The organism is Wenyingzhuangia sp. IMCC45533 (assembly GCF_054111225.1).
In genome coordinates this window covers 1,500,344-1,615,686 of record NZ_CM134197.1, presented here as the reverse complement: position 1 = coordinate 1,615,686, position 115,343 = coordinate 1,500,344, and the positions used below count along the sequence as shown (strand labels likewise).

The following is a 115,343-nucleotide window of genomic DNA, read 5'->3' as shown; positions in this document are numbered from 1 at the left end:
AAGCTGAGGCTTTAGATGCATTTTTATCAAAAAAAGGAGCTACCATTAATGCTATGATTGCTTTAGAAGTAGAAGAAGATGTTTTAGTCACTCGTTTGTTAGAAAGAGGAAAAGTTTCTGGTCGTGCAGATGATCAAGACGAGTCTAAGATTAGAAATCGTTTTAATGAATACAATACCAAAACAGCTATTGTTAAAGATTATTACGAAAAACAAAACAAATATTACGGAATTAACGGGGTGGGTTCTATTGATGGAATCACCGTTTTAATTTCTGACGTTGTAGATACTTTATAGAAGCTTTTTGCTTTACAGCCTTTAGCATCTAGCTTTTTTTGGCTAGATACTAAAGGTTTTTTATTGAGTAGTAACTATAATCATCGCTAAAATCCACATCGAAAATGACTGACGGAAATTTTATTGACTATATAAAAATATACGCTTCTTCTGGTAAAGGAGGTAGTGGTTCTATGCACTTACATAGAGAAAAGTACATAGAAAAAGGAGGACCTGATGGTGGTGATGGAGGTCGTGGTGGCCACGTAATCTTAAAAGGAAACAAGGATTTGTGGACCCTGCACCATTTGCGCTTTTTGAAGCACACAAGAGCAGGACATGGTGGTGATGGTAGTGCGAGTAGAAGTACTGGTGCAGACGGTGAAGATAAATACTTAGAAGTACCTTTAGGAACAATTGTTCGAAATGCAGATACGCAAGAAATTATGTTTGAAGTAACCGAGCATGAGCAAGAAATTATGTTATGCGAAGGAGGTAAAGGTGGTTTAGGAAACTGGCACTTTAAGAGTTCTACCAATCAGACTCCTAGATACGCGCAACCAGGAATGCCTATCAACGATGGGTGGTTTCAAATAGAACTAAAAATTTTAGCAGATGTTGGTTTGGTAGGGTTTCCTAACGCTGGTAAATCTACCTTGCTTTCTGTAGTAACGGCTGCCAAACCTAAAATTGCAGATTATGCTTTTACCACATTAAAGCCTAATATTGGAATTGTAGGTTATAGAGACTTTCAGAGTTTTGTGATGGCAGACATCCCTGGTATTATTGAAGGTGCTAACGAGGGTAAAGGCTTGGGACATTATTTTTTACGTCATATAGAACGTAACTCAACTTTGCTATTTATGATTCCTGCAGATTCTGATGATATTAGAACCGATTATAAAATTTTACTGAACGAATTGAAACTCCATAACCCAGAGCTACTTCATAAGGATAGATTATTAGCAATTACTAAGTCTGACATGTTAGATGAAGAATTACAGCAAGAAATGGAGCAAGAGCTACCAGAAGGCATCAAAACCATGTTTATTTCTTCGGTTGCGAACATCGGTATTACAGAACTTAAAGATGAACTTTGGAAAATGTTGAACAAAAGCTTGTAAATAGCTATTAATGAACTTGTACAAAAAACCTTATCAAACTAAACTGATAAGGTTTTTTGCTTTTAACGAACTGTATTGTGGTAAGTATCTATAAAAAAGCAATAAGAAAAAGCCCTCTCTTTTATAGAAACTTTAGATTTCACTTTTAAATTCTGTGGAAGGTAACAATCGGGAATCCTCTAATCCAGCAGTTCTATGTCCTGCATTTTTCAGATAATTTTCACTTTGTGCCAGTTCCATAAAATCTTTAACGGATTTATGCTCGGCTACCAGAATCGCATCCCATTTTTCAGATTCGGGTCCAATTAAAAAACTATTGCTTTTTCCGTAATAAATTATTTTACTCCCTGCCTTTTTTAGTTCGGGAAGCGTCTTTTGTAGATAATAATTATATGCTTCTTCTCCGCTATTTACCTCATCAGGTTTGGTTTGTTCTAAGTTTGAATATTCTGCCCTTTCTCTAAACTTTAATAAATTCAGCATCACTACTTTTCCTTTATCATGAAAATTATGATAAAAATTTTGTCCAGACTCAGGTGTTGCACTTAAATACTTTGTCATAAACTTTCTACTTTATTTAAAAAACTAATCTAAGGGTACCACGATATGAACGGTAGTTCCTTTGTTTTTTTTGGAAGATATTCTAAGTTCTCCTCCAATGTAATCTATTCTTTCTTTCATGAATCGTAAGCCGTTTCCAGTTCCTTTAAAAGTATCGGATGAAGCCTTGGGGTCAAAGCCTGCACCTTCATCTACTACTTTAATTTTTAGGTAAGAGTCTGTATGGTCTAAAGTGATTAAAATATAATCGGAATCTGAATATTTTAAAGCGTTGTTTACAGCTTCTTGAACTACTCGGTAAATGTTTACCTCCACATTATTATTTAATCTAATATCAAATTCTGATAGATTTTCATAAAGCACATTAACCCCTGTAAAACTACCTACCATGTTACTCATTTTTCTAATGGCTGGAGCAATTCCATGATCCGTCAATTCTGGTGGAGCCAGACTAAATGTTACCGCCCTTACATCTTGAATTAACTGACCAAAAACCTCCTTTAGAGACTCTAAACTTTCTTCGGCTTTTTCTTTGTTAGAAAAATCAATACTATCAATATTAAAGCGCAAAGCAGTTAGCATTTGTCCAATTCCATCGTGTATATCCTTAGCAATACGCATACGCTCATCTTCCTGTGCAGTCATAATTTGTTGAGACAAATCTTTTTGAGACTGTACCTCAGCCACAAACTTATCTCTGTTAACTCGCTGCATTTCCATTCCCGCATTTTTACGTTTGGTAATATCGTGACAAACAATTAGTCTTCTCTTGGAGTTTTTTAAATTCTCCATATTGATAATAGACATCTCAATCCAAAAAATTTCTCCCCTGTGATTGGTCAACCTCAATTCCTTGTTAACCAGTTCTCCCGTTGCTGTACTTAGTACTTTTCTTATTTTATGATGTTGATTGTGTTTGTAGGTTAAAACTTCTTCAAATTTTCTAAAGGTCAAGTCTTCTCTGTGACCCAAATAATTCTCAAATTTTTTACTGATATAAGCAATTCTATTTTCATCCGTAATGGTGGCATACAAAACGGCATTATTTACAGCAAAATTTAATTCTCTAAACCGCAGTAGCGTATTTTCTCTAGAAGATAAGGGTCTATCAGAATTGTGTACATTGTTTTTAATGGCTAACAAGTCTGTAATTAAATCCAAATAAGTAATGTAGGTAGGTCTAATGAGCTTGAATAAAATCCAACCCAAATACCCCAATACAAACACAGAAATAATCCCTAAATTAATCTTTAGTTGCTTAATATCGTCTTGAGTCATTAATACCGTATTCTCTTCTGATAGCTGATTCTGAATAATATAACTCATCACCACTACTCCTGTAAACAACAGAAAGAAGGCACCAGATATTTTAGATCTTCTTTTTTGTAAAATAGATCTTTCGCTGTCTGATAAATACGTGTCTAATAATCCCATAATACTATGCTAATGCTTTTTTGATTAGTTCTAAACCAGTATCGGAAAACGGCAACTCCAACACTGCTTTGTGACCAGACTCAGACATTTTTCCCCATGTTTTTTGAACGATGTCAACAATTTTTTCTTCTGTGTGTTTTGCTGCAAAGGCATCAAAATAATATTCCAAAAACACCAAGCAAATTACATCTTCTAAGGCTTGAGTCAATTCATTTTTTTTAAGTTGCTTTTTTAGCAACATAAATTTTACTTCTTCAATTACTTCTTTATCGTAACCAACAGTCAATAATATTTCTTCTGCTTTGGTTGCGTGTAATTTTTTCAGTTCATTTCTCCATTTTAAATACCCAACTCTATCCATAGGAAAAGAATTTCTCGGAATTTCCCATCTCCCAATATGTTGGCATCTAGCAGCCAGTTTTAAAGATTCTGGAGCGTTGGGCATAAAAGCATCCAAACGTTCAGACATTCTAATTCCATAAATATATTCTTTGGCATAAACAACCCCTTCGTACTCTTCTTTATTAGGGTCTTGTTGATTTACCTCATCCATTAACGTAATTGCCTTTTGGAATTTCATCTTTAACTATTTTATGTTTGTTTTACTAACAAAGTTCGTTAAAAACCAACAAAATACCTCTCGATTTAAAAAGTATTAGTGTACGCTGAAAAAAATTACGTAGATTTTCTTATGTATTTACGTAATTTCGTTGTAATTTTACGTAATACCGTATTAAGTATCGACCTTAAATATTTTAAATGTCCTATGAGCAAAATTAACATTTTATTAGTAGATGACCATTTACTTGTAAGAAATGGATTGCGTTCTTTATTAGAAAGTGAACCTAATTTTACTGTAATTGGTGAAGGTACTAATGGACAAGAAGGTGTTGATTTGACTTTAGAACTTAAACCTGATATTTTAATTATTGACGTTCGTATGCCTATTATGAACGGTATTGAAGCGGTTGCTAAATTGACAGAATTGCAGACTGCTACCAAATCGATTATTTTATCCATGCACGACTCTGAGGAGTACATTTTAAAAGCTATTTCTGCAGGTGCAAGTGGATATTTATTGAAAGACACTAACAAAGACGAATTTGTAAAAGCTATTAGCAACGTACACAATGGTGGAAAGTATTTTAGTGGTGATACCACGGATGCTATTGTTAAAAGTTTAATTAATGGGACCGCTACTCCAAAATCGGCACCAATAAGCTCTACCAACGCTATTATTTCTAAGCTGACGAAAAAGGAATCTGAAATATTGGAATTTATCCTACACGGATACACCAATATTGAAATCTCTGAAAAGCTAGGAAAAAGTAAACGTACCATTGAAACTCACAGATTTAACCTAATGAAAAAATTAGATGTTAAAAATCTAGTGGAGTTGTCTAAAAAAGCCCAAGAATTAGGCTTTAAATAAAACCTATAATTTTATTAACTTAAGCAAGAAAAAAAAACTTGCTATGTTAAAAAAAGTATACGCTGCCACCTGCTATGGTGTGGATGCTACTATTATTACTATTGAAGTTAATATTGATAAAGGAATAGGTTATCATTTAGTCGGTCTTCCAGATAACGCGATTAAAGAAAGTAATTATAGAATTCTAGCTGCCTTAAAAAATAACAATCTACGTTTTCCTGGTAAAAAGATTACCATCAATATGGCTCCTGCAGATATTAGAAAAGAAGGAACTGCTTACGACATCTCTTTGACCATTGGAATACTTGCTGCTTCTGAACAAATAGCCTCCGAAAAATTAGAAGATTATATAGTGATGGGAGAACTTTCTTTGGACGGGAGTCTATTGCCTATCAAAGGAGTTTTACCCATAGCAATTGAAGCCAAAAAACAAGGATTCAAAGGGATTCTTTTACCAGAGGCTAATGCTAAAGAAGCTGCGCTTATTGATGATTTTTATGTTTACGGCATGAAAAATATTGATGAAGTGGTTGCGTTCTTAAATGACGATAGCAACGCACAGCCTTTGTTATTTGATACTCAAAAGTATTTAAATCAGCTCGACCAAAGTCACAATTACGATTTTATGGATGTAAAAGGACAAGAATCCGTAAAAAGGGCTTTAGAAATTGCTGCTGCGGGCGGACACAACATTTTGCTAATTGGACCTCCTGGTTCTGGAAAAACCATGCTTGCAAAAAGAATTCCTAGTATACTACCTTCCATGTCCTTAAATGAAGCTATAGAAACCACTAAAATTCATTCTGTGGCAGGAAACACTAAAAATAAAGAGTCGTTAATTTTAGAGCGTCCTTTTAGGTCTCCACATCATACGGTTTCAGATGTAGCCTTGGTAGGAGGAGGTCAGTATCCTCAGCCTGGAGAAATTTCTTTAGCCCACAACGGAGTATTGTTTTTAGATGAGTTACCCGAATTTAAAAGGAGTGTTTTAGAGGTCATGAGACAGCCTTTAGAGGACAGAGAAGTGACCATTTCCAGAGCTAAATTTACCATTACCTACCCTAGTAGTTTTATGCTAATTGCGAGTATGAATCCGTCACCTAGTGGTGACTTTATTTCAGAGGACAACAAAATTCAATCTTCTGCCACAGAAGTAAAAAAGTATCTCAATAAAATTTCGGGTCCTTTGCTCGATAGAATAGATTTGCATATTGAAGTAAATCCTGTACCGTTTGACAAACTAAGTAATGAAACACCTTCAGAAAAAAGTAAAGATATTAAAGAAAGGGTTCAATCAGCCAGAAACATTCAAACCAAGAGATTTGAAGAAAACAACACCGTCCATTACAATGCACAAATGGATGTAAAGCAACTAAAAAAGTACTGCAAACTACACAAAGAAACACTGGCGATTTTAAAGAAAGCAATGGAGTCTTTAAACTTGTCCGCTAGAGCTTACGACCGTATTCTAAAGGTAAGCAGAACTATTGCGGATTTGGATAATTCCAAAAATATTGAATCTAGACACATCGCAGAAGCTATACAGTACAGAAGTTTAGACAGAGAACATTGGATGAGCTAAAAATGCTTGACAAAACAATTGATTTTTCTTAAATTAGAAAGAATCAAATACGAATTTAAAACCTAACGATATGCTTCCATTTAGAACAGAAATAAGAAACAACCCGAAAAGACAAACGATTAAAATTTACATGAACGATACTTCGTGCGACGTTGAATGTAAAGAACTTTTAAATGACATTGGCGGAATTGAATTTATAGAAATTCAGGAATCTGTAAGCAGAAACCGGGTTGAGGAAAACCTGACTGTATTTGTTAAAGACGATGCCGATGTAAATAGAGTAAAAGAGCTGATTGAAAACAAACTGGACAGCCACTTTGCTTACGACTAAAATGGCTGTTATGTAGGCATAAAAAAAGCGTTCTCATTTGTTTGAGAACGCTTTTTAATTTGATAAGAATCGAAGTCTATTGATAAACTTCTTTTACAAATTCTTCGTAAGAAACTTCTTTTTCATCAAAAGAAATTTTCTCTTTATATAAGTTTAACATTTTGTTGCTAATTAGCTGAGATTGTAATCTTTTAGCCTCTTCTTGATTTTGTAAAACCTTCATAGCAATTTCTTCTAACTCTTTATCTTCTGGGTTGTTTTGTCCGTACTGAGCCATTTGTTGCTTAATAAATCCGATAGCGTAATCTTTCAACTCTTGGAAATCAACTTTAACATCATTTTCTGCCATCACCTTACCTTCAATTAATTGGTAACGCAATCCTTTTTCAGATTTTTCGTATTCAGCAGTAGCAGCTTCCTCCGATAAAGGTTGTTCTCCTGCAGTACCTAACCACTTAATTAAAAATTCTTTTGGCAAATCAAATGAAGTATTTTCAATCAATTTTTCGGTAACTGCGTTTAATAAATGCTGATCTGCTTGTTGTGCAAACTGAGCTTCTGCATCTTCTTTAATTTTAGATCTTAACTCCTCTTCAGAAGAAACCACTCCTTCTCCAAAGATTTTGTCAAAAAACTCCTGATTGATTTCAGCAGCTTCTGTGTAGTTAATTGCCTCAATAGTAAAAGTTAAAGGCACCTCTAAACCTTCTGCTTTATCTGCTTCTAAACCTAAAGATTGAGCTAATTTAGCTTGCTCGTTAAATAAGTTTTTAGTTTTTAATTCTAAAACATCACCAACTTTAGAACCTATAAACTTTTTAGCATTTAATTTTCCTTTAATATCTTCTAAAGTAACAGTTGCTTTTGCCTCTATTCCTTCTTCTTCATTTTTAAAAGTTCCTTCAATAGAAGAGTTTTCAGCAACTTCATCTTGATCTACTTTGTTTCCTAATCGAGTTTGTAAGTTTTCAACTTCTTTATCAATTAAATCGTTTTTAGCAACAATATTAAATTTTGTAACTTTTTCAGAAGCTAAATCAACATCAAACTGAGGAGCCAACCCTATTTCAAACTCAAAAGAAAAGTCTTCAGCATCCCAGTTAAAGTTTTCATTTGTTTTAGGTAATGGATTTCCTAAAATATCTAACTTTTCTTCTGTTAAGTAATTGTTTAAAGATTCTTGTAATAATTTATTAACCTCGTCAACCATTACAGATTTTCCGTATTGCTTTTTTACCAACTTCATTGGTACTTGTCCTGGTCTAAATCCTGGAATATTTGCTTTTTTACGATAATCTTTTAATACAGAAGTCACTTTATCTTGATAATCTTCTGCTGTAATATCAACTTTAACTACTGCATTTAATGCATCGATATTCTCTTTAGTAATGTTCATTTTGACTATTTTATTTAAAATCTCTAAAAAATTGGGTGCAAAAATACGATTTTTTTGTTAAGCCGCAAAAGGTATAAATAATTGTTGCTCAACACTTTTAATTTACTAGTGATATCAATTTGAGAGATTCGTTATTCGTACAGAAGAACTCATCAAACTTAATTCCAGTTACCGTGAACTCGATTTAAGGTAACATCTCAACCCATTTATTTATGAGGATAAGATTTCATATAAAGGCACGGAATGTAATAAATCTCTTAATTAGCACACAACTATTTGATAAATCGAATTAATTTTTCGTAAAACTCAGTGGGGTTTTCTGCATGGAGCCAGTGTCCCGCGTTTGAAATCGTTTCTACTTCTGCTTTCTCAAAATGTGCTTTGATCAAACTAATATCATTATCTGTAACGTAGTTTGATTTTTGCCCTCTTAAAAACAAGGTTTCTCCACCATAAGTTGTAAAAGATGGAAGTGCTTGTCCTACTTCGGGATTATTTTCGGTTAGGCTCTCTAAGTTAAATCGGAAAGCCATTTCGGTTTTAGTTTTTCTATACACATTCTTAAGCAAGAACTGCCTTACTCCTTCTTCAGCAATGGTTTGCTTCAAAATATCATCTACCTCAGTTCTGAGCGTTAACTGAGAAAAGTCTACACTATTTAAAGCATCAATAATGGTATGATGATGTGGTTCGTAGTGCTTTGGAGCAATATCCGCAATCACCAATTTTTCTACCATCTCTGGATATTTTACCGCAAACAACATGGCTGTTTTTCCTCCCATGGAGTGTCCTAGAACAATAGCTTTGCTAATTTCTTTGACTTCAAAATAGTTTTTCAAATCTTCCGCCATCAATTCGTAGTTAAATTCGTCGGAATGAAAACTACGACCATGATTACGTTGATCTATAATATGAACTTCAAAATCTTCTGATAGCTCGTTAGCATGAGATTTCCAGTTATCTCCCATTCCAAAGTATCCATGAAGAATAACTAACGGAAAACCAGTTCCTACAATTTTACTGTGTAACAATTCCATACTAATGAATATCTTGTAATTTGTATAAATACATACTTACCACGTTTTGCAAACCGTAATATAGGGCTTCAGAAATTAAAGCATGACCGATGGACACCTCATCTAAAAAAGGAATATTTCTAGCAAAAAAATTGATGTTTTTCAAGCTTAAATCATGACCCGCATTTACCCCCATTCCTAGTTGTTTGGCCAATTCTGCTGCTGCCACATACTCCTTAATCACTCCCGTGTTTCCTTTTTTATATTCTACAGCGTATTTTTCTGTGTATAACTCAACTCTATCCGCTCCAGTAGTGGCAGCAGCTTCTATTAAACTAGGGCTTCCTGTGTCTATAAAAATAGAAGTTCTAATACCTGCCTCTTTAAATTCCGCAATTACCTCTTTTAAAAATACTTGGTTTTTAATGGTATCCCAACCTGCATCAGAAGTAATATTATCCAACCCATCTGGCACCAACGTTACTTGCGCAGGCTTTGTTTCTAAAACTAGTTTCTTAAACTTTGGAATAGGATTTCCTTCTATATTTAATTCCGTTGCAATGCTTCCCTTTAAATCAAAAGCATCTTGATAGCGAATATGACGTTCGTCTGGTCTAGGATGGATAGTGATTCCTTGTCCTCCAAACTCCTCAATATCTTTGGCAACTTGAACCAAATTGGGCACATCTCCTCCTCTTGAGTTTCTTAATGTTGCTATTTTGTTTACATTAACGCTTAATATCGCCATATTCTGTATTTTTATGATTGCAAAAATATTCAAAATAGAACTAACAATTAAGAAATTTAATTAATTTGAGGGTTATGGAACTTATAGACTACATTTCTACAGATCATATTACGGTTAAACCAAACAATTCTGTGTTGCAAACATTAAGTGTTTTTGATGAAATTAATTATACACATCTACCTATAATTAAACATCAAAAATTGGTAGGAAACGTTGCCAAAGAAGATTTATCTTGTGTTGACGATCCTTCAAAAACTTTGGATGAATTAGAATACATACACAGTTTCTTTTTTGCCAAAGAGGATGATACTCTGTTAGAGTTATTTTCCAATTTTGCCATTAACAATACCAATATTCTTCCTATTGTTAATCTACAGCATAATTACGTGGGGTACATAGATTTGAATGATATGTTAGACTGTTTTGCAGACACTCCTTTTTTAAACACGGAGGGGAACATCATTTTATTAGAAAAAAACACAACGGCCTACTCTATGTCAGAGGTTTGCCAAATTGTAGAATCTAATGATAATAGTGTTTTAGGGTGCTTTCTATTTCATCAAACCGATGAAAAAACTCAGATTACTTTAAAAGTAAAATCTGTAAACATCAACGAATTGGTGCAGTCTTTTAGACGATATGACTACACCATCTTAAATAACTTAACCGAAGATTCTTATCTAGAGGATTTAAAAAAACGATCAGAATACTTTATTAAATATTTAAACATTTAACTTCGCAATTCTAAAACACAACAGATGAAAAAAGTGGCCATTTTTGGACAAGTTTACAAAGACTCTCACGAGAAATATCTTTCAACTTTAGTAAACACGTTAAATAAAGCGAAGGCTTCTATCTTTATTTACAAAAATTATGCTTTATCAGTACAAAAAACAGGGCTTACTTTTATTGATACTTTAGAGATTTATGACGGAAGTACAGAGCTAGATACTTCTTTTGATGCGCTTATTACTTTAGGAGGTGATGGTACTATACTTAGAGCCTTTAATCAAATAAAAGACTTAAATATTCCTATACTGGGAATTAATTTGGGAAGACTGGGTTTTTTGGCTACAATTCAGAAAAATGAGATTCCAGAAGCCATTAACTCATTTTTAAATAGTGAATACACCATTGATGAGCGTGTGATGCTAAAGGTACAAAGCAATGAAAACAGTACTACTTTTAAAGACATGGGTTATGCTTTAAATGATTTGACCATTGCGAAAAAAGATACCACTTCTATGATTGGTGTAGATGCTTATTTGAACAATCAATACTTAACTACTTATTGGGCAGATGGTTTAATTATCTCTACTCCTACAGGCTCCACTGGATATTCTTTAAGCTGTCAAGGACCTGTAATTATGCCTAACACCGATAACTTTTTAATTACTCCCGTAGCTCCACACAATTTAAATGCGAGACCTATTGTAATCTCTAACAATACTTCTATTAGGCTAAAGGTATTAAGAAGAGAGGATCAGTTTTTGGCCTCTTTAGACTCTAGTGTAACTACTATGGATGTTAAAACGGAGTTGATTGTGACCAAAGCAGATTTTACAGCAAAAATTATCACTTTAAAAGATCAAGATTTTATAAATACGTTGAGAGATAAGTTATTATGGGGACAGGATACTAGGAACAAATTTGCCTCTAAACAATAATTAAGGTGTATTCTTAGTTATTAAAAGAGTACTTTTAAGGTTTGTTTAATATATTTGCCCAGTTTTATTCATGAGTATGAGAAAGTTAGTATATATTCTTTTAATTATGTTTTCTAGCATCGGTTTTTCTCAGGTATACGAAGCAGGAGTTTCGTACAACCTAGGACAAATTGTTGGTGAAAACAACAGTTCGTTTTCTTTAGTAGCACCTAACCTTGGTTTTGTAATTAAAAAAAACATGAACCCTAGAATAGCCTATCGCATCGCTGCCAATTACATCAACACCAATACTTCTGATTATACAGAAGTGTCTGCAGGTATAGATTTTAGCTTTACAGAATACAATTTGGTGAGACCTGGAAAATTTAGAAAAGGGGCTCCTTATGTTATTTTTGAAATAGCAGGATTGTTTTACGACAATAATGAGAACAACGATTTTGCTTTGGCTCTTCCGTTAGGGATTGGTTACAAAAAAGCAATTTCTAAAAACTTGGTAGGGTCGATTGAAGCTAAAGGAAGAATTGCTTTAACAGATCAGTTGGACAATCCTCACGATAGAGAACTGCCAAATTACGTCAACAGAAACAACACTACTTTAGATGCTTATTACTATCTTGGCCTTTCTTTATATTACACCTTTGGTTGGCCAAGAGGGAGTAAAAATCAAACTAGATTTTAAATGAATTTGTTAGAGCAAATTAAACAAAATAAAGTACCCAAACACATTGCTATTATTATGGATGGTAACGGTAGATGGGCAAAAAAACAAGGAATGGCTAGAATTTTTGGTCATAGAAATGCCTTAACATCGGTAAGAGAAGCCGTTATGGGAGCTTCTGAAGTAGGTACGGAAGCAGTAACTTTATATGCTTTTTCTACTGAAAACTGGAACAGACCTAAGTTAGAAGTAGATGCGTTAATGACTTTGTTAACTAAATCTTTAAAAAAAGAAGTTCCTGAATTTCAGAAAAACGGAGTTAAAGTAAATGCTATTGGTCGATTGACCGACTTACCTAAAAATGCTTACCAAACTTTAAAGGATGTAATTGATGCTACTAAAAATAACTCTAAAATAACGTTAACCTTTTCTTTGAGTTACGGAAGTAGAGAAGAAATTACCAACGGTGTTAAGAAAATTGCAGAGCAAGTGTCAAATGGCTCTCTTAACGTTGAAGAAATTACCGAAGCCACTATCCAACAAAACTTATACACCCATAATTTACCAGATGTAGATTTAATGATTCGCACAAGCGGAGAACAAAGAATCAGCAATTATTTGCTTTGGCAAATTGCTTATGCAGAATTATACTTTACCAATACTCTTTGGCCCGATTTTAGAAGAGAGGATTTGCACAAAGCGATATACGAATATCAAACTAGAGAAAGAAGGTTTGGAAAGACCAGCGAACAATTAGAAGGAGAACATGAGCAAACAATTTAATAGATACTTTTTTTTACTTACTTTATTTATCACCAACCTTCTATTTTGTCAGAGTACTCAACCAGACTTAACTACTGCCAAAAAATATATTTTAGGTGGAATTTCTGTAACTGGTACCAATCAATTTTCTGAACAATCTGTTATTTCTTTTTCTGGTTTAAAAAACGGTCAAGAAATTAAAATCCCCGGAGATAAACTTACTAGTGCGATCAAAAAATTACACAAGACTGATAAGTTTAGTGATGTAGAAGTTTATGCTACCAAAATTGATGGAAATGCTATTTATTTAGAAATTGCTATCAAAGAATTACCTCAGCTTAACAAAATTACATTTTTAGGGGTTAGCAAATCAAAAGCTAAAAAATTTAGAGAAGATACCGGCTTGAGTAAAGGTAAAATGTTAACTGAAAACTTAATTACCTCTACAAAAAATTACATTGAACAGTTTTATATTGACAAGGGTTATTTAAAAGCTTCTGTTAAAATTACCACACAAGTTAACGCAACAAATGCCAATCAAAAAGATGCTATTGTTAGGATTGACAAAGGTGATTTGGTTAAAATAAAACAAATAGTAATTACCGGTAACCAACAGCTATCTGATAAAGATGTTCGCAAAGCTTTGAAAGATACCAAACGTAAATTTTGGGGAAGGTTCTGGAAAAGATCCAAATACGTAGAAGAGGCTTTTGAAGAAGACAAAAAGAACTTAATTGAAAAGTACAGACATAAAGGTTTTAGAGATGCCCGAATTTTGTCTAATAGTATCAGTTGGAATGAAAACAGCAATACTATCAATCTCCATATCAACTTAGAAGAAGGTAAAAAATACTTTTACAAAGACATTCTTTTCCTAGGAAACGAGAGTTATAAAACAGAGGAGCTTCAGAGAATACTAAAAATTCAAAAAGGAGATGTTTACGATTCCAAAGCGTTGGAAGAGCGTGTTAAAGGAGATGGAGGTCCAGACTCAGAAGACATATCCACGCTGTACCAAAACAACGGTTTTCTTTTCTCTCAAATTAATTTGGTAGAGACCAAAGTTGAAAACGATTCCATTACTGTAGAAATTAGAATTCGAGAAGATGAAAAAGCTACGATTAGACACGTCTCAGTGGTGGGTAACGATAGAACAAATGACCACGTAATTTTTAGAGAATTACGAACAAGACCAGGGGAACTGTATAGTAAGGATAAAATTATCCGTTCCATTAGAGAACTAGGACAAATGGGATTCTTTAACGCAGAAAACATCACTCCTGATTTAAAGCCTAATTACGCTGATAAAACGGTAGATATTGAATATAGTTTGGAAGAAAAAGGTTCTAGTCAAATAGAACTACAGGGAGGATACGGAGGAGGATCTTTTATTGGTACTTTAGGTTTATCCTTTAATAATTTTTCCGTTAGAAATATCTTAAAAAAAGAAGAATACAAGCCTTTGCCTTTAGGGGATGGACAGCAATTGGCACTTAGGCTACAAGCTAGTAGATTTAACACCTCTAGCAGTATTTCTTTTACTGAGCCGTGGTTGGGAGGTAAAAAGCCTAGATCTTTTACTTTCTCAATCTACAACCAAAAACAATTTGGATTTGGAGGAAATGGTCTTGGAAATAGATCCTTTAACCGTGTTGATAAGAGCCAACAGCTAAACATTTTTGGAGCATCTGTGGGAATTGGTGAAAGACTAAAATGGCCAGATGATTATTTTTCTTTATCACAAGCAATTAGTTACAGACGATACAAAGTAGAAGATTTTAACTTTGGATCTGCCATTAGTTTTACGAATAATAGAGGGGTTTCTCACAACTTATCTTACAACGTAACTTTAAAACGTAATTCTGCCGGGCCTAGTTTAATATTCCCAAGATATGGTTCTACATTTACAGTAGAAGGTAAATTTACCCCTCCATACTCTCTTTTAAGCGATAAAGAATACAACACCAATAACGAAAGGTTTGAATTATTAGAATACTATAAACTTAACCTAAAAGGTCAATGGTACACAGCCTTGGTAGACAAGTTTGTGCTTTATACCAACGCTCAATTTGGTTATTTGGGTAGTTACAGCGATAAAAAAGGAGAAGTTCCATTTGAAAGATATTTTGTAGGGGGTGATGGACTAAATACCAATAGTTTTGACGGTAGAGAGGTAATTGGTTTGAGAGGATACCCCAACGGTTCTTTGTCCCAGTTTAACACCACTAATTCACAACAAGCTTTTGGAGCTACTGTGTACGATAAATTTTCGATGGAAGTACGTTACCCAATTACTTTAAAACCTGCAGCTTCTATTTATGCTTTAGGATTTGTAGAGGCAGGAAATGCCTATGAAAACTTTAGCACTTTTAATCCCTTCGATGTAAAAAAATCTGCTGGATTTGGAATTCGTATATTCATGCCAGCATTCGGGTTATTAGGGATTGATTTTGGACACGGATTTGATAACATTCCTGGACAAGTGGGTAAAGCAGGATGGGATACTCACTTTATAATAGGACAACAATTTTAAAAATGGCATGATTATTTCTAAAGACATACATAAGTTCATTAAAATAATATTTTTATTTTCAGTTTTCTGTAGCGTAACCCTATTTGCACAGACACAACCGGCCAAATTACAACGTATTGGTTTTGTGGATATAGAATATGTTTTAGATAAAATTCCTTCTTATGCAGAAGCTCAAGAAAAATTAAATGAAGAAACAGGTATTTGGAAAACCAACTTGGACAAGATGTATCTTAAGTTGGATAAAATGAGAAAGGAATATCTGAATGAAAAGCCTTTGTTAACGGAGGATTTAATAGAAGAACGCGAAACAGAAATTAAAGCTTTTGAACAAGAAATCACCAAAGCAGAAAATACCTATTTTGGTACGGAAGGTAAATTATTTGAATTGCGTAAAAAATTGGTAACTCCTTATCAAGATTTGGTTTACAATGCCGTTCAGACAATTGCTAAAGTTCGTAAATACGATATGATTTTTGAAAAATCTTCTTCAATTGTTATGTTATATACAAACAACAATTACGATATTAGCGAACTCGTTTTAAGGTATCTTCAAAAATCTGAAAGGGAAATAGAACAGGAAGAGGCTGCTATTAAAAGAAACGAAGCCAAAATAGCTAGAGAAAAGAGAATAGAAGAACAAAGAAAGAAAAGAGAGGCATTAAGATTAAAGAGAGAAGAAGAACGAAAAAAACGATTAAATAAATAAAACATGAAACAAATAAAAACTACATTATTAATTGCTATTATAGCTTTAGGATTTACACAATTTACTCAAGCACAAAAAATAGCACATATCAACTTAGATGAAGTTGTTGCCTCTATGCCAGAAGCCAAAGCAATGCAAACCAACATTGAAAAAATTGGAAAAAGCTACGAAGCAGAAATCCAAGCCAAAGCAGCTGCTTTAAAAGCAAAATTTAATAGATATACCGCTGAGGAAAAGTCTAAAACTCCCGAGGAGAATAAAGAAAGAGCGGTAGAAGTTCAACAAGACCAAAGTAAACTTGCTCAGTTGCAACAAGCAGCACAGCAAGAACTTCAAAAACAAGAACGCGAAATGCTAGAGCCTATTGTTAAGAAAGCTCAAGATGTGATTAAAGCTTATGCTAAAGAAAAAGGACTTCAGTATATTTTAGATGCAAGAACTCTAATTTATGCAGAGGGAGAAGACATTTCTAGTGTTATCAAAACAAGATTAGGAGTTAAGTAACAATCTTAATTGCTTCAAAACATCAAAACCAAACGCTATCTCTTACAGATAGCGTTTTTTCATCCCTATTAAGTTGACAAACATCATCTTTAAATTGTTAAATGAAATTATTTCTCTTTTGTATTCTAAGTACTTTTATCGAGATTTGCCCTTAGACAAAATAAAACATGAGTAGTAATCCAATTGGTATTTTTGATTCTGGTGTAGGTGGCACTTCTATATGGAAAGAAATTATTCACAGACTTCCTTACGAAGACACTATATATTTTGCCGATAGCAAAAATGCTCCTTACGGAAGCAAATCAAAACAAGAAATTGTTGATATCTGTATTAAAAACACTCAATTTTTAATTGATAAGGGGGCTAAAATTATTGTTATTGCTTGCAATACTGCTACCACCAATGCTATTGATGTTCTCCGTAACCAATTTGACATTCCCTTTATAGGGATAGAACCTGCTATAAAACCGGCTGCACTAGCCACACAAACCAAAGCTATTGGTATTTTAGCAACTAAAGGAACGTTGAGTAGCGATTTATTTCATAAGACTTCACAAAAATTTGCTTCAGATATTATTTTAGTAGAGCAAGAAGGTACAGGACTAGTTCCATTGATCGAAAACAATTTGATTGAGAGCCATGAAATGGAGGGCTTACTCCATCAATTTCTGAAACCTATGATGGAAAAAAATATAGACCATTTGGTTTTAGGATGTTCACATTACCCCTACTTAATTTCAAAAATTAAAAAAATAGTAGGAGACCATGTTTTTATTATTGATTCTGGATTTGCTGTAGCCAAGCAAACAGAAAAAGTTTTAATCAAAAACAACCTACTAAATCAAAATTACAAAAAAGCAAATCATCTACTTTTCAGCAATAGTAACATTGATACGCTTGTGCATTTGACTCAGGAAATACCTAGCACAACTGTTGCATCAATAAAACTTTAGTCTTTATACCAACTTGCATATTTTACGTAAGCATCCGCAATTCTATTAACTTCATTTTCTAGCAAATCTTCACTTATGTCCTTTATCTTTTTGGCAGGTGTTCCAGCATAAACACTCCCCGATTTAACTACGGTTCCTTTGGTAAGCACTGCACCAGCAGCTATAATACTGTTAGATTCTAAAACGCAATCATCCATCACAATTGCCCCCATCCCTATCAAAACATGATCCTCTATAGTACAGCCATGAACAATAGCATTATGAGCAATGGAAACTGAATTTCCTATACTGGTGGGAGATTTTTTATAAGTAGCATGAATCATCACTCCATCCTGAATATTTACTTTATTTCCTATTCTGATACTATGCACATCTCCCCTAATTACAGCGTTATACCAAACACTACAATCATTCCCCATTTTAACATCTCCAATCACAACACAGTTTTCAGCTAAAAAACAATTTTCACCGAATTCTGGCTCGATTCCATTCAATTCTTTGATTATCATACTTAAAAAATTTTAATCAAATGTAATATAATTGTAATTTCGTAGAAAAATTATATCGTGTCTATTCCCAATCACCAAAAAATTATCGCTATTGATTTTGATGGTACCATTGTAAAAGATGAGTATCCCAAAATTGGTCAACCTCAATTATTTGCTTTTGAAACTATGAAAAAAATGCAACAACATGGTTACAGACTAATCTTATGGACTTTAAGAGAAGGGAAAAAACTAGACGAAGCTGTTGCGTTTTGTAAAGAAAACGGGATAGAATTTTATGCTGTCAACAAAAATTACCCAGAAGAAATACTTTCTGATAAAATCATACGAAAACTACATGCTGATTTATTTATTGATGATAGAAACATTGGCGGATTTTTAGGATGGGGAAAAATTCATCAACTATTTTTTAGTGATGAAACTTTGCAATCGCCTAAAAAGAAAGGCTTTCTAGGATTCTTTAAATAAATACTATCTTTGCCATCCATAAAACAGGAAAATGATTGTCATTAAAACTCGTGAAGAAATTGAATTGATGCGCGAAAGTGCCTTAATTGTTTCTAAAACATTAGGAATGTTAGCCAAGGAAGTTAAACCAGGAGTAACTACTCTGCAGTTAGATAAAATGGCTGAAGAGTTTATTAGAGATCATGGTGCTGAGCCTGGTTTTTTGGGTTTATATGACTTTCCTAACACCTTGTGTATGAGTCCCAATGAGCAGGTGGTTCACGGAATTCCCAATAACGAACCGTTAAAAGAAGGCGATATTATTTCTATTGATTGTGGTGCCCTTAAAAACGGGTTTTACGGAGATCATGCTTATACCTTCGAAGTTGGCGAGGTAGATCCTGAAACTAAAAAACTGCTAGAAATTACCAAACAAAGTTTGTACATAGGTATTGCAGAATTTAAAGCAGGAAACAGAGTGGGTGACGTTGGCTATGCCATTCAAAAATTTACAGAAGATAACGGATACGGTGTTGTAAGAGAATTGGTAGGACATGGATTGGGAAAAGTGATGCATGAAGATCCTCAAATGCCCAACTATGGTAAACGTGGTAGAGGTAAAAAATTTGTGGAAGGAATGGTGGTTGCTTTAGAACCTATGACCAACATGGGTACAAAGGATGTTATTCAATTAGATGATGGATGGACAATTCTAACGAAGGACAACAAACCTTCTGCGCACTTTGAACACGACATTGCCATAGTTGATGGCAAGCCAGAAATTCTATCTACGTTTAAATATGTGAATGATGCATTGGGAATTGTTACTGATGTAGAAGATCAGTTTAGAGTTACTCCTTATGGTGCCTAAATGGGACTGTTTAAAACCATATTAAATGTAGTTCCAAGACCTTGGTTAATCAAGGCTAGTTTTATCGCCAAGCCTTTTTTAGATATTTATTACAAAGGAAACAGATTCACCGACCCTATTAGCGGCAAATCTTATAGAAAATTTTTACCCTATGGATATGAGCATCAAAGACCCAATGTGCTAGCTCCAGGAACTCTATCTTTAGAAAGACACCGACTACTTTGGTTGTATTTGGAGCAACATTCTAACTTTTTTACTCAACCTTTAAAAGTATTACATGTAGCTCCTGAGCAATGTTTCTTCAAACTTTTTAAAAATCAGAAAAACTTAGACTATACCACAACAGATTTATTTTCCCCATTGGCTGATGTGAAAGCTGATATATGCGATTTACCTTTTAAAGATAACTCCTACGATGTTATTTTTTGCAACCATGTTTTAGAACATATTATCGACGATTGTAAAGCTATGGAAGAACTTTATAGAGTTTTAAAACCCAACGGATGGGGTATTTTTCAAGTTCCTCAGGATATCAACAGAATAAAAACTTACGAAGATTTTTCAATCACTTCCCCAGAAGAAAGGCAAAAACATTTTGGTCAATACGATCACGTAAGAATCTACGGACTAGACTACTTTGAGAGGTTAAAAAACGTAGGTTTTACAGTTGAACAATTCAAAGTAACGGCACATTTTTCTGAAACTGAAATTCAAAAATTTGCTTTGATGAAAAACGAAATATTGCCTGTTTGTTATAAGCAATAAAACTACTCCTGAAAGACTAAATCCTTACTTGCATAAGTTCTAAGCTCGTCATTTTCTAGGTAAATAAAAAATACTTTTATCCCATCTAATTGATTAGATAAAATTTTGGCTTTCTCAAAACCCATAGCCATAAAAGCCGTAGCATAAGCATCAACCTCTCCACAACTTACCGGAGCTATTACGGAAGCACTTAGCATATCAGTTTCTGCAGGAAATCCTGTTTTAGGATTTAAAGTATGAGCTATTTTTTTGCCTGTAATACTGTCTATCTTATACTTTCTATAATTTCCCGATGTTGCAATAGACTCGTTGTTTAATTGGGTAATTCTTTGCAAACTACGAGTTCCATCAAAATTAGGTTCTTCAATACCCACGGACCATAATTTATTCTTATCATTAATTCCCTTGACTCTTATTTCTCCGCCTATTTCAACCAAATAGTTTTTTACTCCTTTACTTTCTAAAAATCTCCCAATAACATCAACCCCATATCCTTTGGCTATCGCATTAAAATCTAAGTAAATTTCTGCGTTTTCTTTGATAATAGTGTGGTCGCTTATCTTAACTTTATCAAAGCCTACAAAATTCATCAAACTATCTACCTCTGTATGGGTCGGATTACTTTTAATTTTTACAGGGCCAAATCCCCAAGCATTCACCATTTTGCCAATAGTAGGATCGAAATAGCCCTCTGTGTTTTTGTATATTTTTTTAGATAGTTGGAAAACGCTCTTAAATTCGTCCTCTACTTCTATTTCTGATAAACCTTTATTTAAAGTGCTTATTGTAGAATTCTGATGATAGGTAGATAATGAATTGTTAAAATCGTTAAATAGCAACGCAATATCTTGGGTAAAGTCGCGTTGATTGTTATCAATATACTTTACTAAAAAGGTGGTTCCAAATACATTTCCTTTAATTTTAGTATACTGATTTACAGAAGATTTACACCCTACAACAATGTAAAATAAGCAAATTGACCTCATCCAATATTTATTTGCTTTGAGCGCGTTAGTTACGTACATATTGAGTAGGTTTTTGTTAGAAAGTTTTTATATTTGTTTAAAACAAAAATACAATTTATAGACCATGAAAAAAGTATTAATATTAATCGTATCAGTTTCATTAGTTGCAACATCTTGTGTATCTAAGAAAAAGTACAACGATTTACAAGCTGAACAAGCTGCGCTGCAAGACCAATTATCGTCTGCACAAAAGGATTTATCTGCTTCTAAAGTTGATTTAGGAAAAGTTGAAAACGAAGTTACTTCATTAGAGGACAAAATTAAATTTTTAGAAAAAGGGAACGATAAGTATTTAGAGAACGTTGATAACTTAATCGCAGTCTCTAAATCTGCTACAGAGAACATGAGAGAGACGTTATCTCAGTTGCAAAAGAAAGACGACTATATTAAATACATCAAAGAAGCAAACTCTAAAAAAGATAGCATTAATTTAGCAGTTGCTTTTAATTTGAAGAAGATTTTACCTAACGGTTTAAACGACGACGATATTGCTGTTAACATTGAAGGAACTAAAGTATTTATTTCTATCAACAACAAAATCTTATTTAACTCTGGATCTTACAAAATCTCTAAAAGAGCGGCTTCTATCCTAAAGAAAGTAGGAACTGTTGTTAACGAATATCCTAATATGGATGTAATGGTTGAAGGTCACACAGATAACCAAACAGTTGTAGAAGGTGCTTCAGTTAAAGATAACTGGGATTTATCTGTACAACGTGCTGCTGCTGTAGTTCGTGAATTACAAACTAAGTACGATGTATTACCTGCTAGATTAATTGCTGCGGGTAGAGCTGAATATGCTCCTGTTATGGAAAATAATTCTGCTGCTAACAGATCTAAAAACAGAAGAACAAAAATTATCATCATGCCTAAGCTAGATGAGTTCTTTGAATTGTTAGACTCAGAAAAATAAGAGATAAAATCATCTTATTAACCATATAAAAGAGTTCTATAATTAAGTTTATAGAACTCTTTTTGATTTGAATTATAGTAGTTTATCAATACATTACATTATTCTATAAGTTTTAGCTTCACGAGAGTATTATTCTCTCCAACATGAAGAATAGAACAATAAACGACGATTGCCAATAACGTAGTATATTGGTTTGTACAGCAAATGGGTCGTAGTCAATCAAAGTAAAAGCGAAACATATATAATACAAGAGTTAGAATTAATAGGGATGAAAAAAAGTCAGCAAAATCGTTTGTACTATGCCAAAACTAATGAGAGAGTTTGCTAAAGTTGGTGTGTCTAACAAGGAATTAGATGAGTATGGTGGCGGATTGTAAAAAAGTTACGGAACTGAATCAGCACCTTATAAGACTTATAGTTTTTCTATTCATACGTGTATAAGCCTAAACTAAGAAATCGCTCAGGTAATTTCCTAAATGCAAAATACTTAAAGAAGTAGACCTTATAAATATTGATGATTCGGTAGAGTTAAATGAATTTTGAAACTAGAAATAACTAGATATACATAAATAATTAAGAAAATTATTGAGTTATTTTTTAGGAATATTAATTTGAAAAGTTGTACCTGTATGCTTTTGAGATTGCTTAATAAAAACTTTTCCTTTGTGATATTGATGAATAATACGTCTGGTCAAAGAAAGTCCTAAACCCCAACCTCTTTCTTTAGTAGTATAACCAGGCTCAAATACTTTTTTTTGCAAGTTTTTTGGAATTCCTTTTCCTGTATCAGTAATTAAAATTTGAATTTCGGTGTTTTTATCAATCAGCTGAATATCTATATTACCCTTACCTTTCATCGCATCAATAGCATTTTTGATGAGGTTTTCTAGTACCCATCCAAACAAATCTTTGTTGAGCTTTATGCTGATATCCTCTTTAGGAGCAGTGTAATTAAAGACTACGTTTTTAGAGCTTCTTGTCTTAAAATAATCAATAGTGTTGACAATAATTTCCGAAGGATTATTTTGTGCTAACGTAGGTTCAGAACCAATTTTTGAAAAACGATTGGCAATCACGTTCAAATGGTCTATATCTTTTTCTATTTCATCCACATAGGTTTGGTTTATATTTTCGGTTCTTAAAATAGCAACCCACCCTAAAAGTGATGAAAGCGGAGTCCCTATTTGATGTGCAGTTTCTTTGGCCATACCACTCCACAGTTTGTTTTTATCTGATACTGCCGAAGCGTTAAAAACAAGATAGATAATCCATAAAAAAACAATAAAAATTAAAACAAGAGCTAGAGGATAAAATTTTAGCTTGTTCAAAATTTTTGAAGTAGCGTAATATATATACTGGTTCTTGTTGTTAGATAAATTTATTTTGATGGGAGGATGTAGCAATTTCATTGCTTCCAATTCTTTATTTAATACGTCGAGTTTATTTTTTTCTTTGTATTCAATATTTTGGTCTAGAAGAATTTGATCATTTTCATCAGTCACAATCATCGGAATAGAGTTGTTATTCTCTATAATTTTAACCAACAAGCTAATATCATCTTCGACCTTGGCTTTGTTAAACTGAAAATAGGCATCTGCCAGTATCTCCATTTTAATTTCCTCTTGTTTTTTAAATCCTTCAAAAAAGTGATAAGTGTTAAAAAGAATAATTCCAACAATAGCTGTGGCAATGACCAGCAGCATTTTTTTGGATTGAATAATTTTCAAGATAAAAGGCATAGATTATAAATTTATAGGAGTTTTGGCACCTCTGTCATACATCACAATACTACCTGCAACAGCAACATTTAAGCTTAGCGTGGAATTGAATTTGACTAAAAAATGTGATTTCTCGATAGCTTCTTTAGACAAACCATGGTCTTCTGCACCCAACAAGTAAACACACCTTTTGGGATGTTGAAAAGTTTCCAAGGGTACAGCCATAGCATCTAATTCTACCCCCACCAACACAGCACTTTTAGGCAAGTGCTTGTAAAACTCTTCAAAAGTATCGTAATGATAATAAGGCATAGCTCCAACAGCCTTATGCGTATCGCAAGCTTGTTTAGCGTACCGATTCCCAATGGTGTAAATAAAACTAGCTCCCATATTTTGCGCAGATCTCCATAAAACTCCTAAGTTTTCAGGAGTTTTACCGTTGTATATACCAATACCAAAGTAGCCTTGTTCTAGGTTGTTAATCATCTTGTTTTTTGTAGATAGAAGGTAACGAAATTTTAAAATGAACAACCATTAAACGCATTGTGATGATAAATATTACAGAGATGATTTGAGAATAGGCATTTGGAATTCTAAAATTCAGCATCACCAAGTATAAAACACCTCCCAAAACACTAGCGGTAGCATAAATTTCTTTTTTAAAAATTACAGGTATTTTATTGACCACAACATCTCTTAAAACTCCACCAAAAACTCCTGTAACAGTTCCCAGTAAGACACAAATGGGTGCTCCCAAACTGTGTTGCAAACCAATTTGAACTCCCGTAATGGTAAATAATCCCAATCCTAAAGCATCATATAAAAACATAGGTTTGGAAAAAAATTGAAGTTTGGTTTTAAAAACCATGGCAATAGCTGCACCCAGTAGTATGGCATAAATAATAGCCGTGTTATACAACCAAAAAACTTCTTTCGCCAATAAAATATCTCTTAATGTTCCGCCTCCAACGGCCGTAATAAAAGCAACAATTAGTACCCCAAAAGGGTCTAGTTTTTTTCCAATAGCAATTAAAGCTCCAGAAATGGCAAACACAAACGAACCAGAAATATTAATGTACTCAATCATGCTACTCATAAGTGTAAAATTATTTTCCTGTGAGCATACGTTTGATCTCGTTCAGTTTCATGAGCGCTTCAACAGGAGTTAGCGTGTCAATATCGGTGGCTAAAATTTCGTCCTTAATATTCTCTAACAACGGATCATCTAACTGGAAAAAACTTAGTTGAAAATCATCTTCTTGAGTAGCATTTTCTAGCTTGGCTTTGTTGTTTTCTAAACCGTGGCTATTTTCTAATTGTTTTAACATTTTACCTGCTCTGTGTATCACGGTTTGAGGCATCCCTGCGAGTTTAGCCACATGTATTCCAAAACTGTGTTCACTACCTCCAGCGGTTAGCTTACGCAGAAAAATAACTTTGTCTTTTAGTTCTTTTACCGATACATTAAAGTTTTTAATTCTACCAAAAGTGTTAGACATATCATTTAGTTCATGATAGTGCGTTGCGAACAATGTTTTGGCTTGGCTTTTATGCTCGTGTAAATATTCTGCTATGGCCCAGGCAATGGAAATACCATCATAAGTACTGGTACCACGTCCAATTTCATCCAACAAAATTAAACTGCGTTCTGATACATTATTCAAAATGCTAGCAGTTTCATTCATTTCTACCATAAATGTAGATTCTCCCATAGAAATATTATCACTCGCCCCAACACGCGTAAAAATTTTATCAACTGCACCAATTCTCGCGTGTTCGGCAGGAACGTAAGCCCCTATTTGCGCTAACAAAACAATTAGAGCGGTTTGCCTTAAAATAGCAGATTTACCAGACATATTGGGTCCAGTAATCATAATAATTTGTTGTTGATTTCCATTTAGAACAATATCGTTGGCAATATATTCTTCCCCAAAAGCCAATTGTTTTTCTATCACAGGATGACGACCGTTTTTAATTTCTATCTCTGTGGTGTCGTCAATAACAGGTCTGACATAACTATTATTGATGGCTAAAGTGGCAAAACCACACAAACAGTCTAATTGCGCTATTAAATTAGCATTCAACTGTATAGGTTGGATATAATCAATTAAAAACTGAATCAATTCAGAAAATAATTGCTGCTCTAACAAAGCAATTTTTTCTTCAGCTCCTAAAATTTTAGTTTCGTATTCCTTTAATTCTTCGGTAATGTAACGTTCTGCATTTACCAAAGTTTGCTTTCTAATCCACTCTTCGGGAACTTTATCTTTATGAGTGTTTCTTACCTCTATATAATATCCAAAAACGTTGTTAAAAGCTATTTTTAAAGAGGGAATTCCAGTGCTCTCAGATTCTCTCTTCAGCAAATTGTCTAAATATTCTTTTCCGGAGTTAGAAATATTTCTCAATTCATCTAATTCTTGAGACACACCGTTTGCAATCGCATTTCCTTTATTGATGCTTACGGGAGCATCATTTACTAATGTATGAGCAATTTTTTCCCTTAACAAAGAACAGTCTTGCAACTGTTCTCCCATCGTTTTTAAAGTAATGTTGTCACTCTCTTCAGCTGCTTTTTTGATGGGAATAATGGCATCTAAAGATTGTTTTAGATAAACAACTTCTCTAGGATTTATTTTACCTGTGGCTACTTTAGAAATCAAACGTTCAATATCACTAATTTGTTTGATTTGATATTCAGTAGTGTTGTAAAAATCATCATGATTCATAAAATAGTTTACTACCTCATGTCTTTTTACAATTTGATTGGTTTCTTTTAATGGCAGTGCCAACCAACGTTTGAGCAAACGAGCTCCCATTGGTGAGTTGGTTTGGTCTATCACGCTTAAAAGAGTTACTGCATTTTCGTTGGTGGAATGGTATAGCTCCAAATTTCTAATGGTAAATCTATCCATCCAAACATAATCGTTCTCGTGCACGCGTTGTACGCTAGTAATGTGGTTGAGTTGATTGTGTTGCGTTTCCGATAAATAGTATAAAATAGCTCCAGAAGAAATAATCCCTTCTGGCAAATTTTCTACTCCATATCCTTTTAAAGAATTTACTTTAAAATGATTGAGCAAACTCTCTGTGGCATATTCAATCTGAAAAACCCAATCGTCTAAATAAAAAGTATGAAACCTATCCCCAAAAGTTTCGTTAAACAAAACTTTGTTTTTCTTTTCTACCAAAACTTCACTCGGAGCAAAATTTTGTAACAGTTTGTCAATATAACTAGCATCTCCCTGAGCCGTTAAAAATTCTCCCGTAGAAATATCCAAAAAAGAAGCCCCCATTGTTTTTTTTCCGAACTGAATTGCTGCTAAAAAATTGTTGTTTTTAGATTGTAAAACTTCATCGTTTAGTGCGACACCTGGGGTAACCAATTCCGTTACACCACGTTTTACAATTTTTTTGGTCATTTTAGGATCTTCTAACTGATCACAAATAGCTACGCGCAACCCCGATTTTACCAATTTTGGTAAATAGGTGTTTAAAGAATGGTGCGGAAATCCTGCCAAAGCAGTTTCAGAATCGCTACCAGCACCACGTTTGGTCAAAGTAATGTTTAATACTTGCGCAGCTTTAATGGCATCTGTACCAAAAGTTTCGTAAAAATCACCCACTCTAAATAACAACATAGCATCTGGGTATTTAGCTTTAATACCGTTGTACTGCTTCATTAAAGGGGTTTCTTTTTTTGCTTTTGTTTTAGCCACAGTCATCTGTTTTTGGGATTCTTAGCGAAATTAATTTTTTTAAGACAACAAGTGAAATATCACTCAAAAAGTTATCAAGGTTCTGTTTACAATTTGTGTTTTTTATGATAGAAATTAGTTTAATTTTAAATTCTCAAAATTCCCATCAATGCGTAAGTTAAAAAACAGCGAATTAAATAGATTAGAGGTAGATGAATTTAAAGCCACTAAAAAAACTCCTTTGATAGTTGTTTTAGATAATATTAGGAGTTTGAACAATATTGGTTCGGTATTTAGAACAAGCGATGCTTTTGCTATAGAAAAAATATATCTCTGTGGAATTACGGCAACTCCGCCTAGCAAAGAAATACACAAGACAGCGTTAGGTGCTACAGAGTCTGTAGAATGGGAGTATGTGGATGATACTCTAGCTTTAATTGAACAATTAAAATTGGACGGAATTGTAACAGCTGCTATTGAGCAAGCTGAGGACAGCGTGAAGCTGCAAGACTTTGAGGTGACGAGCGCAAAAAAATATGCTATTGTAATGGGTAACGAAGTTAAGGGAGTACAACAAGAGGTGGTAAATGCTTGTGATACTTGCATTGAAATTCCGCAATTTGGAACTAAACATTCTTTAAACATCTCCGTGACAACGGGAGTTGTGTTATGGGATTTGTTAAAGAAATTTAGATTTTAATTCAAATCTTTTTACTCCGTTTCTATAACTAACGGAATCGTGAACATGGATGTTACTGGAATTCCTCTTTTTTGAGCTGGAGAAATACTTCCTAAATTGTTTACAATATCTTCGATATCATCCTTTAGATAAGGAAGTGCTGCAGTTAGTTCAGAATTAATTTTAATACGCTCACATTTAAATTTTCCGTTTTTAGAAATACTAAAATTGATGAGTAATGTATCCGTTACATAATTTTCTGTAGTTAATTTTAACGTACCTATTTGTTCACCTAATTTTTTGTGTAATGTTGTTCTAAAGCAAGCATTGCTTTCTTCGTAACTCAATTTAGATTTACAATCGTTAAACGTTGGAAATAAGTCTATTTGTGTAAAGTCTATTGGGGGTGTTTGTTCTACTTTATTTTTACATAAAACTGAAGTGACCGAGCATAGTTTCTCGCATGAGAAAAGGCTTAATGTAAGTAGGTAAACAAGTAGTTTATTCATTGGAATTCAATACCTCAGTGGCCTCAAAAATACGTTTTTTTAATAAGATTGCTGTATATTCGTTTTCAAAGAAAATAGCAATGGATTATATTTTATTATTTTTTGGTTTTTTATTTATAGTTGGAGGAGTTTTAGGCTCTTTTTTACCTGTAATTCCAGGTCCGCCAACTGGTTGGTTGGGTTTAATGCTATTGCAGGTAACTGATAAAGTAACCACGGATTGGAACTTTTTGGGAATTACACTGGCCATTTCCATAGCAGTGGTTGTGTTGGATTATATTATTCCGGCCATAGCCACCAAAAAATTTGGAGGTAGTAAATACGGGGTTTGGGGTTCTACGATTGGTTTGATAGTGGGATTGGTTTTTACTCCTATCGGGATGATTTTAAGTTTATTTTTAGGTGCACTTATTGGAGAATTGGTAAACAATAGCAAAGATTTTAAAACTGCTTTTAGAGCCTCCTTAGGTTCTGTGCTAGGATTCTTTTTTTCTACAGGAATTAAGTTTGTTGTTAGCTTGGTCTTTCTATATTACTTTATCCGTGATTTTTGGGAATATAAATCTGCTTTTTTTAACTGGGTATAGCACAAATAAAAAAAGCAACCCGTTAAGGGAAGCTTTCCATTGGTAATGAAACCTAAAACTACGCAAGGTAGTTCTACAACAACAACACAAATGTAGGTAAAAAATGTATAAACAGCAATTTGATTTTTCTTTCTAATGTGTATCTGAGAATATTCTATTTTTAGATAGTTGGGAAGACATCTTTTAAAATTAAATAACATGAAAGAATTCCATTTTTTAGGAGCCTCTAAAAGTTCGGTAGCTATTATATTTGATATCATAACTGAAATCCATGGCCCTAGTATTTTTAAATTTTATCCAAATTTGGATAAAGAAATTTTGCCTGCTTTACCTATTAAAAATTTCAAATATAAAATAGAGAATTTGGGGACTACACCTGACGATTCTGAACAGGTTTTTTTAGCAACTCCAGGACCATTTAATAAAGCTTCGGTCTTTCATTATTTTAAAGATTTTCATGGTATTTTGGAACATAGATATTTTAATATTATTCATCCAAGTGCATACGTAGCAGATTCTTCTGCCCTAAACAATGGAGTCTTAATAGAGCCGCATGTTATTATAAGTTCTCAAGTACGCATAGGTTTTGGAGTTCTTGTTAAAAGAGGTAGTAGTGTTGGTCATCACAGTACAATTGGTCTTTTTACTGATATAAATCCAGGTGTTGTTATTTCTGGAAATGTAAGAATTGGTGTAGGTTGTGAAATTGGTACTGGAGCAATGATTAGAGACAGTGTAACTATTGGAGATAATGTTGTAATTGGTATGGGAAGTGTTGTAACCAAAGACATACCTTCCAATTGTATTGCTTACGGGAATCCGTGCAAAGTAGTGAAAGAGTTACCTGAACTAAAAATTTATTCAGGTATACGTTAAGACTAATGGTAATTGAATGAATTTCGTTAACGAAACTACGTTGCTTTAAAGTATTCCAAGTTTCCAAGAGTTAAAGTTTGTGTTAGTAATTGAGTGGCCTGTTTGAGCTCGTTTGCTGGGTATTGGAGCGGAGCGGAAATAAGCCAACAAACAGCGAGTAACGAAAGTACGACCCTTGGGGAACACCCAAAAGATAACCGTGTAACGTAACACGTATCAATACAGCGGAATTAGGTGCAACGAAAACTTAATTGTTGTGCTCTAATTATTATCTTTGCCAGCTATAAATTAACGCATTTAAAAAGTACTAGCATGCAATTATCAGAACAAGAAATTGTAAGAAGAGAAAAGCTTGATAAGCTAAGAGCTTTAGGAATTAATCCTTATCCAGCAGATTTGTTTCCTGTAGATATTTACTCCAAAGAAATTAAGGAAGGATATGTGGAAGGAAAAAAGGTGGTTATTGCTGGTCGTTTGATGCGAAAGAAAATTCAAGGAAAAGCTTCTTTTGGAGAGTTGCAAGATGCTGAAGGTAGAATTCAGGTTTACTTTAATAGAGACGAAATTTGTACGGGAGAAGATAAAACCTTGTACAATGACGTGTTTAAGAAATTATTGGATTTAGGTGATTTTGTTGGAATAGAAGGGGAATTGTTTAAAACTCAAGTTGGAGAAATTTCTGTAATGGTTCGCGATTTTAAATTGTTGAGTAAGGCTTTAAAACCTTTGCCATTACCTAAAACGGATGCCGAAGGAAATACCTATGATGAATTTAATGATCCAGAGTTGCGTTACCGTCAGCGTTACGCAGATTTGGTAGTGAATCCACAAGTTAAAGAGGTATTCGTAAAGCGTACCAAATTATTCAATGCAATGCGTTCGTTTTTTAACAACGCTGGTTATTTTGAGGTAGAAACTCCTGTTTTGCAACCTATTGCTGGGGGAGCATCTGCTCGTCCGTTTATTACGCATCACAACTCTTTAGATATTCCGTTGTACATGCGTATTGCTAACGAATTGTATTTAAAACGTTTGATTGTAGGTGGTTTTGATGGGGTTTATGAGTTTTCTAAAAACTTTAGAAACGAGGGGATGGACCGAACACATAATCCAGAGTTTACAGCGATGGAAATTTATGTAGCTTATAAAGATTATAACTGGATGATGGAGTTTACCGAAAACTTGTTAGAGCATTGTGCGATGGCAGTAAACGGTACTACAGATGTGGTTTTTGGAGAGCATGAGGTGAGTTTTAAGGCTCCTTTTGCAAGAGTAACCATGGCAGACTCTATCAAACATTTTACAGGTTTTAATATTACAGGTAAAAATGAAGATGAGTTGAGAGCTGCTGCCATAGAAATGGGTATTGAGGTAGATAATTCTATGGGAAAAGGAAAGTTGATTGATGAAATGTTTGGGGAAAAGTGTGAGGGTAACTACATACAACCAACGTTTATTACGGACTATCCTAAAGAGATGTCTCCTTTATGTAAAGAACACAGAGATAATCCTGAATTAACAGAGCGTTTTGAATTGATGATTTGCGGTAAAGAGGTAGCAAATGCTTACTCTGAGCTGAACGATCCTATTGACCAACGAGAGCGTTTTGAGGCTCAATTGAAATTAGCGGAAAGAGGTGATGATGAAGCTTCCAACTTTATAGATGAAGATTTTTTAAGAGCCTTAGAATATGGAATGCCTCCTACATCTGGTTTAGGGATTGGAATGGATAGATTAATTATGTATTTAACCAACAATCAGTCTATACAAGAGGTGTTGTTCTTCCCGCAAATGAGACCAGAGGTGCAGGCTACACCATCTGTTGATTTAAACGATGATGAAAAGGCATTGTTCGAATTGATTAAGAAAGCTCAGAAAATTGAATTAAACGAGCTAAAATCTCAGTCTGGTTTGTCTAATAAAAAATGGGATAAAACCATTAAAGGTTTAACAAAAAAGGAAATAGCAACTGTAAACAAAACGGACGAAGGTTTGTTTGTAGCGTTGGTATAGTTGTTCTTTTGGTTTTAAGCATAGTTCTCGACTCCGCTCGAACACCCTTTGATATTTTTATAGGGTCATCGAGCGGAGTCGAGATGTTTTAGTAGCTTGGTGATTACCTATCTTAAAAAAAATTGACAAAACTCAATCTGTATAGTTTGGGATAAATTAGTTACGAATAGTATCTTTAAACTGTAAAAAATCATTCAATGAAAAAAATATTCAAAGGAGTTGCCATCTTTGTAGGAGTTGTTCTTCTAATTCTGCTCATCTTACCTTTTGCCTTTAAGGGGAAAATTATAAAAATTGCCAAAGAGCAAGCCAATGCAAATGTAAATGCTGTGATAGACTTTCAGGACTTGTCAATTTCTATGTTCAGAAGTTTTCCAGATGTTTCTGTAGATATAAAAAAGCTTTCTGTAGTTAACAAAGCTCCCTTTTTAGGAGATACGCTCGCAAGTATCGGGCACACCTATGTAGACGTAAGTTTGATGAGTTTACTAGATATACCCAAAATTAACAAAGTTAAAATTGCAGATGTCTACGTCAATGTAAAAGTAAACAAAGACAGCGTTACCAATTATGATATTGCTTTGCCTTCAGAAGCTAAAGTTGAAGAAACAACTACCAAAGAAAGCTCTCCAATAGCGCTAGATATACACAACTATAGTTTGGAGAATATTAATATTAACTACCAAGATGTACCAAGTAATATGAGTGCAAAAGTGGTTAATTTCAATCACAGTGGTAGTGGTAATTTAGCGGATAATATTTTGGAATTAGATACACACACTAATGCGGATGCTATAAGTTTTATGCTCGATGATGTTGCTTACTTGAAAGATTTACATTTTGAGTATGATGCCAAAGTTGGAGTAGACCACGGAGGAGATTTAAAGTTGACCTTTACTGATAACGTTGCTTATATTAATGACTTAAATTTAGCTTTTGATGGGGTTTTTACCATGTTAAAGGATGCCTATGACATAAATTTTACTCTAAAATCAAAAAAATCTGAATTTAAAAGTTTACTGTCTTTAATACCTAATGCTTACACAGCAGACTTCCCAAAAGTAACCACCGCAGGTGCGTTGGATTTGCATGGAGTTATTAAGGGACAATATTCAGACAACACCATTCCAACAATGGATATCGTCATTAAATCTGAAAACGCAAGCGTACAATATCCAGACTTACCCAATAAAATTGATAATATTAATATAGATACCCATATCACAAATACTACGGGTATAATGGATGATTTACAGGTTGAGATCAAAAATTTTGGTTTTAAGATAGCTCAAGATGTTTTCAGTGCAAATGCAATTATTACCAAACCCATCTCTAATTTAACTCTTGCTTCTAAAATTGATGGAAAAGTAAATTTGGGAAATTTAAAAAATGCATATCCTATTCCTCCGTTAGACTTTGACTTGAAAGGGATTGTAGAAGCACATATTGCCGCAAATTTTGACATGGCAGCTATCGATAAAGAGCAGTATCAGAACATTGATAGCAGCGGAAGCATCACCCTAAACGGTGTTTCTGTAGGGTCTGACTATACTCCAAATCCGTTAGTAATTAACAAAGCGAAGATGTTATTTAGCCTCAATCATGTAGATTTAAAAGAAACTGAATTGCGTTCTGGTAATTCCGATGTACGATTAAAAGGAGGGTTAGACAATATCTACGGATATGCTTTTGCTGATGGAACTTTAAAAGGAAAATTAGAGATTGCTTCAAAATTATTCAGGGTAAGCGATTTTTATGAAGCTGATACTGCAACGGTTGCACAAAAAGAAGAGGTTACCAATACAGATACTACGCAACCCTCTGAGCAATTTAAAGTACCGTCTAATATAGAGTTTGTTGGAACTGTAGATGCTAAAGAAATTTTATATGATGATATTACGTTGACAAACTTTAGAGGGAAAACAATAGTAAAAAATCAAAAAATAACATTTAACGATGCAAGTGCTAACCTATTTAAAGGAACTGCTATAATCAACGGTTTTGTTGATACCAAGCCTACTCCTACCGCGTATGATTTCGATATGAAGTTAAAACAAATTAACATTGCAAGCGCATTTAGTAGCTTGGAGATGTTGAGGAAAGTAGCTCCTGTAGTAGGTGCATTCAACGGACGTTTTGATACCGACTTAAATCTCTCAGGAATATTGGATTCCAGCTTAATGCCTGATTTGTCAAAGCTATCTGGAGGAGCCTTCGCAAACCTGCAAGTGGACAAAATTGACCCGAGCCAAAATAAATTTTTAAGTTTGGCAGAAAGTAAATTAGGTTTCTTAGACTTTGATAAAACTGATTTAAAGGATTTAAAAACTAAAATAACCTTTAAAGATAGTAAGGTAAATGTGCAACCTTTCACTTTAAAATATAAGGATATACCCGTAGTTGTTGGAGGTTCTCATAGTTTTGACAACCAAATGGATTACAGTTTAAAGTTAGATTTACCGGCTAAATATTTAGGAAATCAAGCGCGAGAGTTGGTGAGAAAATTGAGTGGTGCTGACCAAGAAAACTTGAGAGTTCCACTTGTTGTAAACGTTGGAGGTACAGTAACAAACCCTACAGTTCAACCAGAGATGAAAGATGCTGTAGCTTCGTTAACTAAAAGTATTGTAGACAATCAAAAAGAAAAGGCTAAAGAAAAAGTAAAATCAGAAGTGAGCAAAAAGCTAAACGATATTTTGGGAACAGATAAAAGTTCAGAAGGAGGTTCGGAGAAAGAATCCAAATCAGCAAAAGACCAAGCTAAAGATACGGGTAAAAAATTATTGAAAGGACTGTTTGGCAAGTAGATAAGAATTAGATAACATGGAAAAAGCCTACTATAGTTTTTATAGTCGGCTTTTTTTGGTAAATAGTCAAATTGACTAGATTCAAAAATTGATAAATTTCAGAAAATCAATGAGACAATTTTAAAAAAAATGGATGACTAAGCAAACTAACTAAAATTATGTTTTTATCAACAAACGGCTTAAACCGTTCTGTTTTATTTTTTTGTGTTTTGCATAAGCCTATCTATCAGTGCACAAACCACGTCCTTTTCCTGTCAAGGTTTAATTATTGATGGAGACGAATCTCTCCTACTCTCTAATCAAAACATAGGGTTAGAGTTTTCTATTTTGAGTCAAGGTCACAGTACGCTTTATACCGAAATATTTAATACAACTACTAATCAAGCAGGTGCTTATAATATAAAAATTGGGAGTGGGGAAGTGAGTTTTGGAAATTTTGATAATATTGTTTGGGGTGTGGAAAGATATACGCTAAATATTACTACAGATTTATCAGGTGGAACTAATTATCCTTTTTATCAGCAAGCCAATATAACGAGTGTAAATAAAGCCAATTTCAGCAAAAGTTCTAATAGGGTTTACCCCAAAAATATCATCGAGAGGAATGCCGTTAATAATGCTCAACAAGGAGATGTATTATTCTGTTCAGATTGTGGAAGCAAAGGAATCTTTCAAGTTTAAAATGGTATCAACTGGGTCAATGTAATTAATGGAGCTTACAGCTTGCCAGACCAAGTAACTTCCATCAGCTTAGAACTAGATATGTCTAGCTTTTCTGATGGTGAAGGAGGAGAAATACCTATGCAGGGAGAAGAAGAAAGTATTCCCATATAAGGAGAAGGTTTGGTTACTATATACGCTACTGCAAATGATGGGAGTGGAATTAAAGGGAATTATGAACTAGGATTGTTCCCCGAGCAAGAACCCGATCCAGTATCTATAATACAAATAAGAAAGGCTATTGGAGGATCTGATAAAGAAGCTGCTTTTGACGAAGGCTCAATTACAAATCTCTCTTTCAATTCCGTTCCGAGAAATATATTGCCTGTTGGAGATCCTGTTACTATAGACAACATAAATTCAGAGATTATTGAAATTACTAGCGTCTTATCTACGAGTTTCAGTAATTTTTTCGAATTTAAAACATTAAAAGCAGGTTCAACTGTCGTTAAAATAACCTCAGTAAATCAACCAAAACTTATCGGGGTTTTTAAAATAAATGTGCGAGCCGTTTTGGACACAGAACCTCCACAAACAAAATTTGAGACAGGGTTTGTAGCAGCTTACATTAGAAAAAGTAACCGTTTCAGCAAAATTTAACAGAATTACCGCCATTAGCAATTGGAGAAGATAATAAGGATGGTAGCGTAGCTGTTACAACTAATACTAATAATTTTGACAGCAAACAAGTAGGAACCTATATTGTCGAAGATACAGCAGGTAATAAAACAGAAAAGGACTACTTAGTAAAAGTCGTAAATAGATTAAGCCAAACAATAACCATCAACGGTGCTTTAGATGGAACAGCAGTTATTTATAACGACGGGGACATTATTGTTATCAAACAAAACACTCCTAGATTTAATGTTCCTTTCGCTACGGCTGAGGATGATAACGAACAAGGAATAACTGTAATGACTACCAATAGAGACACTTTTGACATTTCTGTAGTTGGAGAAACTGAGATTACTTATTCTGCTACAGATGCTTCAGGTAACAATACCACTCGTAGTATTGCAATCAATGCAATTCCACCTATACCGCCAGCTACGTTTAATATTTCACAAAGGATTATATAAGTAGAACTAGGTTCCATATTTTCAAATGACCTGTTGCCAAGTATTACAGCTATAGATCAACAAGGAGATGAAATACCTGTGGTCATAGATAGTTCTAGCATAAATACAAGTATTCCAAATTCGTATGGAGTAACTATAACAGCGACTGAGACCACTAGTAAAGAAACTACTACAGGAATTGTGGTAAGTATTTTGAACAATGTATCGCCAAAAATTACTAATACTAGTGCTATAATCTTTTTACAGGAAACATTTGTAGATACAACTACCGAGAAAATATTGGGCAAGGTCGAAGCGATAGATTTAAGCGGTGTAGTAAACTTTACGCTAACAGAAATCACTACTGGATCAGATAAATTACTAGACTTAGGTGGACAAGTAAGAATAGGAACTGATGGAACCATCTATAATACCTCTACACTGCTAACAGGAGGATTCAATACTCCAATTTTCAAATTTAAACTAGATACGGTAGATGCTTCTGACAATATTCGTTCTTTAGATTTTGATCTTCAGTTTATTAACTTTGTCGAGTACTAACAGATTAAGTAATGGTTTTCATACCCTACTTACATCAGGGAGTTTGATTGTATTATGAACTGAAAGTTTTGAAGAAAGTAGTCTCAACATCTATCCAAACCCTGTGGTAGATGTTATCAGTATAAATTTGATTTCCAAGGAAACACCATCTTATCAATTATTGGGGATTGGTGGACGTCTCATTAGAGAAGGAACTTTGACAAAAGAAAAAAATACGATAGATTTTAGGACATTAGACTTTGCCACCTACATTTTAATGATGAGTACTTCTAATGGGGTAAAAACATTTAAGATTATAAAAAACTAAGAATATGAAACTACATACATTATATACACTTATTCTATTAGCTGTTAGTAACATCGCTTTCTCACAAACCAACGGTTTTAGTTATAATGCAGTGATTAGGAAAGATAGCGGAGAAGCTTTATTACGAGGGCAAAATATCTCCTTGTACATAAGAATTTTAAAAGGTTCTATTGGCGATACCGAAGTTTACTCGCAAACTTATGAGAATTACGTACTAAGAAACGGAGGCTTAATTTCTGTCGTCATAGGAAATCAGCCTAGTTTTGCCTCAATAGATTGGTCTGTGGATGACTATTTTTTAGAAACTTCTGTAGATACAAGTGGAGGAGATAGTTTTCAAGTAGTTGGAACTTCTCAAATTTTGAGCGTACCATATACAAATCACGCCGATGTAACCAAAAGTGTGTTAATAAAAACATAAGCGGTTAGAAATGCTTCAACAGCTATAAAAGGAGAGATGGTTTATTGTTCAGACTGCGGTGCAAATGGAGAAATGCAAGTTTATGACAACACTAAATGGACCAATATGATGGTGGTGCAGTACAACAACTAACTTCGAACTAAAGATATCTACTAGACAAATAATATGGTTTAAACAAATTCAAGTCTCATACAAAAAAATAAGAGGTTTATTGCAAATTAGTATTTACTGTCTAATCGTTAAAATCTCGGTACCATAATTCAACAAATAACACTTCATCTACCGAATAGTTAATTTATTCTACATGTGTATCTTAGATTAATTCAATCGAATACAGGCTTCAACTCTCCTGTCACTCACCCATTTTTTTTTTAGTTTGATCTAGTTTTACGACTTAATTCAACCAAAATTTATAATAACCTAACGTTATTAGTTGCTAATAAATAGACAAAATTTGTCAATTTGAAATAGAATATCATCAATCCAAAAAATAAATTAGTATTAAATTTTTAATGAAACACCAGTAACAATACATATTATATATATTATTACTTTATTATTTGACAAAAACGCAATTGATATACAGCTACGCACATTCTAGGTTTGTGATAGAGATACATTTGGCGACACTAACTAAAATGTTAAATAATGAATTCAAAAAGAATTTTAATCCTAATTGCACTGATATTTAGTACGCTATCTTATGGTCAACTAGAAGATGAGGCAAATTATTTTAAACCTCCTGCTAATAGAGGAACTTTTAAAGTCTTTAAACCAACAAGAGCAATTCCTAACAACGACTCTAAAGATTTACAACGATTGATAGATCAGGTTGCTAATAACAGAGCTGCTAATGGTCAGTACATAGGAGGTAGAGTGTTTATGCCTAAAGGAAACTATAACTTAGAGAATATTCTTCTTAAACCTAACGTTACATTACTGATTGATGAATTGGCAGTGATAAGACCTGCACCTAGAAACAATAATGGTAACTATAGCATATTTATATTAGGTTCCTTTAGACCTGGAAGACTGAGAAACGTGCAAATTTTAGGGATTCAAAATCGTGCTGCTAGAAACAACAACGTAAATAACAATGTTTTAGATGGTAAGTTTACTGTAGACTTAACCAAAACAAATAGAACAAATGTTTTTGTGTTTAGCTGTTCTAATGTGACCAATTTCAAAATAGCCAATTTTGATATATTAGACAAGAGAACTAAGTTTTCATCTGTAAGTTTAGATCCTAGAACTATCAATGGTGTTAACTATGCTCCTACTTTTGGGGTCATTTCTAATGGTTCGGTATCTAATGCCGATTATGGATATGGATTGGTTCAAATTCAAACTGGAAATAACATCTTAGCTAAAAATTTAAAAGGGACAGGTGGAACTACCCTTAGACTAGAGACTGGACTTTCATCGTTACAAAGAATAAAAAATATATGGCCCCTAAAATTAAATAAAATTGTTGGTAGAGATATTGAGTGTAAAAATGGACAATCTGCTGTGCTTATTGCTCCACATACCATCGATCAAGGTATTGTTGACGTAAGAAGAATTAAAGCATTTAGCTGTGAATGGGGTGTAGGTATTGAAACAGGATTTACCAAACGAGATGAAAAAGCAGATGGATTAACGCCAGGTACTTTTAACTCGAATTCTGTAGTTAGTGGTGTAACCGCAACTTTTGGTTATAATGCTACTACCAGAGCTCAAGGATTGAGATTTATTCCCTGTAACCTAAGGAATAGAATTACTGCTTTACCTGTATTTTTTCCCGGAGCCACACCTGTTTTTAGAACACCTTCTGTTGCCGCAATTACTTATGAAGGATTTACGCAAGGTAACAGACCTGGGGCTTATAGATTAAAGCTATCTAATGTAAAAGCCATTGGATATCCCGTAAATATAATGAACCCCATTAACAGTGTGCCAGCAGTTGTTACTGACCGTACACAGGATTTTGAGGGATGTGCTACTACAGGAATTCAAGCATTTATTCCCAACGATATTCGAAATACACCAAGAAAACTCAATAGAAATAGTGCTAGATTTTTAGGACGTGGTGCTGTTGCCAACACAAATCTTAAATACATTGAGGACGTAGAGCAAACTAAAACCTCCCAAGTATCCAACATCAATCTAAATGAACTTATTGAAGTTTACGACACTAATGGAAATTTGATACTTAAAACCAATCATATTTCTATTGATGAAGTCATTAACAGTCATCCGAATCTTAAAGGAATATATTTATTTAGAGTATTGAACCAAGAAAATGTGAAAACTAAAAAAGTAGTTTTGTAAAACAGTTTTACGCAATTTCTAAAATATTAAAAAGGGTAAAAAACAGCGTTTGAAAAAAGTTCGAACGCTGTTTTTTTTATGGGTATTGATAGCAAATTCGATTCAATAAGCGACTGAATACTCATCGCCAATATCATCATTGGGCAGAAAATTCATTATTTATAAATCAACAACACAGCCATCTAAAAAATAACATTAGATAACTTAAATCCCTAAATATTTAACAATTCGTTAAAATAATTAGCCTATCATTAATAAAAACACAATTAATAAACATCTAAGCACATTTTTTTTTTGATGTTAAAATACTTTTGGGGCTACTAACAAAAAAATTTGAATAATGAATCCCCAAAAAATTTTAATGCTTATCGCATTTGTATTTAGTACACTATCCTATGGTCAGTTAGAGAATGAAGCTAACTATTTTACCCCCCCAGCCAACAGAGGAATTTTTAGAACTTATAGACCTACCAGAGCTATTCCTAACAATGACTCAAGAGATTTACAAAATTTAATTAACCAAGTAGCTAATAATAGAGCCCCTAACGGACAGTTAGTGGGAGGTAGAATATTAATTCCTAGAGGAAACTATAATTTAGAAAGTGTATCTCTTAGATCTAATGTAACCCTATTAATTGATGAATTGGCGGTAATAAGACCCGCTCCTAGAAACAACAATGGGAACTACAGTATATTTATTTTAGGATCTAACAGACCTGAAAGATTAAGAAATATACAAATTGTAGGAACTCCTAACCAAGCTGCTCGAAATAGCAACCCAAACAATCCTGCTTTGAACGGTAGATTTACTGTAGATTTAAGAGGAACGAACCGTATAAATGTTTTTGTATTTAGCTGCTCAAACGTTACCAACTTTAAAATATCAAACTTTGTTATACAAGATAGAAAAACTAAGTTCCAGTCAGTAGGTTTGGGACATACAACTATCAACGGTATTAATTACGCTCCTAGTTTTGGAGTAATATCTAACGGTTCTGTAACAGATGCTGATTATGGGTATGGATTGGTTCAAATTCAATCTGGAAACAATATTTTAGCAAAGAACTTGAGAGGTACTGGTGGAGTTACCTTAAGGCTTGAAACTGGTTTTTCAGTTTTACAAAGGATAAGACAAATTGGACCGCTTAAATTGAACAAAATTGTAGGTAGAGATATTGAATGTAGAAATGGACAAGCTGCTGTGCATATTAGTCCACATACTATAGACCAAGGAGTTGTAGATGTAAGAAGAATTAGAGCATTTAGTTGTGAGTGGGGAGTGTTTATTGAAAGAGGGTTTACTAAGACTGATGAAAGAAGAGATGGATTAACTCCTGGTTCCTTTAACGGAAACTCTATTGTTAGTGGTGTAACTTCTAATTTTGGTTTTAATGCTACCACAAGAGCTCAGGCACTAAGATTTGTTCCTTGTAATTTAAGAAACAGAATATCACTACAACAGGGTAGACGTATAAATGGAAATACTCCTGTATATATAACCCCATCACTTGCAGCGGTTTCTTACGAAGGATTTACGGGAGGTAACAGACCTGGACATTATAGACTAAGATTGTCTAATGTAAGAGCTAATGGATATCCAGTAAACAGAATGAATCCTATCAATAGCGTTCCTGCAGTTATTACAGATGAGACACAAGATTTTGAAGGGTGTGGTCCTTCTAGATTCCCAATTTTTGTTCCTGGTGAAATCCGTAATACTCCGAGAAGAATTGACAGAAATAGTGCTAGATTCCAAGGTCGTGGTGCCGTTGCCAATACAGACCTTAAGTATATTGAAGACGTAGAGCTAGCTGAAACTTCACAAGTATCTAATACTGAGGTAAACGAACTTATTGAAGTTTACAGTACAAATGGAAATTTAGTGTTAAAAACAAATAATACTTCTATTGAGGATGTTAAAAGCAATCATCCGAACTTAAAAGGAATATATCTATTTAAAGTACTAAATAAAGAAAGTACAAAAACTAAAAAAGTAGTTTTGTAAAACAGCTTTATACATTTTAAATGATTAAAAAAGAGTTTGATTAATTTCAAACTCTTTTTTTTTGATATTGTTTGTAGTAGTGTATTAACAAACTATGAGTTCTTATCATCTACACTTTATTAGAGTGCAAACATTATTAATAATGATATTAAAAATACATTTATCATCAGTTTAAACTTTATAAAAATATCAATAATCAATTACAACAAGCTTTAAATTGTGTTATTGACAATAAATAACATCAATAATTGACAAAAACACAATAAATAAACTTCTAGACACAATAAATGATTGTTGCTGAGATACTTTTGGGTCACTAACTAAAAATTTAAATTAATGAATCCAAAAAAAATTTTAGTATTATTTACGCTTGTATTTAGTGCACTATCCTATGGTCAATTGGAAAATGAGGCCAATTATTTTAGACCACCTGCCAATAAAGGAATTTTTAGGACTTATAGACCAACCAGAGCTGTTCCCAATAACGATTCTAGGGATTTACAAAATGTAATTGATCAAGTAGCCAATAACAGAGCCCCTAATGGACAGTTTGTGGGAGGTAGAATTTTTATCCCTAAGGGGAACTATAGTTTAGAAAGTGTATCTCTAAAGTCAAACGTAACTCTGTTAATTGACGAATTGGCAGTGATAAGACCTGCACCTAGAAATAACAACGGAAACTATAGTATTTTCCTATTAGGATCTAATAGACCTGGAAGAGTTAGAAATATACAAATCTTGGGAGTTCCTAACCGTGCTGCTAGAAATAACAACGTAAACAATAACGTTTTAGATGGTAAGTTTACTGTGGATTTAACAAGAACTAACCGAAAAAATGTTTTTGTATTTACTTGTACCAATGTGTTTAATTTTAAAATTTCTAATTTTGATGTGCAAGATAACAGGACTAAATTTCAGTCTGTTGGTTTAGGTCACACTACCATCAATGGTGTTAATTACGTACCAAGTTTTGGAGTGATTTCTAATGGATCTACGTCTAATGCAGATTACGGATATGGATTGGTTCAAATTCAATCTGGAAACAACATTTTAGCAAAAAATTTAAAGGGTACTGGTGGAGTCACATTGAGGCTTGAAACTGGTTTTTCAGTTCTACAAAGATTAAGACCAATTGGACCTCTTAAATTAAATAAAATTGTGGGTAGAGACATAGAGTGTAGAAACGGACAAGCTGCTGTACATATTAGTCCACACACTATTGATCAGGGAGTTGTAGATGTAAGAAGAATTAGAGCATTTAGCTGCGAATGGGGAGTGTTTATTGAAAAAGGATTTACCAAACCAGACGAAAGAGCAGATGGGTTAACTCCAGGTTCTTTTAACGGAAATTCTGTGGTTAGTGGTGTAACTTCTAATTTTGGCTTTAATGCGACCACTAGAGCACAGGCATTAAGATTTGTTCCGTGTAATTTAAGAAACAGAATTACTGCATTGCCGGTAGTTTTTCCAGGAACCACCCCAATATACAGAACACCATCTCTGGCAGCCATTTCTTATGAAGGATTTACACAAGGTAACAGACCTGGAGCTTATAGATTAAGATTGTCTAATGTAAAAGCTAATGGATACCCAGTGAATAGAATGAACCCTATCAACAGCGTTCCTGCTGTTATTACTGATGAGACACAAGATTTTGAAGGATGCGGGCCATCTAGATTCCCGATATTTGTACCAGGTGCTATCCGTAATACTCCAAGAAGAATTGACAGAAATAGTGCTAGATTTTTAGGTCGTGGTGCCGTAGCTAACACAGATCTTAAATACATTGAAGATGTAGAACTAGCTGAAACCGCTCAAGTATCTAATACTGAGGTAAACGAACTTATTGAAGTTTACGATATCAATGGAAATTTAGTATTAAAAACCAATAATACTTCTATTGAAGAAGTTAAAAACGACCACACAAACCTTAAAGGAATATACTTATTCAAGGTATCCAACAAGGAAAGTGTTAAAACTAAAAAAGTAGTTTTGTAAAATAGCTTTAAACATTTTAGATGATTAAAACAGAGTTTGATTAACTTCAAACTCTGTTTTTTTTGTTTGGTTACACTTTCAGTAAAAATCAATGAATTACACTGCTTGACTCATTGAATTAATTTATGAGTATTAAGTAGCCTTTCTAGAATAATGCAAATCTCTTATTGTTAAACTAAAAAATCCTTTAACGAAACAGCTAAAGGATTTTTTTATGGATGTTAGAATGGCTTACAAGCAATTAGCAATTTTTTCTGCCAAAGCTTTAAACTCCATCTCTGTTAATTTAACTTTTTTTCCAAAAGTAGCATCTGCCATTTCATTCAAAGGGATTAAATGCACGTGCACATGAGGCACTTCTAACCCAATAACTGACATCCCTACTCTCATACAAGGAACTGCCTTTTCAATAGCTGCGGCAATGGTTTTGGAATATTTAAATAATTTTACATAAAGCTCATCATCCATATCAAACACTTTGTCAATTTCCTTTTTTGGAACTACTAAAGTATGACCGGCTGCATTAGGATTGATATCTAAAAAAACAAAAAAATCTTCGTTCTCCGTTATTTTATAAGATGGAATTTCTCCGCTAATAATTTTGGTAAAAATGCTCATAAATTTTATTAATTGATAACATTCAAAAAGTTTTGCAACTCTTTAACTATCTAGAAATTTCAACAATTTCAAATTTCATAACACCGTTGGGTGTTTTAATTTCTGCAATATCTCCTACTTTGTTTCCTAATAATCCTTGACCTATTGGAGAATTTACAGATAACTTACCATTGCGAATATCCGTTTCAGAATCCGCAACCAATTGGTAATTAAATTCCATACCATTCGCTGTATTCTTTAATTTCACCTTTGAATGGATTAGAATTTTTGAAGTATCCAACTGAGACTCGTCCAAAATACGAGCATTGGCTACTACGTTTTTAAGTTGCGCAATTTTTAATTCTAATAAGGATTGCTCCTCTTTAGCTGCATGGTATTCTGCATTCTCACTTAAATCTCCCTTATCTCTAGCCTCTGCTATTTCGTTAGATACCCTTGGTCGCTCTGTTTGCTCTAAAAACTCTAACTCTTCTTTTAATTTCTTAAATCCTTCTTCTGAATAGTATGATACATCACTCATCTTCTCTAAATTTTTATAACACAAAAAATCTCATTACCAGTAAGCAATGAGACCTACACAAATATAGTTAAATATTTGATAGTTAAAAATAACGTACCTTTACCTTTATATTTTTTATGATGAAATACCTATTAAAAAATCTTTCTTTTCTTTTGTTTTTTCTACTCTTTGCATGTAAAGACGACAAAATTGAAACCCCTTCTAGTTTAGCACGAGAAGGAAGAGTAAATCAAATTGTAACAGATAAAACACTCGTTAATGTACCCGGTACTTTCACGATATTAACTAATCAAGGAACAAGAGGTGTTATCGTTTATAATACAGGTGCCACAGGAGTACTGCAATATAGAGCATTTGATTTGAGTTGCCCCTACATCAGTCCCACAGCATGTAGCTCACCTATGTCAGTAGATAACTCAGGAACTTTATCTTGTGCAGATTGTGCTGATGATGACATTACTTTTGACGAATTTAAAACTAGTGTTACCGTAGACGGCGAAACTTATAACTTGATAGAGTACGAAGCTAGTTTGGTGAGCACTGGGGTTAGAATCAGAAATTTTACAAGATAATTCTACTCAATATTTGTATTTTTGCCACAAATATTATTTCATGGAAAATTATTTTTCTTCTGATTTTAAATTAGGAGTACTCGGTGGAGGTCAGTTAGGTAGAATGCTACTTGCCGAAACTCAAAAATTTGACGTTCATACCTGTATATTAGACAATTCTAAAGAAGCTCCCTGCGCTCCGTATTGTAACGAGTTTTTTATCGGTAATTTGCTTAATTACAACGATGTTTACAACTTTGGTAAAAAAGTGGATGTTTTAACCATCGAAATAGAGCACGTTAATATACAAGCTTTATACAAATTAGAAGAAGAAGGAACTAAAGTATATCCGCAACCCAGTGTTATAGAAATCATACAGCACAAAGGAAAACAAAAGGATTTCTACAAAAAGAATCATATCCCAACCTCTCCACATCAAAGATTCAATTCTTTGTCTGAGTTAAAAGCAGCCAATTTTACAGAATTTCCATTTGTGTGGAAATCTGCTCAATTTGGGTATGACGGTATGGGAGTTAAAATTATTAGATCTGTTGATGATATTCACCATCTACCCGATACAGAATGTATTACCGAACAATTAATTCCTTTTAAAAATGAACTGGCTGTAATTGTGGCTAGAAATGCCGATGGAAAAGTAAAAACCTATCCTGTTGTAGAAATGGAATTTCATCCAGAAGCCAATCAGGTAGAATACGTAATTTGCCCTGCCAGAATAGACGAAAAAGTAGCTGCCAAAGCAAGAAGAATTGCCATGGATGTAGCCAACGCATTTAAACACGTGGGCTTATTGGCCGTAGAAATGTTTCAAACCGAAGATGATGATATTATTATCAACGAAGTAGCTCCTAGAACTCACAATAGCGGACATTATAGTATTGAAGCATCTCACACCAGCCAGTTTGAACAACACTTGCGTACTGTGTTAAACTTACCTTTGGGTAATACCAACAGCAAATTAGCGGGTATTATGGTAAACCTAGTGGGAGCAGAAGGATATGAAGGAGATGTTATTTATAAAAATATTACCGACATACTAAAAATTGATGGGGTTACCCCTCACCTATATGGTAAAAAAATAACCAAACCTTTCCGTAAAATGGGTCATGTTACCATTGTTAATAAGGATATTAACATTGCCCGTAAAACCGCAGAATTGGTAAAAAATACGGTTAAAGTAATTAGCAAATAAACACAAACTCTAAAATAACTTAGACTTATGAAAGTAGCCATTGTAATGGGATCTGATTCAGATTTACCTGTCATGCAACAAGCCATAGATGTTTTAAAAGAATTGGAAATTGAAGTTGAGGTAGATATTGTATCTGCACATAGAACTCCAGAAAAATTAGTTGATTTTTCTAACAATGCACACAAAAGAGGAATTTCAGTAATTATTGCAGGAGCTGGAGGTGCTGCACATTTACCAGGGATGGTCGCTTCTATGAGTCCGCTACCTGTAATTGGCGTTCCTGTAAAATCCAGTAATTCTATTGATGGGTGGGATTCTATCCTATCAATTTTACAAATGCCTGGAGGAGTCCCAGTGGCAACTGTAGCATTAAATGGAGCAAAGAATGCTGGAATTTTAGCAGCTCAAATTATTGGGGCTACCAATAGTGCTGTTTTAGACAGTATTGTCGCTTATAAAGAAGGATTAAAGACTAAGGTAATTCAAGCGGCAGAGAAAGTAAAAGCTGCTTATAAATAAAACTTTTTTAATAAGTTTATACTACGCAAACTAACTCTCCGAAGGGAATGAAAATAACCGAACGAATTCAACAACCCATACGTAGTGAAATGGCTTCTTTTGAAAACAAATTCAAAGAGGCCATGGTAACTAAGGTACCGTTGTTAAATCGTATCACCCACTACATTGTTCGTAGAAAAGGTAAACAAATGCGACCCATGTTTGTGTTCTTGGTCGCTAAAATGGTTTCTGATGGAGATTTTAATGAACGAACTTACAGAGGAGCTTCTATCATAGAGCTAATCCATACAGCCACTCTAGTTCATGATGATGTAGTTGATGACAGTAACAAGCGCAGGGGTTTCTTCTCTATCAACGCACTTTGGAAAAATAAAATTGCTGTTTTAGTTGGTGATTTTCTGTTATCAAAAGGATTATTGCTCAGCATTGATAATAACGATTTTGATGTCTTAAAACTCATTTCTATTGCCGTAAGAGAAATGAGTGAGGGAGAGCTTTTACAAATAGAAAAAGCTAGACGTTTGGATATTACCGAAAAGGTTTACTTTGAAATCATCAGACAAAAAACAGCTACCTTAATTGCTGCTTGTTGCGGTATTGGTGCAGCCTCTGTAGGAGCTAGTGGAGAAGAAATTGAGAAAATGAGAAAATTTGGGGAATATATAGGAATTGCTTTCCAAATTAAAGATGATTTATTTGACTATTCCGAAGAACAAATTGGCAAACCTACGGGTATTGACATTAAGGAACAGAAAATGACGCTACCGTTAATTCATACTCTAAACATCTGCTCTAGTAAAGAGCAAAAATGGTTGATTAATTCTGTAAAAAATCACAATACAGATAAAAAACGAGTTAAAGAGGTTATCAATTTTGTAAAAAAAAGTGGTGGATTAGAATACACTACTAGTAAAATGCACGAATACAAAAACTTGGCTCTTGAAATTTTAAGCACCTACCCAGCATCAGAATACAAAACATCTTTACACACCATGATTGATTATGTGGTAGAGCGTAAAAAATAAGACCCTACTTTAACTATTTTTTTTGCACTCTTTGTTCACTAAATTAGTTTTACACACGTTTGTTAACTAATGAGAGTAATTACTTTACTTACTGGAATTTTATTTACCTATCTATGTTACGGACAAACGGTAAACCCCAATCGTGTTTATAAATTATTATCTACCAGCAAAGACACGACACACTTAGAAGAATTTGCTATTAGTCCTGTTCATTTTGTAGTTCAAAACGAAAAAGGAGATACCATCCCAAAAAACAAATATTATATAGATTTTAGCGAGGCCAAATTCTTTTATCCTAAGAAAAATATAAAAGTAAAGGTGAGCTATTTTAACTACCCGCCTTTTCTAACCAAAACCTACAGTCCTTTTGATAAAAAACTAATTATTGCAAAGGCAACTCCCAATGCCAATCCTTATTCATTAAAACAAAGACTGAGGAAATCTGATTTTTTTGGAGGCTTAAACACCTACGGTAATATTACTAGAGGAATCACCATTGGGAACAATCAAGGGTCGGTGTTAGAATCTGGTTTAGATTTGCAAATTACAGGTAAGTTGTCAAATAATTTAAAGATCAGAGCTAGTATTAAAGATTCCAATTTACCTATTCAAGAAAATGGGGTATCTCAAAACATCAACGAATTTGACAGGGTTTTTATCGAGTTATTTACCGACACTTGGAATTTAAAAGCTGGAGATGTAGACCTTGTTAACCAAGACAGCTATTTTTTAAACTTTACAAAAAAAATTAACGGAGCTCAGCTTAGCGTTGTGTTAGACAACGACGAGCAAAAAACAACCGTTACAGCATCTGCAGCTTTGGCCAGAGGAATTTTTAATTCTTTAAATATCACCACGCAAGAGGGAAATCAAGGACCGTATAGATTACAAGGAGCTAATGGCGAAATCAATATCGTAATCATATCTGGTAGCGAAACTGTTTATGTGAACGGAGTGGCCTTAAAAAGAGGAGAGCAATATGACTACACTATTGATTACAACACGGCTGAAATTATTTTTAATCCTACTTTTCCTATCAACTCTACACAGAGAATTATTGTAGATTATCAGTATAGCGACCAGAATTACAATCGGTTTGTAACGTACAACGGAGTGAACTATGAAAACAAAAAGTTTAGTTTTGGAACCTATTTTTACAATGAAAATGACATCAAGAGTCAGCCCATTCAACAGAATTTGGATGACGAGCAAATATCAACTTTAAGGCAAGCGGGTAACGATACCTCTAAAATGATTGCTGCTAGTGCTCAGCCCACAGACTTTGACGAAAACAGGATTCAATACATCAGAAATGTAGATGGTAATTTTGTACAGAGCAATGACGAAAACGCTTCCCTTTTTAATGTTGTCTTTAGTTTTGTAGGAGAAAGTAATGGAGATTATAGATTGGCTGAATCTACGGCCGTAGGAAATATATTTGAGTTTGTAGGTGTAAATTTGGGTAGTTATGCCCCCGTCGTTCAACTTTTTGCTCCCAGAAAAACCCAAGTAGCCATCATAAAATCTGGCTACAAAATCAATCGAGAATCTTTTATCAATACTGAACTGGCATACAGTGATAACGATCAAAATTTATTTTCTGACATTGACAATCAACAAAACAAAGGGCTAGCATCGACCTTAACTTGGCAGCAAAAAATAAAATCTGGTACGTGGAATAATTACAACTTATTTGAGGGAGATTTTGTACAAAAAAACTTTAATAATATTGAAGGCTTGTACAATCCAGAATTTAATAGAGATTGGAACGTTGATCTCAATAGTAATCCTAACTCTTTCGGAAATCAGACTTATCTTAGAAATAGTTTTACCCTAGAAAAAAACACTGCTCAAAAAATTACCGTTAAGAATGCTTATTTAAAATTGGGCTCAATTTTTACAGGTACTAAAAATGGAATTGACACTTACAACAGCTTCGGAAATATTGCTGTTAAAACAAACAACAGCTTTTTAAGTAACAAAGGTACAGATCATAAAGGTTCGTTTTTAAGGCACCACACATCTTTAAAATATCATTTTAAAAAAGCTTGGCTAGAAAACTTATTGGACTACGAAAAAAACAGAAATAGAAACGTAAACTCCCAACGTTTAGACAGCATTAATACCCAAAAACAATTCTCTACCGGTATTGAATTAGGAATTGGAGATTCCACCAAAGTATACACTAAATTTGGGTATAGAATAGCCCAAATAGACAGCGTAAAAAACAATGAACTTAGGAGAGTTCAAAATATTCAGAATTTTAGTATTAAAAGTCAGTGGATAAAAAATGAAACGGCTTCTCTAAGTACTTTTGCTAATTATAGAAGTATTAAAAACGTGTTTTTGGACGATGCTAATATTGTAAATGCCAGAGCCCAATACAGCCAGCAGCTTTTTAGCAACATGGTACGTATAGCTACTTTGTACGAGACAAGCTCTGGAAGTACTCCTCAACAAAATTTTACTTATATTGAAACAGAACCAGGTCAAGGATTTTATACTTATTTGGGGGATTTAAATGGTAATTCTTTAAGAGATTTTGATGAGTTTGAGATAGCGCAGTTTAAAGATCAAGCCAATTACTTAAGAGTAATTCTCCCCAATATTAACAGGGTGGCTACGCAAAAAGCAAAATTAAGTCAGTCTGTCCTTATCAATTTTAATAGGTTTCAAAATAGCACAGCCAAATGGTTAAAAACCTTGTCTCATTTTTCTACACTCGCTAGTATTTTAATCGATAGAGACCAACTTAAGGATGGGAATAAATTCAACATCAATCCGCTTGCTAGGAAAAATCAGCAAGTGATTGGTTTGCAACAAAATGTGAATGCTAGTTTATTTTTTAATAGAGGTTTACAAAAATATAGTTCAACTTACATTTTTCAGAACTCTAGGAATACACAAAGAATTGGAAATGACTTACAAAAAACCTCCTCCCACAAACACGAAATTAATTTTATACACAACATACAAGATAATTGGTTACTAAAAAACAATGTTGCTTATAGCGAGAGTAAAAGCGCTAGTAACGATTTTGACAATAGAAATTTTAATATCACTTCTCAAAGAATGAATCCTGCTATTAGTTTTTTAAAAAATGAGTTTTCTACTTTTGAAGCGGCTTACACACTTAAAAAGGAGAACAATACCATTGGAAGTGAATCGTTAACAAGTCATGATTTTGGTGTTAACTACAACTACAATAATCCTAAAACGGGGTCTGTATTAGCAAGTATTAATTTAATTGACAATAATTTTAAAGGTTTACCTACCACTCCCGCTGCTTATCGAATTTTAGAAGGGTTGGAGGCAGGTACCAATTACACCTGGTCTCTCGTCATTCAAAAAAAATTAACCTCTCTTTTAGATCTTAGTATCAATTATAACGGGAGGCAAAGCGAAACCACCAATACCATACACGTTGGTAGTGTACAATTGAGAGCTAACTTTTAAAACGCATTAGGCAAGCTCATTTAAATGCCTTATTTTTGGAATCAAAACTTTAAAATCATGAAAAAAATACTTTTTGCTTTATTCATTTTAGTTGGAATGAATCTTTCTGCTCAAAACCATCAGGTTAAAGTAGATATTCTAGACATTCTTGTATTGAGAACTTTAGACGTTTCTTACGAAAATCAATTGAATGATGAAGCATCTTTGGGTCTATCTGTTTTTATCAACTTTGAACCTAAGGAAAATAGTTTTAGATATAATGAAGATTTTCAAATTACTCCGTACTTCCGTCAATTTATTTCTCAAAAAGGAGCTTTCGATTTATTTGGAGAGCTGTTTGGGAGTTTAAATTTTGGAGAAACTGATGAGAAAAAAGACAGTAGCGGTGTTGTTACAGAAGAGTCTGAAAACTATACGGACTTTGCTCTAGGTTTGGGTATTGGAGCTAAACACGTCTCTAAAAACGGATATGTTTTTGAGATAAACGCAGGTATTGGTAGAAACTTATTTAATACTGATGTATCTAAACAATTTGTCCCAAGATTAGGAATTAGTGTAGGTAAGCAATTTTAAAGTCGAATAAATTTGTTGAGCAAACAATTTCCCGTTTCTGAATATTACGCGGTTTCTAAAGAATTTGGAAAATGGCTTATTTTGTCCATCGTGATAGGTACAATCGTGGGAATTGTTTGTGCTACTTTACTGTTCTCTTTAAATTGGTCTACTCAATATAGAGAGCATCATCAATATATTATTTGGTTTTTACCCATTGCTGGATTTTTAGTTGGTTTGTTATACCATCATTACGGACAATCTGTTGCCAAAGGAAACAATCAGTTATTAGAAGAACTCAATACTCCTGAAAACATCATTCCCTTTAGAATGGCCCCGTTTATTTTTTTAGGAACTGTGGCATCGCATTTATTTGGTGCTTCTGTAGGTAGAGAAGGTACTGCGGTACAAATAGGAGGAGCTATTGCCGACCAGTTTTCGGGATGGCTAAAAATGAGCAAACCCAACAGAAGAATTGTTATTTTAATGGGAATAAGTAGTGGGTTCGCAGGATTATTCGGAACTCCACTAGCGGGTGCTGTTTTTGCGTTAGAGGTATTATTTATTGGTAAAGTTAAATACAACGCAATTTTACCTTGTATATTCGTTGCTATTGTTGCTGATTTTGTTTCCAGAGAAATGGCTCATATTTTGCACATTCCTCATGCTAATTACGAAATAAATTTTGTTCCAAATCTATCCGCTGCTAACTTTTTTTGGACTGTTTTGGTAGGTATTATGTTTGGAATTACTAGTATCTTTTTTTCTAAGGGAATTCGCTTTTTTAGTAGTATTTCAAAATACATCACTTATCCCCCGTTACGTCCTATTGTAGGAGGATTAATTGTATCAGTATTGGTTTATTATATAGGAACAAAATATATTGGTTTAGGGGTTTCAACTATTTTGGAATCGTTTACCGTAACGATGAATAGTTACGACTTTATCATTAAACTGTTACTGACAACTTTTTGTATTGCTTTTGGCTTTAAAGGGGGAGAAGTAACTCCGTTATTTTTTATTGGAGCTACTTTAGGTAGTGCTTTATCTCTTATTATTCCATTACCCATTGGACTATTAGCCGGAATGGGATTTGTAGCCGTTTTTTCTGGTGCAGCTAATACTCCCTTTGCCTGCATTTTTATGGGAATTGAATTATTTGGAATAGAAAGTGGAGTATTTTTAGCTATTGTATGTGTAACCGCTTATATGTTTTCTGGACACACAGGAATCTATAGCTCGCAAATTGTGGGTACTTCTAAAAGTGCTATGCATAACAAAGAGCAAGGAACTACTTTAAAAAATATTGATAGGGGTTAATTGATTTTTTCTAATACTATCTTCTCTTTATTTTTTTTAATCAGATATTTGTATAAATCTTTAAGTTCAGCATATTTCTCGCTAGGTATTACGGACTGATTCACTTCTTTAATTGCAACTACTTTAATTAAGTCATCCGAGACATCAACTAAATATTGATAACTCAACTCTCCACCTACCATTTTTCCTTTAAAACTTTTTGGTACTGACGTAATTTTATAACCTTTGGGTATCGCAATGGTTACTACTTTTACTTGCTTATACGGAGCTACCATATCTATAGGATATTTTCTTTTTTCTAATACAAATGGATTTTTAGTTTCTTTGAAAAACAACAGTGGATTTATATATAATTTACCGTTTATTATTTCTTGAGTTCTCGTAGCAGAATTATGAATCTCTGCCTCCAACTCAATCGGTTTCGATATATTTGTTTTATTTCTAATTTCATAGTTTTCTAAGTCAACTTTATACCTCTTTTCTAGCTTCCCTTTTAACTTATCGCCCTCAAATTTGCAGTATCTATTTCTGAAATTCAGCGCTTTTTTCCCTGTAAATTTTGCTTTTAACTTTCCTGATATGTTTAATTCATCATCAAATAAAACATTGGCACTATACATTTCGTTTGCCTTGTCCTTCAAAGTTAAATCTACTGGAATGTTCGTTTTTTTATCTATGAGCATTCTACCTTGCCAGTTAATAGCTCTAGTAGGCAAAACACCTATCATGTTGTAAGGACTACTAGCATCCAACAGAGTAATATGTCCATCCTGGTCTCTAATACCTGCAATTACATAATTAAGCCTATCAAGTGTTGGGAAAATTGGAATACCGCTAGACTTAGTGCTCAATAAAACTGGATAAGCGTTCAATCCTGCTTCTTTTAACATAGAAACTAGTATTAAATTAACTTCTGCAATATTTCCCTCTCCTTGTTGATAAGCTTTAGGTAATCCTACCTCAGTATATTTTGTGTAGTCTCCGTTCCATTTAACTTTAGATTTTACAAGTTCAAAAATTGAGGCTATTTTTTCTGTATCGGTTGTTCTGTCTTTTAATAAAACTTCTATGTCCTTTGAAAAATATCTAGTTTTCTTCAATTGTTTCCCAAAATTATAGGAGTTATGCAATTTTTCACAAACACTCACCCAATTTTTAGCATAGTTTTTAATGGGGGATTCAGGATACTTTATATACGATAGTTCATAATATACAGAACCTCTATAGTCTTTGTAATTACTCGTATAAGGTTCATCGTTTTTTAATGCAGGAATATCTGATGCAACATATTCGCTTATTTCTTTTCGATAATCAATTGTTCTTTGACTGTATTCAGACGTTAGTGTCGTAGGGTTATCTGATTTATATTTGTAGGTAACGATGAATGAATCATTAATCTCCTCTGTTTTTGGAGCTACTATAAAGTAGCCTTTACTCCTTTTTTTGTATACAAAATATTCTGGAATAGCTGTTTTATAATACAAATTCTTTACAGGAATGTTCTCTTGAAATCTAAATTCTGAAATGTAAAAATAATTTGAAATTCGAGTATACCTCAGTTCTATCACGCTTCCCTTTTTTAAGTTTGGAAACGCTATTTTTTTTATGCTATATTCATCTGATTTCTTATCTACAACAATATCTCGCTTATCTACTTGATGCTTAACAACCTTGTTTCCTTCTAAATTGTATGTTGTAGCTTTGAGTTTGTAAAAAGAATCGCTACCTGAAGAAGAAAATGTGTAAAATATAATGGGTTGATTACCATATTTAAATCCTTTTTCGTTGTATATTTTTATTCTCAAATGAATCTTCTCTTCGTACTGAAAAATTTTTAGCTGATCATTGTAAACAATATCTACATTTTTAGATTTATAAAGATATGCCGCATTAGCTGTTGAATCTTTAGCATAAAACTTTTCTTTCAATTCTTCTTTAGATACTTTGCCAAACTTATAATTCTGAGTAAATGCTGATAATGTCACTAGGAACATTAACACTGTCGTTACAATTTTCATACTAATTTTTCTTTAACGCAATTTTTGTATTGTCCAAAGCTATAATTTTTTGTAAAAAATTTTGATAATCGATGTAGTTATTAGCTCTATGACTTCCTTCTTTAATATATAATTTTCTAATGTATTTTATATCTCGATCCTCATTCTCTCGAAACAGTTTTAATTGGTAAATCCCAAATTGATTTTCGATAGACTTTTCACCCGGCAAACTGATCAAACTATACCCCTCTGGAATTCTAATATTTATGGTATCACAATGAGTATATCCCCTTTTGATTTCAAATGATTTTGTCCTTTTTTTATTAGTATCAACTGTTTTTTTTAACATATTGAATACATTTAATCTTACAATCATTTCATCACCTAATATATTACCATAACTATCCATATCAATTTCCAAATCTTCAGTAAATGATGCCTGCGTTTTATCGTTTTTAAAAGCGTGCTTATTTATCTTTATATTTTCATTGTACCACCATCTTTTGGATTTGTAGTACTTTTTTACATCTAATAAGTCGTCTCCCTCTAACCTGTAATTATCATAATATTCCAAACCTTTAGAATTAACAGATACTTGTGCTTTTAAATGACCTTCATTATCTAGCACCACAGTAGCTATAGTATTTCTAGTATTATTTTTATCTAAATATTGAGTAGTATGTTTAATAATCCCTCCTCCTTCTTCTAAGACTAAAACGTCTCTATCATCAGTAAAACCTCCTAAAAATCCAAACGGAAGCGTTTGACTAGTACATTCTAGCCAAACATCATCATTGTTGTTTAAGTAAGGCAAATTAAGTATCATGTGATTTCCTTGTAGTCCCATGTACTCTTGTTCAAAATCTCTCTTGTTACGAGCATATACAATTGTCCAATTAGATTTAACTCCCACTATGTCTAACAAGGCTTTTGTATAATTAGACAATCCTTTACAATCTCCATACGACAATTCATCAACCTCACTTGCTTCATTAGGTTGCCAGCCTCCGATACCAATACCCACATACACATATCTAGTTTTTTTCTGCATGTATTCGTAGACTATTTTGGCTTTGTTATAATCGTTTTTCTCGTTTTTAACTAAGTCAAGTATCTCTCTTTTAGTTTCACCACTTAAATCTAACTGGGTATTGTACATGTTATTTCTTAGCCATGCTCCAAAGTCTTTCCAGGTCTTAATACCATATGCTGTATGGCCTTTCAAAGTAAAATTTTCTAAGCAAACTATAACATGCGGAGCAATTTCGGAAAAACTCCCGCTATCAATCTCATACTTCAAAGGCTTCATGTTTTTTAAAACATAGTGAATTTTATAATTATTGCTTAGGTTGGATATGTTGTAATCTTTAAATCGATATTCTTTTAGTTTATAGGGTACTTGTTTTTCGTTGCTCAGAACGAACTCGCTATGTTCTACACCTATTCTGTAACTAGAACTTGGATACCAATGAGGAATAAATGCAGTGGTACCACTTTTGAACTCATAACTAAAATTAATAGTGTAGGGGTATGATCTAGGCACATAGTTAATGTACTTGACTCTATGATCTGAGTAAAAGCCTTGAATAGCACTTTGGTCCTTAAAATCTTTCTTTTTATATTTTCTAATCTCTCTTCCTTGCTGATTGTATATTGTGGCAGATATCTTTGTAACTTTGGAATCTTTAGCGTAGTTTTTATATGTCTTGATATATTGATCTCCACTTTCATTAAACACTGTAATAGTGCGCGAAAATTTAATTGTCATACTTTTTTCGTCTTTAATGACAATTTCCTTTTTATCGAACCGAATTACTACGTCCGCTTTTTTTCTTAAGCTATTTGGAATGTGAGAGATTGATAAGTTTTTATCTTGAGAAAAAGTGTTGAATTGTAAAAAAAGAACAATCAATACGAGTTTATGTAATAGAGTCATAGCTTTAAATAGACTCCACAAGTTAAAGCGCTTCGTATAAAAATCAAAATGAAATTTATTATTTAAACCTATCCTTAACAACACTCATTGCTTTTTTGCCTTGCGGAGTAAAAGAAGTCTTTACATTTCTTTGTGTTCTATCGGTTAAATGCCATTTCCACAAAAACCCACCTGCAAACCATTTTTGAGAATAAAATGTGTCAAATAACGATTGATAAGCTATTAACTGTGCTTGTTGATTTTCTGGATAAGCACCATTACTCCCCCAAGTTTGCTTCGTGTTAAAATCACAACTTTCAAAACCGTATTCTGTGAACAGTACCGGCTTATCTAGTTGCCCACTCAACTCCTCCAAATGATTTTTTATAGGTGCCCAAGCTGTTTTCAAAGTTTGTAATGTGGGCTGTTTTTCATCTGATAATGGAAAATATGCATCAATTCCTATGTAATCCAACTGATTCCAAAAAGTAACGTTTTGATAGTTATCCCAATTGGCTGCGTAGGTCAATTTTCCGCTGTAAACTGTTTTAACTTGTTTAATTAGTTTTTCAAAAAACAAAGGTCTTTTCTGTACCACACGTTTTAACTCAGTACTAAAACACAGTATTTCTACCTTTTGTTCTTGAGCTACTTTGGCATAGAACAAAATATAATTGTTATAGTTCTTTTCCCAAGTAATCCAATCTGATTCAGACGATAGCACAAAATCTGTAGCAGCACCACCTACAAACCAAACATGTGGTTTGAGCATTACTTTGAGTTGATGTTTTTTTGCGTGTTGTATTAAAGCAGTCACTCCCTCATATCTTTCTCCCCACCAGTGTTGAGAGGTATTATAAGTCAAAGTAGTTTCGTAGCCTTTGGAAATAGCATAAGGTATAATAGATACCCAGTTTGCTCCCAAGCCATAGATACTATCAAAAGAAGACTCTTTAATTTCGCTTGGAGGTGAAACTAAATTTAATCCATTTATCTTTTTTTGAGAACAAGCGATAAATGAGAAAAAAATCACGAAAACCAAAAATCTAATTGCTTTCAACTTCATAAAAATTAGATGAGAATTTATAAAAACTAAAGTAGCTAAAAATAAAGCGATATTTATCTTTGTATTACAAACGACAAGAATGATTTTTACAGATACGCACACACATTTAAACAGCGAGCAATTTGATGAGGATAAAAATGAAATGATTCAACGTGCCATCGATGCTGGTGTATCGCGTTTATTCATTCCTTCAGTAGATTCAGAATACACCAAAAGTATGTTTGAGGTGGCCGAAGCTTTTCCTGCTAACGTACATTTAATGATGGGAGTTCATCCTACCCACGTTAAAGAAAACTACAAAGAAGAATTAGCGATAGCTCGCGAATGGTTAGAAACTGGAAAATTTATAGCCGTTGGAGAAATAGGAATGGATTTGTATTGGGACGATACCTACATCAACCAACAAAAAGATGCTTTTAGAACGCAGGTACAATGGGCAAAAGAGTTTGGCTTACCCATTAACATACATTGTAGAAATGCTTTTGACGAAGTATTTGAAATTTTGGAAGAAGAGAAATCCGATAAATTGTTCGGGATTTTTCATTGTTTTACAGGAACTTTGGAAGATGCAAAAAAAGCCATTGGCTATAACTTAAAATTAGGAATTGGAGGTGTAGCAACCTTTAAAAATGGAAAAATTGACAAATTTTTAGCAGATATTCCTTTAGAGCATATTGTGTTAGAAACTGATGCTCCTTACTTAGCTCCCACTCCTTTTAGAGGAAAAAGAAATGAGTCTGTCTACTTGATTAACGTAGCCGAGAAATTAGCAACCCTCTATCAGAAAAGTATTTCTGAAATCGCAGAAATTACCACTCAAAACAGCAAAGACGTTTTTAAAGTGTAAGTATCTTATCTGTACTTTGTAAAATGTAGCGCAAGTAAAACAGCCCAGTCTCAACTATCAAGAACTGGGCTGTTTATAAAATATAAACCTACAAGAATATTATTAATAGTTGTTCTGTTGTAAGACTCCTCCAGACAACGAAACTTGATTTACTGGTATTGGAATGAGTTCATGTTGACCCGTAACAAAACCTTTTGAACCCAAAATGGTTGTTGCTCTATTTGTTCTTAACAAATCATGAAATCTTAAACCTTCTCCAGCTAATTCCACACGTCTTTCGTGATAAATAGCATCCAACAACGGCTGTCCAGACAATGTTGCTGATAAATTTGGAATAACAGTGGCAGGCTCGGTTCCTCTTGCTCTAGTTCTTACTCTATTCACGTACTCCACCGCCAGAGGTGCATTGGTGTCGTAAATAGCTTCCGCATACATTAGATAGGCATCCGCTAGTCTAATAATTCTAATATTATTGCTACTGTTTCTATTTCTCCTTATGGTAGGAACTACATAATTTGTATAAGGAGCCCATGCATATTTTCTGATATGCCATCCTGTTCCAAAATTACTATTCTCAAAAAACATAGTGGCATCAAATCTAGGATCGTCAACTTCATATTCATCTTTTAAATCCTCAGTAGCCTGTCCAAAACCTGCTCCTCTGTTCGCTCTTGGATTAAGTCTATGGGGAATTCCAGTTCCCGATAAATTGGCATCTGAAATAAAATTAATTTCGAATAAGGATCCTATATTCCACTCCCCTTCTGGTTGAAAAATAGTACTAAAATCAGAAGTTAAATCGTGAGATAAAGCAAATAGCTGATCTCCGTAAGTTACTACCTCATTCATTTTATTTTGATACAACGACACTCGCATCATCATTCCTAAAGCAGCTCCTTTGTCTGCTCTTCCTTGGTAACTTGCATCCTTATCTAACCTTGATGGTAAATCTGCAATAGCAGCCTTTAAATCCTCTTCAATAAAAGCATAAGAAGCTTCTAAAGTAGCTCTTGGCACATTGAATTCACCTAGTTTTAATGGCTTATCTATCAGTGGAACTCCTCCAAAAGAGTTTACCAAATCAAAATAGTAAAAGGCTCTTAAAAAGTGCGCTTCTGCTAAAATTTCTCTTTTTCTATCCTCGTCATCAAATGCAATATTGGGTATGTTTTCTAGTACTAGATTAGAGAATAGAATTCCCTTGAAATTTAGCTTCCACAATTCTACAAATATTGGGTTAGAGGTGGTTAATGCCCATCTTTCTCTTTCAACTAAAGGTGCATTATCTTCGGCAGTTCTTCCCCCTTTTATAATGTCGTCAGTTCCAATATCTCCAAATAAAATATCTGAACCCATTCCTGCCCAAAAGTTGTCTCCATAAATTTCAGAAAGCGGTGAGTATGCACCTATCAATGCTTGTTCTCCCTGCTCAAGTGTTTCGTAAAAATTTTCTAATACTGGGTCTCCAAAAGATTCAGATTCTAAATCGTCTGTACAAGAAACTAATACAACCGTTGAAATAAGTAGACCATACTTCAGACTATTTTTTATTGCTTTATAGTAATTCATCTCTAATGCTTTTAAAAGTTAATATCTAATCCTAAAGAAACCGTTCTTGTAGACGGATATCTACCTCTATCAATTCCAATATCCAAGGTTGTTCTACTACCATTTTGAGTTTGGGTTCCATCAATACCTAATTCAGGATCTAGACCGCTATAGTTTGTAAAGGTTAATAAGTTTTGACCTGCTACATAAATTCTTGCCTTAGACATAAACGTATTGTTTAATACTTTTTCAGGTATTGAATAACCTAGTTGGATATTTTTTAATCTTAAGTAAGACCCATCTTCTACAAACCTATCAGACAATCTATTGTTGTTAGCAAATCCATCAAAAGTGGCTCTTGGTGTAGTATTAGAAGTTCCTTCTCCTGTCCATCTACCTAAAAAGTCCGTACTTAAATTGGTATCTAATGCTCCTTCTAGTAAAAATCCTGTCGCGTTAAATATTTCATTTCCTTGAGATCCTTGAAAAAACATAGACAAGTCAAATTGCTTGTACGAAAAATCTAAATTGATTCCGTAAGTAAAATCTGGTAAAGGAGATCCTATAAAAGTTCTGTCATCGTCATTAATTACTTTATCACCGTTCAAATCTCTATATCTTACGTCTCCTGGTTGGTTTCCTGCTAAACTAGGATTGTTATCAATTTCATCTTGATTTTGGAAGATCCCTATAGCATCTAATCCATAGAATGAGGCTAACGGTTGACCTGCTTCTGTTCTACTTATGTTTTGAAAACCATTTCCTCCTCTACCAGTATTGATACTGCTCCCTTGAGATGCCAAACTGATGACCTTATTGTCTATAAAAGAAATATTACCGCCAACGCTAAAGAAAAAATCCTTAATTCTCTTTTTGTAATTTAGAGAGAATTCGAATCCTTTGTTTTCTATTTCTCCAGCGTTTATGGTTGGTGGTTGAACAAATCCACTCGTGTCCAATATTGGAGACTCCAACAACATATTAGAGGTAGTTCTCACAAAATAATCAGCCGTTAAGGTTAACGAATTTTTTAAGAATGCTAGGTCTAAACCAACGTTAGAGGTAGTGGTAGCTTCCCACTTCAAATCCGCATTTCCTGGCCTTAACGGAGCAACCCCTGTCTGAATAGCTTCATCTCCACCAAGTAAATAGTTTACATTTGTATTTAATGAACTAAATATTGCTGCATTGGGAATATTTTGATTTCCTGTTTCTCCCCAACCCAATCTAAATTTGAACTGATTTAAGACCCCTAAGTCGTAAAAATTCTCATTGTGAATGTTCCATGCTAAGGCAAAAGAAGGAAATTTTGCGAATTTGTTATTCTCCCCAAATCTAGAAGAACCATCTACTCTATAAGTACCTGTAAATAGATATCTGTCTTTATAGTTATAGTTTAATCTACCAAAGTAAGAGATAAGCGTTGAAGCAGAAATTCTCCCTGAATTTGTTGAAGTATCTACAGCACCAGAACTCAAGGTTGGATTCTGAATATTATCTCCAATACCCGATCTTCCTGCTACAACATTGTTAAAATCTAAATTCTGAGTTTCTTGTCCTAATAATACGGTTAACTGATGATTATCGCTAAAGCTACTCGTATAATTAAGAGTGTTAGACAAAATACTTACTCTATTTTCTGACCTTGATAAGCTATACTCTGTACTCGATCGATTCTGTAAAGCCGAGATAAAATAGGAGGGTTGAAAGTTGTCTACTTTTCTATAGTTAATTTCTAAACCATAATTAGATCTAAAAATTAATCCTTTCATTAATTCAGCTTCTAAAAAAATATTTCCTAAAAAACTTTCTTTCTCTAAAGGTGTTTGATCAAATCTTACCAACCCCGCTGGATTTCTAATTTCCGTAGAAATTTCTGGTGAAGCTGGAGTTCCATCAGCAGTAAAAATAGGTGATATAGGATCTACGATATAACCAATAAAAGGAGTCTTAAAGTTAGAGTTACTTCCAAAAGATGCCACAGCATTGCTCTCAGACTTAGCGTACTGAATGTTTTGACCTATCTTTATTTTAGGTTTGATTTGATAAGTATTGTTTACTCTAAAATTAGTTCTTTCAAAGTCCGTATTTTTAATGATTCCCTTTTGAGAAATATTTCCTAACGATATATAATAAGTTGATTTTTCCGTACCCCCAGAAACTGATAATTGATGACTCTGAATTTCTCCAGTTCTGTACACTTCGTCCTTCCAATTAAAATTAGGTAAAGAGGCTACATCATTAAATCTAATAGGATCACCATCGTTGACTCGTCCTTCGTTATAAATGGTGGCCCACTGTTGAGCATCTAAGACTTCTAAATTATCAATTCTCTCTTCTACCCCTACGTATGTTCTATAAGATATAAGAGGTTTTTTATTCTTTCCTCCACCTTTAGTAGTAATTAAAACCACCCCGTTAGCTCCTCTAGACCCATAAATAGCTGTGGCAGAAGCATCCTTTAAAACCTCTATAGATTCGGCATCGTCCATATTAATGTTGGTAATGTCATTAATAGGTACTCCATCAACAACATATAAAGGATCTGCGTTGTTTACTGTACCAATACCTCTAATTCTAACATTAGGTGCTGCACCTGGTTCTCCAGAGCTCTTTACAACGGTTACACCCGCAGCTCTACCTTGAATAGCTTGTGCTACCGACGTAGTTTGAGTTTTTTGCAGTTCTTCAGGACTTACAGATGTGAGTGCTCCTGTAATGTCAGACTTTTTTACCGTACCATACCCCACTAACACCACGGCATCTAATTCGCTAACGCTTTGTTCTAAAACTACATCAATTGTATTTTGTCCATTTACTGTAATTTCTTGTTTCTGATACCCCACATATGAAAAAACTAGAGTAGCGTTCCTAGATACTTTGATAACGTAGTTTCCATCAAAGTCCGTAATAGCTCCATTCTGAGTGCCTTTTTCAATAATGTTGGCACCCAAAATGGGCTCTCCATCTTTGCCTTTCACGTTTCCTTGTACGGTAATTTTGTTTTGCTGTTGTTCCTTTTGGTCAATTGACTTTTTCTTATTCGTTAAAACAATTTGTCTACCTACCGTTTTGTATAAGATATCAGTTCCTTTAAATAAAGATGTCAAGACATCAAAAATTGGTGCATTCTCAAATTTTACAGATACTTGTTTCTCGGGATTAAATTCGTTATGGTTGTACAACACATGATACTCTGTTTGCGATTCAATCGCTCTAAAAACATCGTAATAAGTAACGTTATTAAGGTCCAGTGTGACCTTTGCATTTTGAGAAAACGTTGTATTAGCATTAATTTGAAAAAGCGATAATAAAATTAGGTAAGCTGTTAATTTCATTTTCAGACTTATTTTTAGGAAAAAAAGACTCCTGACCCATTTTTGAGTTAAGTTTTTCATACTTTTATAATAGTTTTAAGTTTGGTTTAATTATTTAAATCATGCACTTACGATCGGACGATGTTGCAGCATTTTCCGATCTTTTTTATGCGATTTAACTCCTATTTAGTTGTTTTCATCATCTGTAATTTGTTTAGTTAATAGTTATGGTTTTATGCTCTTTACTGTAATTAAATGGATAATTGATTTTAAAGGAAGCTAACACCTCTTCTATAGTTTCAGTTTTAAAAGTTGCTGTAAATCTTTGGCTTGCTAGCTTTGTATTGCGGTTGATGATTTTTACGTTGTAGTGTCTCTCCAATTTCTTAACGATGGTAGAAAATTTTAACTCTTCTAAAACTAATTTTCCATCAATCCAACTTGTGTAGATATTGGTGTCAACTCTTTTTGTCTTCATCTTTTTTGTAAACTTGTTCCATCTAGCTTTTTTACCTGGCTCTAACAAGGTTGCATTACTTTCCTCGTAACTTTTATCTGAACCGTACAAGCTTACTGATCCTTCCACCAAAACAGTAAAAATATTTTTGTCCTCGGCATAAGAAGACACATTAAATTCCGTACCTAAAACTCTAATGTTTAAACCGTTTGTATTTACAATAAAAGGATGTTTTCTGTCTTTACTCACTTTAAAATAAGCCTCTCCTGTTAAGAAAACTTCTCTGTTTTTCCCCTCAATAAACTTGATCGGATATTTTATACTAGACCCTGAGTTTAGATATACTTTTGTTTTATCTGATAATACTATCTCAAAAGTCTTTCCGTAAGGAATTGTTAATTCGTTATATACAAGCGTTTGGAGAGCTGATTTGTGTTTGGACTGATAGTCTAGTACTTTTCCTTCTTTGGATTTGATGATTCCAATCTTTGGATCTATAATTTCTTGTTGACTGTTTAATGAGATAATTCTAGACTCCCCATTCTCCATTTTTAGAATGATGTTCTCTGTATCAATCAATGCTATAGGTGAGCTTTGTTGTGACTCATTTAAAGAATGATATAAATGATAAGAACCAAAACCAATTATAAAAATAGCCGCTACTTTGTAAAAACCTTTTAAGTAGTAAGTATTTTTAGGTGGATTTATTTCTCTTTTTATTTTTTTAAAATCCTCTTTTTTTCCATTATCTAGATAGCTAATTAATACTACACGTTGGTTTTGTTCAGAATCACTCTGTAATCTTTCTAAAATTTCAGTAGTATTTTTCTGACTAAAGTTCTTTTCAATCTCTTTTTCATCCAAGTAACCTTGAACCAAAATAGACTTTAAAACTTTACCTGCTGTTTCAAAAATTTTTATTAATCTTTCCACTATAAATATATCATTATACTAATAAAACGATACTGTTTTAAAAAAGAGTGTAATAAAAATGATATTTTTTTAACTAATCATCAATAAAATGTTGATTTTAGTTTTTTTTATGCAATAAGCGGTAGTAAAATAATGAGATAATAGTCTTTTAATAAAGGTCTTAACTTTTTGTAAGCAATCCTTTTTTGCATTTTAACGGTGTTTAAAGATATAGATAACTCTTCTGAAATTTGATTATTAGGATACCCCTGCATACTCAATTTTACGACTTCTCTACACTTTTCGGGCAAAGTTGCGAGAGCAGTATCAACTTGCCTAAACATTTCTTCTATGAATACTTCTTTTTCAAAATAAGAATCTGTTTCTAGCGCGGTAATATCGAGAGATTCTGAATCTCTTTTAATTTTATATTCTTTACTCTTTAAATAATCTAAACTTTTATTACGAACGGCTATATATAAAAAAGCTTTGATGGCTTCTTTGTCTTTCTCTAGGATATCATGATTCCATAAGCGTATAAATACGTCTTGTACTAAATCTTTGGACTTTTCAATATTGTATACATATCTGTTAGAAAAAACGCAGAGTGAACTGTACAATGAATTGTATGCTTCATCGTATGCAATAGTTCTTATTTTCTCTATTTTACGCTCCTTCAAATTGTAAATTTATTTTACTCCAAATCAAATATAATTAAAATCAGACTTAACCATCGGATTTAACTGTGTTATACAACAAAACCCTCTATATAAAATTATAGAGGGTTTTGTATAAATTTAAATTCTTCTTTTTATTCTTTAACTGGGGCGAATTTTAAAATAGCATAATGCACTAAAACACCAATACCTACAGCAAAAATTAAATCCCAAAATACGGTTAACAACAATACTAAAAGCATTACAATAACATCTGAAATAGGCTGTTTGTGAATTGTCTTGAGGCTTTTCATATCCATCACGCCAATACCAACAGTTACTAAAATACCTGCCAATACTGCTTTGGGTATTTGTGCTGCTAGTGGACCTAGTAACATCAAAACAATCAAAAGCAATAATCCTGCAATCATTCCAGATAATTTGGTTTTTCCACCAGCATCTATATTAACAACAGTACGAATGGTTGCTCCTGCTCCAGGAATTCCTCCAAAAAACGCTGCAATTGAATTACCTATTCCCTGTCCAATTAACTCTTTATTACTATTGTGCTTTGTGTTTGTCATATTGTCTGCCACAACAGAAGTAAGCAAAGAATCGATCATCCCTAAAAGAGCCAAAGAAATGGCTGTTAAAATGTACGGAGAAAAACTACCGAATGAAAAAGTCGTAAACATTTTTGTATTTGGCATTGGAAAGCCTGTTGGAATATCTCCAATGATTCTGTACGATTCTGTATTTAATACCATTACTGCTCCAACACTAATCGCTAATAAAGCCACTAAGGTACTAGGTACAGCAGTTGTAATTTTTTTAAACCCGTATATGATGGCTATTGTTAAAATAGCCATGATAAACTCTGTTAAACTAATATTAGCGATAGCATAAGGAGTCGCTTTGATAGAGGCAAGTACACCGCCAGCTTTATGTCCAAATACATTAGGAATTTGTGTGATTAAAATGATAAAACCTATTCCACTCATAAATCCAGATACCACGGTAGCGGGAATATATTTTATTAAGGTTCCTAATCGTATAATTCCAAAAATAATTTGAAAGATTCCTGCAGCAAAAAACACGAATAAAATATATGGAAGTGCCTCACTTACATTACCACTATGAGCATCTATAATAGTGGCTACTGCAATTAAACTTACGGCTGTCATAGGTGCCGTAGGTCCACTAATTTGGGTTGCGGTACCACCGAACAATGCAGCAAAAAAACCTATAAATATAGCTCCGTATAATCCTGCAGAAGCTCCTAAACCAGATTGAACACCAAAGGCAAGAGCCAAGGGCAAAGCAACAATACCTGCTGTGATACCTCCGAGTAAATCTCCTTTTAAATTTTTAAACATCATTATTAATTTAATGTTGCAAATTTACACAAAGCACGTAAAGAACGAAATTATTTGAGTTTTGTTCTTCGAAAACGTTATTTTGATTAAGACTTTCTTAAAAATGAAACAATACGAATTAAAACGCTCTATACTTTGTGAAATATAGAGCGGTTTTTAATAACTTCTTTTTTACTGAATTAAAAGTTTAAAAGAAGCCCCTTTATTTTCAAGCCTTACAATAAATATACCAGGGGGAATGTTTTCTACGGTGTACATTGTATCACTTTCTACCATTTTAGAGAAAACTACATTTCCTAAAATATCATAGATCATTACTCGTTGTTGTTTTTCTAAACCTGAGAATGAAAGTTGATTATTTTGGTAACTTACAGTAACGCTTTGTTGATCATCTGTAATATTTTGATTAGATAACGTACCACATGTAGCACTAAAACTAGTAGTAGCATCTTTTGACCATCCGTTAACGGGTGGTGTAAAACCACTATCTATTTTTACACAAGAGAGTTGAGAATTTGAGCCTACATGAACAATTCTTAATGCACTATTATTCCCATTAGCTAGGTTTAGGTTTTCCAGTTCGTTAATTCTACAGTTAACAGATAGAAGATCAGGTAAATTAGACAAATCTAAATTTTTAAGTTTATTCCCTGAACAAACCAACGTTCTCAATAAAGTATTGTTAGACAAGTCTAAACTGTTTAAAAGCCCAGTCACATTTCCTATTTGTAAACTTAAGAGCTTCGTGTTTTGACTAAGATCTATAGAAGTAATGTTTGGATTTGAGTTTACATTAAGGTCTGTAATATTTATAAAAGCTTCCAAACCTGTAGGGTCACTAAAATTGATATTACTTGCATTGATACTACCATTAAAATTTTGTGCTTCGGTTTTAGAGACTTCTCCATCTCTATTGGCATCCAAACCACTAATTCTTATTAAGTAGTTTTTAAGAGTTGTATCAGGAATAAATACGTTGTCTACAATATTTATGGTAACATCATAATTTGTGGGAGAACTGGCAAATAAAAAAACGTTCAAAGAAGATAGCGTGAACGTATACTGTTGCCCATTGACCAAATTAACAGGCGAACTACCTGCAGTTATTTTTATTTGAGCCAATGTACGGTTGTTTGCTGTAAAACTAGGGTAGCTTTGTGTGTAAACAGGTGTACCTGTAGTATTGGAGCCACTATAAATATTTAATGTACCTGCTGGCACAGTTGTAGCACTCGAAACAGATGGATATATTCCCAAAAAATCTAACTGCCCATCGCAAGAGGCGGTGAAAGTTTGGCTTACACCATTAGTGGTTGGCAAAGTACCTGTATAAGTAGGTAAACCTGTTAAACATTGTGCTTGTGTACTAATGGCTAACCAACTCACTAGTAAAAATGTGATTATTTTTTTCATGATTTTCTTTTTTAAAGGTCTAAAGACCACCGCCACCTTCATTTAAAGTTCCCCTAATGTTAATGGTAAAATTCACACTGTCTTCTTGGGTATTGTCACAGCCTTCTGCTCTTCTTTTTACGGTAATTGTACCTGTAATTTTGTTTCGTTCAGAAAGTCTAAACGCATTAAGGTTGTTTGGAACAACTTCTGTGCTAGAGTTTAGATTGCCGTTATTAACACCGCCACTACCTATACCAAACTTTACGGCATCGGCAGGTATAGAGGTGATGCTTAGCACCTCATCGGTAGTAAATTCTCCTTTTCCTTTGGCGTTTACTGCGAATAAAATAGCGTTGGGGCGTATATTTTCTCCTACTGTTATGTTAATGATCTCTTCATCAAAGGCAACGGGTTTGGTACAGTTATTTACCGTAGAATTGTCTCCGCCTCCTTGTTGTGTGTTGTCGTTTGTATTCGCCATAGTATCACCATCATCACCACTACAAAAAGTAAAGGTTAAGGATAGTAATACAAGACTTGTTATTTTTACTATTTTTTTCATAATGTTGTTATTTTTTCATTTAAAAATGATGTTAGAACTGGGTTTGATATGTTTTAGCTTATCAAACCCAAAGAAATTTGTAAAGAGTACACTATTGTTTGTTTCTGATGAGACTTTCTTGACACAATTTTCTATTGAAAATCACTCAAAATGAAAATTTTAGAAACTCATATCTATAAAATTGAACTCACGTTATTGATTGATAGTATCGATTTCTGGTACTGTTAATGCTCGTGGATAATAAGATATATCATCTATCAGACCTTTAAATGTTTGTTGTGTGCTACGCGGGTTGATGCAAGGAGAGTTTCCTAAAACAATTTGATCGTCTTTGGTAAAAAACAACAATGTATTGCTAATAGTACCTCCGTAGTTTAATGCTTTTTTACGAACACCATTCCAGTACACAGCCGCAGCTCCATTTTGGGTATCTAAAGTATAGATTACATTTACCCATTGGTCTAAAGGAAAATTATCCATATCTACAGCACTGTAGTTTCCTTGCCCATCTGCCGCTCTTAAAAAAATGTTTAATCTATTACGTTTGTTTCCCCTAGAATCATTTGGTAAAAAACGAATATCCAAAAAAGAATTGCTCTGGCTACAAGTGCTTTTAGAGGACATAACAATGTACTCTTTTGTCTCATAAATAGTAGAAGTAATTTGTCTTAACGGATAATCTGCTTCGTTAATTTTTAACCAAAAACTTAAAGTAATAGATCCGTTAGTACCATGACCATTTGTTAGTTTAGGTAAGGTTACAAATTTGTCTGGGTTTCCTAATTTTAATGAACCGTTGTTAGTATCTGTAGCTCTGTCTTTATCAAACTCTGGTGTTTCGGCAGTAGTAGCCGTTTGATCTGTAAATCGTTGGTTTGTTAAAGAACCATTGGTAAAATTGTACCCAAATACCAAATCGCTAGTTAAATCTACCACATCTTCTATGCGAATGGTAATTCTAAACAACTTCTTTTGATTACCTGATACTGCGTTGATATCTACCGAAATCTGTGTATTTAAAAAGTAATCACAATACTTAGGATTATCGATGACCAATTGATTTTGGTTTTTAATTGTAACCGCATCTGTTACTATATTATCGGCTCCTATAATTTGTTGTACAATTTCGAAACTAAAATCGGGTGCTTGGGGTAGGGAGTGCGTAGCAGATAAAGTAGTAATCACAAAGTCTTTTGCTTTACCTTCATCTATTTTTACTGTTTGGTCCAGCACGGTAATTACGGAACTATTATTCCCTCCGTCGTTTCCTCCATTATTTCCTCCTCCGTTACTTTGGGCGTTGGTCGTTTCTTCCACAGTGTCGTCCGAAGACGAACAAGAAACCATAGCCGTTAGACTAAATAGTATGGCTATTAGTAAAATTGCTTTTTTAATAAGTGTTTTCATCATTCATTATTTTTAATTGATGAAACAAATCTAAAAATAACACATGTTAACTATCTGACAAAAATTCAACAAAACAGACATTATGTATTTTGTCCGATTTTCTAGCGTAGTTCAATCCCGAAACGATCTCTAAATTTATTAGCAAAGTAGCTAGGATTTCTATAACCTATAGAATAGGATAAATCAGAGACTGTCGTATAATTTCCTGTTTTATAAATATCATAAGCATACTGAAATTTTACATTTTGTATAATCTCTTTGGCCGTACAACCCGATATACTTTTTAACTTTCTGTGCAGTGTTCTTTCAGTCATATAAACACTATCTGCCAAACTTACCACCGTGAAATCGTAATCTGAAATGTGAGTTTGTATAGTTTCTTTAATGGTATTCATAAACATTACATCTTTACTTGTATTTTCTAACTCAATATTATACTCTTCAACATAAGTTTTTCTATATTCCTCATTTTTCAAACAATTGTTGAGCGTTAGTATCAATTCTTCTTCTTCAAAAGGTTTGTACAAATAAGCATCTACTCCCAATCGCAACATGTCTATTTTACTTTGATTGTCTTGTTTGGCAGTTAGCACAATAGTAGGTATTTGTATTTTTTTTTCTCTTAACACCGTTACCAATTCAAAACCATTCATTATAGGCATCATAAAATCGGTTACCAAAGCATGTACTTTGTGTTGGGCAATTTGTTCTAATGCTTGTTGTCCACTTTTTGCCTCTAACACTCTATAGGTGTCCGTAAGGGTGCTTTTAATATAAGCACGCATTTCTGTATGATCGTCTACCACTAACACAACAGGTTTTTCGTTAATGCTGATACTATTTTTGTGTGTATTCGCTTTAGCAGGTACAAAATTAGATTTATGATACGAATAGGTAGGAATACAAATACTAAAACAGGTTTCTTGATTGGGATGGCTTGTTACCGCTATTTTAAATTGATGCAAGTCCATAATACTTTTAACAATAGACAAACCAATACCAGATCCCATATTTTGTGTAATGCTATTTTTAGATTGGTAAAAACGGTTAAATACTTGCGAAATGTCCGAGGCAGGTATTCCGATACCATTGTCTATAATTTTAAGAACTATTTTTGTACTTACCTCTATTTTTAAAGTAACTTTTCCTTTTGCTGAGGTAAACTTTAAGCTGTTGTTTAATAAGTTACTTAAAGCTCTTTTAAAAAGACCTTTGTCTATCTTAGTATAAATAACGTTTTCGGGTTTTATGAGTTCGAATGCAATCTTTTTCTCTTTAAACAAAGGTTCAAAGTCTGTAAAAACACCTTTTACTAAATTGATGAAATTAATTTCGGAGGTTATAATATGATATTTATTTTCGTCCAACTTACTTAAATCCATAATATTATTAATAATATGATGCAGTTGTTGTGTTTGGTTTTTCAATAAATGGATGTATTGCTGATCTTTTTTGGTTCCTTTTATTTTGTGAGTATACCCCTTAGCCAAGGTAAGTGGAGTTCTCATTTCGTGAGAAAGATTTACAAAAAAATGAGATTTAAACTCGTTAAGCTCTTCTAAATCTTTCGCTTGCTCTTCTATAATTAATTTTTCTTTGAGAATTAGAGTTTCGTTTTTTTCATTATTTTTTTTAAAATAATGAACTATTAAAAAATTAGACAGAAACAAAATAGAATATTCTGGAAATAAACCTTTGTGCTGATAGTTTACAAAATAGATAAATACAACACAAAAACAAGCAAAAGAAAGTAGTAAACTTAGTAAAGGAATCCCTCTTTTTTTAAAGATAGAAAGTGCCATACAGGGTATAACCACCAAATTAAATTCCACAAAAGTATTGGGTGTAAATACAGTGGCCATAAGGGTAAAACCAAATATTAAATAAAAGGTAAATAGGTAAGCTGCCATTGTAAAATAACCTTTGCTGTTTAGTACAAAAGCTAGTATGTACATTACCCATAAATGAGAAAGCCCCATGATGGAAGGAGTTACATTTTGGTACACCAAAAAATCTTTAAGCATAATAACAGTACCTAAAAACCAGGCTATAAACAGATAAGTATTTAACAGCTGTACGTTTTTAAAACTAATAGTAGCGTTACGTTCTACTCCTATATTTATAAATTTTAAGTATTGTTTGTTTATAAAACTGACAACATGCATACTATCTTAAATTTTAAACAAAAGTAAAATTTTGGCAGAAAATTATCGGACAATACACTTTACAAAGCAGACAAAATTAGGTTTCGTTTAGACAAAAGCATGTTTTAGGGATGGTTATGGTTACTTCCGTAAATTGGTTGATTTCACTGGCAATATCAATGGTAAACTTATGTGCTTTTACGATTGCTTTTGTTGTGGATAAACCCAAACCTTTAGCTTGTTTGTCTAAATAATTACTACTTTTGGTAGTATAAAATTTATGGAAAACATCTTCTAAATTATCTTTGGAAATTCCTACTCCGTAATCCTTAATTCTTAGGTGCAATTGTTCTGATAAATCTATTTTTAATTTCACACATCTTTCTTTGTCTGAAAATTCGATGGCATTCTTTAAAATATTTTCTAGAGCTTTTTTGAATAGATTTTTGTCTACTAAAACATCGATATCAAAACGAGGAAATTCTGTTACAATTTCTATGTTTTTTTGAGCCGCTAGTTGGTAGTAGTCTAAACAAACTTCTCCTATTACTGTTTGTATCGCTATTTTTTTTCTTGCAATGGGCAGTTGATTGGTTTTAAATTTTTCTAAATCTGTAATACTATCTACAACTTTTTTTATGTTTTCTGCCTGTGTTTGTATAATGTTTACAGCTTCTGCATTTTCCTTTGTTTTCTTTATTCTATTTGCATAGCCTATAATTAAAGTTAACGGTGTTCTAATTTCATGAGAAAAATGAACAAAATAATAGTTTTTAAACTTGTCTAATTCTTTTGAATCTTTTACTAATTTTTCAATAATTCCCTTTTCATGTTCTAGCAATTTTTCCTGTTTTTGGTTCGCCATTTTTAAGTAATTCATCACTAAAAAATTAGACACAAATAAAACCAACATGGCAGGCAATGGAAAATAACCGTTGTAAGCGTCAAAAAAGAGAAAATAAATAGAAAATAACGCGAAATTAAAAATTAGACTTATCACAGGAATTACAACACGTTTAAACAATGAAATAGCCAAGCAAGGCATAAATAATAAATAAAATTCTGCAAAAATACCTGGTGACAACTTTATAGAAAACCATGTAAAACTAATAGAACCATAAAAAATAAGTATGCTCGCTGCTATTTTATAATAACCAATCCCGTTTAAAACAAGAGTTATTAAGATAACTGTATTCATTATTACGTGTCCTATAACAGTAGGTATTGGATTGTCACTAAAAAGAGAATCTGTTGTTATTAACAGTAATGTTAGAGCGAACCAAGTACATGCATATACGTTTAATAATTTTATTTGTTTTTTGGAAATATCACTTTCATTATATCGATACCCTATTGTTAAAAGATGTTGCAGCCACATATCATTTATATTTTGGGATAAATATAGGTGAGCTATACTTTACAAAACAGACATTTTTATACTACAATAGACATATTATCAAACCAAAAAACCTCTTCAAAATCAATTGAAGAGGTTTTTAAACAAAAATATATTTTATCTATTAAATATTTGCCTTTAAGAACTCACGGTTCATACGAGCAATATTATCTAAAGAAATACCTTTAGGACACTCAACTTCACAAGCTCCAGTGTTGGTACAGTTACCAAATCCTTCTGCATCCATTTGAGCTACCATATTTCTTACACGATCTGCAGCTTCAATCTTTCCTTGTGGTAGCAAAGCATATTGAGATACTTTAGCTCCAACAAACAACATAGCAGAAGAGTTTTTACAAGTGGCAACACAAGCACCACAACCAATACAAGTTGCTGCATCCATAGCCTCGTCAGCAGCGTGCTTAGAGATTGGTGTTGCATTGGCATCTTGTGTGTTTCCAGAAGTGTTCACAGAAATAAATCCTCCAGTATGTTGAATTCTATCAAAAGCAGAACGGTCTACTACTAAATCTTTAATAACGGGGAATGCTTTGGCACGGAATGGCTCAATATAAATAGTATCACCATCTTTAAACTTACGCATATGCAACTGACAAGTAGTTACCCCTCTATCAGGTCCGTGAGCCTCTCCATTAATATACAAAGAACACATCCCACAAATACCTTCGCGACAATCGTGGTCGAATGCGATAGGTTCTCCACCTTCGTTAATTATTTGTTCGTTTAATACATCTAACATTTCTAAGAAAGACATATCTGGAGACACACCACTTAAGTTGTAGTCTACCATTTTCCCTTCGTCATTGGCTCCACTTTGTCGCCAGATTTTAAGTTTTAAATTCATATCCATGGTCTTTCTTATTTATATGATCTTGTTTTTAACTCAATATCGTTAAACTCTAATTCTTCTTTATGTAAAACCGCATCGGCAGGTTCTCCTTTATACTCCCAAGCAGATACAAAAGCAAAGTTTTCATCATCACGCTTAGCTTCTCCTTTTTGCGGTCCATCCGTTTCAGCAGACTCTTCACGGAAGTGACCTCCACATGATTCTTCTCTAGTTAAAGCATCTTTTGCAAACAATTCTCCTAATTCTAAGAAATCTGCTACACGTCCAGCTTTTGCTAATTCTTCGTTAAAAGTATCTGCACTTCCTGGTACGTTTACCTCTTTGTAGAATTCTTCACGTAATGCTTTAATTTCAGCCATCGCTTCTTTTAAACCTTCTTCATTACGAGCCATTCCTACTTTATTCCACATAATTTTACCTAAACGTTTGTGGAAATAGTCTACAGATTTTGAACCTTTATTGTTAATGAAAAGTGCAATTTTATCTTTTACCGCTTTTTCTGCTTCATCAAATTCTGGAGTTTCTGTTGAAATTTTTCCAGTTCTAATATCATCAGATAAGTAATCTCCAATAGTATATGGCAACACAAAATATCCATCTGCTAAACCTTGCATTAATGCAGAAGCTCCTAAACGGTTCGCTCCGTGATCTGAGAAGTTTGCTTCACCAATACAGTAACATCCAGGAATAGTGGTCATTAAGTTGTAATCAACCCAAACACCTCCCATAGTATAGTGAACTGCAGGATATATCATCATTGGAGTCTCGTATGGATTTTCATCTACGATTTTGTCGTACATCTGAAATAAGTTACCATACTTAGCTTTTACAATCTCTTTTCCTAATTTATCAATCTTAGCATCGTTTGGATTGTGATCTCCTTGGATTAAAGCTTGCTCTTTACCATATCTCTTGATAGCTGCTGTAAAATCTAAATACACCGCTTCTCCTGTCGCGTTAACTCCAAAACCTGCATCGCATCGCTCTTTTGCTGCACGAGAGGCAACATCACGAGGAACCAAGTTTCCAAAAGCAGGATATCTTCTTTCTAAGAAATAATCTCTATCCGCTTCCGCTAAATCTGTTGCTTTCTTCTTTCCTTCTCTAATAGCTTGCGCATCTTCTAACTTTGCAGGTACCCAAATACGTCCATCGTTACGTAAAGATTCAGACATCAACGTTAATTTAGACTGATGATCTCCAGAAACTGGAATACAAGTTGGGTGAATTTGCGTATAACACGGGTTTGCGAAGTAAGCTCCTTTTTGATGTATTTTCCAAGCTGCAGAAACATTAGAACCCATTGCGTTGGTAGATAAGAAAAATACATTTCCATATCCTCCTGATGCAATGACTACTGCGTGTGCAGAATGTCTTTCTATTTCTCCTGTTACTAGGTTACGTGCAATAATTCCTCTAGCTTTTCCGTCTACTAATACCAAATCCATCATTTCGTGACGGTTTAACATTTGTATTTTTCCACGTCCTATCTGACGGTTCATTGCAGAATAAGCTCCTAGTAATAATTGTTGACCCGTTTGTCCTTTTGCATAAAATGTACGAGATACTAGTACTCCTCCAAAAGAACGGTTGTCTAACAATCCACCATAGTCACGAGCGAAAGGTACTCCTTGAGCCACACATTGGTCAATGATATTTGCAGAAACTTCTGCCAATCGATATACGTTTGCTTCACGTGCACGGTAATCTCCACCTTTTACAGTATCGTAAAACAATCTGTAAATAGAATCTCCATCACCTTGGTAGTTTTTTGCTGCATTAATTCCCCCTTGAGCCGCAATAGAATGCGCTCTACGTGGAGAATCTTGGTAAGCAAATGCTTTTACGTTGTATCCTAACTCAGCTAAAGTTGCACAGGCAGAACCTCCTGCCAAACCTGTACCCACTACAATAACGTCAATGTTACGTTTGTTTGCTGGGTTTACTAAGTCGATATGATTTTTATAGTTAGTCCATTTATCAGCGATAGGACCTTGAGGTACTTTAGAATCTAATGCCATAGTTTAATGTCTTAATGTTGATTGAAATGGTGAAACAAAGCAATAATGATAAATCCTACAGGAATACCAATTGCATAAATTTTTGAAACTGTTTCCAATTTAGCAGCACGCTTAGCGCTCATCCCAGAAGACTGAAATGCCGATTTAAATCCGTGCAATAAGTGCAATGCTAAAAATGCAAATGCAGCTACATAAGCACCTGTTCTGATAGGTGAATGAAACTTATGAACAAGCTCACCGTAATATCTGTTCGGATCTGAAGGTAATTGTGCAATATATTTATGATTGATTTCAGGAAACCAAAAATCGATAAAGTGTAAAACGATAAAAGCCAAAATAGCCAAACCAGAGTAAATCATGTTTCTACTAACCCAGCTAGAATTTGCTGCTCCGTTATTTTTTACGTATTTAACTTTTCTTGCAGATCTATTACGAGCCTCTAAAATAAATCCCATGACAAAATGGAATACTACTCCAAATATTAATATAGGCTGTAGCGCAAACTGTACTGCTGGGTTTGTTCCCATAAAATGCGATAATTCATTGAATACATCAGCACTAAAAATAGATGTTACATTAATTGCAAAATGCTGCAATAAAAAAAACATTAAAAAGAAAGCAGAAGCAGCCATGGCTACTTTCCTTCCTATCGAAGAAGATAAAACTCCACTCATTATGTTATAGATTAATTTTGTTAATAAACGATGACAAATTTAAGTCATTTCATCGATTATTATATGATAATCATCATTTAAGAGCTTAATTTAGATAGATTACAAGCTAAAAATTTAAATAATTATCAAATATGTAATTTTGATGACAATTTTTAACAATTGAAAAAGAATTAATAAATAACAAAAAATCTCATATCCTTTTTTTTGCAAAGAAAAACACAATACCATTTATATGTTTTAAGGACATTTTTGTTTGTAAATTAAGGTTAATTTAACTTATAATTTATCAAAAAAGCATCAATTACTACACCGAAAATAATTCATTAATTATAATAATATTTATCTTAGCCTCAATATTTTAAGCCATAATGAAACCAAGACTTTTTCTGACATTTTTTTTATTATGCTATGCTTTGGCTTTCTCTCAAATCAGTTATTTTTATGATGCAAGTGGGCTTTTAAATGTAAATGATATACAAAAACAGACTTTTAAGTCTTACCAAGAACCTATAAACAAAGGTCTTATAAAAGGGAATTACTGGTTTTTAATAAAAACGGATGAACCAAAAAAAATCTGTTTTAAAAACAGACACATTCATCAAGCCTCCATATTTTCATCTTCTGGTGAAAAACAAATTACAAATAAGAAACATCAAAGATTTGTCACCTTTTTACTACCAGCTTACTCAAATAGTCTTATTAAGGTAAAGCTTTACAAAGAAGCGTATATACCTGTACAACTCTCTGAATCCAATTATTTTAATTATACAGAGCAAAACAATTTGCTATTCATAGGCTTCTATTTTGGATTTGTTATGGTAATTATTATTATTAATTTATTCTATTATTTCTCGTTTAAAGAAGATACCTTTTTGTATTACACAAGCTTTTTGTTTTTTATTTCTTTAGGACTTTTTATCAGTGATGGTCTTTTTAATTTTTGGCATATTGATGGAGTTTGGATAGATCGGTTACAAGCCATAGATCACGTGTTAGTAGCTATTACCGGTGTATATTTTGCCGAAAATTATTTACAAGCCAAAAATTATTTTAAGAATTCTATTCGCTATTCTTGGCTACTTTTGATCGTATTACTTGTTGTCAATGGATTGTATCTGTGGAGTCTTGACTTTAAATATTACGTTATTTTAGAAATTTTAGTGTTTGGTATTTTGATTTTATGGTGGACCATTGGAGTGCTTTTGTACTCAAAAAATATATTTACCAAGTTTTTTGTTTGGGCTTATGTATTTATTCTCATCTTAGGAATAAATTATTACGTACTAAAATTACTAGGACTCAAGTTTTTAGGCATTACCGCAATACACGTAAAATTGGGTGGTCTTATTGAAATGCTATTTTTATCCTACTCGGTAGTTTACAGAATGAAAACTCTGCAAAACGATAATAAAAAAATGCGTTTTGCAATTGTAAAACATTTAAACGAAATTAAAACACTGTCTAATGAACTAAGTAAATTAGCCAACAATGAAAACAACATATTTACTCAATATGATTTAAGTCCTAGAGAAAAAGAAATTTTACAATTGATTGCTGCAGGAAAAACTAACAAAGAAATATCTGAAGAGACTTATATATCTGTAAACACTGTAAAATTCCATGTAAAAAAAATATATCAGAAATTAGAGATTTCCAATCGTAAGGAGATTTATGACAAAATAAATCTCCTTTAAAATTTAATCCTTCAAAATCAAAACACCTCTTTACATTCGTTAAGAGGTGTTTTTGATTTAAAAAATCCTATCAAAAAATAAATAATTACAAAAACTTGTATATCAAGTATTTAAAAATAAAAAACTACCCCTTTACTACCCGTTTTTTTTCTCCAATTTACATTTTTGTGGCTAATTTTATAGACCCTAAAATAATTTTGTTTAGTCAAATAATAATTTAACTATCAAACGCACCACGAATATTGCAAGAAATGAAACATCCATTTATGAAAAAAATACTATTCGCAATCTTATTATCTCTTTATGGAACCCAATTTGCGTATGCACAATCCATCATCTATAACGGTACTGGTTTTACCGAAAACTTAGCCAATGACGGATCTGTAACAGGAAACATTACAGCTACCCTAAAAGGCGATGATTTTAAAACTCCGCTATCACTAGGTGCAGATGTGACCTTAACAAATATACCTACAGGCTTGAGTCCTAATATTAGCATACAAGAATCTACACCTACATGGACCGCTCAAACAGCAGCTGAACAGAATTTGTGGAGATCTATCACGTATGGGAATGGACTGTATGTGGCGGTGTCGGCTACTGGTGCCAATCGTGTAATGACCTCCCCTGATGGAATTATTTGGACTCCTCGAGCGGCAGCCGAGAACAATCAATGGGCTTCTATTACTTATGGAAATGGACTATTTGTGGCTGTAAGTAGTAATGGTACCAACCGAGTCATGACTTCCAACGATGGAATTACTTGGACTCCTCGAGCAGAAGTTGTACATAGTTTTTGGCGAACTCAGAATTTTTGGCGATCTGTTGTTTACGGGAACGGACTGTTTGTAGCAGTATCATCTGATGGCAGTAATCGAGTGATGACCTCTCTTAATGGAATTACTTGGACTGCCAGAACAGCAGCTGAGAACAATCAATGGCTTTCAGTTACTTATGGGAACGGACTGTTTGTGGCAGTATCATTTGATGGTACTAATCGAGTCATGACTTCTCCTGATGGAATTGCTTGGACTGCCCGAACAGCAGCTGAGAATAATACGTGGCAATCTGTGACTTATGGAAATGGAATGTTTGTGGCTGTGAGCAATACTGGAAGCAATAGGGTTATGACCTCTTCTGATGGAATTACTTGGACTGCCCGAACAGCATCTGAAAATAATCAATGGAACTCCGTTACTTATGGAAATGGACTGTTTGTGGCTGTGAGTCAAAATGGTACCAATCGAGTCATGATCTCCTCTGATGGAATCACATGGACCGCTCAAACAGCAGCTGAGGATAATGGATGGAGCTCCATTGCTCATGGTGATAACAAATTTGTCGCAGTGTCAGTTAATGGAATTAATCAAGTGATGACGGCTAATCCAGTAAGTAGAGCTACGTTAACTTTAACAGGTAATGCTACAAGTCATGCTAACACAAACGATGTAGCAGATATTATTTTTGATTTTAAAGACTCTGCTTTTAACAACTCAAACGCAAGTGCTGTAACCAATGCTGTAACAGCAAGTAGTAATTTAGGGATAGATTTTAAGAATTCTACGCTAGTCAACCTTAGTGTTTCAGCCAATACAGCAACCGAAGCAGTCGCTACCGCTATCACAGTAACCGCTACAGCAGACAATGCAGTGGTTGGAGATCAAACTATAGAGGTTAACGTTAGCGGAACAACTATTACCAATTCAGACTATACTTTAAGTAATGCTACCATTACCATTTTAAACGGGCAAACGATAGGAAGTACCACTTTCACTATTCAAGATGATACTGTGGTAGAGGGGTTTGAAACCGCTACGTTGACACTCAGCAATCCATCAGCAGGAATTGCTTTAGGAAGCGCAATAAGCAAAGACATTATAATTACAGATAACGATGCTGAAATTACCTACAACAGTACTGGTTTTACGGAAAACTTAGCCAATGACGGATCTGTAACAGGAAACATCACAGCTACCCTAAAGGGAGATACTTTTAAAACCCCGCTATCATTAGGTACAGATGTGAGCTTAACAAATATACCTACAGGCTTGAACCCTAACATAAGCGTACAAAGACTTGCATCTATTTGGACCGCTCGAACAGCAGTACAAAATAACACCTGGTTTTCAGTTGCCTATGGAAATGGATTGTTCGTAGCAGTATCAAATAGTGGCACTAATCAAGTGATGACCTCCCCCGATGGAATTACTTGGACTCCTCGAACAGCAGCTGAGAACAACCAATGGCTATCTGTGACTTATGGGAATGGACTGTTTGTGGCTGTAAGTAGTGATGGTACCAATCAAGTCATGACTTCCACCGATGGAATTACTTGGACTCCACGAGCAGCAGCTGAAAATAACGCATGGCTTTTTATCTCTTATGAAAATGGCCTGTTTGTAGCGGTATCCTTTAATGGTGCTAATCGAGTGATGACCTCCCCTGATGGAATCACTTGGACCTCTCGAACAGCAGCTGAAAGCAATCAATGGCGATCTGTGACTTATGGGAATGGATTGTTTGTGGCAGTATCATCTAATGGTACCAATCGAGTGATGACCTCCACCGATGGAATCACTTGGACCCCTCGAGCAGCAGCTGAGAATAATGGGTGGCGATCTGTGACTTATGGAAATGGACTGTTTGTAGCGGTATCACTTAGTGGTACCAATCGAGTGATGACCTCTCCTGATGGAATTACTTGGACCGCTCGAACAGCAGCTGAAAATAATCAATGGCGATCTGTGACTTATAGCAATGGACTGTTTGTGGCTATAAGTCAAAATGGTACCAATCGAGTCATGACCTCCACCGATGGAATTACTTGGACCGCTCAAACAGCAGCTGAAAATAATGGGTGGAGCTCCGTTACTTATGGTGATAACAAATTTGTGGCGGTGTCATTTAATGGATCTAACCGAGTAATGACAACTAGCTCAGAAAGTAGGGCTACATTAACTTTAACGGGCAATGCTACAAATCATGTCAACACAAACGATGTAACAGATATTATTTTTGATTTTAAAGACTCTGCTTTTAACAACTCAAACGCAAATACTGTAACCAATGCTGTAACAGCAAGCAGTAATTTAGGGATAGATTTTAAGAATCCTACGCTGGTCAACCTCAGTGTTTCAGCCAATACAGCAACTGAAGCAACTCCTACCGCTATTACAGTAACCGCTACAGCAGACAATGCGGTGGTTGGAGATCAAACCATAGAGGTTAACGTTAGCGGAACAGCTATTACCAGTTCAGACTATACCTTAAGTAATACTACCATTACCATTTTAAATGGACAAACGATAGGAAGCACCACTTTCACTATTCAAGATGATACTCAGGTAGAGGGGTTTGAAACCGCTACGTTGACACTGAGCAATCCATCAGCAGGAATTGCTTTAGGAAGCGCAATAAATAAGGACATTGTAATTACGGATAATGATGCTGAAATTACCTATAACGGTACTGGTTTTACCGAAAACTTAACCAACGATGGATCTGTAACAGGAAACATTACAGCTACCCTAAAAGGCGATACGTTTAAAACTCCATTATCATTAGGTACAGATGTGACCTTAACAAATATACCTGCGGGCTTGAACCCTAACATAAGCGTGCAAGAACCTGCATCTACTTGGACCGCCCAAGCAGCAGCTGAACAGAACTTTTGGCGATCTGTGACTTATGGTAATGGATTGTTCGTGGCTGTGAGTAGTGATGGTACTAATCAAGTGATGACCTCCCCCGATGGAATTACTTGGACTCCTCGAGCAGCAGCTGAGAATAATGCATGGCAATCTGTGACTTATGGGAATGGATTATTTGTGGCGGTATCAATTAATGGTACCAACCGAGTGATGACCTCCCCTGATGGAATCACTTGGACCCCACGAGCAGCAGTTGAGCGGAATTTTTGGCGATCTGTGACTTATGGTAATGGATTATTTGTAGCGGTATCAATTAATGGTACCAACCGAGTGATGACCTCCCCTGATGGAATTACTTGGACCCCTCGAACAGCAGCTGAGAAAAACCAATGGCGATCTGTGACTTATGGAAATGGACTGTTTGTGGCTGTGAGTCAAAATGGTACCAATCGAGTCACGACTTCCCATGACGGAGTTATTTGGACCCCTCGAGCAGCAGCTGAGCAGAATTTTTGGCTTTCAGTTACTTATGGGAATGGATTATTCGTGGCGGTATCATTTGGTGGTACCAACCGAGTGATGACCTCCCCTGATGGAATTACTTGGACCCCTCGAGCAGCAGCTGAGCAGAATTTTTGGCTTTCAGTTACTTATGGGAATGGACTGTTTATGGCTGTGAGTCAAAATGGTACCAATCGAGTCATGACTTCCCATGACGGAATTACCTGGACCGCTCAAACAGCAGCTGAAAATAATGAATGGAACTCCGTTGCTTATGGTGATAACAAATTTGTGGCGGTGTCAGTTAATGGAATTAATCGAGTGATGACAACTAGCTCAGAAAGTAAGGCTACGTTTACTTTAACAGGTAATGCTGCAAATCACGCCAACACAAACGATGTAGCAGATATTATTTTTGATTTTAAAGACTCTGCTTTTAACAACTCAAACGCAAACACTGTAACCAATGCTGTAACAGCAAGTAGTAATTTAGGAATAGATTTTGAGAATCCTACGCTAGTCAACCTTAGTGTTTCAGCCAATACAGCAACCGAAGCAACTCCTACCGCTATTACAGTAACCGCTACAGCAGACAATGCAGTAGTTGGAGATCAAACCATAGAGGTTAACGTTAGCGGAACAACTATTACCAATTCAGACTATACTTTAAGTAATGCTACCATTACCATTTTAAACGGGCAAACGATAGGAAGTACCACTTTCACTATTCAAGATGATACTGAGGTAGAGGGATTTGAAACCGCTACGTTGACACTCAGCAATCCATCAACAGGAATTGCTTTAGGAAGCGCAATAAGCAAAGACATTATAATTACAGATAACGATGCTGAAATTACCTATAACGGTACTGGTTTTACCGAAAACTTAGCCAATGACGGATCTGTAACAGGAAACATTACAGCTACCCTAAAAGGCGATACGTTTAAAACTCCATTATCATTAGGTACAGATGTGACTTTGACAAATATACCTACAGGTTTGAATCCAATCATAAGCGTGCAACAATCCACGTCTAATTGGACCTCCCCAACAGCGGCACAAAACAATACGTGGTTTTCAGTTGCCTATGGAAATGGAAAATTTGTGGCTTTGAGCAATAATGGAAGCAATCAAGTCATGACCTCTCCTGATGGAATTACTTGGACCCCTCGAGCATCAGCTGAGAACAACCAATGGCGATCTGTGACTTATGGGAATGGATTATTTGTGGCGGTATCATTTGATGGTACCAACCGAGTGATGACCTCCCCTGATGGAATTACTTGGACTCCTCGAACTGCGGCACAAAATAATTCGTGGTCTTCAATTACCTATGGAAATGGGCTGTTTGTAGCAGTATCATTTACTGGTACCAATCGAGTGATGACCTCCCCTGATGGAATCACTTGGACCTCTCGAACAGCCGCTGAGAATAATAGATGGTTGTCTGTTACTTATGGTAACGGATTATTTGTGGCGGTATCATTTGATGGTATCAACCGAGTGATGACCTCTCCTGATGGAATCACTTGGACTCCTCGAACAGCAGCCGAAAGCAATCAATGGTTTTCAGTTACTTACGGGAATGGATTGTTTGTGGCTGTGAGTACTACTGGAAGCAATAAGGTTATGATCTCCTCTGATGGAATTACTTGGACCGCTCAAACAGCAGCTAAGAACAATCAATGGCGATCTGTGACTTATGGGAATGGATTGTTTGTGGCTGTGAGTACTACTGGAAGCAATAGGGTTATGACCTCTCCTGATGGAATTACTTGGACCGCTCAAACAGCAGCTGAAAATAATGAATGGAGCTCCGTTGCTTATGGTGATAACAAATTTGTGGCGGTGTCATTTAATGGATCTAACCGAGTAATGACAGCTAGCTCAGAAAGTAGGGCTACATTAACTTTAACGGGCAATGCTACAAATCACGCCAACACAAACGATGTAGCAGATATTATTTTTGATTTTAAAGACTCTGCTTTTAACAACTCAAACGCAAGTACGGTAACCAATGCTGTAACAGCAAGTAGTAATTTAGGGATAGATTTTAAGAATCCCACGCTAGTCAACCTTAGTGTTTCAGCCAATACAGCAACCGAAGCAACTCCTACCGCTATTACAGTAACCGCTACAGCAGACAATGCAGTAGTTGGAGATCAAACCATAGAGGTTAACGTTAGCGGAACAACTATTACCAATTCAGACTATACTTTAAGTAATGCTACCATTACCATTTTAAACGGGCAAACGATAGGAAGTACCACTTTCACTATTCAAGATGATACTGAGGTAGAGGGATTTGAAACCGCTACGTTGACACTCAGCAATCCATCAACAGGAATTGCTTTAGGAAGCGCAATAAGCAAAGACATTATAATTACAGATAACGATGCTGAAATTACCTATAACGGTACTGGTTTTACCGAAAACTTAGCCAATGACGGATCTGTAACAGGAAACATTACAGCTACCCTAAAAGGCGATACGTTTAAAACTCCATTATCATTAGGTACAGATGTGACTTTAACAAATATACCTACGGGCTTGAATCCTAATATAAGCGTACAAGGACCTGCATCTACATGGGCCGCTCAAACAGCAGCTGAGAACAATCAATGGAGATCTGTAACTTATGGGAATGGATTATTTGTAGCCGTGAGTATTAACGGTACCAATCAAGTCATGACCTCCCCCGATGGAATTACTTGGACTCCTCGAACAGCAGCTGAGAATAATGAGTGGGGTTCTGTTACTTATGGAAATGGATTATTTGTAGTGGTATCAAGTACTGGTACCAATCGTGTAATGACCTCGCCCGATGGAATTACTTGGACTGCCCGAACAGCAGCTGAGAATAATGCATGGTCGTCTGTTACTTATGGAAATGGATTCTTCGTGGCGGTATCATTTAATGGTATCAATCGAGTGATGACCTCCCCTGATGGAATTACTTGGACCCCGCAAACAGCAGCTGGAATCAATGGATGGCAATCCGTTACTTACGGGAGTGGACTGTTTGTGGCGATATCAGGTAGCGATACCAACCAAGTGATGACTTCTCCCGATGGAATTACTTGGACTCCTCGAATGGCAGCTGAGAATAATGCATGGTCGTCTATTACTTATGGGAATGGTTTATTTGTGGCGGTATCATTTAGTGGTACCAATCAAGTGATGACCTCTCCTGATGGAATTACTTGGACCGCTCAAACAGCAGCTGAGAATAATAGCTGGTTTTCAGTTACTTATGGGAATGGATTGTTTGTGGCTACAAGTCTAAATGGTACCAATCGAGTCATGACCTCCACCGATGGAATTACTTGGACCGCTCAAACAGCAGCTGAAAATAATCAATGGATCTCTGCGACTTATGGTGATAACAAATTTGTGGCAGTGTCATTCGACGGAGCTAACCGAGTAATGACAGCTAGCTCAGAAAGTAGGGCTAAGTTAACCTTAACGGGCAATGCTGCAAATCATGCTAACATAAACGATGTAACAGATATTATTTTTGATTTTAAAGACTCTGCTTTTAACAACTCAAACGCAAGTACGGTAACCAATGCTGTAACAGCAAGTAGTAATTTGGGTATAGATTTTAAGAATCCCACGCTAGTCAACCTTAGTGTTTCAGCCAATACAGCAACCGAAGCAACTCCTACCGCTATTACAGTAACCGCTACAGCAGACAATACGGTGGTTGGAGATCAAACCATAGAGGTTAACGTTAGCGGAACAGCTATTACCAATTCAGACTATACTTTAAGTAATACTACCATTACTATTTTAAATGGACAAACGATAGGAAGCACCACTTTCACTATTCATGATGATACTGAGGTAGAGGGGTTTGAAACTGCTACATTAACACTCAGCAATCCATCAACAGGAATTGCTTTAGGAAGCGCAACAAGCAAAGACATTATAATTACAGATAACGATGCTGAAATTACCTATAACGGTACTGGTTTTACCGAAAACTTAGCCAATGATGGATCTGTAACAGGAAACATTACAGCTACCCTAAAAGGCGATACGTTTAAAACCCCATTATCATTAGGTACAGATGTGACTTTAACAAATATACCTACGGGCTTGAGCCCTAACATAAGTGTACAAGGACCTGCATCTACATGGACCGCTCAAACAGCAGCTGAGAACAATCAATGGCGATCTGTGACTTATGGGAATGGATTGTTCGTGGCTGTGAGTAGTGATGGTACTAATCAAGTGATGACCTCCCCCGATGGAATTACTTGGACTCCTCGAACAGCAGCTGAGAATAATGAGTGGGGTTCCGTTACTTATGGAAATGGATTATTTGTAGTGGTATCAAGTACTGGTACCAATCGTGTAATGACCTCACCCGATGGAATTACTTGGACTGCCCGAACAGCAGCTGAGAACAATCAATGGGTTTCAGTTACTTATGGAAATGGATTATTCGTGGCGGTATCATTTAATGGTACCAATCAAGTCATGACCTCACCCGATGGAATCACTTGGACCTCTCGAACAGCCGCTGAGAATAATACATGGTTCTCTATTACTTATGGTAACGGATTATTTGTGGCGGTATCATTTGATGGTATCAACCGAGTGATGACCTCCCCTGATGGAATTACTTGGACTCCTCGAACAGCAGCTGAGAATAATAGATGGTTGTCTGTTACTTATGGTAACGGATTATTTGTGGCGGTATCATTTGATGGTATCAACCGAGTGATGACCTCTCCTGATGGAATCACTTGGACTCCTCGAACAGCAGCTGAGAACAATCAATGGCGATCTGTGACTTATGGGAATGGATTGTTTGTAGCGGTATCTGTGGATGGTACCAATCGAGTCATGACCTCCACCGATGGAATCACATGGACCGCTCAAACAGCAGCTGAGAATAATGCATGGTCGTCTGTTGCTTATGGTGATAATAAATTTGTGGCAGTGTCATTTAATGGATCTAACCGAGTAATGACAGCTAGCTCAGAAGGTAGGGCTACATTAACTTTAACAGGCAATGCTGCAAATCATGCCAACACAAACGATGTAGCAGATATTATTTTTGATTTTAAAGACTCTGCTTTTAACAACTCAAACGCAAGTACGGTAACCAATGCTGTAACAGCAAGTAGTAATTTAGGGATAGATTTTAAGAATCCTACGCTGGTCAACCTCAGTGTTTCAGCCAATACAGTAACCGAAGCAACTCCTACCGCTATTACAGTAACCGCTACAGCAGACAATGCAGTGGTTGGAGATCAAACCATAGAGGTTAACGTTAGCGGAACAGCTATTACCAATTCAGACTATACTTTAAGTAATGCTACCATTACCATTTTAAACGGGCAAACGATAGGAAGTACCACTTTCACTATTCAAGATGATACTGTGGTAGAGGGGTTTGAAACTGCTACATTGACACTGAGCAATCCATCAGCAGGAATTGCCTTAGGAAGCGCAATAAGCAAAGACATTGTAATTACAGATAATGATAAAATTCCTTTAAGTATTACGGGATTGATAAGTAGTGACAAAGTTTATGATGGTAATACCAATGTAGTTATTTCTGGTACTGCAACTTTAGCAGGTGTTGTTGGCCTAGATGATGTCAGATTAAGCGGAACTCCAATATTTACTCTTTCAACTGCAAGTGTAGGATCAGCAATTACCATTAACACAACAGGTTATACGTTATCGGGAACTGATGCATCAAAATACGTTCTAACACAACCAAGTTTAACTGCTAATGTTATTTCAAAAACGCTTACAGTTACAGGTTTGTTTGGAATAAACAAAATTTACGATGGAAATACAACTGCTATGAGTTCCGGTACTGCAACTTTATCCGGAATTGTAGGAAGTGATGACGTTACGCTTTTTGGAGTACCGTCTTTTACTTTTGTAAATGCTGATGCTGGTTTGGGAATTTCGATCGCTACAGCAAATTATACCTTAGCAGGAACTGATGCGGCAAACTATAGCTTAACGCAACCTAGTTTAACTGCGGACATCACCAAAGCTACACTAACGGCTACCGCAGATGATAAAAATAAAGTTCAAGGACAGGCAAATCCTACCTTAACAATTGCCTACACAGGGTTTAAAAATGGGGATACTCTTACAGATATTGATACAGAACCAAGTATTAGTACTACAGCTGTTGTGAGTAGCTCTACTGGAAATTATCCTATTATTTTGACTGGTGGAAGCGATGATAATTACGTCTTTAATTTGGTAAATGGAGTCCTTAAAGTGGGAAGCTTAACCAGTCCTACTCTTACGTTTAATAATATTACTAAAACTTATGGGGATGCCGATTTTAACTTACAGGCTAGTTCTAATTCTTTAGGAAACATATCTTACAGCATTATTGGTAACTCCAACGGAACTCGTTTATCGGGCATCAACAATCAAATTGTTACTCTAGGAAACGCTGCAAGCGTGACTCTTAGGGCAACACAAGATCCTAGTGGTATTTACAGTGGAGGAACTAAAGACATTACGCTATCTATTGCACAACGTCTGATAACAATCACCGCAGATGCAAAAAGCAAGGTATATGGAGACACAGATGTCAGCTTGACCTATCAAGTTGCCAGTGGTACTTTATTAAGTGGTGATGTATTGGCAGGAATGTTAACGAGAGCTATCGGTGAAAATGTAGGTACTTATGCTATCAATCAAGGAGATGTTAAGAACCCTAACTATGATATTACTTTTACAGGGGCTAATTTTACCATCACCAAAGCTACATTAACGGCTACCGCAGATGATAAAAATAAAGTTCAAGGACAGGCAAATCCTACCTTAACAATTGCCTACACAGGGTTTAAAAATGGGGATACTCTTACAGATATTGATACAGAACCAAGTATTAGTACTACAGCTGTTGTGAGTAGCCCTACTGGAAATTATCCTATTATTTTGACTGGTGGAAGCGATGATAATTACGTCTTTAATTTGGTAAATGGAGTCCTTAAAGTGGGAAGCTTAACCAGTCCTACTCTTACGTTTAATAATATTACTAAAACTTATGGGGATGCCGATTTTAACTTACAGGCTAGTTCTAATTCTTTAGGAAACATATCTTACAGCATTATTGGTAACTCCAACGGAACTCGTTTATCGGGCATCAACAATCAAATTGTTACTCTAGGAAACGCTGCAAGCGTGACTCTTAGGGCAACACAAGATCCTAGTGGTATTTACAGTGGAGGAACTAAAGACATTACGCTATCTATTGCACAACGTCTGATAACAATCACCGCAGATGCAAAAAGCAAGGTATATGGAGACACAGATGTCAGCTTGACCTATCAAGTTGCCAGTGGTACTTTATTAAGTGGTGATGTATTGGCAGGAATGTTAACGAGAGCTATCGGTGAAAATGTAGGTACTTATGCTATCAATCAAGGAGATGTTAAGAACCCTAACTATGATATTACTTTTACAGGGGCTAATTTTACCATCACCAAAGCTACATTAACGGCTACCGCAGATGATAAAAATAAAGTTCAAGGACAGGCAAATCCTACCTTAACAATTGCCTACACAGGGTTTAAAAATGGGGATACTCTTACAGATATTGATACAGAACCAAGTATTAGTACTACAGCTGTTGTGAGTAGCCCTACTGGAAATTATCCTATTATTTTGACTGGTGGAAGCGATGATAATTACGTCTTCAATTTGGTAAACGGAGTCCTAAAAGTGGGAAGCTTAACCAGTCCTACTCTTATGTTTAATAACGTTATTAAAACTTATGGGGATGCCGATTTTAACTTACAGGCTAGTTCTAATTCTTTAGGAAACATATCTTACAGCATTATTGGTAACCCCAACGGAACTCGTTTATCGGGCATCAACAATCAAATTGTTACTCTAGGAAACGCTGTAAGCGTGACTCTTAGAGCAACACAAAATCCTAATGGTATTTACAGTAGAGGAACCAAAGATATTACGCTATCTATTGTACAACATCCGATAACAATCACCGCAGATGCAAAAAGCAAGGTGATAGGAACATCTGATCCCGCGTTAACTTATATAATCACTAACGGAGCACTAATAGCAGGTGATGTTTTGAATGGAAACCTATCAAGAGCCGCTGGCGAAAATATAGGGACTTATCTCATCAATCAAGGAAATGTTGATAATCTCAATTATAATATCACTTTCTTAAGCGCGAACTTGGAGATTATAGCAGCTTCATTAATTCCAATAACTATAACCGCGGATACTCAGAGCAAAGTAAAAGGAACATCCGATCCTATATTGACCTATACAATTACCAAAGGGGCTTTAGTGGCAGGTGACGTTCTAAACGGAAGTTTATCAAGAGCTGTTGGAGAAAATATAGGAACCTATATCATTAGCCAAGGTACTTTGGAGAATGCTAAATACGATATTACGTTTGTTTCCTCAGTTTTTACAATTATAAATGAACCTACCTCTAAAACCTCAAGCGTAAACTCATTTACACCAAATGGAGATGGGATTAATGATTTCTTTGTCATTGATGGCTTAAAAGAGAACTTCTCAAATTTTGAGCTGACCATTTATACCGATTTTGGAGTTGAAATTTTTAATTATAGGCATCGTAAAAATAACAGAGTTCGATGGTGGAACGGTAAAAATAATAGAGGCGAAATCAGAGAAGGAGTTTATTATTATATCATTAATTACAATGATCAAAACACTAAGCCTAAAAGGAGTTGGGTCTATTTATTAAAATAATAATTAAGAAATGTTTAGAAGAATCGAAATATTAATTACCATACTTTTACTGAACTACTATACAGTTACAGGACAAAAGACTCCAAGTTTTACTCAATACACTTATAATACAGAAATAATAAATCCAGCATTTACAGGGACTAGAGGTAATTTACAATTGGGCTTAGGATTGCAAAAAAGATTTTCAGGAATTGAAGGATCTCCTGAAACAGGGTTCTTCTCAGTCCATAGTCCGTTAAAAAATAGTCTGGGCTTGGGCTTTGGTATATTGTATAATAAAAGAGGACCTTTACAAATAACTAATCCTTTTGTTAATACCGCATACCGAATACAAACGTCTAGAGATGGAAATTTATCATTTGGTATCAAAACGGGTTTGACTTTTAACAGCTTAAACACCAGTAAATTGGTCTTCGATGAATTTGAAACTATAAGTAGTGATAATATTAAAAACAATATCGGATTAAATTTTAGTAGCGGCTTATATTACTATACAAAAGATACTGAAATAAGCTTGGCTTTTGTGGATTTAATTTTAAATGACCGTGTTGAAAACGAAAGTGGGCTGATATTTACCTTTAGACAGAAAGTAATTTTAAATAATAGTTTAAAATTAAAACCATCTACATTGATTAGATATGACAAATCAAATTCGTTCTTAATTGACTTATCTTTGAATCTTATATATGATAATGACTTTGATATTGGACTATCATATAGGCTAAAAGAATCTATAGATTTCTTTTTTGGATTTAAAGTCAATGATCTTTTGAGATTAAGCTACAATTATGGATTAGGAGTATCATCATCTTTAACTAGTCAATCTAATGGTACTCATGGAGTTTCAATATTATTAGATGTTAATAGAGTATACAAATATCTTAGATAAAACTTCATCCATCGTGTTATAGATCAACTCCCGCGGTTTTATATTGTATGTATTGATTAAAAATTAGGGGAAATTTTCAAAGTGATGAGTTTACCTCATCTTAATTCTAGAGTTTTACATTATTATAAATTTCAAAAATATATTTTTGCGTATTCCTATAAAATAACCTGTATGTTAACAGAAGCTAGTTCCGTTTTAATTTCTCCTGACCAATCGACACAGAGCAAACCTATTATTGCTTTGATATCAAACTGTTTAAGTCCTCTAAATAGAGATTTTATAAGAAATAGTGATAATTACTGTGCAGAGGGTGTTCTAAAACCCTACGAATTCTCGTACAAAGGACACCAAGGAATGATTCCTGTTTTAGATATTTTGCCAACAGAAATGTTGTCTATATCTGGAATGAAAAAGGCTAAAAAATATTTTATCAATGCCGTAAAACATGCCTCTGACAAGGGTGTTAAGGTAGTTTTACTAGCAGCATCAACAAAAAGATTGTTTGGAGATGGTACTGAGTTAAAAAAACTGTTCCCAAACATTTTATTTACCATTGGAGACAATGGAACTGCACTCGCTTTTTTAAAGCAAATTGAATATGTATCTAAAAGTATTTCTAAAAAAGATCCCGTAATTGTTTTGGGTGCGGGCTTTTTGGGAGAAACCGCCATCCAATATCTGAAAGAAGAAGGCTATCAAAAAATTGTGGTTATTAGCAAACACCGTGTTATTAGTAACGAAACCGATTTGCAATTTACTAGCTTAGATGCTTACGCGGAATCTGATGCTTTTGAAAAAGCCTCGTTGTTCTTAGGTTGTGCTCATAATCACAACGTAACTAAGCAACAACTAGAACATATTTGTAAGCAGCAATTAATTATTATTGATGTTGCTGTTCCTAATGCTGTTCCAAAACACTTAATTGATGAATCCGATAAACGATTTGCTCGGTTTGATGGTGGTGATTACGAAATAAAAAATTTAGAGCTCCAATTTGATCATCAACTTGTTGGACTTAATTTTAAAAATGAATTTTATGGTTGCTTTACAGAAGCTTTTTTATTAGCTATCACAAAAAACAAAGGTGATATTGACTATTTTAAAGTAAACAAGCAAAATATAGCTGCTGTTAAAAATATGTTTCAAAAATTTGGTGATGATATAAGTGTGAGTCATAAAAGTTTTGGAAAAACTGTAACTGGTTTTAAAGACAAACTTTCTTTTAAAATTTAATAGCTTAAAAACATATACAATTATGATTAGAAAAGGAACTACAGTTGTATGGGAATGGGGAAATGGTAAGGCTGAGGGGAAAGTAAAAGAAACGTACACTAGCAAAATTACCAAAAAAATTAAGGGAAGTGAGGTTACTAGAAATGGAGAATCGGACAATAAAGCCTTGTATATTGAACAAGAAGATGGAGGCTCTGTTCTTAAACTAGAAAGTGAGGTAAAAAGAAAAGACTAGCTAAGAACTATTTGACCAGTGCATGAATCTACTCTATAAACTTCATATTTAATTGTATTTACAAATCTTTTAACAGTTGGTTTCTGCGGAATAAGCTCTAAATGTTTACAATGCTTCGTTAAATTATTTCTCAAAATTTGTCAATACGATAAATTTTTAACAAAATGTGTAATTTTCAGTCTATTATAAAAAATGAAGCCTACATTTTTAGCATCTTTGCACTCTCAATTTTTGAACAACTAGAAATAAAAATAATACAAATATGAAAGTAGCAGTAGTAGGAGCTACCGGAATGGTAGGAACGGTAATGTTAAAAGTATTGGCAGAAAGAAATTTTCCTGTAACAGAATTAATCCCTGTTGCATCGGCTCGTTCTGCTGGTAAACAATTAGAATACAAAGGTAAAAATTATACAGTCGTAACTTTAGAGGATGCTGTGAAAATGAATGCTGATGTTGCTTTGTTTTCTGCTGGTGGAGATACTTCTTTAGAATGGGCACCAAGATTTGCTGCTGCTGGAACTACTGTTGTTGACAACTCTTCTGCATGGAGAATGGATCCAGGTAAAAAATTAATTGTTCCCGAAATTAATGGTGATGTTTTAACTGCTGAGGATAAAATTATTGCCAATCCTAATTGTTCTACAATACAATTAGTAATGGCTTTGGCTCCATTACATAAAAAATATAAAATGAAGCGTTTAATTGTTTCTACTTACCAGTCGGTATCTGGAACAGGTGTAGCAGCTGTAAAGCAATTAGAAAACGAACAAAACGGAATTACTGACGGCGAAATGGCTTATAACTATCCAATTAACCGCAACGCAATTCCTCATTGCGACATTTTTATGGAAAATGGATACACTAAAGAAGAAATGAAATTGGTAAAAGAGCCTAAGAAAATTTTAGGTGATGATTCTTTTGCTGTAACTGCAACAGCTGTACGTATTCCAACTGCTGGAGGTCACTCAGAAGCTGTAAACGTAGAGTTTGTGAACGACTTTGATTTAGCAGAAGTAAGAGAAATATTAGCAGCTACGCCAGGAGTTATTGTTCAGGATGATTTGGACAACAACGTATATCCAATGCCTGCTTTGGCTCATGACAAAGACGAAGTATTCGTGGGACGTATTCGTAGAGATGAATCTTTACCAAACACCCTAAATATGTGGATTGTTGCAGACAACTTAAGAAAAGGAGCTGCGACAAATACAGTTCAAATTGCAGAATATTTAGTAGAAAAAGGAATTTTAAAAGCTTAAAGCTTGTTGAGATAGAACCCTAAAAAAAACCAGCCAGTTGGCTGGTTTTTTTATATCTTAAATTTGATTCCCACTTTAAAAAAGTAATCTTTACTTGTCTCTATTTTTTTGATTTCATCGTTGTCAAAATTCAAACGAACTCTGTCTATTAAGACCCTATCAAAGGCAGAATAGAATATAATGTGTTTGGTAAAAAAGTGTTCATATCCCAACCCTCCCACAATCAGAGTGGCTCTTAATCTGTTCACGCGATTATTGTTGTGACTCACGTTGTCCTGAATACTTGAATTAAATCCTTCTAAACGCGCTAAAAGACCTAGTTTGGACTTACCCTCTCTAAACAAAAATTTGTAATTAATTTTAGGGATTCCCAAAGTGAACTCCCTACGTTCGGACAGTTTTCTGTAGTAGCTGATAAAAGGTAGTGGAAATGGAACACCACTGGTACCAGAAAAAGCAGCTCCTAAAATTAATCTGTAAGGCTTTTCAATGGCTTCTTTTCTTTTATCAATGATGATTCCCAAACCAACTGTTACCACAAAATCTTCTTTAAAAATTTTGTTTGAAGAAAAATTCGAACTCAAACCTGGTTTAAATTGCGCTATGATTTTTTTAGTACTACTCAATTGATGAATAAAAGCCATATTGAACTCGTATTGTCTAAACTGAGTAACATCTGAATTAAAATTCTCTGAAAGGCCGTCGATATTAATTTTCGCATCTATTCTATTGTAATTAATACCCGAAATTAAGTAGTTTTTATCGTTGAGTTTAAAAGGATAATTTACTGAAAATCGATTTCTAGTAAAGGAGAATTTTGAATTTTCAGATATCAAATTGGTAAAGTCTACTTTCACTAAGTCTCTAATTTGAGCTATGGAGCCTCCTGTCCAAAAAAGAACAGAAACAATAAAAAACTTTATGTAGAATTTACTTTTTAACAATATTATTTATTTTTTTAGTGTGAAAGCGCTATGGTTGTTGATATTGTAATATCAACAATATTCGTTCCTTAATGTCGTTTACCCATCATTTCTTTAATGGATTTTACCAAATCTATAGAGGCATCAATCTCCGCTTTTCTAATCGCTACAGATTCTATGTTAAAACCAATGGGCATGTTTTTTTCTGCAGCAAAATTAATTAAATCATTAGCTATATATTTACATATACCTATAGAAGCGTTTAAAATATCCTTTGAAACCTTTAATTCATTTTCCAACCACCTTTGAATATCTATTCCCAACCACTTGGTAAATTCTAATGTTTTAAGGGAGCCAATGGGTGTTAGCGTAAAAATAATAGGCATAGGTTGTATGCCTTTTTCTTGCGTATAAAAGTAGTAATCCGAGAGCATATCTTTGGCATTGTCTAAATTATACACACATTGAGATATAAAAAAAGAGCATCCGTTTTCTATTTTGTTACGCAAGCGAATATGCTCATCACCTTTTACAAAATGACGCTCTGGGATGGTTACCCCTCCTAACTTGATGGTTGAATCTGAAGCATTTTTTATTTTGTATGCTTGCTGTAAAGATAATTTTACTTGCTGATCTTTAGACGGTGCTCCTACAAAAACAGTCAAATCTATTTTATTCTCGTGGTCTTTTAACCACTGCTTTAAACTCTCTTCCGTAAACTTACCTACGCTTTTGTATATGATTTTTGGAACTTCTAAATTTTGCAGATAGGTGTTTGCATATTCATCTGGAGCCCAAGTGGACATAAAAGGAAATGGACGAGGATTGTTATTTCTAGAAGATTCATCCTGAATGTCGTACAAAACCAATCCATCGATATTCAAATCCTTTAGCCTATCTATTTGTCTCTGAGCAATCCCTGTAATTTTATCTTTGTCCGTAGATTTTTTAGGTGGTGTTAACCCATAAAAAAGATAGCCTCCCTCTTTATTTTCTATTTTCTTTTTTAATTCCTGTGAATTCATGCGGTAAAATTTATTGACAATAACGCCAAAAATCAAGTTGGCTAAACTCCAAATTGATTAAAATGATGATCTAAATGTTTTTGAAATAAATTACTCCACTCTTTGGCTGTTAATTTGCCAAAAGAGCCTGTTAATCTCCCTTCAAAATAACTTTCTCCTTTTTCAAAAACCCAATGCATATTCTGCAAAAGTCGTTCTTTCTCGTACTCAAATTCCTTATTTTCTAAAACCTCAAAATAAGGTGCCGTTCTTGCATTTTTAGGATAAGGCTTATTATCTACAACTGCCTTTTTAAAGAATTTCTTTATAAAAAAATGCATAAATGGATGCATCTCAACTCTAACTTTACCCCTAGAGGTGTCATAAGTCAAATTCAAATGTGCCAGCATTTGAGCTGTGTTCATTTTCCCCCATAAAGGTTTTGAGTCTATTTTTAAGTTGTCTAAGCGTTTTTTATTTTTTGCTAAGGTCGCTACTTCAAAAATACTTGGATAAGACATACCTCGGTTTAATTTTAGGATGTAAATATAAACTTTATGATAACATAGCAACCGCTTTTTGCAATGCAGTTACCAAACTATCTATTTCTTTTTTAGTATTGTAAAAAGCAAAAGAAGCTCTTATAGTCCCAGGAATATCAAAACGAGTCATAATGGGCTGTGTACAATGGTGACCCGTTCTTACGGCTATTCCTAGTTTATCTACAATAGTTCCTATATCATAAGGGTGTATATTGGCTATGTTAAATGAAATAACGCTCGCTTTGTTTTTAGCCGTCCCATAAATTTTTAATCCAGGTATTTTGCTCAATTCTTGCGTTCCATAAACTAGCAGTTCGTGTTCATGAGCCTCAATATTTTTTAAGCCTATATTATTTACATAATCTACTGCTACACCATATGCAATGACATCAGCAATATTAGGCGTACCAGCTTCAAATTTGTGTGGCAACTCAGCATAGGTCGTTTTTTCAAAAGAACAATCTTTAATCATTTCTCCTCCCCCATGGTATGGTGGTAATTCATTCAAAATAGCTTCTTTTCCGTATAAAAAACCAATTCCTGTGGGTCCTAACATTTTATGAGCAGAGCAGGTAAAAAAATCGCAATCTAAAGCTTGTAAGTCTACAGCCATGTGTGGGCAAGATTGTGCTCCATCAATAAGTACCCAAGCTCCAAATTTATGTGCTTTTTCTATTATCTGCTCAACAGGGTTTATTGTTCCCAAAGCGTTGGATATGTGATTTACTGCAACTATTTTGGTGTTCTCCGATAACAATTCGTCATATACATCCATTTTAAGCTCTCCATCATCATTCATCGGAATTACTTTTAAGGTAGCTCCTGTGCGTTCACAAAGCATTTGCCAAGGCACAATATTAGAATGATGCTCTAGCGCAGAAATGACGATTTCATCTGTATTTTTTACTAATGAAGTTAATGAGGTAGCTACCAAATTAATAGCCTCCGTAGTACCACGAGTAAAAATAATTTCGTGTTCGTGTTTAGGGTTAAAATGTGCTTTTAATTTACGTCTGGTTTCTTCAAACGCATCGGTAGCTAATTGACTTAAAGTATGAACTCCTCTGTGTACATTAGCGTTAATCGTAGTATAGTAATTAGTAATAGCATCTATTACCACTTGTGGTTTTTGACTAGTAGCTCCATTATCAAAATAAACCAAAGGTCTTCCATTCACTTCTTGTTTTAAAATAGGAAAATCTGCTCTTACTTTTTCGATGTTTATCATAAATTAAAATCTTTAAAACAAAGGTACTTCTTTAAGTCTAAAAGATAAAAAGGACTACCAACTCTTTTCTATAGATAACAATTAAAAATTAGTATCTTGTTATATAGCCTATTGGTATGAAATTCATCAAAATAATTGGTATTCTTTCCGCTGTAATTATACTCGTTGTTTTTATTTTAAATTACCCAAAACTCAAATTAATTTCTGGTTTCGCTGCTAAAAATATGGCTAGTAGTTATTTTTTAGCCAATAGAAGTGTTCAAAACATTAACGCAGTGGACAACAATGGTCCACTTATCAAACTCGCAAAAACCAATGTGGATAACTCAAAAGGGGCAGCAGTCTCTACCGTGTTTGGTCTTTCTAAAAAAACTGCCTATTACAGAGAGGGAGTGGGAGCTGTTCTGGTGGATAATGATTTATCGAACCTCAGCAACATCAACCTAAAAATACCCAACAGAAATTTTACTGCCGTAAACAAACCCTATCCTTATGGAAATTTGGAACCTGTTGATACTGTTTTTGCAAATGTTGATTACAATAATTTAGATGACTTAACTAACCAATGTTTTAAAGAAAGTAACGCTGATTATGTGAAAAATACGCGATCAATTCTGGTACTGTATAAAGGCAAAATTATTTCTGAAAAATATGCCGAAGGTTTTGACAAAAATTCTTTGCTTCAGGGCTGGTCTATGACTAAGAGCTTGTTAACTACTTGTTTTGGAATTTTAGAGCGTGAGCGTGAGTACGATATACATAAACCCATTCAATCTTTTCCTAGCTGGCTAAACGATGAGAGAAAAAATATTACTACAAATCATTTGCTTAGAATGGAAAGCGGATTAGCGTGGGAAGAAGATTATGGTAAAATATGTGATGTGACCAAAATGTTGTTTGATGATAAAGATGTCACCACTAGAGCTATCAACAAACCTGCAAAACACAAACCCGAAAAAGTTTTTAATTACGCTTCGGGAACGACTAATATCTTATCAGCTATCTTAAAAAAGCAATTGAACACGGAGCAAGAGTATTTAGATTTTCCTTATCAGAAATTGGTAGATAAAATAAGAATGCATTCTATGGTGATAGAAACAGATTTGCGCAATAATTATGTAGGCTCTTCTTACAGTTGGGCAACCACAAGAGATTGGGGCAAGTTTGGACAATTAATGCTTGATAAAGGTCATTGGAACGGAGAACAGCTGTTCAACCCTAGTTGGATTAAATACATAAGTAGTCCGAACAAAACATCTAACAACGAATACGGAGCGCAGTGGTGGTTAAACAGAGGTAATTTTATGCCTAATGTTCCCAAAGATTGTTTTTATGCTGATGGCTATCAAGGACAGCGAATTTTTATAATTCCCTCCAAAGAATTGGTAATTGTTCGTTTTGGAGTTACACAATTAGATAGAGAAGGTTTATATCCTCTATTCAATCAATTAATTGGCGATATTTGCAATACAATTAAATAAATGGATACCATAATAAAACAACAAGACATTGTTTCTAACTCTTTATTAGAAATCGGATCATTATTAATGGGGGCTGGGGCGAGTACTAACAGAATAAAAGTTACGATTGAGCGTATTGCAGAGCACTTAGGTTATGATACAGAAATTTTGGTAACTCATAAAACTGTTCTACTACTTTTAAAGAATAAAGAAACCCAAAAAGTTTACAATCGTTTTAAAAAAACAGCACCACATGGAGCTAATTTTAAATTGGTTTCTGGAATTAGTAGAATGAGCTGGAATGCTGTGGAACAAGATTGGAATGCTCACCAAATACATACCGAAATAGAACGGTTGAAAGGAGCTACTCGGTATCCTTTTATGATTACTTTATGTGCCGTTAGTTTGGCAGATGCTGCTTTTTGTAGATTATTTGGGGGTGCATACATTGACATGCTCATTGCCTTTGTGGCTACCTTTGTTGCGTTTAATTTAAGACATCAACTCGTTATTAAACATTTCAATCCGTATTTAAGTATTACCTTAGTTTCTTTTACCTCCTGTTTAATTGCTGGATTGGCGGTTTATTTACAAATAGGTGTTAACCCTAATTTAGCATTTGCCACTTGCGTATTGTTTTTAATTCCAGGGATTCCTCTAATCAATTCTTTTTCGGATTTAATTGATGGCTATGTTACTAATGGAATCGCCAGAGGAATCAATGCCATGCTCATTGCTTTTTCTATTGCCTTGGGAATGTTAGGTGCTATGTTTATTTATAATTTTTAATATATGTTACATCATTTAGAAATGGCTCTTTGGCTAGCTATTGCCTCAACTGGATTCGCTGTATTATTCAATGTTCCAAAAAGAACTTTATTAATAATTGCCATATTGGGAGCTTTGGGTGGATCTTGTAAACTTATTTTGATGAGTTTTGATATTACTATCATCATCTCCACTTTTTTTGGAGCATTAGTTGTAGGATTGTTAAGTATACCCGCTGCACATAACAAACACGCTCCTCCTCTGGTATTCTCCATTCCTGCTGTAATCCCAATGATTCCTGGTGCTTTCGCTTACAAAACTATGTTAGGGATTATTAAATTGACCGAAAAAGTAGATGCAGCCGTTTACGAAATAGCTCTAAGCGATACACTGAACAACGGTACAAAGGCTGGTTTTATTTTATTAGCGCTAACAGCTGGAGTTTCTTTTCCAATGCTGATAAGCAGAAAAAATTCTGTAAAAAATATAAAGTTCGATTAGCCAACAACAAGAGTATTAGCTAAAAATATAGTTACTTTTTTACCAATAAAACTTGTTCTTTCTCTAGTAAAAGATATCCTTGGTCATAACAATAAAAATATTGATTCCCTGTTTTGGTATTGTGGATGGAGGTAAATAAATTAAAATTGAAATTATTTTCTTCTAAAATTTTCTTTGAGATTTTAGTTTTTCCAGTGACGTTTAGCTCGCATAAAACTTTATAATTTCGTTTTAAATTGTTATTAATATTCCTCACCAAATTTTTATTACCTACCTCCAACTTATTGTTATAGGCATTTCTACATTGGTCATTACAAAATTTTTTATCTGATCTCCCAACAACTTTTTCTCCACATTCTAAGCAGTTTTTTTCTTGCATAATTATTTTTTTACAAAGATATAAAAACATTTGTAAACGACTACAACCGTTTATAATCGAAAGTAAATAATTAAGAACCGATTGTTTATTGCATCCTGAGAGATATTTGCGATGTCTAAAAGTGACAAACAATTTATTATCTCATTTAAAATTTTATACTATGAACAATTTAAGAAACAAAGTACAATTAATCGGTCATTTAGGAAGTACTCCTGTTATTAAAGAATTTACATCGGGTAGCAAACTCGCAACTCTATCGTTAGCGACTAAAGAAACTTATAACAATAAAGATGGTGAAAGAGTTACAGATACGCAATGGCATAATTTGGTGTGCTGGAATAAAACAGCCGAAATCGTAGAAAAATATTTAGACAAGGGAAGCGAAATTGCTATCGAAGGTAAACTTACCTATGAAAATTGGGAGGATCAGCAGGGAAATAAAAAATATGCTACCAAAATTGTGGTCAATGACTTGTTGATGTTGGGAGGAAAGTAATTAAAATAGTTCTCGACTCCGCTCGAACACCCTTCGATATTTTATCGGGTCATTGAGCGGAGTCGAGATATAAGAAATATTGTAACAAAGTTCTGATTTTAGAAGGTTCTCGACTCCGCTAGAACACCAATGTAATTTGTCATCGTATGAATACATTCAAAGGTTATTGAGCGGAGTTGAGATATATGAAAGATTGTAGCAAAGTTCTGGTTTTAGAAAGTTCTTGACTCCGCTCGAACACCAATGTAATTTGTAATCATATAAATACATTCGAAGGTTATCGAGCGGAGTCGAGATATAAGAAAGATTGTAGCAAAGTTCTGGTTTTAGAAAGTTCTCGACTCCGCTAGAACACCAATGTAATTTGTCATCGTATAAATACATTCGAAGGTTATCGAGCGGAGTCGAGATATAAATGTTAAACTAATTGCTTTTCTCTAATTTGCTGAGTAGCTTTTACCATAATTTCTAAGGCTTTTTTGGTTTCTGGCCACTTTCTTGTTTTTAACCCACAATCTGGATTAATCCATATATTTTCTTTTGGAATATATTGCTCCGCTTTTACAATTAAGTCAACAACCTCTTTTACAGTAGGAACCCTAGGGGAGTGAATGTCGTAAACTCCGGGTCCTATCTCGTTTGGATATTTGAACTCAGCAAAAGCATCTAGCAACTCCATTTGAGAACGAGAACATTCGATGGTAATAACGTCAGCATCCATCTGAGCAATAGCATCTATAATATCATTAAACTCAGAATAACACATATGCGTGTGAATTTGAGTTTCGTCTTTTACGCCACTTGCCGATAACCTAAATGCATCTACTGCCCACTGCAAATAAGTCTGCCAGTTTTTTCTTTTCAACGGTAAGCCTTCTCTTATAGCGGGCTCGTCAATCTGAATAATTTTAATCCCTGCATTTTCCAAATCTATTACCTCATCTCTTATTGCTAAGGCAATTTGATTACAAGTTTTAGCTCTGCTTTGATCGTCTCTTACAAACGACCATTGTAAAACAGTTACAGGCCCCGTAAGCATTCCTTTTACATGTTTTTGAGTTAGAGATTGCGCATACGCTGTCCATTCTAAAGTCATAGGATGTAATCTTTCTACGTCTCCAAAAATAATAGGAGGTTTCACACATCTGGTTCCATAACTTTGTACCCATCCAAATTTGGTAAAGGCAAAACCTTCTAGCTGCTCTCCAAAATATTCAACCATATCATTTCGTTCAAACTCTCCGTGTACTAGCACATCTAAGCCCACTGATTCTTGAAATTTTATGGAGTCTAGAGTTTCTTGGGCGATGCGTGATTGATATTCTTGATCTGATAAAATTCCTTTTTTATACTGAGCTCTCCAACTTCTTACTTCTGGAGTTTGAGGAAAAGAGCCAATAGTCGTTGTTGGATACAAGGGGAGGTTTAAGGCTTTCTGTTGAACTTGTTTTCTAAGTATAAATTCGTTTTTTCTATCTAAATTCTCTGCCTTTATAAAACTTTCTCTATTTTTTACTTGGAATTTGTGTATTCTATCTGATGATTTTCTTTCCAGAATTGCTTGTTTGTTTTCATCGAATCTGATTAAATCTTGGTGCGTAGGATGCGTACTTAACCTGTTTAGTAAAACAATTTCGTCCACTTTTTGAACTGCAAAACTTAACCACGATTTCAGCTCGTTATCAAGCACTCCTTCGTTCTCTAAATTAACGGGAACGTGTAGTAATGAACTAGAACTTGATATCCAAACGCGGTTGGCTCCTAAAACTTGTTTTGCATTATTAATTTTAGAGATTGATTTTGTAAAATCATTCTTCCAGATGTTTCTACCATCAACCAGCCCAAGTGATAAAACAGTGGATTTATTTTGAAATTCTGAATTTAAGATTTCATCTAATTGATTTTCCTTTCCCCTTGTTAAATCTACATGTAAAACTTGATGTGGTAAACTGTTAAGATGTTCCAAATTATCTAAAACATCATCAAAATAAGTAGCTGTTATAAATTTAATGTTGGGGAATTCTTTGTTTAAAAATTCATACGTTTTATAAATTGCTAATTTCTCATTTTCAGATAAATTTAAGGCTAAAAAAGGCTCATCTAACTGAATATATTCGGCTCCCAAATTTTGGAGTTTTCCTATAATCTGTTTGTAAACCACTAATAAATTGCTCAATAAGTCTAGTTTATCAAAACCCGTTTCTTTTTCTTTCCCTAATAAGAGGTAAGACACCGGACTTATTAATACAGGTTTGGCATGAATACCCAAAGCAACCGCTTCTTTATACTCAGCAATTATTTTTTTTGATGAAAATTTAAAAGACTGATTCTTTACAAATTCTGGAACTAAGTAGTGATAATTGGTATCGAACCACTTGGTCATTTCCATAGCAGTAATATCGTATTTTTCTGTCTGCAAGCCTCTTGCCATAGCAAAATAAATATCCAATTCAGATACTTGATTCTCTATTAAAACCTGATATCTTTTGGGAATACATCCCAGCGTGAGAGATAAGTCTAATACTTGATCGTACAACGAAAAGTCATTTACTGCAATTAAGTCTATTCCCGCTTCTTTTTGCTTCAACCAATTTTGTTCTCTAAGCTCCTTGGCTGTTTCTTGCAAATTTTCCTCAGAGCTGGTTTTAGACCAGTAACTTTCTACCGCTTTTTTTAATTCTCTTTTTTCTCCTATTCTTGGATATCCTAAAGTATGACTTTTCATTATTTATAGATTAAATTTCTTTTACAAAGCTATTTATTAGTAATATTATTCTACAATAATCCATTAAATACAGATAAATAACCTAATTTTAATCTTCACTAAGAATGAAATTCTAAAACTTACTAATTACGCTACTCAAATCAGAAATATAATCTATGTATAAACCAGACTCTATAGACTTACAACTGTTAAAACACCTTCAGAAAAATGCTAGAATTACTATTAAAGAGTTAGCGAACCTTACAAATTTATCGAACACACCCGTCCATGAGAGAATTAAGAAGCTTGAAAAAAACGGATATATAACCAAGTATGTTGCCTTACTCGATAGAAAATTGCTTGGCAAAAATTTGATTGTTTTTTGTAATGTAAAACTGAAAGAGCATACTAAAGAAATAGGACAGCGCTTTGTGAGAGACATTACTTCTTTAAAGCAAGTGACAGAATGCTATAATATTTCTGGAGATTACGATTTTTTACTAAAAGTGATGGTTCATGATATGGACGACTATCAAGATTTTGTTTTGAATCACTTGGGAAGTGTAAAAAATATTGGAAGTGCACATAGTACATTTGTAATGTCCGAAATAAAAAATAGCACAGAAACACCTATAGGTCTATAAATCAAATAGTTGTTTTTATGTAATTAAAATACTACCTTATAAAATTAACTTAAATCGCAACACTATGGGAATCAAAAATTTTAAAGCTCCAACGGCCAAGGCTGTAATACTACCTAATAAAATACAGGTGTCAGATTACATGGTAACGAGAAATAAACTAATTACGTTTTCGCCCGAGCAAAAAGTAGTAGAAGCTATGCAAATTCTAGTAAACCATAATATTTCTGGTGCTTGTGTGGTAGATGAAGATGACGTTTTATTAGGAATTATTTCGGAGGGTGATTGCATGAAAAAAATAGCTAATAGTAGATATTACAACATTCCTTTGCACGATCAGTTGGTTAAAGATTACATGGACCCTATTGTTGAAACTGTTGAAGCTGATCAGAATATTTATGATGTGGCTCAAAAATTTTGTGTGGTGCGTAGAAATAGATTTCCTGTAGTGGAGGGAAAAAAAGTGATTGGACAGATTAGTAGAAAAGATGTTTTAAGAGCTGCTCTGGAGGTTTAATGTTCTTGCTTTTTGACTATATATTCTGTTGCAGAATGCTAATCATAATTTGATAGTTTTTCTTTGAAGTATATCTAGACTCCGCTCGATGACCCCCTGGATATTTGAGCTAGATTGAGAGTTTTAATATCGGTGATTTTAACTTTTACTTTTTTACAACTTAGTACCCAATTATTGACCATACAGGTGTTCGATCGGAATCTAGAACTATACTATAAAAATTGAATTCTGCTGTTCGCGTTAGGGATAGTAGCGGCATCCTTTTACGATTAGTTTGAGTGAATTTATGGAGTGAAACGGAATAAATTTGTATCGAAAACTAGTAAAAGATATAGCGGACAGCCCGACCCAAAGGGGAACGCCCATAGAGTCTTTAAAATCTTAGAACGGATAACCGATAGCAAAATTTAATACAGAATTATTGAACTGGGGACTTGTGATACTTGTTTGAATAGGCTGTTTGATAGGCACTCCATAATCTAATCTGATGACGAAACTCTGGATATCCACCCTGATACCAGTTCCGACACTGATGGCTAACTGACTGACAAAATTATTGGAAAATTCCCCTCCTGCTAAAGAGCTATTCTGATTGTATAGCCAGATATTTCCAGCATCGGCAAAGAGGGCTCCTTTTAGGACTGAGAAAATTGGATATCGGTATTCCAAATTTGTTTCCAAACGAACATCTCCAGACCTGTCAAAAAAAGAATTGTTATTACTAGTACCCTGATAAGTTCCTGGCCCGATAGATCTTGTATTAAATCCTCTAACACTATAAGGTCCTCCTGAAAAAAACTGTTTAGTAAAGGGTAAAACCTCTGAGTTTCCGTACGGAATTCCTACTCCTGCATATAGTCTGGTAATAAAGGTTTGTTCTTTAGAAAGGTTGATATAATGCCTAGCATCTACATCTATTTTTCCATACTGCGCAAATTCTAATCCTAAAAATTCTTTTTTTCCACTGCTTGAATTACTACTGACCAGGCTTAGTAAGTTTCCTGCTACATCTAAGTTAGATGAAAAGTAAAATTGGTGTTTTTGAGTGTTTCTACCTAATTCATTATAGGTGAAGTTAAAAGTTAATCCGGCAATAAATTGCTGATCGAAACTGCTACGTAGAAAAGGATTGTTATTTAATATGGTTTGGAATTCGTTAGTTGAGTTTGCCAACCTCACATAATTAATATTGATTGGACTAACCTCGTAACTTAAATATTTGTTAGCATCCCAACTATAGGATAGGTTACTTTTAAACGACGCTAAATCGTATAAATTGGAACGGCTTAAGTATTCACTATCAAAAGAAATCTTGGTTTTTGGTATTCCATACTTAAATTTATTGTCAAGGCTTCCTGGAAATATAAGTCTCGGAAATATTAAACTGGTTCCGAATGCTAACTGCGTTCCGTTTAGATTTTGATCGTTATTTCCTATTTGGAATTCGTAAGCTGCAGAGGCTGTAATACTAAGCATTTCTCCTCCGTTAAATAAATTTCTATTTCGGTAATTGATATTTAATCCTGGTCCTGCAAAGTTGTTAGATTTTGTAACTGTTTGTAGTTCTAAACCAATGGATCTTTTGTTTAGTGGAGATAAATATATTTTGGCATCTAAATGTGCAATGCTATCGTTAGTAATAGCTTTACTTTCATCGTACTGTATATTTACGTATTTGTAAGTTCCAATAGCAGAAAGTCTTTTACTTGTTAGTTTGGATTTTTGAGGATTGTAAAATATTCCTTTCTGTAACTTTAAATATTTTCTTAACAAGTGAGGTTTAAAGAACAGGGTATCTTGCAAAAATGATACTCCCTCAATAGTTACCGTATCTTTTGCAGTCCTTTTAGCATCTAAGTTATAATTTGGATAAACTAAGACTTGGTCTATTTTATAAGGTAATTTGGCTTTTTGGGGAGTTTCTTTTTTTAGTCTGAGATACAAGTCGAATTTTTTATTGCTGTATTGATTGGTATCTACTTCATAAATTAAAAAGTCTTGGTTAAAGTTGTAGTATCCTTTATTTTTTAACTGACTGTCTATTTTAGCTCTTTCTAGTTTAAAGGATTCCAAGTTGTATCTCGTGCCTTTTTTAAGCAAAGTGGTCTTAAAATCTTTTTTAATTTCTTGATAAATGGCGAGTGTATCTTTTTCTAAACTATAGCTTTCAAGCGTATAAGGTTCTGGCAAAGTGACTGAATAGAAAGCTCCTTTGGTATGTTTTTTTTCTTTAATAGTATCTGTAACCACGCTATTAAAAAAACCTCTGTTATCCAATCTATTTTTGATAAACTCTTTGGTTTTTGATGGATTAACATCTGAAAAATACACAGGTTCTTCTCCAATTTTTTTATTTAGATACCTAGTAATAAAATTTCCTTTGTTGTTTTTTACTTTGTAATGGTAATATAAACCAAGCCTTGCTCCCAGTATTTTTTTGTTAGGCTTGGGTTTTAAAAGCTCCTCTAACTCTGATTGAACACTCCCAATATCTTTTACTTTTTTGGGGTTATTGATATTAATATTAGCTCCACTATACAGCTTTTTTCCTTGCGGAATGTATTTAGTTACACTACAAGAAACCATAACCATGAGTAGTAATACGACTAAAATTTTATGTATGTGATTGCACTTCATTTATTCTTGTTTGTCTTTGTTGCTTTTAGCAACCTCTTTGTTAAACAGTTGTTTAAACTTGTTAAATTCTCGGTTGAACAAAAACGAAATTCCTGTAACAATTACTTGCCCATCTATAACGCTTTGAAATTCGTTTTTTCTAAAGCCTCTTAACCTATATCTTCTATTTTCTGTGAGTGCATATTCTATGTTTACATTTCCTATAATGGGAGTTCTACCGTTGGAATTCTGATTGCCATTTTCCAATTCAAAACCGCTACCCACTTGCACCGTAAGTCTATCATTAAACAATTTTTTTTGTGCACTTACATTTAACTGCGTATTGTCTTGCTGTCCCTCACTAGTATAATCTGTATAGCTATCTAACTCAAATCCTAATTCTATCCCTGTGTTACCTACCAATTTACTGGAATAATTATTTAATTGATTAGACAACACTCTGTTTACGTTATTACGAGCAATAGATAAGGATCCTCCGTTACTTCCGTCACTTTTATTCGACGGAAAAAATTGATTCAATACCAAAAGAGAAAATACTTGTTTGTTCAACTCGTCCTCTCTATTGTTTAATTGTCTTACTTGTGTGTAAACTTGTCCGCCAAGCTCTCCTCTAGAGTCTTCTGGAATATCTAAATTAAAACTTATGGCTGGTTTTAATAATTCTCCCCCTAAGTTTAAATATACCCAAAACGGAATTTTTTTTCTGAATCTGTTTAAGGCCGTTGCCTCCAAACCAGAAGTTACAGATGCCATCAATCCACTTGCAGGAGTTTCTACTTTGTAAATGGCCTTAATGTCCATTTTTGCATCAATAGGGTCTCCTTGCCAAGTAATTTTACTCCCCTTGGCTATATTAAACTTACGTCTAACCAAATTATACAAACTTGCTTCGTAATGCCCATCTTCCACTTCATATACTCCAGATAACGTGGTTCTTCCACTTGGTTCTAACCCAAAATTTAAATCGGCTTTCCCTTGTACTCTTAGGTTGTCCCCTGAGCTTTTGTTAACAATGACATTCAAAATTGCCCCAGCATCTATTTGTAACACCGTTTGTATGTCTAATCCTTTTAAAGCTCCTGTTTTGGTTTCTGTAACGTTATCATAAGAGGTAAGGATATCATTGGTAACTGATTTGTTAACAAACAGTACCACTCCTTCTCGCTCCACCGCTTCTATTCTAGATTCTGGAATTACATAGGTAAAATTAGAATTTTTGTTTACTCTTAAAGTTCCTGTAATTACAGGAATAGTCATATCTCCTTTGATGTTTACATCTGTGTTTAAAAACAGTTTTCCATAAAACAAATCATTGTCTTTCTCTGTGGAATTCAGTACTTGCAAATTGTCTGTATGCACTTTTAAATCAAAAGTAGGATTGGACAATTCTGTAGTTCCTATACTTCCATCAATAACAAATTTATTCTGCTCCGTATCCAACATGGTAAACTGATCTAGCAAAATACTAGAGTTGTCTACCGTGATAGATTCTTCTGGAAAAGAAAAATCTGTATTAAACATGTTGACCTTTAGTTTTACCTGATTCAAATTTAAAGCTCCGTTGTATTGCGGGTCACTAAAATTTCCTTGCATTTTAAAGTTTGCAGACAAGTATCCCGAAGCATTAGAAATTGCATCTGGTGCAAAACCAGCTACTTTTTTTAGAGATAGTTTTTTTAGTTGAACATCTAAATTTAATGGAGTTTGTGTTTTGGCTACATCATAATTTCCGTTGACTAGCAATTGTACGCTGTCTTTTTCTATCAGTGTTAAATTTACATCTACTTTGTGATTGTTAACCGAAGTAGCCTCTAAGTTTAAATCTCCCAAAGTATTTTTAAAAACTTGCAAGTTGTTAACCTTTAAATCAGAGGTAAGTGTTTGGTTATTGTTGATGTGATTTGCCTGTACTTTTCCTGATAAAATCCCGTTGGCTATTTCCTTTTCTGGGTTTAAAAAACTCAAAATATTCGAAAGCTTAAAATTGTCAAAATCTATCACAATATCGTTCTGATTATTTTGATCTAATCCTGCGTTAAAGCTCAATGTTTGGTTATTTCTAAAAAGCTTAAAATTTTTAGTATTGATTTGCTCTCCTTTGAAAACAATAGCATTATTTGCTGGTAGCTCCCATAACTTTCTATTCAGCACAATTTCTGACGGATCAACTCGCAAGGTCACTTGTTCATCCAGTCTTGTTAATTCTGTATTGATATTTATAATCTTACTTTGTTCATCTCGTGTAGAAAAATCTAAATGAATTACCTCATCTATTACGTTTCCTGTTAAGTTTAAGTTTTCAATATCTACAACCGAATGCTTAATTCTGTCGACGTGCAAATCTAATTTTAAGCTGTCTTTTTGAGTGTTAAAATTTAAACGTGCATTCTCTAGTTTACTTTCTTGGTACTCTATCAAAGGAGCGTTAAAAAAAGCTTCTAATTTTTTTGCATTTTGATTATAAGAGAACGATAAATTAACAGGTGCGAACCTGTTTAATTCTTCCAAAAAAACATCCTCTATCACGGGAGATTGTCTAAAATTCAACGTGGCATCTACCAACACATTTTCCGAAATGGTATCTTGCTGCTTTGCCGTTTTTTCTGATGAAATATAGTAGTTGATATGATTCTGTATAGAGTTAGAAAATTGTTGAGGACTAGTGTTAGATTTTAAGGCAAAATTGAGTAGCTTACTTTTAATGTTGGCCACTGTGGAGTCTTGATTAACAAGCGCATCAATTTCAAAATTGCTTAAAGGAATAGATTCTCTATCATACACAAACAAACCATTATTGGTATTGGCTTTTAAAACAAAATTATTTGCGTTCCCTTTAAAATTGGCTGTAATGTTTAATCTAGACTTTATATTTTTCTGAGTGATATTTAACCCCTTAAAATCTATTCCCTTGATGTTGATATTCGTTTTGATTTTGGATAGGATTGAATCCAATTGGATGTTGGTTTGGGTTTCAAAATCTAGATTCTCATCTGTAAAACTGGCAATAACCATCCCTTTACCTCGATCGATATTTGCTCTGAACTTGAGTGGATTGTAATTATAACCTTTATAACTTAACTGATTAAATTGGGTTTTGATATTTGCACTTAAATCGTTCGCATCGCTACCCGATGCTTTGATACTCGTTTCAAAATCTAGCGTACCAATATCTTTATTATTTAAAATTTCTCCTAAGCGGAATGCTTGTAGATTGACAACTCCGTTGAAACCTTTTATTTTTTGATTGGTGATAACTCCTTCTACCAGCAAATTTCCTTTACTTGTTTTTAAACTTGTTTTTGTACTAATTTTGTCTGATTTCCCCTTTGCTTTACTTACCAATTCTATGTTTGCTGGAAATTGTATGCCCATTTTTTTCTCATCTAAAAGACTCGCAAGATCTTCTTTTTGGGTAACCAATTTAAATTCTGGTACGTCTACATACATACGCTTGGGATTGGTTATATTTTCCAATTTTCCATAAACGTTTACAAACGTTTTTTTACCCCAAGATATGTTTGCTTTTTTTAGAGCGATATTCTCTAATTTTCCTGAGACATTTAGCACTCCCAAAAAGTTGTTTTTTTGCAATGCTGCCACCGTTTGATCATCAGCCAATTCTGGACTAAAATAAAGCCCGTCTTTCAAATTCATTTCTATTTTTGGAAAGTCTAGCTCAAAATTTGCAGTTTCAGGTTTGTTGATCAATTGATTTAGCGAAGCATAGTTCAATGCCAATTTCCCTTTTAATTCACTGTGATTTGTGACAAATACCAAATCATCAAGTACTGACTTTTTGTTATCAATACTCACATCAAAACCAAATTGATTTAGGGTAAATCCACTTTGTTCTTTAAAAGACATCTCTTTTAATTTTAAACTGACTGATTGATTTTTAAGAACCAAGTCGTCCAGAATAATATTACTATTTGCTACCGAAATATCTTGCGGATTAAACACATTTGGCGTTACCCCAGCATTTTTATTTTTGAGTTGAATTTGGTTGTTAACAAAGTCTATATGGTCAATTTTTACTTGCCACGCTGGCCAATTGAACTGAAAGTCTTTTTTAGGAGCTAAAGTATCAACCTCAACCGACGGATTTACCTCTGGCAATTGTAATTTTATAGACGAATCGCTTAGTGAAATAGCATTAGCATCAATCTTGTTTTTAGCCAAAGCCATAAGAGCATTCTCTATTTTAAAATTAGTTAGCTGCACTTCTGCTTTGACATCCGTTGTTTTATCCTGATAAAGCGCGTTAATGTCCGTAAAAGTCAATTCATCAATACTAATTTCTGGCAACGGAGCTGGGTTTTCAGAAGGTTCAGATTCAGGAAATGCTTTGGATTGAGTATAACTAGCATTGATGCCAACCAAGGTGAGTTTTTTAACTGGAAATTTGGCTTTCTCAACACTAAACTTTTTACCAAAACGAACCTCTAGCGTATTTAGGTCTAATTGCGTATCTACTCCTAAATTGGCATCATTGTAATTCACCAAAAAGTCAGAAATGTTAATAGTTCCTAT

Annotated in this window: 89 protein-coding genes and 1 pseudogene (2 of these 90 running past the window's edge); 51 read left to right on the top strand and 39 right to left on the bottom strand. The window is 34.2% G+C overall.

Going from position 1 to position 115,343, the window contains the following annotated elements:
- Together ACXGQW_RS07030 and obgE are read left to right on the top strand one after the other, a co-directional pair.
- On the top strand, positions 1–296 hold the 3' portion of the coding sequence (locus tag ACXGQW_RS07030; protein ID WP_457821411.1) for an adenylate kinase. 277 nt of this gene lie to the left of the window's left edge; only the last 296 of its 573 coding nucleotides appear in the window; the start codon falls outside the window, past its left edge; its stop codon occupies positions 294–296.
- Positions 297–400: 104 nt separating this feature from the next.
- Positions 401–1,399, top strand: coding sequence for a GTPase ObgE (gene obgE / locus ACXGQW_RS07025; RefSeq protein WP_457821409.1), 999 nt, complete (start codon positions 401–403; stop codon positions 1,397–1,399).
- A 132-nt stretch (positions 1,400–1,531) separates the two neighbouring features.
- Here the strand turns inward: obgE and ACXGQW_RS07020 are convergent, their stop codons facing one another.
- From ACXGQW_RS07020 to ACXGQW_RS07010, 3 genes are read right to left on the bottom strand one after another with little or no spacing between them, the layout of a single operon-like run.
- Positions 1,532–1,960, bottom strand: coding sequence for a DUF1330 domain-containing protein (locus tag ACXGQW_RS07020; protein WP_457821408.1), 429 nt, complete (start codon positions 1,958–1,960; stop codon positions 1,532–1,534).
- 24 nt (positions 1,961–1,984) lie between these two features.
- Positions 1,985–3,394, bottom strand: coding sequence for a PAS domain-containing sensor histidine kinase (locus ACXGQW_RS07015; RefSeq protein ID WP_457821406.1), 1,410 nt, complete (start codon positions 3,392–3,394; stop codon positions 1,985–1,987).
- 4 nt (positions 3,395–3,398) lie between these two features.
- A complete protein-coding gene (locus ACXGQW_RS07010) occupies positions 3,399–3,974 on the bottom strand; it encodes a DUF4202 domain-containing protein (protein WP_457821404.1) in 576 nt (191 codons plus the stop codon).
- 186 nt (positions 3,975–4,160) lie between these two features.
- On the opposite strand from ACXGQW_RS07010, the gene ACXGQW_RS07005 reads away from it, so the two are divergent.
- The 3 genes from ACXGQW_RS07005 to ACXGQW_RS06995 all read left to right on the top strand — a co-directional run bounded on the left by ACXGQW_RS07005 (position 4,161) and on the right by ACXGQW_RS06995 (position 6,739).
- Positions 4,161–4,826 carry a response regulator transcription factor gene (locus ACXGQW_RS07005; protein WP_457821402.1) on the top strand — a complete coding sequence of 222 codons (666 nt, stop codon included), beginning with the start codon at positions 4,161–4,163 and terminating at the stop codon, positions 4,824–4,826.
- A gap of 43 nt (positions 4,827–4,869) precedes the next feature.
- Positions 4,870–6,408, top strand: coding sequence for a YifB family Mg chelatase-like AAA ATPase (locus tag ACXGQW_RS07000; protein ID WP_457821400.1), 1,539 nt, complete (start codon positions 4,870–4,872; stop codon positions 6,406–6,408).
- A 70-nt stretch (positions 6,409–6,478) separates the two neighbouring features.
- Complete coding sequence (locus ACXGQW_RS06995; RefSeq protein ID WP_457821399.1) at positions 6,479–6,739, top strand: hypothetical protein; 261 nt, start codon at positions 6,479–6,481, stop codon at positions 6,737–6,739.
- A 76-nt stretch (positions 6,740–6,815) separates the two neighbouring features.
- Here ACXGQW_RS06995 and tig read toward each other — a convergent pair whose 3' ends face one another.
- From tig to ACXGQW_RS06980, 3 genes are all read right to left on the bottom strand, one after another.
- Entirely contained in the window at positions 6,816–8,135 is a 1,320-nt protein-coding gene (tig, locus tag ACXGQW_RS06990) for a trigger factor (protein WP_457821397.1), read from the bottom strand.
- 272 nt (positions 8,136–8,407) lie between these two features.
- On the bottom strand, positions 8,408–9,172 hold the full coding sequence (locus ACXGQW_RS06985) for an alpha/beta fold hydrolase (RefSeq protein ID WP_457821395.1): 765 nt from the start codon (positions 9,170–9,172) through the stop codon (positions 8,408–8,410).
- 1 nt (position 9,173) lies between these two features.
- Complete coding sequence (locus ACXGQW_RS06980) at positions 9,174–9,899, bottom strand: pyridoxine 5'-phosphate synthase (protein ID WP_457821393.1); 726 nt, start codon at positions 9,897–9,899, stop codon at positions 9,174–9,176.
- A 74-nt stretch (positions 9,900–9,973) separates the two neighbouring features.
- Here ACXGQW_RS06980 and ACXGQW_RS06975 point away from each other — a divergent pair, with 74 nt between their 5' ends.
- From ACXGQW_RS06975 to murI, 8 genes are all read left to right on the top strand, one after another.
- Positions 9,974–10,633, top strand: a complete 660-nt coding sequence (locus ACXGQW_RS06975) for a CBS domain-containing protein (protein ID WP_457821391.1) — start codon at positions 9,974–9,976, stop codon at positions 10,631–10,633.
- A 24-nt stretch (positions 10,634–10,657) separates the two neighbouring features.
- Positions 10,658–11,566 carry an NAD kinase gene (locus ACXGQW_RS06970; protein WP_457821389.1) on the top strand — a complete coding sequence of 303 codons (909 nt, stop codon included), beginning with the start codon at positions 10,658–10,660 and terminating at the stop codon, positions 11,564–11,566.
- A 76-nt stretch (positions 11,567–11,642) separates the two neighbouring features.
- Positions 11,643–12,245, top strand: a complete 603-nt coding sequence (locus ACXGQW_RS06965) for a DUF6089 family protein (RefSeq protein ID WP_457821387.1) — start codon at positions 11,643–11,645, stop codon at positions 12,243–12,245.
- Positions 12,246–13,007 (top strand): isoprenyl transferase, encoded by a 762-nt coding sequence (locus ACXGQW_RS06960; RefSeq protein ID WP_457821385.1) that lies wholly within the window; start codon positions 12,246–12,248, stop codon positions 13,005–13,007.
- Positions 12,991–15,519, top strand: coding sequence for an outer membrane protein assembly factor BamA (bamA, locus tag ACXGQW_RS06955; RefSeq protein WP_457821383.1), 2,529 nt, complete (start codon positions 12,991–12,993; stop codon positions 15,517–15,519). Before ACXGQW_RS06960 ends, bamA begins: the two co-directional genes overlap by 17 nt.
- Before the next feature lie 7 nt (positions 15,520–15,526).
- Positions 15,527–16,225, top strand: coding sequence for an OmpH family outer membrane protein (locus ACXGQW_RS06950; RefSeq protein ID WP_457821381.1), 699 nt, complete (start codon positions 15,527–15,529; stop codon positions 16,223–16,225).
- 3 nt (positions 16,226–16,228) lie between these two features.
- Positions 16,229–16,729, top strand: coding sequence for an OmpH family outer membrane protein (locus ACXGQW_RS06945; protein ID WP_457821379.1), 501 nt, complete (start codon positions 16,229–16,231; stop codon positions 16,727–16,729).
- 167 nt (positions 16,730–16,896) lie between these two features.
- Positions 16,897–17,682, top strand: coding sequence for a glutamate racemase (gene murI, locus ACXGQW_RS06940; RefSeq protein ID WP_457821378.1), 786 nt, complete (start codon positions 16,897–16,899; stop codon positions 17,680–17,682).
- On the opposite strand, the gene ACXGQW_RS06935 is transcribed toward murI, so the two are convergent.
- Positions 17,679–18,191, bottom strand: a complete 513-nt coding sequence (locus ACXGQW_RS06935) for a gamma carbonic anhydrase family protein (protein WP_457821376.1) — start codon at positions 18,189–18,191, stop codon at positions 17,679–17,681. The two genes, murI and ACXGQW_RS06935, sit on opposite strands and share 4 nt — an antisense overlap.
- 57 nt (positions 18,192–18,248) lie before the next feature.
- On the opposite strand from ACXGQW_RS06935, the gene ACXGQW_RS06930 reads away from it, so the two are divergent.
- The 3 genes from ACXGQW_RS06930 to ACXGQW_RS06920 are packed head-to-tail and all read left to right on the top strand — an operon-like array spanning position 18,249 to position 20,271.
- Positions 18,249–18,656: a BT0820 family HAD-type phosphatase gene (locus ACXGQW_RS06930; protein WP_457821374.1), complete on the top strand. Its 408-nt coding sequence runs from the start codon at positions 18,249–18,251 to the stop codon at positions 18,654–18,656.
- A 31-nt stretch (positions 18,657–18,687) separates the two neighbouring features.
- A complete protein-coding gene (gene map, locus ACXGQW_RS06925) occupies positions 18,688–19,506 on the top strand; it encodes a type I methionyl aminopeptidase (protein ID WP_457821372.1) in 819 nt (272 codons plus the stop codon).
- The gene (locus ACXGQW_RS06920; protein ID WP_457821370.1) at positions 19,507–20,271 is read left to right on the top strand and encodes a class I SAM-dependent methyltransferase; all 765 of its coding nucleotides are present in this window, start codon (positions 19,507–19,509) and stop codon (positions 20,269–20,271) included. It abuts the gene before it with no gap.
- Positions 20,272–20,273: 2 nt separating this feature from the next.
- On the opposite strand, the gene ACXGQW_RS06915 is transcribed toward ACXGQW_RS06920, so the two are convergent.
- A complete protein-coding gene (locus ACXGQW_RS06915) occupies positions 20,274–21,296 on the bottom strand; it encodes an FAD:protein FMN transferase (RefSeq protein WP_457821368.1) in 1,023 nt (340 codons plus the stop codon).
- Between the two features lie 64 nt (positions 21,297–21,360).
- Here ACXGQW_RS06915 and ACXGQW_RS06910 point away from each other — a divergent pair, with 64 nt between their 5' ends.
- A complete protein-coding gene (locus tag ACXGQW_RS06910; RefSeq protein ID WP_457821366.1) occupies positions 21,361–22,209 on the top strand; it encodes an OmpA family protein in 849 nt (282 codons plus the stop codon).
- Positions 22,210–22,799: 590 nt separating this feature from the next.
- Here ACXGQW_RS06910 and ACXGQW_RS06905 read toward each other — a convergent pair.
- The 4 genes from ACXGQW_RS06905 to mutS are packed head-to-tail and all read right to left on the bottom strand — an operon-like array spanning position 22,800 to position 27,652.
- The gene (locus ACXGQW_RS06905; RefSeq protein WP_457821364.1) at positions 22,800–23,948 is read right to left on the bottom strand and encodes a sensor histidine kinase; all 1,149 of its coding nucleotides are present in this window, start codon (positions 23,946–23,948) and stop codon (positions 22,800–22,802) included.
- Between the two features lie 3 nt (positions 23,949–23,951).
- The gene (locus ACXGQW_RS06900; protein ID WP_457821362.1) at positions 23,952–24,413 is read right to left on the bottom strand and encodes an RNA methyltransferase; all 462 of its coding nucleotides are present in this window, start codon (positions 24,411–24,413) and stop codon (positions 23,952–23,954) included.
- Entirely contained in the window at positions 24,406–25,023 is a 618-nt protein-coding gene (locus ACXGQW_RS06895; protein WP_457821360.1) for a trimeric intracellular cation channel family protein, read from the bottom strand. The genes ACXGQW_RS06900 and ACXGQW_RS06895 overlap by 8 nt, the downstream gene beginning before the upstream one ends.
- 10 nt (positions 25,024–25,033) lie before the next feature.
- Positions 25,034–27,652, bottom strand: a complete 2,619-nt coding sequence (gene mutS, locus ACXGQW_RS06890; protein WP_457821358.1) for a DNA mismatch repair protein MutS — start codon at positions 27,650–27,652, stop codon at positions 25,034–25,036.
- A 142-nt stretch (positions 27,653–27,794) separates the two neighbouring features.
- Between mutS and ACXGQW_RS06885 the strand changes: the two genes are divergently transcribed.
- Positions 27,795–28,325: an RNA methyltransferase gene (locus ACXGQW_RS06885; protein WP_457821356.1), complete on the top strand. Its 531-nt coding sequence runs from the start codon at positions 27,795–27,797 to the stop codon at positions 28,323–28,325.
- A gap of 11 nt (positions 28,326–28,336) precedes the next feature.
- On the opposite strand, the gene ACXGQW_RS06880 is transcribed toward ACXGQW_RS06885, so the two are convergent.
- Positions 28,337–28,813 (bottom strand): hypothetical protein, encoded by a 477-nt coding sequence (locus tag ACXGQW_RS06880; RefSeq protein WP_457821354.1) that lies wholly within the window; start codon positions 28,811–28,813, stop codon positions 28,337–28,339.
- 80 nt (positions 28,814–28,893) lie between these two features.
- On the opposite strand from ACXGQW_RS06880, the gene ACXGQW_RS06875 reads away from it, so the two are divergent.
- From ACXGQW_RS06875 to ACXGQW_RS06815, 13 genes are all read left to right on the top strand, one after another.
- Positions 28,894–29,400, top strand: coding sequence for a DUF456 domain-containing protein (locus ACXGQW_RS06875; protein ID WP_457821352.1), 507 nt, complete (start codon positions 28,894–28,896; stop codon positions 29,398–29,400).
- A 198-nt stretch (positions 29,401–29,598) separates the two neighbouring features.
- Positions 29,599–30,276, top strand: coding sequence for a hypothetical protein (locus tag ACXGQW_RS06870; protein ID WP_457821350.1), 678 nt, complete (start codon positions 29,599–29,601; stop codon positions 30,274–30,276).
- Positions 30,277–30,588: 312 nt separating this feature from the next.
- Positions 30,589–32,289, top strand: a complete 1,701-nt coding sequence (gene lysS / locus ACXGQW_RS06865) for a lysine--tRNA ligase (RefSeq protein WP_457821348.1) — start codon at positions 30,589–30,591, stop codon at positions 32,287–32,289.
- 197 nt (positions 32,290–32,486) lie between these two features.
- Positions 32,487–35,096, top strand: coding sequence for a hypothetical protein (locus ACXGQW_RS06860; RefSeq protein WP_457821346.1), 2,610 nt, complete (start codon positions 32,487–32,489; stop codon positions 35,094–35,096).
- Positions 35,097–35,300: 204 nt separating this feature from the next.
- On the top strand, positions 35,301–35,777 hold the full coding sequence (locus ACXGQW_RS06855) for a hypothetical protein (RefSeq protein ID WP_457821344.1): 477 nt from the start codon (positions 35,301–35,303) through the stop codon (positions 35,775–35,777).
- Between the two features lie 162 nt (positions 35,778–35,939).
- Positions 35,940–36,416: a hypothetical protein gene (locus ACXGQW_RS06850; protein WP_457821342.1), complete on the top strand. Its 477-nt coding sequence runs from the start codon at positions 35,940–35,942 to the stop codon at positions 36,414–36,416.
- A 314-nt stretch (positions 36,417–36,730) separates the two neighbouring features.
- Positions 36,731–36,895: a hypothetical protein gene (locus ACXGQW_RS06845; protein WP_457821340.1), complete on the top strand. Its 165-nt coding sequence runs from the start codon at positions 36,731–36,733 to the stop codon at positions 36,893–36,895.
- A 33-nt stretch (positions 36,896–36,928) separates the two neighbouring features.
- On the top strand, positions 36,929–37,435 hold the full coding sequence (locus ACXGQW_RS06840; protein WP_457821338.1) for a hypothetical protein: 507 nt from the start codon (positions 36,929–36,931) through the stop codon (positions 37,433–37,435).
- 88 nt (positions 37,436–37,523) lie between these two features.
- Positions 37,524–37,742: a T9SS type A sorting domain-containing protein gene (locus ACXGQW_RS06835; protein ID WP_457824193.1), complete on the top strand. Its 219-nt coding sequence runs from the start codon at positions 37,524–37,526 to the stop codon at positions 37,740–37,742.
- Positions 37,743–37,746: 4 nt separating this feature from the next.
- Positions 37,747–38,163, top strand: a complete 417-nt coding sequence (locus ACXGQW_RS06830; protein WP_457821336.1) for a hypothetical protein — start codon at positions 37,747–37,749, stop codon at positions 38,161–38,163.
- Between the two features lie 648 nt (positions 38,164–38,811).
- On the top strand, positions 38,812–40,473 hold the full coding sequence (locus ACXGQW_RS06825; protein WP_457821334.1) for a T9SS type A sorting domain-containing protein: 1,662 nt from the start codon (positions 38,812–38,814) through the stop codon (positions 40,471–40,473).
- A gap of 340 nt (positions 40,474–40,813) precedes the next feature.
- The gene (locus ACXGQW_RS06820; protein WP_457821332.1) at positions 40,814–42,478 is read left to right on the top strand and encodes a T9SS type A sorting domain-containing protein; all 1,665 of its coding nucleotides are present in this window, start codon (positions 40,814–40,816) and stop codon (positions 42,476–42,478) included.
- 336 nt (positions 42,479–42,814) lie between these two features.
- Positions 42,815–44,476 carry a T9SS type A sorting domain-containing protein gene (locus tag ACXGQW_RS06815; protein ID WP_457821330.1) on the top strand — a complete coding sequence of 554 codons (1,662 nt, stop codon included), beginning with the start codon at positions 42,815–42,817 and terminating at the stop codon, positions 44,474–44,476.
- A gap of 231 nt (positions 44,477–44,707) precedes the next feature.
- Here ACXGQW_RS06815 and ACXGQW_RS06810 read toward each other — a convergent pair whose 3' ends face one another.
- On the bottom strand, positions 44,708–45,094 hold the full coding sequence (locus ACXGQW_RS06810) for an HIT family protein (RefSeq protein ID WP_457821328.1): 387 nt from the start codon (positions 45,092–45,094) through the stop codon (positions 44,708–44,710).
- Between the two features lie 46 nt (positions 45,095–45,140).
- Entirely contained in the window at positions 45,141–45,614 is a 474-nt protein-coding gene (gene greA / locus ACXGQW_RS06805) for a transcription elongation factor GreA (RefSeq protein ID WP_457821326.1), read from the bottom strand.
- A 119-nt stretch (positions 45,615–45,733) separates the two neighbouring features.
- Between greA and ACXGQW_RS06800 the strand changes: the two genes are divergently transcribed.
- From ACXGQW_RS06800 to ACXGQW_RS06770, 7 genes are all read left to right on the top strand, one after another.
- Complete coding sequence (locus ACXGQW_RS06800; protein WP_457821324.1) at positions 45,734–46,186, top strand: hypothetical protein; 453 nt, start codon at positions 45,734–45,736, stop codon at positions 46,184–46,186.
- Positions 46,187–46,226: 40 nt separating this feature from the next.
- Positions 46,227–47,375: a 5-(carboxyamino)imidazole ribonucleotide synthase gene (locus tag ACXGQW_RS06795; protein WP_457821322.1), complete on the top strand. Its 1,149-nt coding sequence runs from the start codon at positions 46,227–46,229 to the stop codon at positions 47,373–47,375.
- Positions 47,376–47,402: 27 nt separating this feature from the next.
- Positions 47,403–47,894 (top strand): 5-(carboxyamino)imidazole ribonucleotide mutase, encoded by a 492-nt coding sequence (purE, locus tag ACXGQW_RS06790; RefSeq protein WP_457821320.1) that lies wholly within the window; start codon positions 47,403–47,405, stop codon positions 47,892–47,894.
- 47 nt (positions 47,895–47,941) lie between these two features.
- A complete protein-coding gene (locus tag ACXGQW_RS06785; RefSeq protein ID WP_457821319.1) occupies positions 47,942–48,919 on the top strand; it encodes a polyprenyl synthetase family protein in 978 nt (325 codons plus the stop codon).
- A 69-nt stretch (positions 48,920–48,988) separates the two neighbouring features.
- Positions 48,989–52,375, top strand: a complete 3,387-nt coding sequence (locus ACXGQW_RS06780) for a hypothetical protein (RefSeq protein ID WP_457821317.1) — start codon at positions 48,989–48,991, stop codon at positions 52,373–52,375.
- Between the two features lie 57 nt (positions 52,376–52,432).
- Positions 52,433–52,948 carry a DUF3575 domain-containing protein gene (locus tag ACXGQW_RS06775; protein WP_457821316.1) on the top strand — a complete coding sequence of 172 codons (516 nt, stop codon included), beginning with the start codon at positions 52,433–52,435 and terminating at the stop codon, positions 52,946–52,948.
- A 15-nt stretch (positions 52,949–52,963) separates the two neighbouring features.
- Positions 52,964–54,247 carry a voltage-gated chloride channel family protein gene (locus ACXGQW_RS06770; RefSeq protein WP_457821314.1) on the top strand — a complete coding sequence of 428 codons (1,284 nt, stop codon included), beginning with the start codon at positions 52,964–52,966 and terminating at the stop codon, positions 54,245–54,247.
- Here the strand turns inward: ACXGQW_RS06770 and ACXGQW_RS06765 are convergent.
- From ACXGQW_RS06765 to ACXGQW_RS06755, 3 genes are read right to left on the bottom strand one after another with little or no spacing between them, the layout of a single operon-like run.
- A complete protein-coding gene (locus ACXGQW_RS06765) occupies positions 54,244–56,265 on the bottom strand; it encodes a hypothetical protein (protein ID WP_457821312.1) in 2,022 nt (673 codons plus the stop codon). The two genes, ACXGQW_RS06770 and ACXGQW_RS06765, sit on opposite strands and share 4 nt — an antisense overlap.
- 1 nt (position 56,266) lies before the next feature.
- The gene (locus ACXGQW_RS06760) at positions 56,267–58,180 is read right to left on the bottom strand and encodes a DUF3857 domain-containing protein (protein WP_457821310.1); all 1,914 of its coding nucleotides are present in this window, start codon (positions 58,178–58,180) and stop codon (positions 56,267–56,269) included.
- A gap of 58 nt (positions 58,181–58,238) precedes the next feature.
- Positions 58,239–59,225: a glycoside hydrolase family 113 gene (locus tag ACXGQW_RS06755; protein WP_457821308.1), complete on the bottom strand. Its 987-nt coding sequence runs from the start codon at positions 59,223–59,225 to the stop codon at positions 58,239–58,241.
- Between the two features lie 79 nt (positions 59,226–59,304).
- On the opposite strand from ACXGQW_RS06755, the gene ACXGQW_RS06750 reads away from it, so the two are divergent.
- Positions 59,305–60,072 (top strand): TatD family hydrolase, encoded by a 768-nt coding sequence (locus tag ACXGQW_RS06750; protein WP_457821306.1) that lies wholly within the window; start codon positions 59,305–59,307, stop codon positions 60,070–60,072.
- 102 nt (positions 60,073–60,174) lie between these two features.
- On the opposite strand, the gene ACXGQW_RS06745 is transcribed toward ACXGQW_RS06750, so the two are convergent.
- The 13 genes and pseudogenes from ACXGQW_RS06745 to ACXGQW_RS06685 form a co-directional block, all read right to left on the bottom strand.
- The gene (locus ACXGQW_RS06745; protein WP_457821304.1) at positions 60,175–61,641 is read right to left on the bottom strand and encodes a RagB/SusD family nutrient uptake outer membrane protein; all 1,467 of its coding nucleotides are present in this window, start codon (positions 61,639–61,641) and stop codon (positions 60,175–60,177) included.
- Positions 61,642–61,652: 11 nt separating this feature from the next.
- Positions 61,653–64,958 (bottom strand): TonB-dependent receptor, encoded by a 3,306-nt coding sequence (locus ACXGQW_RS06740; RefSeq protein WP_457821302.1) that lies wholly within the window; start codon positions 64,956–64,958, stop codon positions 61,653–61,655.
- A gap of 193 nt (positions 64,959–65,151) precedes the next feature.
- On the bottom strand, positions 65,152–66,327 hold the full coding sequence (locus ACXGQW_RS06735; protein WP_457821300.1) for a FecR family protein: 1,176 nt from the start codon (positions 66,325–66,327) through the stop codon (positions 65,152–65,154).
- Positions 66,328–66,434: 107 nt separating this feature from the next.
- Positions 66,435–66,986, bottom strand: a complete 552-nt coding sequence (locus ACXGQW_RS06730) for an RNA polymerase sigma-70 factor (protein ID WP_457821298.1) — start codon at positions 66,984–66,986, stop codon at positions 66,435–66,437.
- Between the two features lie 170 nt (positions 66,987–67,156).
- A pseudogene (locus ACXGQW_RS06725) lies at positions 67,157–68,338 on the bottom strand (SulP family inorganic anion transporter); the annotation flags it as partial.
- Between the two features lie 171 nt (positions 68,339–68,509).
- Positions 68,510–69,751 (bottom strand): T9SS type A sorting domain-containing protein, encoded by a 1,242-nt coding sequence (locus ACXGQW_RS06720; protein ID WP_457821296.1) that lies wholly within the window; start codon positions 69,749–69,751, stop codon positions 68,510–68,512.
- A gap of 19 nt (positions 69,752–69,770) precedes the next feature.
- The gene (locus ACXGQW_RS06715; protein WP_457821294.1) at positions 69,771–70,295 is read right to left on the bottom strand and encodes a hypothetical protein; all 525 of its coding nucleotides are present in this window, start codon (positions 70,293–70,295) and stop codon (positions 69,771–69,773) included.
- A gap of 192 nt (positions 70,296–70,487) precedes the next feature.
- The gene (locus ACXGQW_RS06710; protein WP_457821292.1) at positions 70,488–71,705 is read right to left on the bottom strand and encodes a LamG domain-containing protein; all 1,218 of its coding nucleotides are present in this window, start codon (positions 71,703–71,705) and stop codon (positions 70,488–70,490) included.
- A gap of 98 nt (positions 71,706–71,803) precedes the next feature.
- Positions 71,804–73,867, bottom strand: coding sequence for a hybrid sensor histidine kinase/response regulator transcription factor (locus tag ACXGQW_RS06705; protein ID WP_457821290.1), 2,064 nt, complete (start codon positions 73,865–73,867; stop codon positions 71,804–71,806).
- Positions 73,868–73,943: 76 nt separating this feature from the next.
- Complete coding sequence (locus tag ACXGQW_RS06700) at positions 73,944–75,224, bottom strand: sensor histidine kinase (protein WP_457821288.1); 1,281 nt, start codon at positions 75,222–75,224, stop codon at positions 73,944–73,946.
- Between the two features lie 142 nt (positions 75,225–75,366).
- Complete coding sequence (locus ACXGQW_RS06695; RefSeq protein ID WP_457824192.1) at positions 75,367–76,107, bottom strand: succinate dehydrogenase/fumarate reductase iron-sulfur subunit; 741 nt, start codon at positions 76,105–76,107, stop codon at positions 75,367–75,369.
- A gap of 14 nt (positions 76,108–76,121) precedes the next feature.
- On the bottom strand, positions 76,122–78,134 hold the full coding sequence (locus ACXGQW_RS06690; protein ID WP_457821286.1) for a fumarate reductase/succinate dehydrogenase flavoprotein subunit: 2,013 nt from the start codon (positions 78,132–78,134) through the stop codon (positions 76,122–76,124).
- 11 nt (positions 78,135–78,145) lie between these two features.
- A complete protein-coding gene (locus tag ACXGQW_RS06685) occupies positions 78,146–78,808 on the bottom strand; it encodes a succinate dehydrogenase cytochrome b subunit (protein ID WP_457821284.1) in 663 nt (220 codons plus the stop codon).
- A 368-nt stretch (positions 78,809–79,176) separates the two neighbouring features.
- Here ACXGQW_RS06685 and ACXGQW_RS06680 point away from each other — a divergent pair, with 368 nt between their 5' ends.
- The 6 genes from ACXGQW_RS06680 (at position 79,177) to ACXGQW_RS06655 (ending at position 97,013) form a co-directional block, all read left to right on the top strand.
- Positions 79,177–80,502 carry a LuxR C-terminal-related transcriptional regulator gene (locus ACXGQW_RS06680; RefSeq protein ID WP_457821282.1) on the top strand — a complete coding sequence of 442 codons (1,326 nt, stop codon included), beginning with the start codon at positions 79,177–79,179 and terminating at the stop codon, positions 80,500–80,502.
- Positions 80,503–80,768: 266 nt separating this feature from the next.
- Positions 80,769–93,395: an MBG domain-containing protein gene (locus ACXGQW_RS06675; protein ID WP_457821280.1), complete on the top strand. Its 12,627-nt coding sequence runs from the start codon at positions 80,769–80,771 to the stop codon at positions 93,393–93,395.
- 10 nt (positions 93,396–93,405) lie between these two features.
- Positions 93,406–94,284: a PorP/SprF family type IX secretion system membrane protein gene (locus tag ACXGQW_RS06670; RefSeq protein ID WP_457821278.1), complete on the top strand. Its 879-nt coding sequence runs from the start codon at positions 93,406–93,408 to the stop codon at positions 94,282–94,284.
- Positions 94,285–94,455: 171 nt separating this feature from the next.
- Positions 94,456–95,517, top strand: a complete 1,062-nt coding sequence (locus ACXGQW_RS06665) for a hypothetical protein (protein WP_457821276.1) — start codon at positions 94,456–94,458, stop codon at positions 95,515–95,517.
- Positions 95,518–95,539: 22 nt separating this feature from the next.
- Entirely contained in the window at positions 95,540–95,752 is a 213-nt protein-coding gene (locus tag ACXGQW_RS06660) for a DUF2945 domain-containing protein (protein WP_457821275.1), read from the top strand.
- 262 nt (positions 95,753–96,014) lie between these two features.
- Positions 96,015–97,013, top strand: a complete 999-nt coding sequence (locus tag ACXGQW_RS06655; protein ID WP_457821273.1) for an aspartate-semialdehyde dehydrogenase — start codon at positions 96,015–96,017, stop codon at positions 97,011–97,013.
- Positions 97,014–97,063: 50 nt separating this feature from the next.
- Here ACXGQW_RS06655 and ACXGQW_RS06650 read toward each other — a convergent pair whose 3' ends face one another.
- The 4 genes from ACXGQW_RS06650 to ACXGQW_RS06635 all read right to left on the bottom strand — a co-directional run bounded on the left by ACXGQW_RS06650 (position 97,064) and on the right by ACXGQW_RS06635 (position 100,710).
- Positions 97,064–97,957, bottom strand: a complete 894-nt coding sequence (locus tag ACXGQW_RS06650; protein WP_457821271.1) for a hypothetical protein — start codon at positions 97,955–97,957, stop codon at positions 97,064–97,066.
- Positions 97,958–98,025: 68 nt separating this feature from the next.
- Positions 98,026–98,961 (bottom strand): methylenetetrahydrofolate reductase, encoded by a 936-nt coding sequence (locus ACXGQW_RS06645; protein WP_457821269.1) that lies wholly within the window; start codon positions 98,959–98,961, stop codon positions 98,026–98,028.
- 41 nt (positions 98,962–99,002) lie between these two features.
- Positions 99,003–99,461: a DUF1569 domain-containing protein gene (locus ACXGQW_RS06640; protein WP_457821268.1), complete on the bottom strand. Its 459-nt coding sequence runs from the start codon at positions 99,459–99,461 to the stop codon at positions 99,003–99,005.
- Between the two features lie 34 nt (positions 99,462–99,495).
- Entirely contained in the window at positions 99,496–100,710 is a 1,215-nt protein-coding gene (locus tag ACXGQW_RS06635; RefSeq protein ID WP_457821266.1) for an aminotransferase class V-fold PLP-dependent enzyme, read from the bottom strand.
- Positions 100,711–100,826: 116 nt separating this feature from the next.
- On the opposite strand from ACXGQW_RS06635, the gene ACXGQW_RS06630 reads away from it, so the two are divergent.
- From ACXGQW_RS06630 to ACXGQW_RS06620, 3 genes are read left to right on the top strand one after another with little or no spacing between them, the layout of a single operon-like run.
- Positions 100,827–102,191, top strand: coding sequence for a serine hydrolase domain-containing protein (locus ACXGQW_RS06630; protein WP_457821264.1), 1,365 nt, complete (start codon positions 100,827–100,829; stop codon positions 102,189–102,191).
- Positions 102,192–102,959: a threonine/serine ThrE exporter family protein gene (locus ACXGQW_RS06625; protein WP_457821262.1), complete on the top strand. Its 768-nt coding sequence runs from the start codon at positions 102,192–102,194 to the stop codon at positions 102,957–102,959.
- A 3-nt stretch (positions 102,960–102,962) separates the two neighbouring features.
- A complete protein-coding gene (locus tag ACXGQW_RS06620) occupies positions 102,963–103,439 on the top strand; it encodes a threonine/serine exporter family protein (RefSeq protein WP_457821261.1) in 477 nt (158 codons plus the stop codon).
- Between the two features lie 31 nt (positions 103,440–103,470).
- Here ACXGQW_RS06620 and ACXGQW_RS06615 read toward each other — a convergent pair whose 3' ends face one another.
- The gene (locus tag ACXGQW_RS06615) at positions 103,471–103,818 is read right to left on the bottom strand and encodes a hypothetical protein (RefSeq protein WP_457821259.1); all 348 of its coding nucleotides are present in this window, start codon (positions 103,816–103,818) and stop codon (positions 103,471–103,473) included.
- A 160-nt stretch (positions 103,819–103,978) separates the two neighbouring features.
- On the opposite strand from ACXGQW_RS06615, the gene ACXGQW_RS06610 reads away from it, so the two are divergent.
- A complete protein-coding gene (locus ACXGQW_RS06610; protein WP_457821257.1) occupies positions 103,979–104,314 on the top strand; it encodes a single-stranded DNA-binding protein in 336 nt (111 codons plus the stop codon).
- 418 nt (positions 104,315–104,732) lie between these two features.
- On the opposite strand, the gene metE is transcribed toward ACXGQW_RS06610, so the two are convergent.
- On the bottom strand, positions 104,733–107,039 hold the full coding sequence (gene metE / locus ACXGQW_RS06605) for a 5-methyltetrahydropteroyltriglutamate--homocysteine S-methyltransferase (protein ID WP_457821255.1): 2,307 nt from the start codon (positions 107,037–107,039) through the stop codon (positions 104,733–104,735).
- A gap of 155 nt (positions 107,040–107,194) precedes the next feature.
- Between metE and ACXGQW_RS06600 the strand changes: the two genes are divergently transcribed.
- Positions 107,195–107,662 carry an Lrp/AsnC family transcriptional regulator gene (locus ACXGQW_RS06600; protein ID WP_457821254.1) on the top strand — a complete coding sequence of 156 codons (468 nt, stop codon included), beginning with the start codon at positions 107,195–107,197 and terminating at the stop codon, positions 107,660–107,662.
- A gap of 64 nt (positions 107,663–107,726) precedes the next feature.
- Positions 107,727–108,176: a CBS domain-containing protein gene (locus ACXGQW_RS06595; protein WP_457821252.1), complete on the top strand. Its 450-nt coding sequence runs from the start codon at positions 107,727–107,729 to the stop codon at positions 108,174–108,176.
- A 381-nt stretch (positions 108,177–108,557) separates the two neighbouring features.
- On the opposite strand, the gene tamL is transcribed toward ACXGQW_RS06595, so the two are convergent.
- Entirely contained in the window at positions 108,558–110,813 is a 2,256-nt protein-coding gene (gene tamL / locus ACXGQW_RS06590; RefSeq protein ID WP_457821250.1) for a translocation and assembly module lipoprotein TamL, read from the bottom strand.
- A protein-coding gene (locus ACXGQW_RS06585; RefSeq protein WP_457821248.1) for a translocation/assembly module TamB domain-containing protein crosses the window boundary here: on the bottom strand, positions 110,814–115,343 show its 3' portion. The gene runs 489 nt beyond the window's last position; only the last 4,530 of its 5,019 coding nucleotides appear in the window; its start codon lies beyond the right edge, outside the window; its stop codon occupies positions 110,814–110,816.

What these genes read in the sequence shown, in the direction of transcription:
- obgE (WP_457821409.1), top strand. Translation starts at nt 401, where the DNA reads ATGACTGACGGAAATTTTATTGACTATATAAAAATATACGCTTCTTCT.
- ACXGQW_RS07020 (WP_457821408.1), bottom strand. Translation starts at nt 1,960, where the DNA reads ATGACAAAGTATTTAAGTGCAACACCTGAGTCTGGACAAAATTTTTAT.
- ACXGQW_RS07015 (WP_457821406.1), bottom strand. Translation starts at nt 3,394, where the DNA reads ATGGGATTATTAGACACGTATTTATCAGACAGCGAAAGATCTATTTTA.
- ACXGQW_RS07010 (WP_457821404.1), bottom strand. Translation starts at nt 3,974, where the DNA reads ATGAAATTCCAAAAGGCAATTACGTTAATGGATGAGGTAAATCAACAA.
- ACXGQW_RS07005 (WP_457821402.1), top strand. Translation starts at nt 4,161, where the DNA reads ATGAGCAAAATTAACATTTTATTAGTAGATGACCATTTACTTGTAAGA.
- ACXGQW_RS07000 (WP_457821400.1), top strand. Translation starts at nt 4,870, where the DNA reads ATGTTAAAAAAAGTATACGCTGCCACCTGCTATGGTGTGGATGCTACT.
- ACXGQW_RS06995 (WP_457821399.1), top strand. Translation starts at nt 6,479, where the DNA reads ATGCTTCCATTTAGAACAGAAATAAGAAACAACCCGAAAAGACAAACG.
- tig (WP_457821397.1), bottom strand. Translation starts at nt 8,135, where the DNA reads ATGAACATTACTAAAGAGAATATCGATGCATTAAATGCAGTAGTTAAA.
- ACXGQW_RS06985 (WP_457821395.1), bottom strand. Translation starts at nt 9,172, where the DNA reads ATGGAATTGTTACACAGTAAAATTGTAGGAACTGGTTTTCCGTTAGTT.
- ACXGQW_RS06980 (WP_457821393.1), bottom strand. Translation starts at nt 9,899, where the DNA reads ATGGCGATATTAAGCGTTAATGTAAACAAAATAGCAACATTAAGAAAC.
- ACXGQW_RS06975 (WP_457821391.1), top strand. Translation starts at nt 9,974, where the DNA reads ATGGAACTTATAGACTACATTTCTACAGATCATATTACGGTTAAACCA.
- ACXGQW_RS06970 (WP_457821389.1), top strand. Translation starts at nt 10,658, where the DNA reads ATGAAAAAAGTGGCCATTTTTGGACAAGTTTACAAAGACTCTCACGAG.
- ACXGQW_RS06965 (WP_457821387.1), top strand. Translation starts at nt 11,643, where the DNA reads ATGAGAAAGTTAGTATATATTCTTTTAATTATGTTTTCTAGCATCGGT.
- ACXGQW_RS06960 (WP_457821385.1), top strand. Translation starts at nt 12,246, where the DNA reads ATGAATTTGTTAGAGCAAATTAAACAAAATAAAGTACCCAAACACATT.
- bamA (WP_457821383.1), top strand. Translation starts at nt 12,991, where the DNA reads ATGAGCAAACAATTTAATAGATACTTTTTTTTACTTACTTTATTTATC.
- ACXGQW_RS06950 (WP_457821381.1), top strand. Translation starts at nt 15,527, where the DNA reads ATGATTATTTCTAAAGACATACATAAGTTCATTAAAATAATATTTTTA.
- ACXGQW_RS06945 (WP_457821379.1), top strand. Translation starts at nt 16,229, where the DNA reads ATGAAACAAATAAAAACTACATTATTAATTGCTATTATAGCTTTAGGA.
- murI (WP_457821378.1), top strand. Translation starts at nt 16,897, where the DNA reads ATGAGTAGTAATCCAATTGGTATTTTTGATTCTGGTGTAGGTGGCACT.
- ACXGQW_RS06935 (WP_457821376.1), bottom strand. Translation starts at nt 18,191, where the DNA reads ATGATAATCAAAGAATTGAATGGAATCGAGCCAGAATTCGGTGAAAAT.
- map (WP_457821372.1), top strand. Translation starts at nt 18,688, where the DNA reads ATGATTGTCATTAAAACTCGTGAAGAAATTGAATTGATGCGCGAAAGT.
- ACXGQW_RS06920 (WP_457821370.1), top strand. Translation starts at nt 19,507, where the DNA reads ATGGGACTGTTTAAAACCATATTAAATGTAGTTCCAAGACCTTGGTTA.
- ACXGQW_RS06915 (WP_457821368.1), bottom strand. Translation starts at nt 21,296, where the DNA reads ATGTACGTAACTAACGCGCTCAAAGCAAATAAATATTGGATGAGGTCA.
- ACXGQW_RS06910 (WP_457821366.1), top strand. Translation starts at nt 21,361, where the DNA reads ATGAAAAAAGTATTAATATTAATCGTATCAGTTTCATTAGTTGCAACA.
- ACXGQW_RS06905 (WP_457821364.1), bottom strand. Translation starts at nt 23,948, where the DNA reads ATGCCTTTTATCTTGAAAATTATTCAATCCAAAAAAATGCTGCTGGTC.
- ACXGQW_RS06900 (WP_457821362.1), bottom strand. Translation starts at nt 24,413, where the DNA reads ATGATTAACAACCTAGAACAAGGCTACTTTGGTATTGGTATATACAAC.
- ACXGQW_RS06895 (WP_457821360.1), bottom strand. Translation starts at nt 25,023, where the DNA reads ATGAGTAGCATGATTGAGTACATTAATATTTCTGGTTCGTTTGTGTTT.
- mutS (WP_457821358.1), bottom strand. Translation starts at nt 27,652, where the DNA reads ATGACTGTGGCTAAAACAAAAGCAAAAAAAGAAACCCCTTTAATGAAG.
- ACXGQW_RS06885 (WP_457821356.1), top strand. Translation starts at nt 27,795, where the DNA reads ATGCGTAAGTTAAAAAACAGCGAATTAAATAGATTAGAGGTAGATGAA.
- ACXGQW_RS06880 (WP_457821354.1), bottom strand. Translation starts at nt 28,813, where the DNA reads ATGAATAAACTACTTGTTTACCTACTTACATTAAGCCTTTTCTCATGC.
- ACXGQW_RS06875 (WP_457821352.1), top strand. Translation starts at nt 28,894, where the DNA reads ATGGATTATATTTTATTATTTTTTGGTTTTTTATTTATAGTTGGAGGA.
- ACXGQW_RS06870 (WP_457821350.1), top strand. Translation starts at nt 29,599, where the DNA reads ATGAAAGAATTCCATTTTTTAGGAGCCTCTAAAAGTTCGGTAGCTATT.
- lysS (WP_457821348.1), top strand. Translation starts at nt 30,589, where the DNA reads ATGCAATTATCAGAACAAGAAATTGTAAGAAGAGAAAAGCTTGATAAG.
- ACXGQW_RS06860 (WP_457821346.1), top strand. Translation starts at nt 32,487, where the DNA reads ATGAAAAAAATATTCAAAGGAGTTGCCATCTTTGTAGGAGTTGTTCTT.
- ACXGQW_RS06845 (WP_457821340.1), top strand. Translation starts at nt 36,731, where the DNA reads ATGACTACCAATAGAGACACTTTTGACATTTCTGTAGTTGGAGAAACT.
- ACXGQW_RS06830 (WP_457821336.1), top strand. Translation starts at nt 37,747, where the DNA reads ATGAAACTACATACATTATATACACTTATTCTATTAGCTGTTAGTAAC.
- ACXGQW_RS06825 (WP_457821334.1), top strand. Translation starts at nt 38,812, where the DNA reads ATGAATTCAAAAAGAATTTTAATCCTAATTGCACTGATATTTAGTACG.
- ACXGQW_RS06820 (WP_457821332.1), top strand. Translation starts at nt 40,814, where the DNA reads ATGAATCCCCAAAAAATTTTAATGCTTATCGCATTTGTATTTAGTACA.
- ACXGQW_RS06815 (WP_457821330.1), top strand. Translation starts at nt 42,815, where the DNA reads ATGAATCCAAAAAAAATTTTAGTATTATTTACGCTTGTATTTAGTGCA.
- ACXGQW_RS06810 (WP_457821328.1), bottom strand. Translation starts at nt 45,094, where the DNA reads ATGAGCATTTTTACCAAAATTATTAGCGGAGAAATTCCATCTTATAAA.
- greA (WP_457821326.1), bottom strand. Translation starts at nt 45,614, where the DNA reads ATGAGTGATGTATCATACTATTCAGAAGAAGGATTTAAGAAATTAAAA.
- ACXGQW_RS06800 (WP_457821324.1), top strand. Translation starts at nt 45,734, where the DNA reads ATGAAATACCTATTAAAAAATCTTTCTTTTCTTTTGTTTTTTCTACTC.
- ACXGQW_RS06795 (WP_457821322.1), top strand. Translation starts at nt 46,227, where the DNA reads ATGGAAAATTATTTTTCTTCTGATTTTAAATTAGGAGTACTCGGTGGA.
- purE (WP_457821320.1), top strand. Translation starts at nt 47,403, where the DNA reads ATGAAAGTAGCCATTGTAATGGGATCTGATTCAGATTTACCTGTCATG.
- ACXGQW_RS06785 (WP_457821319.1), top strand. Translation starts at nt 47,942, where the DNA reads ATGAAAATAACCGAACGAATTCAACAACCCATACGTAGTGAAATGGCT.
- ACXGQW_RS06780 (WP_457821317.1), top strand. Translation starts at nt 48,989, where the DNA reads ATGAGAGTAATTACTTTACTTACTGGAATTTTATTTACCTATCTATGT.
- ACXGQW_RS06775 (WP_457821316.1), top strand. Translation starts at nt 52,433, where the DNA reads ATGAAAAAAATACTTTTTGCTTTATTCATTTTAGTTGGAATGAATCTT.
- ACXGQW_RS06765 (WP_457821312.1), bottom strand. Translation starts at nt 56,265, where the DNA reads ATGAAAATTGTAACGACAGTGTTAATGTTCCTAGTGACATTATCAGCA.
- ACXGQW_RS06760 (WP_457821310.1), bottom strand. Translation starts at nt 58,180, where the DNA reads ATGACTCTATTACATAAACTCGTATTGATTGTTCTTTTTTTACAATTC.
- ACXGQW_RS06755 (WP_457821308.1), bottom strand. Translation starts at nt 59,225, where the DNA reads ATGAAGTTGAAAGCAATTAGATTTTTGGTTTTCGTGATTTTTTTCTCA.
- ACXGQW_RS06750 (WP_457821306.1), top strand. Translation starts at nt 59,305, where the DNA reads ATGATTTTTACAGATACGCACACACATTTAAACAGCGAGCAATTTGAT.
- ACXGQW_RS06745 (WP_457821304.1), bottom strand. Translation starts at nt 61,641, where the DNA reads ATGAATTACTATAAAGCAATAAAAAATAGTCTGAAGTATGGTCTACTT.
- ACXGQW_RS06740 (WP_457821302.1), bottom strand. Translation starts at nt 64,958, where the DNA reads ATGAAATTAACAGCTTACCTAATTTTATTATCGCTTTTTCAAATTAAT.
- ACXGQW_RS06720 (WP_457821296.1), bottom strand. Translation starts at nt 69,751, where the DNA reads ATGAAAAAAATAATCACATTTTTACTAGTGAGTTGGTTAGCCATTAGT.
- ACXGQW_RS06715 (WP_457821294.1), bottom strand. Translation starts at nt 70,295, where the DNA reads ATGAAAAAAATAGTAAAAATAACAAGTCTTGTATTACTATCCTTAACC.
- ACXGQW_RS06710 (WP_457821292.1), bottom strand. Translation starts at nt 71,705, where the DNA reads ATGATGAAAACACTTATTAAAAAAGCAATTTTACTAATAGCCATACTA.
- ACXGQW_RS06705 (WP_457821290.1), bottom strand. Translation starts at nt 73,867, where the DNA reads ATGCATGTTGTCAGTTTTATAAACAAACAATACTTAAAATTTATAAAT.
- ACXGQW_RS06700 (WP_457821288.1), bottom strand. Translation starts at nt 75,224, where the DNA reads ATGTGGCTGCAACATCTTTTAACAATAGGGTATCGATATAATGAAAGT.
- ACXGQW_RS06695 (WP_457824192.1), bottom strand. Translation starts at nt 76,107, where the DNA reads ATGAATTTAAAACTTAAAATCTGGCGACAAAGTGGAGCCAATGACGAA.
- ACXGQW_RS06690 (WP_457821286.1), bottom strand. Translation starts at nt 78,134, where the DNA reads ATGGCATTAGATTCTAAAGTACCTCAAGGTCCTATCGCTGATAAATGG.
- ACXGQW_RS06685 (WP_457821284.1), bottom strand. Translation starts at nt 78,808, where the DNA reads ATGAGTGGAGTTTTATCTTCTTCGATAGGAAGGAAAGTAGCCATGGCT.
- ACXGQW_RS06680 (WP_457821282.1), top strand. Translation starts at nt 79,177, where the DNA reads ATGAAACCAAGACTTTTTCTGACATTTTTTTTATTATGCTATGCTTTG.
- ACXGQW_RS06675 (WP_457821280.1), top strand. Translation starts at nt 80,769, where the DNA reads ATGAAAAAAATACTATTCGCAATCTTATTATCTCTTTATGGAACCCAA.
- ACXGQW_RS06670 (WP_457821278.1), top strand. Translation starts at nt 93,406, where the DNA reads ATGTTTAGAAGAATCGAAATATTAATTACCATACTTTTACTGAACTAC.
- ACXGQW_RS06665 (WP_457821276.1), top strand. Translation starts at nt 94,456, where the DNA reads ATGTTAACAGAAGCTAGTTCCGTTTTAATTTCTCCTGACCAATCGACA.
- ACXGQW_RS06660 (WP_457821275.1), top strand. Translation starts at nt 95,540, where the DNA reads ATGATTAGAAAAGGAACTACAGTTGTATGGGAATGGGGAAATGGTAAG.
- ACXGQW_RS06655 (WP_457821273.1), top strand. Translation starts at nt 96,015, where the DNA reads ATGAAAGTAGCAGTAGTAGGAGCTACCGGAATGGTAGGAACGGTAATG.
- ACXGQW_RS06645 (WP_457821269.1), bottom strand. Translation starts at nt 98,961, where the DNA reads ATGAATTCACAGGAATTAAAAAAGAAAATAGAAAATAAAGAGGGAGGC.
- ACXGQW_RS06640 (WP_457821268.1), bottom strand. Translation starts at nt 99,461, where the DNA reads ATGTCTTATCCAAGTATTTTTGAAGTAGCGACCTTAGCAAAAAATAAA.
- ACXGQW_RS06635 (WP_457821266.1), bottom strand. Translation starts at nt 100,710, where the DNA reads ATGATAAACATCGAAAAAGTAAGAGCAGATTTTCCTATTTTAAAACAA.
- ACXGQW_RS06630 (WP_457821264.1), top strand. Translation starts at nt 100,827, where the DNA reads ATGAAATTCATCAAAATAATTGGTATTCTTTCCGCTGTAATTATACTC.
- ACXGQW_RS06625 (WP_457821262.1), top strand. Translation starts at nt 102,192, where the DNA reads ATGGATACCATAATAAAACAACAAGACATTGTTTCTAACTCTTTATTA.
- ACXGQW_RS06620 (WP_457821261.1), top strand. Translation starts at nt 102,963, where the DNA reads ATGTTACATCATTTAGAAATGGCTCTTTGGCTAGCTATTGCCTCAACT.
- ACXGQW_RS06615 (WP_457821259.1), bottom strand. Translation starts at nt 103,818, where the DNA reads ATGCAAGAAAAAAACTGCTTAGAATGTGGAGAAAAAGTTGTTGGGAGA.
- ACXGQW_RS06610 (WP_457821257.1), top strand. Translation starts at nt 103,979, where the DNA reads ATGAACAATTTAAGAAACAAAGTACAATTAATCGGTCATTTAGGAAGT.
- metE (WP_457821255.1), bottom strand. Translation starts at nt 107,039, where the DNA reads ATGAAAAGTCATACTTTAGGATATCCAAGAATAGGAGAAAAAAGAGAA.
- ACXGQW_RS06600 (WP_457821254.1), top strand. Translation starts at nt 107,195, where the DNA reads ATGTATAAACCAGACTCTATAGACTTACAACTGTTAAAACACCTTCAG.
- ACXGQW_RS06595 (WP_457821252.1), top strand. Translation starts at nt 107,727, where the DNA reads ATGGGAATCAAAAATTTTAAAGCTCCAACGGCCAAGGCTGTAATACTA.
- tamL (WP_457821250.1), bottom strand. Translation starts at nt 110,813, where the DNA reads ATGAAGTGCAATCACATACATAAAATTTTAGTCGTATTACTACTCATG.